Annotated in this window: 115 protein-coding genes, 4 pseudogenes and 1 other annotated feature (2 of these 120 only partly in view); of the genes and pseudogenes, 56 read left to right on the top strand and 63 right to left on the bottom strand. The window is 62.3% G+C overall.

Annotated elements, in window-relative coordinates; genetic code table 11:
• The 6 genes from lptF to rsmA form a co-directional block, all read left to right on the top strand.
• Positions 1 to 1149: the 3' portion of an LPS export ABC transporter permease LptF gene (lptF, locus tag RPMA_RS13435; protein WP_211913260.1), read on the top strand. It extends 24 nt beyond the left edge of the window; only the last 1149 of its 1173 coding nucleotides appear in the window; its start codon lies beyond the left edge, outside the window; the stop codon is at positions 1147 to 1149.
• Complete coding sequence (gene lptG / locus RPMA_RS13430) at positions 1146 to 2246, top strand: LPS export ABC transporter permease LptG (protein WP_211913259.1); 1101 nt, start codon at positions 1146 to 1148, stop codon at positions 2244 to 2246. The genes lptF and lptG overlap by 4 nt, the downstream gene beginning before the upstream one ends.
• Before the next feature lie 50 nt (positions 2247 to 2296).
• A complete protein-coding gene (locus tag RPMA_RS13425; protein ID WP_211913258.1) occupies positions 2297 to 4747 on the top strand; it encodes an LPS-assembly protein LptD in 2451 nt (816 codons plus the stop codon).
• Between the two features lie 160 nt (positions 4748 to 4907).
• Complete coding sequence (locus RPMA_RS13420; RefSeq protein WP_249225663.1) at positions 4908 to 5798, top strand: SurA N-terminal domain-containing protein; 891 nt, start codon at positions 4908 to 4910, stop codon at positions 5796 to 5798.
• 42 nt (positions 5799 to 5840) lie between these two features.
• Entirely contained in the window at positions 5841 to 6842 is a 1002-nt protein-coding gene (gene pdxA, locus RPMA_RS13415) for a 4-hydroxythreonine-4-phosphate dehydrogenase PdxA (RefSeq protein WP_211913256.1), read from the top strand.
• The gene (gene rsmA, locus RPMA_RS13410) at positions 6839 to 7705 is read left to right on the top strand and encodes a 16S rRNA (adenine(1518)-N(6)/adenine(1519)-N(6))-dimethyltransferase RsmA (protein ID WP_211913255.1); all 867 of its coding nucleotides are present in this window, start codon (positions 6839 to 6841) and stop codon (positions 7703 to 7705) included. The genes pdxA and rsmA overlap by 4 nt, the downstream gene beginning before the upstream one ends.
• Here rsmA and RPMA_RS13405 read toward each other — a convergent pair.
• Positions 7698 to 8852 (bottom strand): MFS transporter, encoded by a 1155-nt coding sequence (locus RPMA_RS13405; RefSeq protein ID WP_211913254.1) that lies wholly within the window; start codon positions 8850 to 8852, stop codon positions 7698 to 7700. The two genes, rsmA and RPMA_RS13405, sit on opposite strands and share 8 nt — an antisense overlap.
• Before the next feature lie 102 nt (positions 8853 to 8954).
• Between RPMA_RS13405 and RPMA_RS13400 the strand changes: the two genes are divergently transcribed.
• The 5 genes from RPMA_RS13400 to RPMA_RS13380 all read left to right on the top strand — a co-directional run bounded on the left by RPMA_RS13400 (position 8955) and on the right by RPMA_RS13380 (position 13954).
• The gene (locus tag RPMA_RS13400; protein ID WP_211913253.1) at positions 8955 to 10265 is read left to right on the top strand and encodes an HdeD family acid-resistance protein; all 1311 of its coding nucleotides are present in this window, start codon (positions 8955 to 8957) and stop codon (positions 10263 to 10265) included.
• Positions 10266 to 10426: 161 nt separating this feature from the next.
• Positions 10427 to 11485, top strand: a complete 1059-nt coding sequence (locus tag RPMA_RS13395; RefSeq protein ID WP_211913252.1) for an alcohol dehydrogenase — start codon at positions 10427 to 10429, stop codon at positions 11483 to 11485.
• Positions 11486 to 11552: 67 nt separating this feature from the next.
• Complete coding sequence (locus tag RPMA_RS13390) at positions 11553 to 12920, top strand: caspase family protein (RefSeq protein ID WP_211913251.1); 1368 nt, start codon at positions 11553 to 11555, stop codon at positions 12918 to 12920.
• 27 nt (positions 12921 to 12947) lie between these two features.
• Positions 12948 to 13433 (top strand): hypothetical protein, encoded by a 486-nt coding sequence (locus RPMA_RS13385; protein ID WP_211913250.1) that lies wholly within the window; start codon positions 12948 to 12950, stop codon positions 13431 to 13433.
• Positions 13434 to 13471: 38 nt separating this feature from the next.
• The gene (locus RPMA_RS13380) at positions 13472 to 13954 is read left to right on the top strand and encodes a hypothetical protein (RefSeq protein WP_211913249.1); all 483 of its coding nucleotides are present in this window, start codon (positions 13472 to 13474) and stop codon (positions 13952 to 13954) included.
• On the opposite strand, the gene gmk is transcribed toward RPMA_RS13380, so the two are convergent.
• The 7 genes and pseudogenes from gmk to fabD form a co-directional block, all read right to left on the bottom strand.
• Entirely contained in the window at positions 13955 to 14596 is a 642-nt protein-coding gene (gmk, locus tag RPMA_RS13375; protein ID WP_211913248.1) for a guanylate kinase, read from the bottom strand. It abuts the gene before it with no gap.
• Positions 14597 to 14598: 2 nt separating this feature from the next.
• Positions 14599 to 15486 (bottom strand): YicC/YloC family endoribonuclease, encoded by an 888-nt coding sequence (locus RPMA_RS13370; protein WP_211913247.1) that lies wholly within the window; start codon positions 15484 to 15486, stop codon positions 14599 to 14601.
• 104 nt (positions 15487 to 15590) lie between these two features.
• Complete coding sequence (mltG, locus tag RPMA_RS13365; RefSeq protein WP_211913246.1) at positions 15591 to 16856, bottom strand: endolytic transglycosylase MltG; 1266 nt, start codon at positions 16854 to 16856, stop codon at positions 15591 to 15593.
• A gap of 127 nt (positions 16857 to 16983) precedes the next feature.
• A pseudogene (gene fabF, locus RPMA_RS13360) lies at positions 16984 to 18242 on the bottom strand (beta-ketoacyl-ACP synthase II).
• Between the two features lie 161 nt (positions 18243 to 18403).
• A complete protein-coding gene (locus RPMA_RS13355) occupies positions 18404 to 18643 on the bottom strand; it encodes an acyl carrier protein (protein ID WP_056294916.1) in 240 nt (79 codons plus the stop codon).
• A gap of 296 nt (positions 18644 to 18939) precedes the next feature.
• Entirely contained in the window at positions 18940 to 19677 is a 738-nt protein-coding gene (gene fabG / locus RPMA_RS13350) for a 3-oxoacyl-[acyl-carrier-protein] reductase (protein WP_211913245.1), read from the bottom strand.
• 93 nt (positions 19678 to 19770) lie between these two features.
• Positions 19771 to 20724: an ACP S-malonyltransferase gene (gene fabD, locus RPMA_RS13345; RefSeq protein WP_211913244.1), complete on the bottom strand. Its 954-nt coding sequence runs from the start codon at positions 20722 to 20724 to the stop codon at positions 19771 to 19773.
• Between the two features lie 384 nt (positions 20725 to 21108).
• Here fabD and rpsF point away from each other — a divergent pair, with 384 nt between their 5' ends.
• The 4 genes from rpsF (at position 21109) to rplI (ending at position 23528) form a co-directional block, all read left to right on the top strand.
• Positions 21109 to 21564, top strand: coding sequence for a 30S ribosomal protein S6 (gene rpsF / locus RPMA_RS13340; RefSeq protein ID WP_211913243.1), 456 nt, complete (start codon positions 21109 to 21111; stop codon positions 21562 to 21564).
• A gap of 5 nt (positions 21565 to 21569) precedes the next feature.
• Positions 21570 to 21809, top strand: a complete 240-nt coding sequence (gene rpsR / locus RPMA_RS13335) for a 30S ribosomal protein S18 (RefSeq protein WP_011158623.1) — start codon at positions 21570 to 21572, stop codon at positions 21807 to 21809.
• 128 nt (positions 21810 to 21937) lie between these two features.
• Positions 21938 to 22942 (top strand): YybS family protein, encoded by a 1005-nt coding sequence (locus RPMA_RS13330; protein WP_249225662.1) that lies wholly within the window; start codon positions 21938 to 21940, stop codon positions 22940 to 22942.
• 1 nt (position 22943) lies between these two features.
• Positions 22944 to 23528, top strand: a complete 585-nt coding sequence (rplI, locus tag RPMA_RS13325; RefSeq protein WP_211913242.1) for a 50S ribosomal protein L9 — start codon at positions 22944 to 22946, stop codon at positions 23526 to 23528.
• Between the two features lie 114 nt (positions 23529 to 23642).
• Here the strand turns inward: rplI and RPMA_RS13320 are convergent, their stop codons facing one another.
• Both RPMA_RS13320 and RPMA_RS13315 read right to left on the bottom strand, forming a co-directional pair.
• A complete protein-coding gene (locus RPMA_RS13320) occupies positions 23643 to 24533 on the bottom strand; it encodes a hypothetical protein (RefSeq protein WP_211913241.1) in 891 nt (296 codons plus the stop codon).
• Positions 24534 to 24872: 339 nt separating this feature from the next.
• Positions 24873 to 25076 carry a hypothetical protein gene (locus tag RPMA_RS13315; RefSeq protein WP_211913240.1) on the bottom strand — a complete coding sequence of 68 codons (204 nt, stop codon included), beginning with the start codon at positions 25074 to 25076 and terminating at the stop codon, positions 24873 to 24875.
• 343 nt (positions 25077 to 25419) lie between these two features.
• Between RPMA_RS13315 and RPMA_RS13310 the strand changes: the two genes are divergently transcribed.
• From RPMA_RS13310 to RPMA_RS13300, 3 genes are all read left to right on the top strand, one after another.
• Positions 25420 to 26925: a replicative DNA helicase gene (locus tag RPMA_RS13310; RefSeq protein WP_211913239.1), complete on the top strand. Its 1506-nt coding sequence runs from the start codon at positions 25420 to 25422 to the stop codon at positions 26923 to 26925.
• 180 nt (positions 26926 to 27105) lie between these two features.
• Entirely contained in the window at positions 27106 to 28239 is a 1134-nt protein-coding gene (gene alr / locus RPMA_RS13305; protein WP_211913238.1) for an alanine racemase, read from the top strand.
• A gap of 109 nt (positions 28240 to 28348) precedes the next feature.
• Positions 28349 to 29083, top strand: coding sequence for a sulfite exporter TauE/SafE family protein (locus RPMA_RS13300; protein ID WP_249225661.1), 735 nt, complete (start codon positions 28349 to 28351; stop codon positions 29081 to 29083).
• 74 nt (positions 29084 to 29157) lie between these two features.
• Here RPMA_RS13300 and RPMA_RS13295 read toward each other — a convergent pair whose 3' ends face one another.
• On the bottom strand, positions 29158 to 29577 hold the full coding sequence (locus RPMA_RS13295; RefSeq protein ID WP_408056529.1) for a hypothetical protein: 420 nt from the start codon (positions 29575 to 29577) through the stop codon (positions 29158 to 29160).
• 160 nt (positions 29578 to 29737) lie between these two features.
• Here RPMA_RS13295 and RPMA_RS13290 point away from each other — a divergent pair, with 160 nt between their 5' ends.
• Together RPMA_RS13290 and radA are read left to right on the top strand one after the other, a co-directional pair.
• On the top strand, positions 29738 to 30268 hold the full coding sequence (locus RPMA_RS13290; RefSeq protein WP_211913237.1) for an amino acid synthesis family protein: 531 nt from the start codon (positions 29738 to 29740) through the stop codon (positions 30266 to 30268).
• Positions 30269 to 30432: 164 nt separating this feature from the next.
• Positions 30433 to 31887: a DNA repair protein RadA gene (radA, locus tag RPMA_RS13285; RefSeq protein ID WP_211913236.1), complete on the top strand. Its 1455-nt coding sequence runs from the start codon at positions 30433 to 30435 to the stop codon at positions 31885 to 31887.
• Positions 31888 to 31916: 29 nt separating this feature from the next.
• Here radA and RPMA_RS13280 read toward each other — a convergent pair whose 3' ends face one another.
• The gene (locus RPMA_RS13280) at positions 31917 to 32126 is read right to left on the bottom strand and encodes a hypothetical protein (protein ID WP_211913235.1); all 210 of its coding nucleotides are present in this window, start codon (positions 32124 to 32126) and stop codon (positions 31917 to 31919) included.
• Between RPMA_RS13280 and RPMA_RS13275 the strand changes: the two genes are divergently transcribed.
• The 8 genes and pseudogenes from RPMA_RS13275 (at position 32113) to RPMA_RS13240 (ending at position 40186) form a co-directional block, all read left to right on the top strand.
• On the top strand, positions 32113 to 32742 hold the full coding sequence (locus tag RPMA_RS13275) for a CvpA family protein (protein ID WP_211913234.1): 630 nt from the start codon (positions 32113 to 32115) through the stop codon (positions 32740 to 32742). The genes RPMA_RS13280 and RPMA_RS13275 overlap by 14 nt on opposite strands.
• A 77-nt stretch (positions 32743 to 32819) precedes the next feature.
• Positions 32820 to 34311: pseudogene (purF, locus tag RPMA_RS13270) on the top strand (amidophosphoribosyltransferase).
• A gap of 129 nt (positions 34312 to 34440) precedes the next feature.
• Positions 34441 to 35184 carry an SDR family NAD(P)-dependent oxidoreductase gene (locus RPMA_RS13265; protein ID WP_211913233.1) on the top strand — a complete coding sequence of 248 codons (744 nt, stop codon included), beginning with the start codon at positions 34441 to 34443 and terminating at the stop codon, positions 35182 to 35184.
• A gap of 83 nt (positions 35185 to 35267) precedes the next feature.
• Positions 35268 to 35630 carry a type II toxin-antitoxin system RelE/ParE family toxin gene (locus RPMA_RS13260; RefSeq protein WP_211913232.1) on the top strand — a complete coding sequence of 121 codons (363 nt, stop codon included), beginning with the start codon at positions 35268 to 35270 and terminating at the stop codon, positions 35628 to 35630.
• Positions 35630 to 35968: an XRE family transcriptional regulator gene (locus tag RPMA_RS13255; protein WP_211913231.1), complete on the top strand. Its 339-nt coding sequence runs from the start codon at positions 35630 to 35632 to the stop codon at positions 35966 to 35968. The genes RPMA_RS13260 and RPMA_RS13255 overlap by 1 nt, the downstream gene beginning before the upstream one ends.
• 77 nt (positions 35969 to 36045) lie before the next feature.
• A complete protein-coding gene (locus RPMA_RS13250; protein ID WP_211913230.1) occupies positions 36046 to 37149 on the top strand; it encodes an NHL repeat-containing protein in 1104 nt (367 codons plus the stop codon).
• Positions 37150 to 37344: 195 nt separating this feature from the next.
• On the top strand, positions 37345 to 37728 hold the full coding sequence (locus RPMA_RS13245; RefSeq protein ID WP_211913229.1) for a hypothetical protein: 384 nt from the start codon (positions 37345 to 37347) through the stop codon (positions 37726 to 37728).
• A 169-nt stretch (positions 37729 to 37897) separates the two neighbouring features.
• Positions 37898 to 40186, top strand: coding sequence for a TonB-dependent receptor (locus tag RPMA_RS13240; protein ID WP_211913228.1), 2289 nt, complete (start codon positions 37898 to 37900; stop codon positions 40184 to 40186).
• A gap of 95 nt (positions 40187 to 40281) precedes the next feature.
• Here the strand turns inward: RPMA_RS13240 and der are convergent, their stop codons facing one another.
• The 6 genes from der to RPMA_RS13210 all read right to left on the bottom strand — a co-directional run bounded on the left by der (position 40282) and on the right by RPMA_RS13210 (position 44903).
• On the bottom strand, positions 40282 to 41670 hold the full coding sequence (gene der, locus RPMA_RS13235; protein WP_211913227.1) for a ribosome biogenesis GTPase Der: 1389 nt from the start codon (positions 41668 to 41670) through the stop codon (positions 40282 to 40284).
• A gap of 56 nt (positions 41671 to 41726) precedes the next feature.
• Positions 41727 to 42263, bottom strand: coding sequence for a hypothetical protein (locus RPMA_RS13230; protein ID WP_249225660.1), 537 nt, complete (start codon positions 42261 to 42263; stop codon positions 41727 to 41729).
• A gap of 46 nt (positions 42264 to 42309) precedes the next feature.
• Positions 42310 to 42963, bottom strand: coding sequence for a tetratricopeptide repeat protein (locus RPMA_RS13225; RefSeq protein ID WP_211913225.1), 654 nt, complete (start codon positions 42961 to 42963; stop codon positions 42310 to 42312).
• 167 nt (positions 42964 to 43130) lie between these two features.
• Entirely contained in the window at positions 43131 to 43388 is a 258-nt protein-coding gene (locus RPMA_RS13220) for a hypothetical protein (RefSeq protein WP_211913224.1), read from the bottom strand.
• Between the two features lie 77 nt (positions 43389 to 43465).
• Positions 43466 to 44314, bottom strand: coding sequence for a 3-methyl-2-oxobutanoate hydroxymethyltransferase (panB, locus tag RPMA_RS13215; RefSeq protein WP_211913223.1), 849 nt, complete (start codon positions 44312 to 44314; stop codon positions 43466 to 43468).
• Between the two features lie 4 nt (positions 44315 to 44318).
• Complete coding sequence (locus RPMA_RS13210; protein WP_211913222.1) at positions 44319 to 44903, bottom strand: NnrU family protein; 585 nt, start codon at positions 44901 to 44903, stop codon at positions 44319 to 44321.
• A gap of 139 nt (positions 44904 to 45042) precedes the next feature.
• On the opposite strand from RPMA_RS13210, the gene RPMA_RS13205 reads away from it, so the two are divergent.
• Together RPMA_RS13205 and RPMA_RS13200 are read left to right on the top strand one after the other, a co-directional pair.
• On the top strand, positions 45043 to 46035 hold the full coding sequence (locus RPMA_RS13205) for a Bug family tripartite tricarboxylate transporter substrate binding protein (protein WP_408056528.1): 993 nt from the start codon (positions 45043 to 45045) through the stop codon (positions 46033 to 46035).
• Positions 46036 to 46239: 204 nt separating this feature from the next.
• Positions 46240 to 46737 carry a hypothetical protein gene (locus RPMA_RS13200; protein ID WP_211913221.1) on the top strand — a complete coding sequence of 166 codons (498 nt, stop codon included), beginning with the start codon at positions 46240 to 46242 and terminating at the stop codon, positions 46735 to 46737.
• Between the two features lie 97 nt (positions 46738 to 46834).
• Here the strand turns inward: RPMA_RS13200 and RPMA_RS13195 are convergent, their stop codons facing one another.
• The 3 genes from RPMA_RS13195 to RPMA_RS13185 form a co-directional block, all read right to left on the bottom strand.
• Positions 46835 to 48907 carry a TonB-dependent receptor plug domain-containing protein gene (locus RPMA_RS13195; RefSeq protein WP_211913220.1) on the bottom strand — a complete coding sequence of 691 codons (2073 nt, stop codon included), beginning with the start codon at positions 48905 to 48907 and terminating at the stop codon, positions 46835 to 46837.
• A gap of 249 nt (positions 48908 to 49156) precedes the next feature.
• Complete coding sequence (locus RPMA_RS13190; protein ID WP_211913882.1) at positions 49157 to 49615, bottom strand: hypothetical protein; 459 nt, start codon at positions 49613 to 49615, stop codon at positions 49157 to 49159.
• A 110-nt stretch (positions 49616 to 49725) separates the two neighbouring features.
• Positions 49726 to 50337: a hypothetical protein gene (locus RPMA_RS13185; protein ID WP_408056527.1), complete on the bottom strand. Its 612-nt coding sequence runs from the start codon at positions 50335 to 50337 to the stop codon at positions 49726 to 49728.
• Positions 50338 to 50524: 187 nt separating this feature from the next.
• On the opposite strand from RPMA_RS13185, the gene RPMA_RS13180 reads away from it, so the two are divergent.
• Genes RPMA_RS13180 through RPMA_RS13170 form a run of 3 tightly spaced genes read left to right on the top strand, consistent with a single transcriptional unit; the run spans position 50525 to position 51718 of the window.
• Positions 50525 to 50995, top strand: a complete 471-nt coding sequence (locus RPMA_RS13180) for an SRPBCC family protein (RefSeq protein ID WP_211913219.1) — start codon at positions 50525 to 50527, stop codon at positions 50993 to 50995.
• A gap of 27 nt (positions 50996 to 51022) precedes the next feature.
• Entirely contained in the window at positions 51023 to 51328 is a 306-nt protein-coding gene (locus tag RPMA_RS13175; protein ID WP_249225659.1) for a type II toxin-antitoxin system HigB family toxin, read from the top strand.
• A 9-nt stretch (positions 51329 to 51337) separates the two neighbouring features.
• Complete coding sequence (locus RPMA_RS13170) at positions 51338 to 51718, top strand: helix-turn-helix domain-containing protein (protein WP_211913218.1); 381 nt, start codon at positions 51338 to 51340, stop codon at positions 51716 to 51718.
• Between the two features lie 127 nt (positions 51719 to 51845).
• Here the strand turns inward: RPMA_RS13170 and RPMA_RS13165 are convergent, their stop codons facing one another.
• Positions 51846 to 53462, bottom strand: coding sequence for a peptide chain release factor 3 (locus tag RPMA_RS13165; RefSeq protein ID WP_211913217.1), 1617 nt, complete (start codon positions 53460 to 53462; stop codon positions 51846 to 51848).
• 173 nt (positions 53463 to 53635) lie between these two features.
• On the opposite strand from RPMA_RS13165, the gene sugE reads away from it, so the two are divergent.
• Entirely contained in the window at positions 53636 to 53950 is a 315-nt protein-coding gene (sugE, locus tag RPMA_RS13160; protein WP_211913216.1) for a quaternary ammonium compound efflux SMR transporter SugE, read from the top strand.
• Between the two features lie 146 nt (positions 53951 to 54096).
• Here sugE and RPMA_RS13155 read toward each other — a convergent pair whose 3' ends face one another.
• Both RPMA_RS13155 and RPMA_RS13150 read right to left on the bottom strand, forming a co-directional pair.
• Positions 54097 to 55113 carry an inorganic phosphate transporter gene (locus tag RPMA_RS13155; protein WP_211913215.1) on the bottom strand — a complete coding sequence of 339 codons (1017 nt, stop codon included), beginning with the start codon at positions 55111 to 55113 and terminating at the stop codon, positions 54097 to 54099.
• 11 nt (positions 55114 to 55124) lie between these two features.
• Entirely contained in the window at positions 55125 to 55769 is a 645-nt protein-coding gene (locus RPMA_RS13150; protein WP_211913214.1) for a DUF47 domain-containing protein, read from the bottom strand.
• Between the two features lie 408 nt (positions 55770 to 56177).
• Between RPMA_RS13150 and RPMA_RS13145 the strand changes: the two genes are divergently transcribed.
• From RPMA_RS13145 to RPMA_RS13130, 4 genes are all read left to right on the top strand, one after another.
• On the top strand, positions 56178 to 57071 hold the full coding sequence (locus RPMA_RS13145) for a helix-turn-helix transcriptional regulator (RefSeq protein ID WP_249225658.1): 894 nt from the start codon (positions 56178 to 56180) through the stop codon (positions 57069 to 57071).
• A 166-nt stretch (positions 57072 to 57237) separates the two neighbouring features.
• A complete protein-coding gene (locus RPMA_RS13140) occupies positions 57238 to 57522 on the top strand; it encodes a hypothetical protein (protein ID WP_211913212.1) in 285 nt (94 codons plus the stop codon).
• 121 nt (positions 57523 to 57643) lie between these two features.
• Positions 57644 to 58849: an NAD(P)/FAD-dependent oxidoreductase gene (locus RPMA_RS13135; protein WP_211913211.1), complete on the top strand. Its 1206-nt coding sequence runs from the start codon at positions 57644 to 57646 to the stop codon at positions 58847 to 58849.
• Positions 58850 to 58889: 40 nt separating this feature from the next.
• Complete coding sequence (locus tag RPMA_RS13130; protein ID WP_211913210.1) at positions 58890 to 59855, top strand: MBL fold metallo-hydrolase; 966 nt, start codon at positions 58890 to 58892, stop codon at positions 59853 to 59855.
• A 163-nt stretch (positions 59856 to 60018) separates the two neighbouring features.
• On the opposite strand, the gene RPMA_RS13125 is transcribed toward RPMA_RS13130, so the two are convergent.
• Positions 60019 to 60228 carry a cold-shock protein gene (locus RPMA_RS13125; protein ID WP_211913640.1) on the bottom strand — a complete coding sequence of 70 codons (210 nt, stop codon included), beginning with the start codon at positions 60226 to 60228 and terminating at the stop codon, positions 60019 to 60021.
• Between the two features lie 567 nt (positions 60229 to 60795).
• The gene (locus RPMA_RS13120; protein WP_211913209.1) at positions 60796 to 60990 is read right to left on the bottom strand and encodes a hypothetical protein; all 195 of its coding nucleotides are present in this window, start codon (positions 60988 to 60990) and stop codon (positions 60796 to 60798) included.
• 264 nt (positions 60991 to 61254) lie between these two features.
• Between RPMA_RS13120 and RPMA_RS13115 the strand changes: the two genes are divergently transcribed.
• Complete coding sequence (locus tag RPMA_RS13115) at positions 61255 to 61407, top strand: hypothetical protein (RefSeq protein ID WP_211913208.1); 153 nt, start codon at positions 61255 to 61257, stop codon at positions 61405 to 61407.
• Positions 61408 to 61414: 7 nt separating this feature from the next.
• On the top strand, positions 61415 to 61696 hold the full coding sequence (locus RPMA_RS13110) for a hypothetical protein (protein ID WP_211913207.1): 282 nt from the start codon (positions 61415 to 61417) through the stop codon (positions 61694 to 61696).
• A 90-nt stretch (positions 61697 to 61786) separates the two neighbouring features.
• On the opposite strand, the gene RPMA_RS13105 is transcribed toward RPMA_RS13110, so the two are convergent.
• Both RPMA_RS13105 and RPMA_RS13100 read right to left on the bottom strand, forming a co-directional pair.
• Positions 61787 to 62065 carry a MerR family DNA-binding protein gene (locus tag RPMA_RS13105; protein WP_211913206.1) on the bottom strand — a complete coding sequence of 93 codons (279 nt, stop codon included), beginning with the start codon at positions 62063 to 62065 and terminating at the stop codon, positions 61787 to 61789.
• On the bottom strand, positions 62062 to 63288 hold the full coding sequence (locus RPMA_RS13100) for a YbfB/YjiJ family MFS transporter (RefSeq protein ID WP_249225656.1): 1227 nt from the start codon (positions 63286 to 63288) through the stop codon (positions 62062 to 62064). The genes RPMA_RS13105 and RPMA_RS13100 overlap by 4 nt, the downstream gene beginning before the upstream one ends.
• Before the next feature lie 88 nt (positions 63289 to 63376).
• Here RPMA_RS13100 and RPMA_RS13095 point away from each other — a divergent pair, with 88 nt between their 5' ends.
• Positions 63377 to 64252 carry a LysR family transcriptional regulator gene (locus tag RPMA_RS13095; protein WP_211913205.1) on the top strand — a complete coding sequence of 292 codons (876 nt, stop codon included), beginning with the start codon at positions 63377 to 63379 and terminating at the stop codon, positions 64250 to 64252.
• Here RPMA_RS13095 and RPMA_RS13090 read toward each other — a convergent pair whose 3' ends face one another.
• The gene (locus RPMA_RS13090; protein WP_211913204.1) at positions 64253 to 64627 is read right to left on the bottom strand and encodes a YbaN family protein; all 375 of its coding nucleotides are present in this window, start codon (positions 64625 to 64627) and stop codon (positions 64253 to 64255) included. It abuts the gene before it with no gap.
• A 90-nt stretch (positions 64628 to 64717) separates the two neighbouring features.
• On the opposite strand from RPMA_RS13090, the gene RPMA_RS13085 reads away from it, so the two are divergent.
• Positions 64718 to 65617 (top strand): DUF2971 domain-containing protein, encoded by a 900-nt coding sequence (locus RPMA_RS13085; protein WP_211913203.1) that lies wholly within the window; start codon positions 64718 to 64720, stop codon positions 65615 to 65617.
• A gap of 343 nt (positions 65618 to 65960) precedes the next feature.
• Here the strand turns inward: RPMA_RS13085 and RPMA_RS13080 are convergent, their stop codons facing one another.
• The 6 genes from RPMA_RS13080 to RPMA_RS13055 all read right to left on the bottom strand — a co-directional run bounded on the left by RPMA_RS13080 (position 65961) and on the right by RPMA_RS13055 (position 71974).
• Positions 65961 to 66983 (bottom strand): branched-chain amino acid ABC transporter permease, encoded by a 1023-nt coding sequence (locus tag RPMA_RS13080; protein ID WP_211913202.1) that lies wholly within the window; start codon positions 66981 to 66983, stop codon positions 65961 to 65963.
• A 1-nt stretch (position 66984) separates the two neighbouring features.
• Positions 66985 to 67860: a branched-chain amino acid ABC transporter permease gene (locus tag RPMA_RS13075; protein ID WP_211913201.1), complete on the bottom strand. Its 876-nt coding sequence runs from the start codon at positions 67858 to 67860 to the stop codon at positions 66985 to 66987.
• A gap of 69 nt (positions 67861 to 67929) precedes the next feature.
• Positions 67930 to 69147, bottom strand: a complete 1218-nt coding sequence (locus RPMA_RS13070; RefSeq protein WP_211913200.1) for an ABC transporter substrate-binding protein — start codon at positions 69145 to 69147, stop codon at positions 67930 to 67932.
• A gap of 40 nt (positions 69148 to 69187) precedes the next feature.
• A complete protein-coding gene (locus tag RPMA_RS13065) occupies positions 69188 to 70411 on the bottom strand; it encodes an ABC transporter substrate-binding protein (protein ID WP_211913199.1) in 1224 nt (407 codons plus the stop codon).
• Between the two features lie 68 nt (positions 70412 to 70479).
• Entirely contained in the window at positions 70480 to 71226 is a 747-nt protein-coding gene (locus RPMA_RS13060; RefSeq protein ID WP_211913198.1) for an ABC transporter ATP-binding protein, read from the bottom strand.
• Positions 71219 to 71974: an ABC transporter ATP-binding protein gene (locus tag RPMA_RS13055; RefSeq protein ID WP_211913197.1), complete on the bottom strand. Its 756-nt coding sequence runs from the start codon at positions 71972 to 71974 to the stop codon at positions 71219 to 71221. Before RPMA_RS13055 ends, RPMA_RS13060 begins: the two co-directional genes overlap by 8 nt.
• 412 nt (positions 71975 to 72386) lie before the next feature.
• Between RPMA_RS13055 and RPMA_RS13050 the strand changes: the two genes are divergently transcribed.
• Positions 72387 to 72995: a PAS domain-containing protein gene (locus RPMA_RS13050; protein WP_211913196.1), complete on the top strand. Its 609-nt coding sequence runs from the start codon at positions 72387 to 72389 to the stop codon at positions 72993 to 72995.
• Between the two features lies 1 nt (position 72996).
• On the opposite strand, the gene RPMA_RS13045 is transcribed toward RPMA_RS13050, so the two are convergent.
• Complete coding sequence (locus tag RPMA_RS13045; protein WP_211913195.1) at positions 72997 to 73350, bottom strand: ArsC family reductase; 354 nt, start codon at positions 73348 to 73350, stop codon at positions 72997 to 72999.
• A 126-nt stretch (positions 73351 to 73476) separates the two neighbouring features.
• Here RPMA_RS13045 and RPMA_RS13040 point away from each other — a divergent pair, with 126 nt between their 5' ends.
• From RPMA_RS13040 to RPMA_RS13025, 4 genes are read left to right on the top strand one after another with little or no spacing between them, the layout of a single operon-like run.
• Entirely contained in the window at positions 73477 to 73635 is a 159-nt protein-coding gene (locus tag RPMA_RS13040) for a DUF5993 family protein (RefSeq protein ID WP_211913194.1), read from the top strand.
• Positions 73636 to 73642: 7 nt separating this feature from the next.
• Positions 73643 to 74194, top strand: coding sequence for a disulfide bond formation protein B (locus tag RPMA_RS13035; RefSeq protein ID WP_211913193.1), 552 nt, complete (start codon positions 73643 to 73645; stop codon positions 74192 to 74194).
• Positions 74195 to 74204: 10 nt separating this feature from the next.
• Positions 74205 to 74879, top strand: coding sequence for an HD domain-containing protein (locus RPMA_RS13030; RefSeq protein WP_211913192.1), 675 nt, complete (start codon positions 74205 to 74207; stop codon positions 74877 to 74879).
• A gap of 42 nt (positions 74880 to 74921) precedes the next feature.
• Positions 74922 to 75413 carry a peptide deformylase gene (locus RPMA_RS13025; RefSeq protein WP_211913191.1) on the top strand — a complete coding sequence of 164 codons (492 nt, stop codon included), beginning with the start codon at positions 74922 to 74924 and terminating at the stop codon, positions 75411 to 75413.
• Positions 75414 to 75422: 9 nt separating this feature from the next.
• Here the strand turns inward: RPMA_RS13025 and RPMA_RS13020 are convergent, their stop codons facing one another.
• The 16 genes from RPMA_RS13020 to RPMA_RS12950 all read right to left on the bottom strand — a co-directional run bounded on the left by RPMA_RS13020 (position 75423) and on the right by RPMA_RS12950 (position 87437).
• Positions 75423 to 76118, bottom strand: a complete 696-nt coding sequence (locus RPMA_RS13020; RefSeq protein WP_211913190.1) for a DUF899 domain-containing protein — start codon at positions 76116 to 76118, stop codon at positions 75423 to 75425.
• Positions 76119 to 76150: 32 nt separating this feature from the next.
• Positions 76151 to 76681: an SRPBCC family protein gene (locus RPMA_RS13015; protein ID WP_211913189.1), complete on the bottom strand. Its 531-nt coding sequence runs from the start codon at positions 76679 to 76681 to the stop codon at positions 76151 to 76153.
• Complete coding sequence (locus tag RPMA_RS13010) at positions 76678 to 77046, bottom strand: ArsR/SmtB family transcription factor (protein ID WP_211913638.1); 369 nt, start codon at positions 77044 to 77046, stop codon at positions 76678 to 76680. The genes RPMA_RS13015 and RPMA_RS13010 overlap by 4 nt, the downstream gene beginning before the upstream one ends.
• An 81-nt stretch (positions 77047 to 77127) precedes the next feature.
• Entirely contained in the window at positions 77128 to 77739 is a 612-nt protein-coding gene (locus tag RPMA_RS13005; RefSeq protein ID WP_211913188.1) for a YdeI/OmpD-associated family protein, read from the bottom strand.
• 18 nt (positions 77740 to 77757) lie between these two features.
• Positions 77758 to 79014 carry an ABC transporter substrate-binding protein gene (locus RPMA_RS13000; RefSeq protein ID WP_211913187.1) on the bottom strand — a complete coding sequence of 419 codons (1257 nt, stop codon included), beginning with the start codon at positions 79012 to 79014 and terminating at the stop codon, positions 77758 to 77760.
• A 185-nt stretch (positions 79015 to 79199) separates the two neighbouring features.
• The gene (locus RPMA_RS12995; RefSeq protein ID WP_211913186.1) at positions 79200 to 79859 is read right to left on the bottom strand and encodes a TenA family protein; all 660 of its coding nucleotides are present in this window, start codon (positions 79857 to 79859) and stop codon (positions 79200 to 79202) included.
• A gap of 70 nt (positions 79860 to 79929) precedes the next feature.
• Positions 79930 to 81033 carry a ComEC/Rec2 family competence protein gene (locus RPMA_RS12990; protein ID WP_211913185.1) on the bottom strand — a complete coding sequence of 368 codons (1104 nt, stop codon included), beginning with the start codon at positions 81031 to 81033 and terminating at the stop codon, positions 79930 to 79932.
• 17 nt (positions 81034 to 81050) lie between these two features.
• Positions 81051 to 81626, bottom strand: coding sequence for a ComEC/Rec2 family competence protein (locus RPMA_RS12985; protein ID WP_211913184.1), 576 nt, complete (start codon positions 81624 to 81626; stop codon positions 81051 to 81053).
• A gap of 8 nt (positions 81627 to 81634) precedes the next feature.
• On the bottom strand, positions 81635 to 83518 hold the full coding sequence (locus RPMA_RS12980; RefSeq protein WP_211913183.1) for a gluzincin family metallopeptidase: 1884 nt from the start codon (positions 83516 to 83518) through the stop codon (positions 81635 to 81637).
• A 202-nt stretch (positions 83519 to 83720) separates the two neighbouring features.
• Entirely contained in the window at positions 83721 to 84065 is a 345-nt protein-coding gene (locus tag RPMA_RS12975) for a Lin0512 family protein (protein WP_211913182.1), read from the bottom strand.
• Positions 84066 to 84083: 18 nt separating this feature from the next.
• Positions 84084 to 84575, bottom strand: a complete 492-nt coding sequence (locus RPMA_RS12970) for a DUF3016 domain-containing protein (RefSeq protein ID WP_249225655.1) — start codon at positions 84573 to 84575, stop codon at positions 84084 to 84086.
• Between the two features lie 95 nt (positions 84576 to 84670).
• Positions 84671 to 85324 (bottom strand): hypothetical protein, encoded by a 654-nt coding sequence (locus tag RPMA_RS12965; protein WP_211913181.1) that lies wholly within the window; start codon positions 85322 to 85324, stop codon positions 84671 to 84673.
• Between the two features lie 96 nt (positions 85325 to 85420).
• On the bottom strand, positions 85421 to 86677 hold the full coding sequence (locus tag RPMA_RS12960) for a serine hydrolase domain-containing protein (protein WP_211913180.1): 1257 nt from the start codon (positions 86675 to 86677) through the stop codon (positions 85421 to 85423).
• Between the two features lie 109 nt (positions 86678 to 86786).
• Complete coding sequence (locus RPMA_RS28255) at positions 86787 to 86909, bottom strand: PIN domain-containing protein (RefSeq protein WP_256438245.1); 123 nt, start codon at positions 86907 to 86909, stop codon at positions 86787 to 86789.
• A gap of 80 nt (positions 86910 to 86989) precedes the next feature.
• Positions 86990 to 87136, bottom strand: coding sequence for a PIN domain-containing protein (locus RPMA_RS28560; RefSeq protein ID WP_408056549.1), 147 nt, complete (start codon positions 87134 to 87136; stop codon positions 86990 to 86992).
• 25 nt (positions 87137 to 87161) lie between these two features.
• On the bottom strand, positions 87162 to 87437 hold the full coding sequence (locus RPMA_RS12950) for an AbrB/MazE/SpoVT family DNA-binding domain-containing protein (RefSeq protein ID WP_211913178.1): 276 nt from the start codon (positions 87435 to 87437) through the stop codon (positions 87162 to 87164).
• A 184-nt stretch (positions 87438 to 87621) separates the two neighbouring features.
• Between RPMA_RS12950 and RPMA_RS12945 the strand changes: the two genes are divergently transcribed.
• Positions 87622 to 88779: a DUF6551 family protein gene (locus tag RPMA_RS12945; RefSeq protein WP_211913177.1), complete on the top strand. Its 1158-nt coding sequence runs from the start codon at positions 87622 to 87624 to the stop codon at positions 88777 to 88779.
• A gap of 143 nt (positions 88780 to 88922) precedes the next feature.
• Here the strand turns inward: RPMA_RS12945 and RPMA_RS12940 are convergent, their stop codons facing one another.
• Positions 88923 to 91709 (bottom strand): bifunctional aconitate hydratase 2/2-methylisocitrate dehydratase, encoded by a 2787-nt coding sequence (locus RPMA_RS12940; RefSeq protein WP_211913636.1) that lies wholly within the window; start codon positions 91707 to 91709, stop codon positions 88923 to 88925.
• A 330-nt stretch (positions 91710 to 92039) separates the two neighbouring features.
• On the opposite strand from RPMA_RS12940, the gene RPMA_RS12935 reads away from it, so the two are divergent.
• From RPMA_RS12935 to RPMA_RS12925, 3 genes are read left to right on the top strand one after another with little or no spacing between them, the layout of a single operon-like run.
• Positions 92040 to 92282: a type II toxin-antitoxin system Phd/YefM family antitoxin gene (locus RPMA_RS12935; protein WP_211913176.1), complete on the top strand. Its 243-nt coding sequence runs from the start codon at positions 92040 to 92042 to the stop codon at positions 92280 to 92282.
• Positions 92282 to 92707, top strand: a complete 426-nt coding sequence (locus tag RPMA_RS12930) for a type II toxin-antitoxin system VapC family toxin (protein WP_211913175.1) — start codon at positions 92282 to 92284, stop codon at positions 92705 to 92707. Before RPMA_RS12935 ends, RPMA_RS12930 begins: the two co-directional genes overlap by 1 nt.
• 42 nt (positions 92708 to 92749) lie before the next feature.
• Positions 92750 to 93586, top strand: coding sequence for a DUF3883 domain-containing protein (locus RPMA_RS12925; RefSeq protein WP_211913174.1), 837 nt, complete (start codon positions 92750 to 92752; stop codon positions 93584 to 93586).
• 56 nt (positions 93587 to 93642) lie between these two features.
• Here RPMA_RS12925 and guaA read toward each other — a convergent pair whose 3' ends face one another.
• The 7 genes and pseudogenes from guaA to guaB form a co-directional block, all read right to left on the bottom strand.
• A complete protein-coding gene (gene guaA, locus RPMA_RS12920) occupies positions 93643 to 95250 on the bottom strand; it encodes a glutamine-hydrolyzing GMP synthase (RefSeq protein WP_211913173.1) in 1608 nt (535 codons plus the stop codon).
• Between the two features lie 211 nt (positions 95251 to 95461).
• On the bottom strand, positions 95462 to 96946 hold the full coding sequence (locus tag RPMA_RS12915; protein WP_211913172.1) for a SulP family inorganic anion transporter: 1485 nt from the start codon (positions 96944 to 96946) through the stop codon (positions 95462 to 95464).
• 100 nt (positions 96947 to 97046) lie between these two features.
• Positions 97047 to 97102: a sequence feature (sul1 is cis-regulatory element that is thought to sense ions involved in sulfur or methionine metabolism; They are found in Alphaproteobacteria), on the bottom strand.
• A gap of 104 nt (positions 97103 to 97206) precedes the next feature.
• Positions 97207 to 98510, bottom strand: a pseudogene (locus RPMA_RS12910) (RsmB/NOP family class I SAM-dependent RNA methyltransferase).
• A gap of 53 nt (positions 98511 to 98563) precedes the next feature.
• Complete coding sequence (locus tag RPMA_RS12905) at positions 98564 to 98914, bottom strand: hypothetical protein (RefSeq protein WP_211913171.1); 351 nt, start codon at positions 98912 to 98914, stop codon at positions 98564 to 98566.
• A gap of 187 nt (positions 98915 to 99101) precedes the next feature.
• Positions 99102 to 100126, bottom strand: a pseudogene (locus tag RPMA_RS12900) (NADP-dependent oxidoreductase).
• A gap of 156 nt (positions 100127 to 100282) precedes the next feature.
• The gene (locus tag RPMA_RS12895) at positions 100283 to 100909 is read right to left on the bottom strand and encodes a hypothetical protein (protein WP_211913170.1); all 627 of its coding nucleotides are present in this window, start codon (positions 100907 to 100909) and stop codon (positions 100283 to 100285) included.
• Positions 100910 to 101089: 180 nt separating this feature from the next.
• Positions 101090 to 102577: an IMP dehydrogenase gene (guaB, locus tag RPMA_RS12890; RefSeq protein WP_211913169.1), complete on the bottom strand. Its 1488-nt coding sequence runs from the start codon at positions 102575 to 102577 to the stop codon at positions 101090 to 101092.
• A gap of 337 nt (positions 102578 to 102914) precedes the next feature.
• On the opposite strand from guaB, the gene RPMA_RS12885 reads away from it, so the two are divergent.
• From RPMA_RS12885 to RPMA_RS12875, 3 genes are read left to right on the top strand one after another with little or no spacing between them, the layout of a single operon-like run.
• Positions 102915 to 104405: an MFS transporter gene (locus RPMA_RS12885; RefSeq protein ID WP_249225654.1), complete on the top strand. Its 1491-nt coding sequence runs from the start codon at positions 102915 to 102917 to the stop codon at positions 104403 to 104405.
• Positions 104406 to 104445: 40 nt separating this feature from the next.
• Positions 104446 to 104769 (top strand): type II toxin-antitoxin system HigB family toxin, encoded by a 324-nt coding sequence (locus RPMA_RS12880; protein ID WP_211913168.1) that lies wholly within the window; start codon positions 104446 to 104448, stop codon positions 104767 to 104769.
• A complete protein-coding gene (locus RPMA_RS12875; protein WP_211913167.1) occupies positions 104759 to 105139 on the top strand; it encodes a helix-turn-helix domain-containing protein in 381 nt (126 codons plus the stop codon). Before RPMA_RS12880 ends, RPMA_RS12875 begins: the two co-directional genes overlap by 11 nt.
• On the opposite strand, the gene RPMA_RS12870 is transcribed toward RPMA_RS12875, so the two are convergent.
• Both RPMA_RS12870 and RPMA_RS12865 read right to left on the bottom strand, forming a co-directional pair.
• Positions 105136 to 105846 (bottom strand): RlmE family RNA methyltransferase, encoded by a 711-nt coding sequence (locus tag RPMA_RS12870; protein ID WP_211913166.1) that lies wholly within the window; start codon positions 105844 to 105846, stop codon positions 105136 to 105138. The genes RPMA_RS12875 and RPMA_RS12870 overlap by 4 nt on opposite strands.
• Positions 105847 to 105973: 127 nt before the next feature.
• Positions 105974 to 107041, bottom strand: a complete 1068-nt coding sequence (locus RPMA_RS12865; RefSeq protein ID WP_211913165.1) for a Ppx/GppA phosphatase family protein — start codon at positions 107039 to 107041, stop codon at positions 105974 to 105976.
• A 213-nt stretch (positions 107042 to 107254) separates the two neighbouring features.
• On the opposite strand from RPMA_RS12865, the gene RPMA_RS12860 reads away from it, so the two are divergent.
• The gene (locus tag RPMA_RS12860) at positions 107255 to 109624 is read left to right on the top strand and encodes a xanthine dehydrogenase family protein molybdopterin-binding subunit (RefSeq protein WP_211913164.1); all 2370 of its coding nucleotides are present in this window, start codon (positions 107255 to 107257) and stop codon (positions 109622 to 109624) included.
• A 216-nt stretch (positions 109625 to 109840) separates the two neighbouring features.
• Here RPMA_RS12860 and RPMA_RS12855 read toward each other — a convergent pair whose 3' ends face one another.
• Complete coding sequence (locus RPMA_RS12855) at positions 109841 to 110641, bottom strand: hotdog family protein (RefSeq protein ID WP_211913163.1); 801 nt, start codon at positions 110639 to 110641, stop codon at positions 109841 to 109843.
• A 173-nt stretch (positions 110642 to 110814) separates the two neighbouring features.
• On the opposite strand from RPMA_RS12855, the gene RPMA_RS12850 reads away from it, so the two are divergent.
• On the top strand, positions 110815 to 111256 hold the 5' portion of the coding sequence (locus RPMA_RS12850; RefSeq protein WP_211913162.1) for a YaiI/YqxD family protein. It continues 35 nt past the right edge of the window; the window shows 442 of its 477 coding nt (coding positions 1-442); it begins with the start codon at positions 110815 to 110817; the stop codon falls past the right edge of the window.

The following is a 111256-nucleotide window of genomic DNA, read 5'->3' as shown; positions in this document are numbered from 1 at the left end:
TTCCGGACGGTGCTGGCATCGTTTGCGGTCGTCCTGATCAGCCTGACGGGCGTGATCTGGATTACCCAGGCGCTGCGCGGCATCGACCTGATGACCAGTCAGGGCCAGACCATCCTGACCTTTCTGGGCGTCACCAGCCTGGCCATTCCGGTGCTTGTGCTGGTCATTGCGCCCATCGCGCTGATGATCGCGATCGCCCACACCCTGACCAAGCTTGCGACCGATTCCGAGATCATCGTGATGAATGCCGCCGGCCTGTCGCCGATCCGGCTGTTCCGCCCGTTTCTTTTCGCGACATTGGTCGTGTCGCTGCTGGTCGCGGTCATCAGCTTTTATCTCGCGCCCGATGGGTTGCGGCGGCTGAAGCGCTGGGACACCGAGATCACGGCCGACATCCTGACAAACATCCTGCAGCCGGGCCGCTTTGCGCAGCTCGATCAGAATCTCACGATCCGCATCAAGGAGCGTCAGCCCGGCGGCCTGCTGGTCGGCATCTTCGTGGATGACCGCCGCGATCCCAAGGAACGCAATACGATCATCGCGGATCACGGGACCATCCTGAAGAACAATGACGGCTCGTTCCTGATCCTTGAAGACGGCAACCTGCAGCGTTTCGAGACCGGCAAGACCGATCCGGCCATGGTGGCGTTCGGCCGCTACGCCTTCGACATGTCCAAATTTTCGAACCGCAGCAGCCAGGACGTCACCTACGACATCCGCGAGCGCTATCTTTGGGAACTGCTCGCGCCACCGGCCAATGATCCGCTGTATAAGCAGATGCCACGCCAGTTCAGCGCCGAGCTGAACGATCGCCTGATGGCGCCGCTTTATCCATTTGCGTTTGCCGGCCTGACTTTTGCGTTTCTCGGCTCTCCGCGCACCACCCGCCAGAGCCGCAATTTCTCCATGGGTAACGCGATCGCCGCAGTATTCGGCCTGCGCACCGCCGGCTTCGCCTGCTCGGTCACGGCCGTGAAATCAGACCTTGCCACGCCGCTGCAGTACTTCCTGCTATTTGCCGCGATCGGCGGCAGCGTCTTCATCATTTCGCGCGGCATTGTGCTGGAGCCGCCCGCAAAGTTCATCGAAGCCATCAACAGATCGAATGCGCGCCTGGCGCGGCTGTTTCGACGCCCGGCCACCGCATGAACATGATCACCAACACGATCGGGCGCTATTTTGCGGGCCGCTTCCTGGTGGCGGCGCTGGGTGTGTTCATCAGCATTTTCATGTTGCTGGTGCTCGTCGATTACATCGAGATGGTCCGGCGCACGTCCGGCCTCGTCAATGTGCCGCCAGCCCTGATGGTGGCGCAGACTTCGCTGTATCGAGTGCCGCAGGCGCTCGAAAAGCTGATGCCGTTTTGCATCCTGATCGGCGGCATGACCTGTTATCTGGCGTTGTCGCGCCGGCTTGAGCTGGTGGTCGCCCGCGCTGCCGGCGTGTCCGCCTGGCAATTCATCAGCCCCGCTTTGTTCAGCGCCCTCGTCCTCGGCGCACTCGCCACGGTTGTCTACAATCCAGTGTCGGCTCACATGCGCGAAGAATCGAAGCGAATGGAAGCCGGACTGTTCGGCGAAGCCCCCGGCGGAGGCGTCCAGGACGCATCGGGTTTCTGGATCAACCAGGTCAACAGCGAAGGACAAGCCATTATCAACGCTGCCCGCAGCGAGCAGCAAGGACTTCGCCTGACCGGCCTGACCGTGTTCAGATTCGACGCTGAATCCCAGTTCAGTGAACGGATGGAGGCCCGGGAGGCCACGCTCGAACCCGGTCGCTGGGTGTTCAAGGGGGTGCGTCGCTACACCCTCGATTCGCCCGTCGTCGAGCAGGAGACCCTCGATCTGGCCACCACCCTCACCCCGGCCCAGGTGCGTAATAGTTTCTCGACCCCCGAAACAGTGTCATTTTGGCAACTTCCTTCGTATATCAAATCCTCCGAGAGCTCGGGTTTCGCGACTGCGGGGTACCGTTTGCAGTACCATAAGCTCATCGCACAGCCGTTTTTGCTGGTTGCGATGGTCATGTTGGCTGCATCCGTGAGCCTGAGGTTCTTTCGGATGGGCGGTGTCCAGAAGATGGTTTTGAGTGGCGTCGGAGCAGGCTTTCTGCTCTACGTTCTGTCGAAAGTTACGGAAGATTTGAGCAAGGCTGAGTTGATGCATCCGATTGCTGCGGCGTGGCTGCCTGTGTGTGTGGGCGGCCTCACCGGCTTCTTGGCCTTGCTGTACCAGGAGGACGGGTAGTGGCTGTTTTTGCCGCCCTCCATAAGCGAAAGCTGGCTTCGAGACTGCGCATGATGGTTTGCGCAGATTGCGGACGTGTGCCTGTCGCCAATTCGTTTGCTGCAGCAGCTTTGCTGGGCCTCGCCTGCACCTTTGGTGCAGACTTGAGCACGCCCGCAAACGCGCAGGGTTTCACCTATAACCGCCCAGCCACCCGTCCGGTTCCGCCCCGCCCGACGACCGAAACCGGCCAGATGCTGGTTCAGGCGACCGAGGTGAATTACGACTATAACAACTCGCGCGTTGCCGCCGTCGGCAAGGTGCAGATGTATTACAACGGCACCTCGGTCGAAGCGGACAAGGTCGTTTACGACCAGAAGACCAAGCGCCTGCATGCCGAAGGCAATGTCCGGATGACGGATGCCGACGGCAGGATTACCTATGCCAACCTGCTGGACCTGAGCGACGACTATCGCGACGGTTTCGTGGATTCGCTGCGCGTCGACACGGCTGACGCGACGCGTATGGCCGCAACGCGCGCCGAACGCACGGCAGGCAACTACACGGTGTTCCAGAACGGCGTCTACACGGCCTGCGCGGCCTGTAAGGACGATCCGAAGAAGCCACCGCTGTGGCAGGTCAAGGGTGCTCGCATCATCCACGACCAGACCGAAAAGATGATGTATTTCGAGGATGCGCGCGTCGAGTTCTTCGGCGTGCCCCTCGCTTACATGCCTTATTTCTCGACGCCCGATCCGACGGTGAAGCGCAAGACCGGCTTCCTGATGCCGGGCTTCTCGCAGAATTCGAATTTCGGCTACGGCATCGAAACGCCGTTCTACTGGGCGATCGCACCGGATTACGATGCGACGATCTCGCCGCGTTACACCACGCGGCAGGGTCTGCTGGTCCAGGGTGAATTCCGCCAACGTCTGATGGATGGCGCCTATCAGATCCGGGCCTATGGCATCAACCAGCAGGACCCGAGCGCCTATGCAGGTCAGGTTGGCGAGAAGGATTGGCGCGGCGGCGTCGAAACCAAGGGCCAGTTCGCGATCAACGACAAGTGGGTCTGGGGTTGGGATGCGGTCGCACTCAGCGACTACAACTTCCTGTATGACTACCGCCTTGCGATGTACCGGGATCCCTATCAGTCGTTCCTGAGCCTGCAGACCGAAGCGGTGTCGCAGCTCTATTTGACGGGTGTCGGCAAGCGCAGCTTCTTCGATCTGCGCACGATGCACTATCTGAGCTTCTCGGGTAACCAGCGCCAGGTTCCCATCATCCATCCGGTGATGGACTACAACAACGTCCTGCAGCAGAACATTCTGGGCGGCGAGTTCAGCTACAAATTCAACTTTACGAGCCTGTCACGCCAAGAAGCGGCGTTTGATCGCATCAATACGAATGTCGGGCTCGACGGTTTGAGCCTCTGCACCCCGACGTCTGCAGATCCAGGCGCGCGCCTGCCCGCCAATTGTCTGTTGCGCGGGATTCCAGGCACATACACCCGTTTCTCCGCAGAAGCGCAGTGGCGCCGGTCGTTCACGGACGAACTGGGTCAGATCTTCACGCCATTCGCCAGTGTTCGCGTTGACGCGATCGATGCCTCGATCTCGAACCAGCCGGGTGTCTCGAACTACCTGCCGGTCGGCGACACGCAGGCCCTGCGCGTCATGCCGACTGTTGGCCTCGAATATCGCTATCCGTTCATCAATGTGCAGCCCTGGGGCAGCACGATTGTCGAGCCGATCGCGCAGGTCATCATCCGTCCGAACGAAAGCTATGCCGGCCGTCTTCCGAACGAAGACGCGCAGAGCATGAATTTCGACACCAGCAACCTGTTCAACGTGAACAAGTTCTCGGGTTATGACCGTGTTGAAGGCGGCGGCCGTGCCAATGTGGGCGTGCAGGCAACCACCCAGTTCGACCAGGGCGGCTCGGTCAAGGTGCTGCTCGGTCAATCCTATCAGCTGTTCGGTATGAACTCGTTCGCCGTCGCCGATCTGACAAATACCGGCGTCGCCTCCGGACTGCAGAATCCACGCTCCGATTATGTCGCCAGCGTCACCTATGCACCGAACCGCACCTATTCGTTCTCGACCCGCGCCCGCATCGACGAAGCCACTGGTAACGTCAATCGCTTCGAGGCCGAAGGCCGCGCCTCGTTCGACCGCTGGTCGGTCAGTATGCTCTATGGCAACTATGCGCCGCAGGCGGAACTCGGCTATCTGACGCGCCGCGAAGGCCTGCTCGGCACGGGTTCGGTCAAGATTGCAAACAACTGGGTTGTCACCGGCGGTGCGCGCTGGAACCTGGAAGCCAACAAGCTCGATCAGTACATGGTCGGCGCTGGCTATGTGGACGACTGTTTCATCCTCGCGCTGAACTACGTCACCTCCTACAGCTACGTCGCCAATCTCTCGACGCCACCTGTGCTGAGCCATACGGTGATGTTCCAGATCGGCCTGCGTACCCTTGGCGGTACACAAGCCGGCACCGGCACGAACGGCGTCTATTGATCACTTGATCGCGACGGCCGGACAAACCGGTTCCGGCTGCCGCGAAATTTCCGTTTTCGGCCGCGATGTATGCGCGAACGGCTCGATACCGGGCCCAGGCCAACAGCTCTTCCGGAGAATGATGAACGCGATGAACGCCCGTCACCTTGTGCATGCTGCAATGGCAACTGCTGCGATGGTTCTGATCTCGGCGGTGTCGCCGGCCCACGCCCAGACCGTTGCCGTCATCGTCAATGGCGAGCCGATCACCAATATGGATATCGAACAGCGCATGAAGCTGAACGCGCTATCAGGCGCGAAGGAAAATAGCCGACAAAGCGTGCTTGACGACTTGATCAACGAAAAGGTCAAGATCAAGGAAGGCAAGAAGTTCAGCGTCGATCCCGGCCCGAGCGAAGTCGATGGCTCATACGCCAACATGGCGTCGCGCATGCGGCTCACCCCGGATCAATTGACGCAGTCTTTGGCATCGAAGGGCATCCGTCCCAATACGCTGAAGAGCCGTCTCAAAGCCGACATGGTCTGGAACGCGATCGTGCGCGGCCGTTTCAAGCAGAGCCTGCAGGTCGGAGAAAAGGAAGTCGAAGCAGCGGTCCAGGGACAGGGCGGCGATGCGACGGCAGAGGCGTTCGAATACCAGATGCGTCCGCTCGTGCTGATCGTCCCGCGCGGCGCGGGCGGTGGCCTTGCGGAAGCACGCCACAAGGAAGCGATGGCGCTGCGTGAGCGCATCCAGAGCTGCGACGACGCGATCCGCACCTTCAAGTCGACCCAGAACGCCACCGTCAAAGGCATTGTGGTGAAAAGCTCCGCCGACCTGCCGCCGAATCTGCGCGACATGCTCGACAAGACGCCTATCGGCCACCTCACCTCGCCGGAAGTCACCGCGCAGGGCATCGAGATGGTTGCGCTATGCTCGCGCAAGCCGACCAAGGTCGATACGCCGAAGAAGCGCGAGGTTCGCGAGAAGATGTTTGCCGAGAAATTCGATGCCAAGTCGAAGTCGTATCTTGCGGACGTCCGCAAGGCAGCGATGATCGAATATCGGTAATCATCAATCCGGCTGCGGCCGCGGCTGACTGAAAGCGGCAGCATGACCACACCTCTCGCACTGACCCTCGGCGAACCCGCTGGCATCGGCCCGGACATCGCCATCGCCGCTTGGCTGAAGCGACGCGAACTCGATCTGCCGCCGTTCTACCTGCTTGGCGACCGCGACTTCATGGCTGCCCGCGCGCAGGCGCTTGGCCATGACATCGCGCTAGCCGATGCAACACCCGCGACGGCGATCAGCATCTTCACAGACGCCCTGCCCGTGGTCTCCACAGGCCATGCCGTGACGGCCCAGGCGCGCCGTCCCGACGCCTCCAGTGCACCCGCGGCGATTGCCTCCATCCGCCAAGCCGTGGCCGATGTGGAATCCGGCCATGCCGGCGCCGTCGTTACCAATCCGATCGCCAAGAGCGTGCTCTATCGCGCCGGCTTCCAACATCCCGGACACACCGAGTTTCTCGCCGAGCTCGCGGCCAAAGACGGCAAGGTGCCGCTCCCGGTAATGATGCTGTGGTCGCCTGAACTGGCCGTGGTGCCGGTGACGATCCATGTCTCGCTGCGCGACGCCATCGACCAGCTCAACGGCCCGCTGATTACGGCCACCGCACGCATCGTGGTCAACGACATGAAAGCGCGCTTTGGCATCCAGCGTCCGCGCCTCGCGATTGCCGGCCTCAATCCGCATGCCGGCGAAGATGGCAGCATGGGTGACGAGGAACTGGCTTTCATCCAACACGCTGTCACCGTTTTGCAGAACGAAGGCATCGATGCCCGCGGTCCACTGCCCGCCGATACGATGTTCCACCCGGCTGCACGTGCGACGTATGACTGCGCCATCTGCATGTATCACGATCAGGCGCTAATCCCGATCAAGACCATCGCTTTCGATGAAGGCGTCAATGTCACGCTCGGCCTGCCCTTCATCCGCACCTCGCCGGATCATGGCACGGCGTTCGACATCGCAGGTACCGGCAAGGCCAATCCGTCCAGCCTAATCGCTGCGCTGAAACTTGCAGCGCGCATGGCCGACGCCGCCACATGAGCGGGATCGACGATCTTCCGCCGCTCCGCGAGGTCATCAAGCGCCATGACCTGCAGGCGCGGAAATCGCTCGGCCAGAATTTTCTGCTTGATCTGAATCTCACGGCACGTATTGCCCGCGCGGCAGGCCCGCTTGAGGGCGTCACAGTGGTCGAGATCGGCCCCGGTCCCGGCGGTCTCACCCGCGCATTGCTTGCCACAGGCGCGGCACGCGTGATCGCAGTCGAGCGTGACGAACGCGCCCTCGGCCCGCTGCAGGAAATCGCAGCACATTATCCGGGCCGGCTCGAGATCGTGCTCGGCGATGCACAGACCTTCGATCCGCGCCCGATGCTCGATGGCGGACCGGCGCGCATCGTCGCCAACCTGCCCTACAATATCGGCACGCAGCTGCTCATCGACTGGCTTTGCACCGAGCCGTGGCCGCCCTGGTACGACATGATGGTGCTGATGTTCCAGCGCGAGGTGGCAGAGCGCATCGTCGCTGTTGGTGACGACGAAGCCTATGGCCGGCTCGGCGTGCTCGCCAACTGGCGTGCGGAAACCAAGATTCTGTTCGACATCTCGCCGGCCGCCTTCACGCCGCCGCCGAAAGTGACGTCATCGGTCGTGCGCCTCAAGCCGCGCCCAAATCCGGACGCATGCGAACGCCGCCTGCTCGAACAAGTGGCCGGGGCCGCATTCAACCAGCGCCGCAAGATGCTGCGACAGAGTCTGAAGCCGCTCGGCGTTGACCCGGAGAAGCTCGCAGCCGCCGCAGGTATCGACGGCACACGACGCGCCGAGACCGTGCCCGTTTCAGGCTTCGTCGCGATGGCGAATGCCCTCGCGGAGCTGCGCAAGGCCGCGAAAACCGCTACGTAGCCTCGCCGCTGCCACGCATTGTCTGCCACAGCGCCGCCAACAGGAAGCATCCGCAGGCGAAGGCAACGAATAGCGGCAATCCGTGGCTGATCCACTGCATTGCCGCACCCGCGCCGACCGGCCCGATCAACGCGCCGACGCCCCACATCAGCCCCATCGCCGCATAGATGCCGACCAGCGAACTGCCCGTGAAGCGACTGCCGACGATGGTCAGCATGATCGTATAGATCCCCACGAACACACCGCCCCACACGAACAGCAGCGGATAGGTGGTCCATGGCGAGCGCAATGCCAACGGCCAGACCAGCGCCCCGACCACCGCGATCGCAGCCAGCGCGATGATCAGCTTGCGGCGATCCATCTTGTCGCCGAGCCAGCCGATCGGCAATTGCAGTACGATGGCGCCGACCATCATGCAGGACATCAATTGCGTTGCATCGCCCTCTTTCCAGCCAAGCGACTGCGCGTAGAGCGCGAGGAAGGATAGCCCACTGCTCTCCACCGATGCATGCAGCACGGTAGCCGCCATCGCGATAGGCGCCAGCATCACGAAGTCGAGCGGATTGCCGTGGCCGCCTTTGTCGAATGTCGGCTGGCGGATCCCCGGCATCGCAAGACACACCGCAGCCGCCAAGGCGAATGCCGCGCCGACCCAATAGGCCGTCGCACCATCCGTCCCGATCAGCGACAGCAGCAACGGCCCCAGCGCGAAGCCGAGCGAGAGCGCGGCGGTGTATGCGGCCATGGCGCGTGCGCGCGTCTGATCGGTGCTGAGACTGTTGAGCCAGGTCTCCGACATCACGAACAACGTCTCCGACGCCGCGCCGAGCACGATACGCAGCGGAAACCACAGCCAGATCGACGGCATCGCCGGAAACAGCACCAGCACAACGGCCGCAATCACCAGTGCGACCAGCACCATGCGCCGCGCTCCGATGCCTCCGACCATGCGCGGCAGCGCAAAGGCCATCGCCAGCACGCCGACCGCATGCATGGCCGCATTGGCGCCGATGAACGCATCCGAATGGCCACGCTCGGACAGATCGAGCGCGAGCAGCGCTGCGCTGAGACTGTAGGTCAGGCCAAAGATCATGGCAGCGGCAATCACCGCCGCACGCGACCAAAGATTGGAACCCGTAGATATCATCGATCGGCTGTCCGCCCTGCAAAATCGCGGTATCCGTTACATGGAAAAGTTAAACATCTGGCGGATAGCTTCGGACTTAGAGATGTAGCCCGAGACCTCCCGATGATCCGACTCCTGCTCCTCCTGCTCGGCGCCGAAGTGGTGCAGCGACGGTGGCGTGCCTTGCTTGCCATCGGCGCGATCTGGTCTGCGCTCGGTGTCGTGATCATGATCGATGCCTTCGACGGCTCGACAGTCGTGCGGCCGCATTATTTCGGCTACCTGCTGCTGCTCGAAGGCATCACCGCCTTGATGGCCGGCATGCTGGCGACGCAGCGTCGCGTCCAGCAACTCGTCAAGGCCGTCATCTTGCTGCTGCCGGCCGTGATCATCATCGCGCAACCACGTCATTCCAACATGTTGATCGCCATGCTGCTCGGCGGTGTCATGCTGTGTGACGGCACCTTGCGCATCGCCAGCGCGTGGGTCGTGCGCTTCGACAACTGGCGCATGGCGCTGATCGCCGGCGCCATCGAGATCATCCTCGCCATCATCACGCTGGAACCCTGGCCGACTTGGTATGAAGGCACGATCGGCTTCAATGTCGGCGCGCTGCTCATCATCTCCGGATGGGGCACGATCCTGCTCGCCAACCGGCTCCGGAAGCTGCCGCCGGATGCGCCGATCTCCATGCTGATCGGCGGGGCGTTTCCGACGGCGTTGTGGGTGCCGGCAACGCCGGACGATGCCGGCCATGACGATCTCATCGTCCATGTCTGGACACCCGTCGGATCAGGGCGCAATCCACGCCGCCGACCAATCGTCGATCGCTATATCGCCGCGATCGATCATCGCGGCCGCATCTCCACCGGCCACGCCGCGCTCGAACTCGCGCCGAACGTCTATATCAGCCACTATCCCGCCGTTGAAATCGACCTCTCACCGGAAGAATTCGGTCGCATGCTGCGCGCTAGCGTCGATAACGACATCCCTGGCCGCTTCCTGCCGAGCTATGCCGAGGAAGCCGCTGGCTGGTGCGAAGCCACGGAGCATATCCGCTTCACGCGCATCGACCGCCTGCGCGTCCGCCACTTCTGGCGCGCCTATCGCAGCGACACCGCTTACAATCTCACCAGCCGCAATTGCTCGAGCGCAGTTGCCAACGCGCTCGACGCCGCACTGGAGGGCGCACTCGGCAAGACCGGACAGCCATGGCGCGCGTTCTTTCGCGCGATCACGACGCCCGAGCTCTGGATCGCCAGCGTGCTGCGGCGGCGTGCGGAAGCGATGGCGTGGACGCCGGGCCTCGTGCTCGATTATGCACGTCTGCTGCATGTGGTGGTCGAGCCTGTGCCAGCCGCCAGCGAGACGCGCCAGTCGCGTCTGCGTCGCCTGATGGTGCGCCGTGCTGCGCTCACGCATTCGAAGAGGTGACTGCGTAGCCCGGATGGAGCGCAGCGCAATCCGGGGATGTCGAACCAACTGAAACGCCGGTCCCCGGGTTACGCTGCGCTTCACCCGGGCTACATCACGGTCTTGCCCTCCCCGCCATCCTGTGTTTGCTAGGTGACAACGAAGTCTAGGGAAGAACAAAAATGACAAAAATGATCCGCCAGTCGCTGGTCAAGTTCGACGCTCCGCTCTGCGAAACCATCATCGACACGCCGAAGCCGCAGGGCCGCGAGGTGCTGGTGCGCATCGAGCGTTGCGGCCTTTGCCATTCCGACCTGCATATCCAGGACGGCTGGGCTGATCTCGGCAATGGCCAGAAGCTCGACACCACCCGCGGCATGACCCTGCCCTTCACCCTCGGCCACGAGATCGCAGGCATCGTCGATGAAGTCGGTCCCGACGGCGACAAGTCGCTGGTCGGCAAGAAAAAGGCCGTCTTCCCCTGGATCGGCTGCGGCAAGTGCCGTGACTGCCTCGCCGGCGACGAAAATCTCTGCGCTCGCAACCGCTTCCTCGGCGTCTCCCTCGACGGCGGCTTCGCCACCCATGTGCTGGTGCCGGACGAAAAATACCTGCTCGATTACGATCCGCTGCCGACCAATGTCGCAGCGACCCTGATGTGCTCGGGCATCACCGCCTATGGCGCGCTGAAGCGCCTGGTCGATCGTCCGCGTCAGCGCAATCTTTTGCTGGTGGGCCTCGGCGGTGTCGGCATGGCGGGCCTCTCCCTCGCGCAGGCCATGTTCAAGCAGCCGATCTCGGTGGCCGATCTCAATCCCGCCGCGCGCGAGGCCGCGCTGAAGAACGGCGCCGCCTTCGCCTATGACCCGGCCGAGCCCGATGTGGCCAAGCGCATGGTCAAGGAGAATGACGGCGGCTTCGACGGCGTCATCGATTTCGCCGGCAATGACAAATCCATGAACTTCGCGGTCGCCACCGTGGCCCGCGGCGGCAAGGTCGTGGTGTCCGGCCTGATGGGCGGTAACTTTAGCCTGCCGATGGTGCAGTGGATCTACAAGCGCATGACCGTGGAAGGTTTCATGGTCGGCACGCTTGAGGAGGCGAAAGAGCTGATGGCCCTTGCCCGAGCCGGCAAGGTCAAGCCGACGCCCATGAAGGAAGAGCCGATGGGCGACGCCCAGAAATGGATCGATCAGCTCCGCGCCGGTAAGGTGGTCGGACGCATCATGCTGGCGAACTGAGACTGCGCGTCCGGCCAATTGCGATTCACGCCGTCGTGGTTACCATGATCCCATTGCAGGTGGGATCATGGACCATTTCGTCCGCTACGCGCGCATATTCGCGCTGACATTTCTCGCGTCATGGGTGACGTTCGGCGTCGCCCATGCCGAGAAGCGCATCGCGCTGATCGTCGGCAATTCGAACTACCAGACCATCACCCGCCTCGATAATCCGAAGAACGATGCCAAGCTGATGGCGCAGACGCTGTCCGCGCTCGGCTTCACGCTGGTCGGCGGCGGCGCTCAGCTCGATCTCGACAAGCCTTCCCTCGATATCGCCGTGCAGAACTTCGGCCGTCAGGTGCAAGGCGCCGATGTCGCCCTGTTCTATTATGCCGGTCACGGCGTGCAGGTGTCCGGCGCGAATTACCTCGTGCCGATCAGCGCCAATCCGACCCGCGAGGCCGATGTCGATTTCCAGATGGTCGATGTCAATCTCGTGCTCCGTCAGATGCAAGGCTCCGGCACGCGGCTCAACATGGTCATTCTGGATGCCTGCCGCAACAATCCGTTCGGCTCACGCGGGCTGCGCGCCGCGGAAGGCGGCCTCGCCCAGATGCGCGCGCCCGAAGGTACGCTGATCTCTTATGCGACCCAGCCGGGCTCGGTGGCGCAGGATGGCACCGATGGCAACAGCCCCTACACCAAGGCGCTGGCGACCACAGTGAAGCAAGCAGGTCTCGACATCTTCCAGACCTTCAATCAGGTCGGCCTTGCGGTGAAGCGCTCCACCGGCGGCGCACAGCAGCCCTGGGTATCGTCCTCTCCGATCGACGGCAGCTTCTACTTCGTAGCGCCCGCCCCCGCTGTCCCGCTGGTGGTGCCGGCCAAGCCGGTGCAGGAAGCACGCCTCCCCGAGACGCCGCGCATCGATTTCGACAAGCTGGCCATCACCGATCCGGTCAAATTATCGGAAGTCAGTGACCGTCTCTACGAGCTGAATTTCGATCCGGAGCCATTGAACAGCAAGAACGGCATCGCCGTGGCGATCCGTGATTTCCAGCTCAAGGGCGGCCTGCCACCTACCGGCGAAGCCACCGAAGGCCTGCTGCAAAGGCTGCGCAGCGTGCAGGACCTCAAACCGTGGGGCGCCATCGTCTACGACGCCAAAGACAAGAAGTGGGGCATGTCGTGGGACCAGCCCTCGCGAAAATCCGCGGTCGGCAAGGCCCGCGCACAATGCGGCGCGGCGTCCTGCCCGCTCGAACTATCGTTCTACGGTTCGAACTGCGGCGCCTTTGCAGCGCTCGGCGGCAACTGGTCGCTGGTGGCGCGCAGCACGCTGGCGCAGGCGCGCGACGCCGCCATCGATCAATGCAGCAAGACCGGAAAATCCTGCTCCGTTGTCGGCGCCATCTGCGCCAACACGGTCAAAGGCCCCGACGCGAAATTGTAAACAAGCCATTTTGGAAAGCAGTTTGAAATGTCTGTTCGATCCGGATTGATGATTGGCGCGGCCACTCTCCTTCTGTCGGGCGGCGCAGCCTTTGCGCAAGGCGCGACCGGCGGCAGCCTTGGCAATGACAACAAGACACTGTCTGGCTCGTCCTCGGAGCCACGTGCGGCGAAGCCCGCGCCGCGCGAACGCTCCGAACGCCGTCAGGCAGCGCCGCGCAGCCGTGGCGAGGGCGGCGGTGGCGGTTTCGATGGCGTCTGGTCGATATCGAGTGCAGGCACGTCCGGCTGCTCCGACACACTGACGGAGCAATTCGTCGTATCGGGCGGGCGGATGACAGGCAGCAGCGGCAGCGGCCGAGCCACGGTGAGCCCCAACGGGGCCGTGCGCGGCGCCGGCAATTACAGCGGCATCGGCGTCACCAGCCAGGGCCGTCTGTCCGGCCGCACCGGCTCGGGCACCTTCCAGCGATCCGATGGGTGTTCGGGCCGCTGGGTCGCGAGCAAGCAGTAACGACCCAAGAAACTCACACAACATCCTCACAGGTCATCATGAAATTCGCTTTTCTCGCCTGTCTGCTCACCGTCACGCTCGGTAGCAACGATGCATGGAGCCAGGGCGCTACCGGCGGCAGTCTCGGCAACGACAACAAATCGCTGTCCGGCTCATCTTCCGAGCCGCGTGAGGCCAGGCCTGCGAGCCGCGAACGTTCCGAACCGCGGGTCGCTCCCACGCGGCGAAACTCTGGTGGGGATGGCGGTGGCAGTGTCGCCCGCTTCGATGGGAGATGGCGGATCAGCTTCACCGGTCAAACAAAGATCTGCGCGGGCATCACAGCCGACAGCACGTTGACCTTCTCCGGCGGTCGCGGAAGTGACGGCAGCACCGTGAACTCGAGCGGCGGATTTCAGGGGGCTGCCAACAACAGTGGCGTAAGCGCCATCATGACCGGACGATTGTCCGGCCGCAGCGGTGGCGGTTCGATGCGGATGTCGAATGGCTGCAGCGGCCGATGGACAGCGGTGAAGCTGTAATCAGAGCTGCTGCCGCAGCTTCTGCACGAAGGCCACCATGCCGACCTGACGCTTCAGCTTGAGCAGTTCAGCGCGCAGGATCGACTTCACGGCTTCGAAGGCGATGCCGATATTGTCGTTCACGACGACATAATCGTAGGCGTCGAAATGGCTCATTTCGTCGCCGGCCTTCTTCATGCGGCCGCGGATCACCTCTGCGGAATCCTGCGCGCGCGTATGCAGCCGCTGCTCCAACGCCTGCACCGACGGCGGCAGGATGAAGACCGACACCACGTCGCTCGGCGCACGCGAATTCAGTTGCTGAGCGCCCTGCCAGTCGATGTCGAACAGCACATTGTGGCCGGCGGCCAGCGCATGTTCGACCGGCGCTTTCGGCGTGCCGTAGCAATTGTCGAAGACTTTTGCCCATTCGAGCAATTCGTCATTCGCGACCATCTGATCGAACTTGGCCTGATCGACGAAGTAGTAATCCTTGCCATCGATCTCGCCGGGCCGCGGCGCCCGCGTCGTCACCGACACCGACATGCGCAGATCGGCAATCTCCTCGATCAGCATGCGCGTCAGCGTGGTCTTTCCGGCGCCGGACGGCGACGACAGCACGAACATCAGACCACGCCGTTCGACTCCCTCGAAGCTCGACATGATCACTCCAGATTCTGAACCTGTTCGCGGAATTGCTCCACGACATTCTTCATTTCGAGGCCGGCGCTGGTCAATTCGAGATCGCCCGACTTGGAACAGCACGTGTTCACTTCCCGGTTGAATTCCTGAGACAGGAAATCCAGCCGGCGGCCGACCGGGCCGCCCTTCTTGATCATCTCGCGCGCCTGCGAAATATGCGAAGCGATACGGTCGAGTTCTTCGCGGATGTCGGCCTTGGTGGCGATCATCAGCGCTTCCTGCGACAGCCGATCCTGATCGAAGCGATCGGACGCATCGAGCAGTGTCGCGATCTGTTCGGCGATGCGGGCGCGGATCGCTTCCGGCTTGCGGCCTGGAGCGGCCTCCGCCTTCTTCGACAGTTCTTCGATCTCGTTGAGGCGCACAGTGAGAATATCGCCGAGCGTCTTGCCCTCGCGCTTGCGCATATCGACCAGCGCGGTCAGCGCCTCCTCGAAAGCCGCAGCCACGGCAGTCTTCGCCGCGGCTTCCTCGGCTTCATCAGCCTCGGGCTCGACCATCTCGATCACGCCCTTGATGTTCATCAAACCGTCGATGCTCGGCGCCACCGCGTCGATCTTGCTCGACATCTCCGCGGCGATCTTCAGGACCGCGTTCAGTACGTCCTGATTGATCCGAACGGCAGCTTCCGCATTCGCACGCTTCACGGTGAGGTTGGCATAAACGGTGCCTCGCGACAGCACTTCGGTTGCGCGCTTGCGCGCGGTGGCTTCCACCTCGTCGAAGCCCTGCGGCATGCGCAGACGCAGGTCAAAACCCTTGGCGTTGACCGACTTCAACTCCCACTCGAACGTATAAGGGCCGCTGGTGCCGTGGCTCCGTGCAAAGCCGGTCATGCTCGACAACACCATCGCAAAACGCTCCAAAAGATCAGTGGATTCGCGGATGCGCGAACCGAAACAAGGATAGGCCCTTTCAGGCCGGACTGGAAATCAGCGCGGTTGAACGCGTCTCGTTATTGCGCGACCGGCGCGCCGCTGGGCGCTGCTGCGCCCTGGCGGGCCGGCGGCGTGCGCGGACGCTGCTGCTGCTTGGCAGGCGCCTGACGTGGCGGCGTAGCCCCCGTGGCAGGATTGGCCTCTCCGGGAGCAATTGCGGCTGCTGGAGCAGGCTCTTCCGCAGGCTCCACCGTGTCGTTCTGTGCGGCCTTCTCGATGGCGCGCAGCTTCGCGACATTCTTCTGATGCGCGTCGTAGGTCTCGGTGAACGCATGCGCACCGGTGCCGTCAGCGACGAAGAACAGGTCGCGCGTGCGCGCCGGATTGGCGGTCGCCTCGAGCGAGGCGCGACCGGGATTGGCGATCGGGCCCGGCGGCAAACCATCCACCACATAGGTGTTGTAAGGCGACGGCTGCTGGATTTCGCTGCGCTTGATCGGGCGACCGAGCGTGCCCTTGCCGCCGACCAGGCCGTAGATGATCGTCGGGTCGGACTGCAGCTTCATCTTCCGCTGCAAGCGATTGGTGAACACGGCGGCGACGCGGCTGCGCTCATCGGCACGGCCGGTTTCCTTCTCGACGATGGAAGCCAGCGTCACCAGTTGCTCCGGCGTCTTCACCGGGACATCGCCGCTGCGGCGATCCCAGATTTCGGCCAGCACGCGCTTCTGCTCGCGCTGCATGCGCTGGATCACCTGCTCACGCGGTGTGCCACGCGGAAATTTGTAGGTCTCCGGCAGCAGCGTGCCCTCACGCGGCATCTCACGGATCGAGCCGGTGAAAATATCGTTGTCGGACAGGCGCGACACGATCTGCTCGGAGGTCAGGCCTTCCGGGATAGTCACCGAATGCTGCACCACCTTGCCATCGACGATCGTGCCGATGACGTCGCGCAGATTGGCGTTCTTCTGGAACAGATACTCGCCGGGCTTCAGATCCTGCGATGCCTTCAGCGCGAACACTGCGCCAAGGAACACCCAGCGATTGGCATCGATCACGCCCTCGCGCTGCAGCACTTCGGCGATGTCGCCTTTGCCGGCGCGAGTCGGAATGTTGACGATCTTGTCGTCCGACAGCGGTCCCGGCGCTTCAAGAGCCTGCTTGCCATAGACATAGACGCCGCCGGTCGCGAGCATGACCAGAATGACGAAGGTAATGACGGCATTGCCGAACACGACGAGCGGGCTGCGCGCCACATCCGAACGCTTCGGCGGCGGCGGAACCTGTTCGGGTTCCAGCGCAGCGCGCGGGCTTCGGGGCGAAATGGGCGACCGCTCACTCATCGATGTACCTAGAGTCCAATCCTGACGGGACCGAATCCGAGATCGAATCCGAATACCATCAATAACATACGCCCACAGCAGCAATCGATGCGGATTGCGGCGAAACGGTGGAAGACCTCTACAGCGATCACACCCGCTTGAGGATCACCGACGCATTAGTCCCGCCAAAACCGAAAGAGTTCGACAGCGCGACATTGATCTCCTTCGGCCGCGCCTTATGCGGCACGAGGTCGATCGCGGTCTCCACCGACGGATTGTCGAGATTGATGGTAGGCGGGGCGACGTTGTCGCGAATCGCGAGAATGCTGAAGATCGCCTCGATGGCGCCCGCCGCCCCAGCAGGTGGCCGGTAGACGACTTGGTGGACGACATCGCAATCTTCGATGCGGCATTGCCGAGCAGGCGCTGGACGGCGCCGAGTTCGATTTCGTCGCCAAGCGGCGTCGAGGTGCCGTGGGCGTTGATGTAATCGAGATCCGAAGCCGTCATGCCGGCACGCTTCAAAGCGGCGCTCATGCTGCGGAAACCACCATCGCCATCGGGCGACGGCGACGTGATGTGATAGGCGTCGCCCGACAGGCCATAGCCGACGACTTCCGCGTAAATCTTGGCGCCACGCACCTTGGCGTGCTCGTATTCTTCGAGAATGACGACGCCGGCGCCCTCGCCCATCACGAAACCATCGCGGTCCTTGTCATAGGGACGCGATGCCTTTTCGGGCGTGTCGTTGAAACCGGTGGACAGCGCACGCGCGGCGGCGAAGCCCGCCATGGCGATGCGGCTGACCGGCGACTCCGTGCCGCCAGCGACCATCACGTCAGCATCGCCAAGGGCGATCAGGCGCGCAGCATCGCCGATCGCGTGAGCGCCGGTGGAGCATGCCGTGACGACGGAATGATTGGGGCCCTTGAGGCCGTGTTCGATGGAGACATAGCCCGACGCCAGATTGATAAGGCGGCCGGGAATGAAGAATGGCGAGACCTTGCGGGGGCCACGCTCCTTCAGCACGATTGCCGTTTCGGCGATGCCGGTCAGACCGCCGATGCCGGAGCCGATGAGCACGCCGGTGGCGCATTGATCTTCATGCTCGGTCGGATGCCAGTTGGCATCGTCGAGCGCCTGCTTGGCGGCGCACATGGCGAAGATGATGAAGTCATCGACCTTGCGCTGGTCCTTCGGCTCCATCCACTGATCGGGATTGAACGTGCCGTTGGTGCCGTCGCCGCGCGGAATCATGCAGGCGATCTGGGCGGGGATATCCGACACTTCGAACGTGTCGATGCGCTTGGCGCCGCTTTCCCCGTTCAGGATACGCTTCCAGGTCGGCTCGACACCGCAGGCTAATGGCGACACCATGCCCAGGCCCGTGACGACTACCCGCCTCATCTGCATCTCCACAGCTTCCTTCAAAAGCTCACTCCTGAGCATGATCTGGTCCGAAAACCGATATCCACTTTTCGGGATCACGCTCCCGCGCTTCACAGCAAGAAGCCGGTGGACCGCAATGACGCGATCCGTCCGGCTTCAGAATGTGTCACGCGAAGAAGTTAGCTCTTGGCATTCTTCTCGAGGAACTTGGTCGCGTCGCCGACGGTGAGAATGGTCTCAGCGGCATCGTCCGGAATTTCGCAGCCGAACTCTTCTTCGAACGCCATCACGAGCTCGACGGTGTCGAGGCTGTCAGCGCCGAGATCATCAATGAAGCTCGCGGAATCGATCACCTTCTCGGGTTCGACACCAAGGTGTTCGACCACGATCTTCTTCACTCGCTCGCCAATCTCGCTCATATCAACCTCGTGCTTGTTACATAGGCTCGTCCGCAGACGATACGAGCCATCCTGGAGCGTTAAACTCGTTAAACCTTAGCGCTTGCGCGCTGTGTGGAATGACCCCGCCGTCCCCGTCGGAGCCTCGCGAAAACGGTAGGCTCGGCCCCGCCAATATACAGGGTTTCAACTTCCTGCAATGGCCTTCTTTGCCCCACCGTTGGACGCTCGATTAGCACACATCATATGGCATTGCCACACACTGCGACAGTCGTCCAAAGCTCAATTGAATCACGGCGTTGCGGGAACCCGCAACGTCAGATCATGGCCATCCCGCCATTCACGTGAATGGTCTGTCCGGTGACATAGGCGGCCTCGTTGGAGGCGAGATAAACCGCTGCGGAGGCGATGTCCTCCGGCGAACCGAGACGGCCTGCCGGCACCTTGGTCAGAATCGTTTCGCGCTGCTTGTCGTTCAGCACATCGGTCATCGGCGTGGCGATGAAACCGGGGGCGATGCAGTTGGCGGTGACGCCGCGCTTGGCATATTCGGCGCCCAGCGTCTTCATCATGCCAATGAGGCCGGCCTTGGCCGCCGTATAATTCCCCTGGCCGGGATTTCCGGTGACGCCGACCACCGAGGTAATAGCGATGATCCGGCCGAAACGCTTGCGCATCATCAGCTTGGTGGCGGCGCGGGCGAGACGGAAGGTCGACGTCAGATTGACGTTGATCACATTGTCCCAGTCCTCGTCACGGAGCTGGACGAACAGGTTGTCGCGGGTAATGCCGGCATTGGCGACCAGGATGTCGAGCTGCCCCATCGCTTTCTCGGCCGATGGCACCAATTCCTCGACTTCCGCCGCGTCAGAGAGATTGCACGGCAGCACATGCGTGCGGTCGCCGAGCTTGGCGGCCAGCGCTTCCAGCACCTCGCGGCGGGTGCCGGACAGCGCCACGGTGGCGCCCTGCGCATGCAGCGCCGTTGCGATCGCGCCGCCGATGCCGCCGGTCGCGCCGGTGACCAGCGCGGTCTTGCCTGTCAAATCGAACATTCGTTTCTCCTTTGCCCATGAGGGCGAATTTCAGAACACCGAAGCAACGACGCTCGGATCACCTCTCCCCGGTGGGGAGAGGTGAAGACTACGTCACTTCGCTGCGGTCAGCGCGTCCTTGGCTGCGGCAATGTCATTGGGGCCACCGACGGCAACGCCGACGGCACCGTCTGCAATACGCTTCACGAGACCGCTCAGCACCTTGCCGGCGCCGATCTCCAGAAAATGAGTAACGCCCTGCCCGGCCATATAAGCGACGGACTCGCGCCAGCGCACGGTGCCGGTGACCTGCTCGATCAGACGGCGACGGATTTCGTCGGGATCGGTGATCGCCGCGGCCAGCACGTTGGACACCAGCGGTGCCGCCGGCTTGTTGATGGTGACCTTTGCCAGCGCCTCGGCCATTACGTCGGCGGCGGGCTGCATCAGGCTGCAATGGAACGGCGCCGACACCGGCAGCAGCATGGCGCGCTTGGCGCCTTTGGCCTTGGCGATCTCAACGGCGCGATCCACCGCCGCCTTGTCGCCGGACACAACCACCTGTCCACCGCCATTGTCATTGGCGGCCTGGCAAACCTGGCCCTGCGCCGCTTCGGCAGCAACGGCGACCGCTGCGTCATATTCCATGCCCAGCAGCGCAGCCATGGCGCCGACGCCCACCGGCACAGCCTTCTGCATGGCCTGGCCGCGGGTCCGCAGCAGGCGCGCGGCGTCGCTGATGGAGAGGCTGCCGGCTGCTGCCAGCGCCGAATATTCGCCCAGCGAGTGGCCAGCGACGAACGCGGCGTCCCTGGCCAGGGAAATACCGGCTTCGGTCTCGAGCACACGCATGGTGGCCAGCGAAACGGCCATCAGCGCCGGCTGGGCATTCTGGGTCAATTGCAGGGTTTCGGCCGGACCTTCCCAAATAATGGCGGTCAGCTTCTCGCCGAGCGCCGAATCGACCTCGTCGAAGACAGCCTTGGCAGCGGGGAACGCGTCAGCCAGGGCCTTGCCCATACCGACGGCCTGGGAACCCTGGCCGGGAAATGTGAATGCTGCGGTCATCGGCTCGCCCCGGTCTCGCTTTTTCGGTTAAACTGCTGAAAACGTGCGCCGTAAGACACTGGCATGGCCGCCGATGTCAAGTTGCAGCGCCAGAACCGGGTTCCCGCCGCTATTTGCCGGACACTCGCCGCACATGCCGCTACCGTCCCCTTTCCCTTGCCATTCCGGCAAAAATCCGTATAAGGCGCCGATCCGCAGATCCCGGCCGGGAGCTGAACGGACGGTCACAGCACAATCCACCTGTCTTAAATCCACAGAGATTATGTTGCGATAGGGCCAGTCGGTCCGTCGTCCCGTGCTTCCGCCTTCTGAGCAGTCGAGTCCTTTCCGAAGGGTTCGAAGGGCTTGCCGCCGGGTGATGCGCTAACACTGGAAAGGACTCCCATGGCTCTCTACGAGCATGTTTTCCTCGCGCGTCAGGACGCGAGTGCGCAGCAGGTGGAAGATTTCACCGCGCAGATCACCACCATCGTCGAAGGCGCTGGCGGCAAGATCACCAAGACCGAGAATTGGGGCGTGCGCTCCCTCACCTACCGCATGAACAAGAACCGCAAGGCTCACTTCGTTCTGCTGAACATCGATGCACCGTCGGCCGCGATCGTCGAGATCGAGCGCCAGGAGCGCATCAATGAAGACGTCATCCGTTATCTGACCACCCGTGTCGAAGAGCACGAGGAAGGTCCGTCGGCGATGATGCGTAAGGCCGATCGCGATCGTGAACGCGATGATCGTCCGGGTGGTGGTTTCCGTGGCGACCGTGAAGGCGGTTTCCGTGGCGACCGTCCGGATCGCGGCCCGCGCCGCCCGCGTGAAGATAACGAAGCATCGGTTGAGGAGTAAGAAACATGGCTGAAGCTGGTGCACGTCGCCCGTTCTTCCGTCGCCGCAAGACCTGCCCGTTCACGGGAGCCAATGCGCCGAAGATCGATTACAAGGATAGCAAGCTGCTGATGCGTTACGTGTCCGAGCGCGGCAAGATCGTGCCGAGCCGCATCACGGCCGTGTCCGCCAAGAAGCAGCGCGAGCTGGCCCGCGCCATCAAGCGCGCCCGCTTCCTCGGCCTGCTGCCCTACGTGATCCGCTAAGACGTTTCCGACCGGCGGTCTCGCACCGCCGGTCGCTCTTTCTTTTTTCTCATAAGGCTTCCGGGTCGTCCGGTCGCCGATGGTTGGGGCGAAATGCTCCTAACCGCTCAAAGGGGGCGGGACAGCTGATGATCTCCAGTCTCCTCATCGCGCTTGCCGCGGGCGCTGCCTCCGCCGTGATGTTCGCCTCGATTATTTCGGGCGCGCTGGTCTCCATTTTCCTGTTCTATCTCGCCCCGCTCCCGCTGATGGTCGCATGCCTCGGCTGGGGTCCGATGACCGCCACGATCGGCGGCATTGCGGCTGCGACCTCGCTCGGCCTGATGTTCGGCATGGGCTATCTCGCCATTTTCGCCATTACGATCGCGTTGCCTGCCTGGTGGCTCGGCCATCTCGCGCTGCTCGGCCGCGCAGTGGAAGCCCCCGCATCGGTCACCGGCCCTGCCGAACCGAAATCGGAGTGGTATCCGATCGGCCGTATCCTGTTGTGGATCGCCGTGTTCGCCTCGATCACCACAATGGCGGCCTTGCTGACGCTCGGTACCGACAGCGAGACGATCCTCGGCACGCTTAAGCGCTCCTTCGGTCGCATCATGGCCGGCCGTACGGAAGGTGACAGCGACACCATCGCCAACACCATCGCAATGATCGCGCCGTCGGCCGCATCGGTGGTTGCCATCATCACGCTGACGCTGAACCTCTGGCTCGCCGGCCGCATCACATCGACCTCAGGCCGGCTCAAGCGGCCGTGGCCGGATCTGCACACGCTTGCCTTGCCGCCAATGACATTGGTGGTGCTGTGCGTCGCGATCGCGCTGATCTTCCTCGGCGGCATCGTCGGCATCTTCGCGCAGATCGTCTCGGCAACGCTGCTGATGGCCTATGCCTTCACGGGTTTTGCGACCTTGCATGCACTCACCACCGGCCTGGGCAGCCGCACGATCGTGTTGAGCATGGTGTATGCCATGACGCTCGTTCTTGGCTGGCCCATTCTCGTGGCGGCCTGTCTAGGCCTTGCCGATGCCTTTTTCGGATTTCGCCAGCGTCTTGGCGAACGTCGCCCGCCCCATCGGTGGCGTGACAAAGCTTCACTGCAACATCTGACAACATCGAACACAAACAAGGAGATCTAAAATGGAAGTCATTCTGCTGGAACGCGTCGCCAAGCTCGGCCAGATGGGCGAAGTCGTCCGCGTCAAGGACGGTTACGCCCGTAACTTCCTGCTCAAGCGCGGCAAGGCGCTGCGCGCCACCGCCGCCAACCGCGGCAAGTATGATGGCATGAAGGCTGAACTCGAAGCCAACAACATCAAGGCCAAGGGCGAAGCCACCAAGGTTGCCGAGCAGATCGACGGCCGCAACGTCGTCGTCATCCGCCAGGCATCGGAAACCGGCCAGCTGTTCGGCTCGGTCTCGGTGCGCGACATCATCGCTTCGTTCGAAGCCGATGGCATCACCTTCGCCCGCAGCCAGGTGCTGCTCGACGCCCCGATCAAGACCATCGGCCAGCACACGATCTCGATCGCCGTGCATCCGGAAGTCGAAGTCACCGTCAGCGTCACCGTGGCCCGCTCTGAAGCTGAAGCCGAGCGCATCAACCGTGGCGAAGACATCTCGTCGCGCAAGGATGACCAGGACGCTGCCGCCGAAGCCCTCGCCGCTGCCGGCGAATTCTTCGATCCGGAAGCCCAGGGCGGCGACGACGAAGACAACGGCTAAATTTGATTGGTCCCGGACTCGGTGCAGCACAACACGCTGCATCGCAGATCCAGGATCCTCTCAAGCCATACAAAAAAGCCCGGCCTCACGGCCGGGCTTTTTCTGTGTCGCGTGTCAGTCTGCGCTCGGCTTGGCCGGCTCAGGTGCAGGCGCCGCAGCAGGCGGCGTTGCAGCCGCGGGCGCGCTCGACTCCGGCTCCTTCGGTGCCGGGGTCACGGCCGGGACTGGATCGCTCCGCGTTGCTGGCGGCGTCTCCGCCTTCGGCTCAGGCTTTGCTTCAGGCTTGGCTTCAGGCTTGCTGTCCTCGACGGGCTTCGCAGGCTCGGCCTTGTCGGTGGCCGGCTTGGCGTCGTCCTTCTTCGGCTCGTCCTTCACCGTATCCGGCTTCGGCTCTTCCTGATGGCGACGGTTCTTCTTGCCCTTCTGCTTCTGATTGACAGGACGTTCGGCCTCGGCGGGCGCCTGGGCCTCACCGGCAGGCTTGGCCGCATCGGGTGAAGCGGTCTCGGCAGGCGGCTGACGTTTGGCATTGCGGTTGCGGCGCGTCGGCTGTTCGGCCGGCGCGGCGCCATCGGGACCCGGCTGCGCCTGCTGACGCTCCGCTGCCGCGGGGCGCTGGCGACCGGCGGGCGCTGCATCGGCGGGTGCCGGCTGCTGCTCGCGGGAGAGTTCGCGGCCCTGGCGGGTCAGGCCATCGTCATTGCCGCGACGACCACCGCCGCTGGCGCCGGCGCCATTGGCGGTGACATAGGCACTCATCACCTTCGCCATGTCGGCGCTGGTCGTATAGTGCTGACGCAAGAAGCTCTGTAACTGGCCGGGCGCAACGCTCTTCAGCAGCCCGCGCGCGCTCTTGTGGCAGACCGAGCAATTGCCATTGAACAGCTGCGCCGGCGATTTGCCGGCCTCGAGGTTCTGCGCGTTGGCGGGAGCGATGAAGGAGGAAGGTGCTGCGAGGCCTATCAGGAGCATCGCCGTCGCTAAACTGAGCGCTCGGCTCAACATATCAATCTCCCGAAAGTGCAGGTCACCAATTTAGACATGTTGTAGACGATTGCGTTCCGAATGGAAGCGGCCTCGTGACGCAAGCTGTGCACGCCGCTGTGAACAGTTCGGGCGTGAGGCGAGCGCGCATCATTCGTCCCCGCGCAGCCTGTTTGACAGGCGCGTCCAAATCACGCGCGGCAATAGTCGCGACATGGCGGGCTAACACCGTTGGGGAGATGAGGCGATTTGGGGAGTGGAGTCAGCGTCACAAGACAGGACGAGTCTGCCAGGACATATCGGTGCAGATGGCGATGAGCCCTGCTTCGCTCAAATCGCCCAAAAGATATCAGCGAGATATCAAAACGACAGCTGCAGTACTTCGGCCCGACGCGAGAGATTGCGGCGCGCTGGCGTCGGGCTCTGCAAGCGGGCCATGACGGCCGCAAGCGCCGCCGGGTCACATTGCTGCCCGGACAGTTCTTCGGTCTGCTCGAACGTATCGACCAGACTGGACAACCACGCATTATCGTCGGCTGCCGAAAACGGCTGATGCTGACCCATCGACCTGTCCTTCACGCCTCTTGTCATTGCGTTCCAACGTCCGAAGCCCGATTCGGGTTCCGGGTGTGGCGCAATTGCAATCCCTGTTCTTGTTATAAGTGAGACAAGTCGCTGTCCGGTTCAGGCCTGCCCGGCAATTTTTCGGGTTCCTTTAAGGAGCCGTTGAGGAACCTGCCCGCGCCACCGGTCGGAACGCGTCAAGCGTCGAATGGAAATGCCGGCGATTTCCCACAAGGCGCAGTGTGAATCGGGCATAAGGCTGATCTGTGCTCCCCCCGCCCGCGCCAGTGCGCTTATGTCCGGGGCCGCGCATCCGCCCCATTCGAGCGAGATTTTCAGCACTATGGCCGCATCCGATTCCAACGTCCTCAAGCTCGCCCCCGAAGCCGGTACGCCTGCCTATCGCAGCGCGCCGCATAATATCGAGGCCGAACAGGGCGTGCTCGGGGCCATGCTGGTCAATAATGACGCGTTCTACCGCGTGTCGGACTTTCTGAAGCCCGAGCACTTCTACGAGCCGCTGCACCAGACCATTTTCGACACTGCGGCCAGCATCATCCGCGCCGGCAAGATCGCCACCCCGGTGACTCTGAAGACCTTCCTGCCCGCCGATACCGATCTCGGCGGCATGACGGTCGCGCAATACCTCGCCCGCCTCGCCGCCGAAGCGACCACCATCATCAATGCGCAAGACTACGGTCGCAGCATCTATGACCTCGCGATCCGCCGCCAGCTGATCGGCGTCGGCGAGGACATGGTCAATGTCGCCTATGACGCGCCCGTGGATTTCGCGCCGCGCGCCCAGATCGAGGACGCCGAGCGCCGGCTCTATGAGCTCGCCGAAGCCGGCCGCTACGACGGCGGTTTCCAGCGTTTCTCGCAGGCCATGACCACCGCCCTCGAAATGGCAGCCAATGCCTATCAGCGCGACGGAAAACTGTCCGGCATCTCCACCGGCCTGCGCGACCTCGACGGTCGCATGGGTGGATTGCAGCGCTCCGACTTGATCGTGTTGGCCGGCCGTCCCGCCATGGGCAAGACCTCGCTGGCCACCAACATCGCCTACAACATCGCCGCCGCCTATCAGGCCGAGCTGCAACCTGACGGCACCAACAAGACGATCAATGGCGGCGTGGTCGGCTTCTTCTCGTGCGAAATGTCGGCCGAACAGCTGGCCACCCGTATTCTCGCCGAACAGACCGAAATCTCGTCGAGCCTGATCCGCCGCGGCGGCATCACCCAGGACCAGTTCGACAAGGTCCGCGACTACACGATCAAGCTGCAGAACCTGCCACTCTATGTGGACGAAACCGGCGGCCTGTCGATCTCGCAGCTCACCGCCCGCGCCCGCCGCCTGAAGCGGCAGAAGGGCCTCGACGTGATCATGGTGGACTACATCCAGTTGCTGCAGGGCTCGGGCAAGCGCTCCGACAACCGCGTGCAGGAAGTCACCGAGATCACCACCAACCTCAAGGCGCTGGCGAAAGAGCTGAACGTCCCCATCATCGCCCTCTCGCAGCTGTCGCGTCAGGTTGAAAACCGCGAGGACAAGCGCCCGCAGCTCGCCGACTTGCGTGAATCCGGATCGATCGAGCAGGACGCCGACGTCGTGATGTTCGTCTATCGCGAGGAGTATTACCTGCAGGCCAAAGAGCCGAAGGCAGGGACGCCGGAGCACGAGAAATGGATGCTCGACATGTCGATGGTCCACGGCAAGGCCGAGGTGATCGTCGCCAAACAGCGACATGGTCCCACGGGAGCGGTCCCCCTGCAGTTCGAAGGCCAGTTTACGCGCTTCAGCGATCTCGCCGAGGGCGACCAGTACATGCCGGCAGTGCAGCACGAGTGATTTAGTCGCGGCGGCATTCCTCCTGACTGTCATTACCCGCGAAAGCGGGTAATCCAGTAGACACCGTCGGTCATAATTCTCACGTTGACCGGTGTTTACTGGATCGCCCGATCGAGTCGGGCGATGACAACCGAGAGTTTGCTCCTGTTACGCAGGACGGCGATCACCCGAGACCCATCGATGACCGAAACCACGACCACCGCCGACCTCGCCCCCACGGCCACCGGCCTCCTCACTATCGATCTCGACGCCATCGTCACCAACTGGCGCAAGCTGGAAAAAGCCAGCGTGCCGGCCGAATGCGGTGCCGCTGTCAAAGCCGACGCCTATGGCTGCGGCATCGATCGCGTCGTCCCTGCGCTCGCCAAGGCCGGCTGCAAGACCTTCTTCGTCGCGACGATCGACGAGGCGCGTGCCGCCCGCGAAGGCGCGCCGGATGCAGCGATCTATGTGCTGAACGGCCTGTCGCCCAATGCGGGCGACGCCTTCGCCGCCATCAAGGCCCAACCGGTCATCGGCACGCTCGATGAACTCGCCGAATGGGACATGTTCTGCCGCCGCACCAACTGGGCTGGCGGTGCCGGCGTTCATGTCGATACCGGCATGAGCCGGCTCGGCCTGTCGCCGGACGAAGCGGCGAGCCTGGCGCCGCGCATCAATTCCGGCAATCACGGCTTTACGCTGGTGATCAGCCATCTCGCCTGCGCCGAACAGCTCAACAATCCCTTGAATCCAAAACAGGTCGGTGCCTTCCGCGAGATCGCGCATCTGTTCTCGGGCGTCACCTCGTCGCTCGCCAATTCGTCGGGCATCTATCTCGGGCCGAGCTACATGTTCGACATGGTGCGCCCGGGTGCTGCGATCTACGGCGTCAACCCGACGCCGGAAGCCGCCAATCCCATGCTGCCGGTGGTTACGCTCAAGGCGCGCATCCTGCAGACCCGCGATGTCGCCCGCGGCGACACCGTCGGCTATGGCGCCACCTGGACCGCGCGCCGCCCGACCCGCCTTGCCATCGTCGCGTCGGGCTATGCAGATGGCTATTTCCGCGCCGCCGGCAGCAGCGACGGCTCGCGCGGCACCGAAGTTGTGATCGCCGGCCAGCGCTGCCCCATCGCCGGCCGCATCTCCATGGACCTGATGGCCATCGACATCACCGACCTGCCGCCAAACGCGGCGCGTCGTGGTCACATGGCCACATTGATCGGCGACGGCCTCACCGTGAACGACCTCGCCCATCACTTCGGCACGATTCCGTATGAAGTGCTGACGAGCCTGGGCCGGCGCTATCAGCGGGTTTACACGGGCGGCTGACGCTGCGCTTGCGTTGAATGACGTCCGCTTGGCGCTGGATAACGCTGTTGGACGTGCCGCGACAGAGGCAGACTAAGAGCAATCGAGATTCGCTCAGGGACGCACGGCGTTGATCAGCAGCTTCATCTTCGTCTGCGCCGTTGGCCTTTTGGCCGGCACCATTTCCGGCATCGTCGGCACCGGTTCGTCGATCATGCTGATGCCGGTGCTGATCTATGAATTCGGGCCGAAGGAAGCGGTACCGATCATGGCTGTCGCGGCCGTGATGGCCAATCTCTCGCGCATCATGGCGTGGTGGCGCGAGATCGACTGGCGCGCCACGCTGGCCTATTCGCTCACCGGCATTCCGGCCGCCGCCCTCGGCGCCCGCACGCTGCTGGTGCTGCCGTCGCAGGCGGTCGATCTCACCATCGGCGTGTTCTTCATCGCCATGGTGCCGCTGCGGCACTGGCTGGCGAAACGCTCCTTCACCATCGGCCTGTGGCAGCTCGCGCTCGGCGGCGCGGTCATCGGCTATCTCACCGGCATCGTCGTCTCCAGCGGTCCGCTCAGCGTGCCGCTATTTTTGTTTTACGGCCTCGCCAAGGGCGCTTTCCTCGCCACCGAGGCCGCGAGTTCGCTCGGCCTGTATCTCAGCAAATCGATCACCTTCCAGCGCTTCGGCGCGCTCGACATGGCGGTGCTGGTGAAGGGCCTGATCGCTGGTGCCTCGCTAATGTTCGGCGCCTTTATCGCCAAGCGCTATGTGCTGAAGCTGAGCGTGGAAACGTTTCGCCGCATCATGGACGGCATCATGCTGATCGCCGGCGCGAGCATGGTGCTATCGGGCCTGCATGTGATCTGACATCGACGCGTAGCTCAAAAAGCAAATCGGCCGCCTCGCGGCGGCCGATCGAAACTCATAACAGCGCGGCTGGCTTAGTAGCCGTAAGCGCCGTAGCCCGAGCCGAAGCCGAAATTGAAGCCGTTGCGGCCGCAGCTCGCGCAGCCCGTCTGCACCGGCTGATAATAGACCTGCGCCGGCGCCACCTGCACGGTGCGCTGCTGGGTCGCGTACTGCGCCGGGATGCGCTCATAGTCGACACTGGCTGGCGCGACCATCACGGTCTTCGGCACCATCACGGTGCGATACTGTGCTGGACGGTGATGACGAACGACGCGGCTCGGAGCCACCTGCACTGTCTCCTCCACCGTGCGATACTGCGGCGGGATCACCTGCTGCTGATAGCAGGTGGTGCACGGCGGCGGCGCGTAGCAGTTATAGCAACCGGCAGACGCAACGCTCGGCAGCGCCAGACCGGCGACGGCAACGATGGCAGCGGCAATTGAATTCTTCATGATCAGGTCCCGTGAAATCCAGTTGGAAAACTCTCGGACGCCAGACTTAAATGAGCACCACCAACCGTCAACGCGGAGTTGTTATTTACCTTGACGAACGTCGTTAAGAAGAGATGACGATGCATCGCGAAATCAGCTGGCAGCCGCTCATGGGGTTGCAATGAAGATCCATCGTCTCACCATCATCAAGGATTGTGTGCACGTCGAAGGCAGGCTCGATGCGACCGCACGCACCACGCGCGTGGCAGCCTGCGCCGTCGTTGCCAATCCGTTGGCGAGCAGCGCGCGCGACGATGTCAGCGAGCTCTTTCCATTCGGCGCCGAACTCGGCGCTCTCCTGGTGAAGGAAGCCCTCGCCGCGTTGCCGGGCGCCGCCATCTGCTATGGCAAGGCCGCCATCGTCGGCACCTCCGGCGATATCGAACATGGTGCGGCCGTGCTGCATCCCCGCATGGGCAAACCGATGCGCGAAGCGATCGGCGGCGGTGCGGCGCTCATCCCCTCCAATGTGATCATCGGTGCCGTCGGTGCGACCATCAATGTGCCGATCGGCCACAAGGATGACCCATGGGCACTAGACTTCATCGACACGATCGACGTCACCGTGGGCCACGCGCCGCGACCCGATGAAATCCTGGTGGTGGTTGCCCTGGCCGATGGACCGAGGCCACGCCCGCGTCTCGGCAAATAAGCGGCCATCTCTCTCGACGCCGCGTATCCCGGGCCGACCTCGATCGTATCGACGTGACGATCAGGCCTGCACCGGCTTAAAAAGAACAAAACGGGATCGACGGAGGGCATCGTCTTGCCTACAATGGGAGTTCGGCAAGCCCCACCCAGAAGCGATTCCATCCCATGGCCAAATCCGCCCCCTCTTTCGTCTGCCAGAATTGCGGCGCTGCCTATAACAAGTGGCAGGGCAAGTGCGAGGCGTGCGGCGAGTGGAATACGCTGGCGGCCGAGGACAGCGCCACCGCGATCCCTGTCTCGGCGCGCTCCAAGCGCAAGGGGCGCACCTTTAATCTGGAAAGCCTGACCGGCAGCAGCCAGGACGCGCCGCGTATTCCATCGGGCATGGGCGAACTTGACCGCGTCACCGGCGGCGGTTTTGTCCGCGGCTCCATTATCCTGATCGGCGGTGACCCCGGCATCGGCAAATCAACGCTGCTGACGCAGGCGACCTCCATGATGGCCAAGGCCGGCCACCGCGTCGTCTATATCTCCGGTGAAGAAGCGGTGGCACAGGTGCGGCTACGCGCCGCCCGCCTCGGCCTCGCCGATGCGCCGGTGCAGCTTGCCTCCGAGACCTCGGTGGAGGACATCGTCGCCACGCTTTCCGAAGGCACCGTACCGCGGCTGATCGTGATCGACTCGATCCAGACCATGTGGACCGACACGGTGGAATCCGCGCCCGGCACCGTGACCCAGGTCCGCGCCTCCGCTCAGGCGCTCATTCGCTTCGCCAAGAAGACCGGCGCCACCATCATCCTGGTGGGCCATGTCACCAAGGATGGCCAGATCGCCGGCCCGCGCGTGGTCGAGCATATGGTCGATGCGGTGATGTCCTTCGAGGGTGAAGGCTCGCAGCAGTTCCGCATTCTGCGCGCCGTGAAGAACCGTTTCGGCCCCACCGACGAGATCGGCGTATTTGAGATGACCGGGCTCGGCCTGCGCGAAGTTTCGAACCCGTCCGAACTCTTCCTGTCCGATCGCGATCTCGGCTCGCCCGGCACCGCGGTGTTCGGCGGCATGGAGGGCACCCGCCCCGTGCTGGTCGAGTTGCAAGCTTTGGTTGCCCCGACGACACTCGGCACCCCCCGGCGCGCCGTGGTCGGCTGGGATAGTTCGCGCCTCTCGATGGTGCTCGCGGTGCTGGAGGCGCATTGCGGCGTCAAACTCTCCGGCTACGACGTCTACTTCAACGTCGCCGGCGGCCTGCGGATCAATGAGCCCGCGGCCGACATGGCGGCGGCTGCCGCCCTCGTCTCCTCGCTCTGCAACGCGCCCTTGCCCACCGATGCCGTCTATTTCGGTGAAATCTCGCTGTCTGGCGCGGTGCGCCCGGTCGCGCAGACCTCCGCACGGCTGAAGGAGGCCGCAAAACTCGGCTTCGGTCGCGCGGTGCTGCCGGAGGCTGCGCGCGGCGATCCCGGCGGCGATGCGGGCCTCACGCTCAACAGCGTCGGCAATCTCACGACACTGGTGGCCGAGATCGCCGCCCGCGGCGTCAAACCGGCGCGCGATGGCGGCAATACCACACAGAGCGAGAAAAGCACTGCCCCTGCTCGTTTCCGCCGCGACAACGGGTGACGGTTGCGTGACCTCGCGCACGCAGCCGGCTATAGAAAACACGCGCGAAAAACGTGGCCATCGCGCAACGCTTCGTTCAGGTTCTTCATCCGAAGCGGAACATTGATGTGTGGCATGGCCCGCAGGCGGTTTTCCGCTCTCGCGAGACGTGCCATATCACCGTCACCTGAACTGGCGGCTTTGCTGCCGATTCGCGTTTTCTGACCGAGCGGACCAGACCCGACGATGCCGATTACCATTCTCGACCTTGTCCTGCTCGGCGTCATGCTGATCTCCGGCCTGCTCGCGATGGTGCGCGGCTTCATGCGCGAGATCCTCTCGATCGCCGCCTGGGGCGCCGCTGCCCTGGTCACGCTTTACGCGTTCCCGAAGGTACTTCCTTCCGCCAAATCCTATATCGCCAACGACACCATCGCGACCGCCGCCACCATCGGCGGCCTGTTCGTGCTGACGCTGATCGTGGTCTCCATCATCACCGTGCGCATCTCGGACATGATCCTGGACTCGCGCATCGGCGCGCTGGACCGCACCCTCGGTTTCCTGTTCGGCCTTGCCCGCGGCATGCTGATCGTGGTCGTCGCCTTTCTGTTCTTCACCTGGCTGGTTCCGGACAAGCAGCGTCCGGATTGGGTCACCGGTGCAAAATCGCGCGTGGTGCTGGAATCTACCGGGAACTGGCTGATGTCGCTCTTGCCGGATGACCCTGAAAACACCATTTTGAAGAAGTTCAAGAAGAACAAGCCTGAAGACGAGTCGACGGAAGCGGCGCCGGACGCTCCGGGTGGAAACGATGGCTATTCCAAGACGGCACGCGACAGCATGAAGAAGCTGATCGACAAACCCGCGGGACGCTGACCCGTCCCGAGCTTGAACTGACTGCGCGAGGGTGCGTGTGTTGCACGACTCGCGACAACAGAGGCGCGGTGCATCCGATGCAAAACTCTTTCGACGACGGCGCAGCCCATAACAGCTTCGACCTGGACGACGATCTTTCCGGCGACATGCTGCGTGAGAAATGCGGCGTATTCGGCATCTACGGTCATCCGGATGCCGCCGCCATCACCGCGCTCGGCCTGCATGCCTTGCAGCACCGCGGTCAGGAAGCCGCCGGCATCGTCGCCTTCGATGGCCGTCGCTTCCACTCCGAACGCCGCCTCGGTCTTGTCGGCGACACCTTCTCCCGCCGCGAGGTGATCGAACGCCTCCCCGGCAGTGCCGCCATCGGCCACACCCGTTATTCCACCACCGGCGAAACCATCCTGCGCAATGTGCAGCCGCTGTTCGCAGAACTGAATGCAGGCGGCTTCGCCGTCGCCCATAACGGCAACCTCACCAACGGCCTGACGCTGCGCCGCGAGCTCGTGAAGAACGGCGCGATGATGCAGTCGACCACCGACACCGAGGTGATCCTGCATCTGGTGGCGCATTCCAAGCGCAACTCCTTCATCGACCGCTATATCGAAGCCCTGCGCGCCATCGAAGGCGCCTATGCCCTGGTCGCCCTCACCAACAAGAAGCTGGTCGGCGCACGCGATCCGCTCGGCATCCGTCCGCTGGTGCTTGGTGAACTCGACGGTTGTCCGATCCTCGCATCGGAAACCTGCGCCCTCGACATCATCGGCGCCAAATACATCCGCGACATCGAGCCCGGCGAAGTCGTCGTGTTCGACGACAAGGGTGCGCAGAGCCACAAGCCGTTCGCACCGCAGCCGCCGCGCCCCTGCATCTTCGAATATATCTATTTCGCGCGCCCGGACTCGATCAATGACGGCCGCTCCGTCTACGACACCCGCAAGCGCATGGGCGAAGAACTCGCCCGCGAGACGCATGTGGAAGCCGATGTGGTCGTGCCGGTGCCTGACTCAGGCGTGCCCGCCGCGATCGGTTATTCCCGCCAGTCAGGCATCCCGTTCGAACTCGGCATCATCCGCAATCACTATGTGGGCCGCACCTTCATCCAACCGACCCAGAGCGTGCGCGAGCTCGGCGTGCGCATGAAGCATTCGGCCAACCGCGCGGCCATCGCCGGCAAGCGCATCATCCTGATCGACGACAGCCTGGTGCGCGGCACCACCTCGAAGAAGATCGTGAAGATGATGCGCGATGCCGGCGCCACGGAAGTGCATTTCCGCATCGCATCGCCGCCGATCACCCATCCCGATTATTACGGCATCGACACCCCGACCGCTCCGGCCTCCTGGCCGCCACGCATTCGCTGGAGCAGATGCGTGAACTGATCGGTGCGGATTCGCTGGCCTTCGTCTCGGTGGACGGCATCTACCGCGCCATGGGTGAGCCCGGCCGCAATCCGGCCCAGCCGAAATTCGCTGACCACTGCTTCACCGGCGACTACCCGACCCCGCTCACCGACATGACCGAGATCGACGACCCCGCCAGCTGTCGCTGCTGGCCGAGGCGAGCTGAGCCGCCAAGCTCTTTGATCGCGATCAATCACTGTCATGGCCGGGCTTGTCCCGGCCATCCACGTCTATAAAACCCTTCACAAAGACGTGGATGCCCGGAGCAAGTCCGGGCGCGGAGTGAAGCTGCATCATGACGACAAAATCCCTCGCCTCCCGTATCGCTCTCGTCACCGGCGCCTCGCGCGGCATCGGCTATGCGACTGCCATCGCACTCGCCAAGGCCGGCGCGCATGTCATCGCCGTGGCCCGCACACAAGGCGGCCTTGAAGAGCTCGACGACGCCATCAGTGCGGAAGGCGGCAGCGCTACGCTGGTGCCGCTTAGCGTTACCGATTGGGACGGCGTCGCGCGTCTCGGCGCCGCGCTGCATGAGCGCCACGGCAAGATCGACATCCTGATCGGCAATGCCGGCGTCGCCGGTGCGTCCTCGCCGCTCGGCCATGTCGAACCGAAATCCTGGAACGAGACCATGGACGTCAACGTCAATGCGAACTTCCAGCTGATCCGCTGCATGGAGCCGCTGCTGCAGCAGTCCGATGCCGGCCGCGCGGTTTTCGTGACATCCGGCACCGCCAACAAGGCCTCAGCCTATCGCGGCCCGTATGCCGCCTCCAAGGCCGCGCTGGAAGCGCTGGTGCGCGTCTGGGCCAACGAGACCGCCACCACGCCGCTGCGGGTCAACCTGTTCAATCCCGGCCCGATCCGCACCCATATGCGCGCCATCGTGATGCCCGGCGAAGATCCGGAAACCCTCGACACACCGGCACAGGCCGCCGAGGCGATCGTGCCGCTATGCCTGCCGTCATGGACGGAGACGGGCAAGTTCGTGGACTACAATACCGGTAAGGTGATGGATTTTCACGCGCCGTCGTAAGATCTACACGCAGTGCGTGTTGCGACCCTCACACCGCCCGTGGAATAATTATTGGCAACATTCCATTTATGGAATATCCTGCCATGAGCTGGAACGTCGAATATACTGACGAATTCGCGAGAGATTTCTGGAGCACTCTCAGCGAATCCGCTCAGGACGATGTCACTGCTTCAGTCATGCTCCTCGCAGAGCGCGGGCCAAAGTTGCCGTTTCCGTACTCGTCCGGCATCGGAGGCTCCCGACACACTCATATGCGAGAGCTACGCGTACAGAGCGGCGGCCGACCGCTTCGGATTTTTTACGCATTCGACCCACGCCGTTCCGCGATTCTGCTGATTGGCGGAGACAAGACCGGCAAAGATCGTTTTTACGCCGAGATGCTACCAGTCGCGGACAAGCTGTATGACGTGCATCTCCAAGAACTGAAGAAGGAAGGGTCGATCTAATGGCCGGCCATCGCGCATTCAGGGAATTGACCAAGGGCTTTTCGCCAGAGCGTCAAGCGCGTGTCGCCGCGCGCGCCGATGGCTTGAAAAAGGAAATGGCACTGCATGAGTTACGTCACGCGCGCCAACGTTCGCAGGAAGAGCTGGCGCGCGAACTGAAGGTTGGCCAGCCTGCCGTGGCGAAACTCGAACGGCGCACGGATATGTATGTGAGCAACCTCCGGCGCTATATTGAAGCCTTGGGCGGCTCACTTGAAATCACCGCTCACTTTCCAGAAGGCAGCGTTACCATCGCCAATTTCAGCGAGCTTGAAGACGCAGGCGTACAAGACGCATAACCCCGATTGCACTCCGCTCCATCCGAGCTACACTTCCTCCCAAGCGGGACAAACCCGCATCACACAGGGAGGTCGTCATGGCGTCACGCCTGCGCATGTTCGCACTTGCTGCAACACTCACCCTCGCCGCCTTTTCCGCCCGCGCCGCCGACATTCCCCGCTTCGAAGTCGAAGTCTCGTGGCCAAAGCCGCTTCCCAATAACTGGATCCTCGGCCAGGTCGGCGGCATCACCACCGACAAGAACGGCCATGTCTGGGTGATCCAACGCCCGAAATCGCTCACCGATGACGAGAAAGGCGCCTCGCTCAATCCGCCGCGCTCGAAATGCTGTATCGCCGCGCCGCCGGTGCTCGAATTCGACGCCGAGGGCAATCTGCTCCGTTCCTGGGGCGGCCCCGGCGAAGGCTATGAATGGGTCGGCCGCGAGCATGGCATCGAGGTCAGCGACGACGGTTTTGTCTGGATCGGCGGCAATGAAGCGAACGACAATGCGATCCTCAAATTCACCCTCGACGGCAAGTTCGTGATGCAGATCGGCAAGATCGCGCCGAGCAAGGGCAGCAACGATACGACGCAACTCGGCAAGCCCGCCGAGACCGCCATCGACAAGGATGCGAACGAAATCTATGTCGCCGACGGCTACGGCAATCGCCGCGTCATCGTGTTCGATACCAATACCGGCGCCTATAAGCGGCACTGGGGCGCCTATGGCAACAAGCCTAATGACGACAAGCAGGCGCCCTATGATCCCAACGCGCCAGTGTCGCAGCAATTCGCCAATCCCGTCCACTGCGTGAAGATCGCCAGCGACGGCCTGGTCTATGTCTGCGACCGCATCAACAACCGCGTGCAGGTGTTCAAGAAGGACGGCTCCTTCGTGAAGGAGTGGTTCTACGAGAAAGCCACGCTCGGCAATGGCGCAGTGTGGGACATCGCCGTGTGGCCTGATCCGAAACAGACCTGGTTGCTGACGGCGGACGGCGAGAACAACGAAATCCGCGTCATCAATCGCGACGACGGCAAGGTCGTCGGCACGCTCGGCCGTAGCGGCCGCAATGCCGGTCAATTCCACTGGATTCACGCCATGGCCGTCGATGCCAAGGGCAACGTCTATACGGCCGAAGTCGACACTGGAAAACGCATCCAGAAATTCAAGCTGATCTCGGATGCGTTGAAGTGAGGATGGCGTGTGCAGAATGGGTTGAGCGAAGCGACACCCATCCTGCAGCTCTGGATCATCGCACGCGCGATTGATCCATCGCAATTGCATCGTGACCTCGCGGTTACACAACGGATGTAAACCGGATGGAGCCATCGGCATCATCTTGCCAAGGCACCATCAGTTACCGATAGTCTCCGCGAGGAACTCGAAATCGTGCAGCATCGCCACTCATATCGCCATCGTCGAACAGGCTTTGTCGCCTGTGTGATGGCCTATGTGCTGGCGGCGCAGGTGACGCTGGCGCTGCTGCTGGGCGCCGGTCATCCCGTTTCCCTCGCTTACACCGATTCCGGGATCTGCCACGTGCAGGCCCCCACCGGCCAGGCCGATGCGCCCGCCAATGCTCCTGCTGCATCGGCGCCGCATTGTCCGCTTTGCGTCAGTCCCGCTTTTGCACTGCTGACGCCGCCGGATGCGCCACGCGTCGCGCTCCAGCGCACGCCCGGCATCGCATTCAAACTCATCTCATCAGACGCGGCCGTCATCGTCGCGATCGACCGCGCGCATCGCGCGCGCGCACCGCCCGCACAGGCCTGATCGCCAGCACGCTGACCGGCGCAGACATTGTCTGCCCCCGTCACGGATTGCGTGCGGCCGCTTGCAAAGCACACCTCCATTTGCCGCATCACCGGCAGGGACGTCGCCATGGCGCCCCGCTTCCTTTCACGCGCCGCAGCGCCTGCGCGCCCGAGAAGACACCATACCCATGTTCAGTCGCTCATGCGGCCTTCGCCGCTCCCTCCTGCTCGCCACATCCATCCTGTGCAGCCCTGCAGCGCTCGCCACCACGGCCTTCATGCCGTCGCTGGCCGTATCCGCGCTTGCACAGACCCGGGCGCAACTGCCGCCGGTCACCATCGATGCGCCGCATCATCGCCAGCGCAAGCCGCGCGCCGCAGCCGCGGTGCCGGCTGCATCGGCACCACGCACATCCGTCCCGGTGTCGATGAAGGAGCGCACGGCGCCACCGCCGGCGACGACCTTACCCACGCTGACAGGCACGCAGCGCGCCCTCTCCTCCAGCGACTCCGCTTCGCTCGTGAGCGATCTGCCGGGTGGCGCAGCCTGGGGCGCCGGCGGCGTCTCCAGCCTGCCGGCCATCAACGGCATGGGCGCCGACCGCGTGCAGGTCGCGGTGAACTCCATGCTCATCAGCCCGGCCTGCCCGAACGAAATGAATCCGCCGCTGTCCTTCGTCAATCCGGCGATGATCGCAAATATGCGTGCCTATCTCGGCATCGGCCCGGTCTCGGTCGGCGGCGATTACATCGGCAGTCGCATCGACGTCACCACCGCGCCACCCGCTTTCGCGCCGAAGGATGCCGGCTGGGTCACGAGCGCGCAGCTCTCCGGATTTTTCCGCAGCAACGGCAATGCCTATGGCGTCGATGCCACCGCCACCATGGCCAATCACGACACCAGCGTCACCTATACAGGCGGCTGGGCGCGCTCCGGCAATTACAAGGCCGGTGACGGCTCCACCATTCGTTCGACGCTTTACGAGACGCAGAACCACGCCATCAGCATCTCAAAGCAGAGTTTCGGCAATCTCTTCACGGTGCAGGTCGGCGGCCAGTTCATCCCGTATCAGGGCTATGTGAACCAGTATATGGACATGGTCTATAACCGCGGCCTCTACGCAAACGGCCGCTACGAGGGTGTGTTCGACTGGGGCAAGTTCGAAGCCACTGCCTTCGTGCACCAGATCCGCCACACCATGGGCTTCATCGCGCCCGACAAGGTGTCGGACATGCCGATGGACACGAAGTCGCTGGATGGCGGCTACACCATCAAGGCGTCCATCCCCGTCTCCAGTCACGACCTGCTCCGCATCGGCAACGAGCTCGCCATGAACCGGCTCGACGACTGGTGGAAGCCGGTGGCAGGCTCGATGATGATGGGCCCGAACACCTTCTCCACCATCAATGGCGGCAGCCGCAACCGCGTCGGCACATTCGTGGAATGGGAGCGACACTGGAGCCGCGAATGGTCTTCCATCATCGGCATCCGCAACGACGTGGTGTGGATGAACACCGGCGAGGTGCAAGGCTATAACGCGATGATGTATGGCGCAGATGCTGCCGCCTTTAACGCCGCTGACCGCGCCCGCACCGATGTTCATATGGATGCCTCCGCCATCGTCCGCTACACGCCGAACGATGCGAGCCAGTACGAACTCGGATTCGCCCGCAAGACACGCTCGCCCAATCTGTATGAGCGCTATGCATGGTCCAGCAATGCCATGGCCATGAGCATGATCGGCTGGTTCGGCGACGGTAACGGTTACGTCGGCAATCTCGACCTCAAGCCGGAGAAGGCCCACACCGTGAGCTTCACCGCCGGCTGGCACGATGCCGCACAAAAATTCTGGGACGTGAAGATCACGCCCTATGCGACCTATGTGCAGGATTATATCGACGTCGATCGCTGCGCGCTGGCGAGCTGCCTTGCCAGCAATCCCGCCAATCTCACGGCGACCAACGATTTCGTCTATCTGCGCTTCGCCAATCACGACGCCGTCCTTTACGGCGTCAACGTCGAAGCCCGCGTCGCGGTCTGGGACAGCCTTGCTTACGGCCAGGGGCAGCTTCGCGGCCTGATCGGCTATGTCGCCGGCCAGCGCACCGACGGCGTCGATCTCTATCGCATGATGCCGCTCAATGCGAAGCTCGCCCTCGACCACAAGCTCGGCGGCTGGACCAACAGCATCGAACTGCAACTCGTCGGCGCCAAGAACCAGGTCAATCAGGTCCGCAACGAACTGACCACCGCAGCCTATGCCCTTGTCAATCTGCGCAGCGGCTATCAGTGGCAACACGCACGCCTCGATGTCGGCATCGACAACCTGTTCGACCAGACCTACGACCTCCCCCTCGGTGGCGCCGATCTGGTCAACCATCAGGTGGTCTCGATGATGGGCTCGTCAGCCGCCTACGGTTTTGGCGTCAAGGGCATGGGGCGCTCGTTCAACACACGGCTGACGGTGAATTTCTGACCGTAGCCCGCATGAGCGGAGCGATATGCGGGACGTCGGCGCATGTGGAAACGCCGGTCCCCGGATGTCACTTCGCTCATCCGAGCAACAGGCGCTCAGTTCGGCCGCTTGCGCTTATGCGCGAACGGGTTCGCCTTCTCACGCAGCGTGATGCGGATCGGGGTGCCGGGCAGCTCAAAGGCTTCGCGCATGCTGTTGGTGAGATAGCGCAGATAGCTGGTCGGCACCGCGTCGGCGCGTGAGCAGAACACGACGAAGCTCGGCGGGCGCGCTTTGGTCTGGGTGATGTAGTTCAGCTTCAGGCGACGGCCTGACACTGCCGGCGGCGGATTGTTGCCGATGGCATCCTCGAACCAGCGGTTCAGCGCCGCGGTCGGGATACGCTTGTTCCAGATCTTGTAGGATTCCTGGATCGCCGCCATCAGGCGATCGATGCCCTCGCCCATCAGGCCGGAAATCGCGACGATGGGCACACTCTTGATCTGCGGCAGCCAGTGATCGGCCTCGGTACGCAGCTGGCCGATCATGCCGCCCCGCTTCTCCACGAGGTCCCACTTGTTCACGGCAAGCACCAGCGCACGGCCCTCGCGCTCGATGAGATCCGTGATGCGCAGATCCTGCTCTTCGAACTTGTTCTGCGAGTCCATCATCATCACGACGACTTCCGCAAAGCGGATCGCGCGCAGAGCGTCGGCGACAGAGAGCTTTTCCAGCTTCTCTTCAATGCGCGAGCGGCGACGCAGGCCCGCGGTATCGAACAGGCGGAAGTCGCGCCCCTTGTAGTCCAATTCGACCGAAATGGAGTCGCGCGTCGTACCCGCTTCAGGCGACGTCAGCAGGCGCTCCTCACCGAGCAGATAGTTGATCGTCGTTGATTTGCCCGCATTGGGGCGGCCGACGATTGCGACGCGGATCGGGCGCGTGGCGATTTCCTCGTCGGTCCACTCTTCCGCGATCGGCTCTTCTTCGTCCTCTTCCTCGACCGGCACAGGCATCAGCTTGGCCAGCTCGTCATAGAGCTCGCCCATGCCCTCGCCATGTTCGGCGGAGATCTGGATGGGATCGCCGAGGCCGAGCGCGTAGCTTTCCATCGCGCCGATTTCGCCATGCTTGCCTTCGCTCTTGTTGGCAAGCAGCAGCACCGGCTTGTTAGCGCGGCGTGCGAAGTCCGCAAAAGCGCGGTCGTTCGGCGTCAGGCCCATGCGCGCGTCGATGACGAAGAACAGCGCGTCGGCGAGCGCGATCGCGGTCTCGGTCTGCTCCTGCATCCGCGCGGTCAGCGAGCCCTTGGCGCCTTCGTCGAGGCCGGCGGTATCGATAATGGTGAAGTCGAGATCGCCGAGACGAGCCGCACCCTCGCGACGGTCGCGGGTGACGCCGGGCGTGTCATCGACAAGCGCCAGCTTCTGCCCGACCAGACGGTTGAACAGCGTGGACTTGCCGACATTGGGTCGGCCGATAATGGCAATCGTATAAGAAGACATGGGGCGATCCGTGCGCCCGTTATGGACGTTCTGTCAATGCGCACTTACGCGCGAGGTTAGCGCGAAAAACTGCCCGACGGCATCGGCGCCGGGAATGCCGACGCAGGCTGCTGCTGTTGCTGAGGAGGTGCTGCTGCCGGCTCTTCCGGCGGCGGCGCGGTGGTGCGACGGCGGGTGATCTTGCGGCCGGCGGGCGGCTGGGCGACGCCGGCAGCGCTGCCCTCTTCCGCAGCGGCGGGCGAACCGTCCTGGCGCACGGTACCGACCTCGCCATCGCCGCGGCTCTTCGACTTCGACGCCTTGCGACCGCTCGGCGCGCCTGGTGCGGCCTGCGGCGGCGGAGCTGCGGCGGCTGCAGCAGCGGCCTGTTCGGCCTGCTGGCGCTGCTGGCTTTCCTTGTAGAGATCGCGCGGCACGCCCTGTTCGAGACCTGGGACGCCTTCCGGGAACACCGGCTTGCGGTCGCCGGGAAGCTTCTTCTTGGTGTCCATAAAGTCGAGCAGATCCGACGGATCCCAGCTGGACGCACCGCCGCAGCCCGTCAGCACGCTCGCAAGCGTGACGAGAACAGCAGCGGAAACAAGACGTTGCATCGACGAGCGCATAGGCTTCTCACTCAACTCGTTCGGAGACCGGCAATCAGCTCTTCGCCGCAGGCGGCAGCAGGGCTTGCAGCGCTTCGGCGCGGGTGCGGATGCTCGACGGCGTCTCGCCGTCATTCGAAATCAGATCGACCCACTTCCGCGTCTCGCCGGCATTGTTGGCCTTCCAGGCGGCCAGAGCGAGCAGCTCGCGGGCCGAATGGCGATAGGTTGACGTCGCCGATGTGGCAGGCTCGAGCTTCGACAGGAGCGTATCGTAAGGCGTGGTTTCCACCAGCAAGGCGCCGGCGCGGACGCGGGCGAGATCCTTCTCGGAAGCGCCAACGGTGTTGTCGGCGATGACCTCGTCATAAAGTTTCACGGCGGCGGCGACATCGCGCTTGGCGGCCTCACCGGCTGCGCGCAGACGGGCCATCGTACGGTAGCCCGATGGCGCCTCGGCAGCGAGCTTGGTGAACGCGGCTTCGGCTTCCGCCGGCTTGTTCTGCTCGGACAATTCCGACGCCTTATCGAAGGCTGCGCCGGCTTCGGCGGCCTTCTTGGCCTCGAAATAGGAATACGCGCGCCAGCCGCCGACGCCGCCGACGATCAGGATGGCGACCAGAATGATCAGGAGCGAATACTTCTCCCAAATCTTCTTGAGCTGCTCGCGACGCAGGTCCTCGTCGACTTCATTAAATAATTCAGACACTTAAAGATTTCCCGTCGCGGATCAGCCGCGCTCACCCCGAGCATTGCCGGGCGCATTGGCGCCAGCATGGCGGCGGCGATACCCTAGCGTTATGGCATTGGCAAGGCAAAGCCAATGCGATCAATGCGTTATCCCGAAAAGCTTAACGCAGTCAAACGGTGCCGAACTCAGTTGCCGCCGAAGCCGCCGCTGGTGCGGCCATTGGCGTTTTCCTCGGCGCTGTTCGAGCCATAGGCGGAATTGGCGTTATTGCCGCCGAGGGCCGCATTGCCGCGATAGATATCTTCCTTGGATCGATAGACCGGCCGCGGCTCGACAGAGCGAACATAGGCCTTGCGGGGCTTTTTCACGGGCTCGCTGAAACAGGCCTGAGGAACCACGCTGAAGGCAGCTGCAAGGGTCAGATATTTCAAGGCCTTTATCATCGACCATCCTCCGTCGTCGCCCTACCGCTACAACACCGAACCTGATGCGAAATTCCCGACCAGCGCGCCGGTCTGTGTCAGGCTTTCAGTTTGCCACCATAGACATGCTCGGGCGCCGGAAATGCACGGGAGCGCACCTCATTGGCATAGTCTTGGATGGCCTCCTCGATCATGGAACCGAGATTGCCATACTTCTTCACGAATTTTGGCACGCGCGCATTGAGGCCGAGCATGTCCTCGAGCACCAGCACCTGGCCGTCGCACGCCGAACTGGCACCGATGCCGATGGTGGGGATCGCAATCGTCTGCGTGATCTTTCGCGCGACCGGCTCGGCCACCGCTTCGATCACGACGGAGAAGGCACCGGCCTGCGCCACTGCGATCGCGTCATTCTGGATCGGACCCGAGACATTCTCGCCGCGCGCCAGCGCTTCGGCTTCGTCCTTGCCCTGCGAGCGGAACGAGCCGAGCGCGTTGATGGATTGTGGTGTAAGGCCGATATGCGCCATCACCGGAATGCCGCGCTCGGTAAGAAATGCGATCGTCTCCGCCATACGCGCGCCGCCTTCCAGCTTCACGGCGCCGCAATGCGTCTCCTTCATGATGCGCGCGGCAGAATGAAACGCCTGCTCCTTCGACGCCTCATAGGAACCGAACGGCATGTCGACGACGACGAGCGACTGCTTGGAGCCGCGCATCACCGCGTGGCCCTGCAGGATCATCATTTCCAGCGTCACCGGCACCGTGGTCTCGAAACCGTGCATGACATTGCCGAGGCTGTCGCCGACGAGAATCACGTCGCAATAGCGATCGACCAGCGAGGCCGTATGCGCGTGATACGAGGTGAGCATCACGATCGGCTCGCCATTCTTGCGCGCCAGAATATCCGGGGCGGTCTTGCGCTTGACGGCTGACTGAATCGACATGGTCTTAGGCTCCGAACACAGGCATGCCGATCACCACGGGGTGGAAGGCGAATGCCAAGGCAAGATAGGCGACGACACCGACGCCGACCGCGATCGCATCATTGCCGGCACCACCGACAGGAATCGGCGGTGCGCCGCTGTCGGGCCGACGCTTCAGCGAGATGCGATCGATCACCGCCCAGGCGAGAAACGAACCGAACAGGATGATCGAGCCGAGATCGCCATTGGCGAGCAGATGCGACAGAGCCCACAATTTAATGCCGGCCAGCATCGGATGTTTCAGCGTGGTGTAGATGCGGCCGCGGATATAGGACGCGGCGATCATGATCACCGCCGGCAGCATCAGCAGGATCGTGATGTGCTTCATCGCCACCGGCGGATACCAGACATCGATCCAGCCATTGGCGCGGTAATTGGCATAGCCCCAGACGATCAGCACCAGGCCGACGGCTGAGACCAGCGAGAAGGCGACCTTGTAGCCGCCCTCGCCGATCCGCGCGATCAGGTCGGCGCGCGCATCGCGCCTGGTGATGAAGAGATGGATGCCGAGAAACAGCACGAGGCCAAGGATCATCACGCTCAAGCCCATGACAGCCGCCTCATGATCTTGGTCCTCTCGCAGGGCGGTTGCGTGCCGGATGGGTTGCTCGCCCCGAAATTCCAATTATGGTCCCGTCGCCCACGGCGTCAGGACGCTGTCCGGTATCACTTTTCTGGGGAAACGCGCAATGCTGCGAAAAGTCACCACCTCCGCCCGGGCGCGCATGGCGCTCGCTGCAGCGCTGCTGCTCGCCGCGCCGAACGCAGCCTTTGCGCAGGCCGTGTGGCCGCCAAAACTGGTGCGCATCATCGTGCCGTTCGGCGCCGGTGCCAGCCCGGATATTGTCGGCCGCGTGCTGGCCGACAGCCTGCAGGCCAGGCATCCCGGCACCAATTTCGTGGTGGAGAATAAACCCGGTGCCTCCGGCAATATCGGCACCGATGCGATTGCCAAGGCGGCGCCGGATGGCGCGACGATCGGCATCTCGCTCGGCGGCCCGCTGGCGATCAACACGCTGCTGTTTGCCAAGCTGCCCTATAATCCCGACACCGACATCGCGCCGATCACGCTGCTGACGCAGTTGCCGAGCGCGCTAGCGGTGCCCACCAGCCTCGGCGTCAATTCGGTGGCGGAGCTGCTGGCCAAGGCGAAAGCAGACAACAAGGGCCTCGCTTATGGCTCCATCGGCGTCGGCACGCTGTCGCAGATCTGCATGGAAGCGATCGCGCAGAAGGCCGGGGTGAAGATGGTGCACATCCCCTATCCCTCCTCGCCTGCCGCGACCACGGCGCTTATCCGCGGCGATGTACAGGTGGCGTGCCTGCCGGCCATCGGCGTGACGCCTCAGCTTGCAACCGGTGCAGTGAAGATCCTCGCGGTGACGACGGCACAGCGCTCGCAGTTCCTACCGGATGTGCCGACGCTGAAGGAAAGCGGCGTGGATGTGCAGTCTGACGCGTGGAATGCGCTGGTCGGTCCGGGCGGGCTGTCCAAGGACGTGGTGACCGCCATCAATGCGGAGGTGCGCAAGACGCTGACCGAGCCGGCGGTGATCGAGAAGCTGAAGGCGCAACTGATCACGCCGTCGCCGACCACGCCGGAGCAATTGAAGAAGCGCATCAATGACGAAAAGGCGCTGTGGGCCGACGTGATCAAGGCGGCGGGGATCAGGATCGAGTGAAGGCGGCCGTAGGGCGGCCAGTCCCGTAGGGTGGGCAAAGGAACGTAGCGACGTGTCCGCCCTACAACTCTGCGTTTGATCTGGCTTCTATCGTCGTGTTGCGAGGCTGGGCTAAAACACCGCGCCGTCACGCCGTAAGCGGGCGGCTGAACGAGCCAACGGCGGTTGCTATCCCTTTAACCTCATGAACACGGAGGACTGGTCATGCAAGCCCGTCTGATCATCGCCATTTGCCTGCTGGGCACAGCGCCCGCATGGGCCGCCGAGCAAGGTGGCTGCGACAAATTCAAATGGCCGGCCGATAAAGCCATTGCAGTATTGTCGGCACCAGATCGCGCCAAGATGGCCTCAGGTGGCGAGTTACAGATTCCGGCCGCGGCGATACTGGAATTGAAACGTCACACCAAGGCAGAGCTGCCGATGGCGCCCGAAAGAAAACCAAGAGAAGGCAGTTTCGCAGGTTTCGTCAGCTTCAAGGGCCCTTCGAAAGCGGGCGTCTACACCGTCAATCTGTCGTCTCGCGCCTGGATCGATGTCGTGCAGAACGACAAGCGGCTGAATTCGATCGATCACAGCGGCGCAACAAGCTGCAACGGTATGCGGAAGTCGGTGAAATACGACCTTTCCGCAGGACCACTCGTTGTGCAGGTGTCCGACGTGAACGACGCCAGTATCAGCCTCGCCGTGCTCCCCGCCGATTGATCGCCCCTCGGGAACGCCGCGAATATTCTCTCTCTGCGATAGCCCGAACGGACCGCAAGTCCGTTCGGGCTAAATCCGTGTTTCCGTTCGGCTCCGATCAGAACGTCATGCGCGCCTTGAGATAGTAATTCCGGCCGGGCTGCGGCAGGCCCCAGGACAGTTCGTAGTTCTGGTCGAGCAGATTACGCACGCCGGCGCCGATGTCGAAATTCTGCGCGACCTTATAGTCCATCTGCACATTCGCCATCGTATAGGCGCCGGTCATGACATAAGGGAAAGCCTGGACCGGATTGGTCGAGACATCGCTCCAGCGTGCGCTGGCGATTTCGAGGCTCGGCGTGATGGTGAGGCGGTCGGTCGGCTTCCATGCCAGATACAAGAACGCCTTATGCGTGGGCACGCCGGTCGGCTGCAGATTGGGCTGACCAGGATCAGTGATGGTCCGATACAGATAGGTGTAGTTGCCGCCGACCTTCAGCTGCGCATTGACCTGTGCATCGAGCGAAACCTCATAGCCGTAGAAATTTCCGTTGCCGACATTCTGTGTCTGCGTGATGCCGGGCCCGATCTGCACCGTCTGGATCATGTCGGTGACGTCGCTGTAGAAAATCGCGCCGGACGCGCGGATATCCGAGGTGAGATAGTCCTTCCAGCCGATTTCATAGTTGGTCGCGCGCTCTGGCCCGAGATTCGGGTTCGGCGTCGCCGTTCCGAAACGCGTGCTGTAGAGTTCGAAAATCGTCGGAAAACGGGCACGGTCCGACACGCTGACATTGAGCTGGCCAGTGTCGCTGTAACGCCAGATGGCAGCGCTCTGCCAGTTGAACGCCGTGGAGCCGCCCTTCGGATATTCAAACAGCTGCGCGGTGGTGCTGTTGAAGTCCTCGGCTTTGCTGATCCAGTATTTGTCGTAGCTGACGCCACCGACCAGATCGATATTGCGCGTAGCGTGGAACGTGTTCTCGGCCGCGACCGACCAGGTCGTCTGCTCCTGATACTGCGTCGGCTCGAGCGACTGGAATTGCGCACTGGTCGGCCGGTTGTGATTGTATTCGCTGTGCTGGTCGGCGCGGTAGTGCAGCGCGGCCTTCAGCGAATTCATCGGAATGAGATCGGTGCCGATCTCGGTGCTGCCGCCATAGGCCTTGTCCGCATAGCGGCTGATGAAACGGCCGTTTTGGGATTGCGTGGTATAGTTGATGTTGTCGAACGCATCGACGCCGTTGTTGAACGTATTGTAGAAGAACTTGGTCTTCACATAGGACGCGTCGCCGAGCGCCGTGTTGGAGAGAAACGCGATGTTCTGCAGGTCCCAGAGCGGCCAGCGCCAATAGTTGTTCGCCGGCACCGGCGGGTTATTATTGACGTTGAGCGGCGCGCCCTTCTCGCCGGACTGCTTGATGAAATTGATCGAATATTCGTCGGTGGCGTTCGGCGTGATGCCAACCTTGGCATTGATGCTCCAGTCGCGGCTGTCGGAGCTGCCGCGCTTGCCGCCGTCTTCGAGCGAACCGGGCGTCGGATTGTAATTGTCCGACATGGTCCAGAAATCGCGATTGAGATAGCTCGCGCTACCCTGGACATAGTAGCCCTCCTGACGCGTACCGGCAGACGCGTAGCTATTCCAGCCCTGAAACTCGCCCTTGCCGCCGAACGACAACCCGCTCTGGAATTCGGCCTCGAACGGCTTCGCCGGCTTGCGCGTGACGAGATTGATGGCGCCGCCCATGCCACCGGGGCCGCTCAGCACCGAGGAGTAGCCCTTCTGGATCTGCACCTCGGAAATGTCCGACATCATGAAGCGGCTGAAATCGAGACGGTTGTCGGCGGGCAGATAGACACGCACGCCATCGATGGTCAGCGGCACCTGCTGGCGGTTGAAGCCGCGGACATAGATGTCGCTTTCATTGCGGCGGCCGTTGGCATCGAGATTGGCACTGACGCCGGGGATGAGACTGACGGCCTGATCGAGCGACTTCTTGTCGAAATTCCAGACGTCCTCGCGGGTGACGACGGATTCGCTGATGCCCGTTTCGCTGCTGTTGCGCGCACCGGTGACGACGATTTCACCGAGCTGATAAACACCCTGCCTGTCCTGCGCCAGCGCTGCACAGCTGATCGCAGCCGATGCCACCGATGACAACAGCATTGTCTTGTAGATGATACGCATTCTCGCATTCCCCAGCCCCGCTCAGCCCGAGCGGATTCGTTATATCCGCCGGACTATCACGACACCGTCGGCAGAAACGCGGATGATGCTGAGAAAAATCAAAGGAAAACACGCGCGCCCACAGATTACGGACGCGAGCGGCGCCCGCTGTCGCGGGATTTTGCGGCTGGATGAGGACTGAACGAAGCGCGCTCCTACCATCTGCCCGCTCAAGCGCGGGAAGACGGCAAGAAGCGACAGCGCTTTGAACTACTGCTTCGCGAACGGGATGAACTGGTGATATTCCTTCGGCACTTGGCTGCGATAGCGCGCAGGCACCGTGCCGGTGTCGATGGAGTGATCCAGCTCCTGCTGGCGGGTCATCTTCTTCGGTTTCTTCTTCGGCTTCTCGTCGTCAGCAACTGCGGCCTTGTCAGCGGCCGGGGTCGAAGCCGCCGGCTTGGTCGGCGAACGCACGGCTTCCTTCTCGGCGGGTTTTTCCGTCGCTGCCTTGTCGGTGGTTGAACGCTCGGCGGCCGGCTTCTCGGCAACGGGCTTGTCCGCCGGCTTCTCGGCCGCCTTGTCTACCGCGGGCTTGTCCGCAGTCTTCTCCGTTGTCGCAGCCGGCTCGGCCTTCTCGGCCGGCGCTGCGCTCTGGGCGAGGCTCGGTTCGACCTGGACGATCGCGAACAATGCGGCGACGGCGGTGCAGCCCAACCATTTCAACATCCGAGACTCCAATCAGCGTGCATGAGTGATGACATTCCGCAGCGGATTCCACTGTGGTTTCGATCAGTCGCAGCAGGCGCCAAACCGGTTCAAAGCCACATCGTCGCAATTCAGCGCACCGGCCCTGCCCCCTCGCCGGGTTCGCGATTGTCGACATAGCGGATCATGATCGGCCGTCCGGCAATGGCGCCGCCGAGCCCCTTGGTGAGCTTCATCGGCAGGCAGCCATTCAGCGAGTCATTGATCGCCTTGAGATAGATGTCGCGTGCCTCCTTCGGCGCATCCTGCGAGGCAAAAGTAACCCGCGGCGGCGCAATCGGCATGCCGGCGCGGTTGAACGAGAACATCACCGACATCTGCATCCCCGCGCGGGCGACATCGCGCGCCGGCGGCGTCCAGCAGGACCGCAGCGCCGCGAAGAGATCGCCGAGATTATCGAGATCGTGCTCGGGCCGGCGATACCAGTCGGCCTTGTCCTCGGGCGGCACGGTCATCACCGTGACCTGCAGGTTCTGGCCGATGGGATGGTCGATCTCGGACATGCACGGCCCAGCATCATCCAGCAGGCTGCAGATATAGGGCGCGCAAGGCGGGCCATCGAGCAAGCTGCATGGCGCATGCGAGAACGGCACCGCCTCCCCCGCGCGCAGGCGGCGCGGCTCGGCATAGGCGGCCGAGGCCACGGCCATCATGGCAAGAATGAGCAAGCGAACGCACATCATGGGACTCTAACGCACGAGATCGATCTGCCATCAGCGCAGCGTCGTCAATTCTCCGTCACCCGCAATTCCACTCCGTCATGCCCGGGCTTGTCCGGGCATCTACGTCTTGCAAGGTAGCAACAAAAGAAAGCGCGAATGACCGGGACGAGCCCGGCCATGACGGCGTTTCAAAGGGGGAAATTCAGCAATGTCCACCATCGATCTCAAGCCGCAGGGCGCCACGCATCCATTCGAGCGCAGCCACTCCATCGTGATCGCAGCGCCGGCCGAGACCGTGTTCGACTATGTCACCAATCCGAAATCATGGCCGGAATGGCTGCCCTCCTCCCACGAGATCGACTGCGACGACCGCCCGATGGGCTTCGGCGACACGTTTCACGAACACTGGTCGACCCGCTCCGGCCCTGTTTCGCTCGACTGGCTGGTGATCGCCTGCGAACGCCCGCGGCTATGGATCGGCCTGACGCATATGAGCGCGATCGGGCCGATCGTGGTGCAATATGTCTGTCACGAGGTGGATGGCGGCACGAAATTCATCCGCACGGTGCGCAACCCGGCCCGACCGAAGGAAGCAAGCGCGGAGATCATGGCACGGATCGATGCGGAGGCGGAATTGGGGCTGGGGAGTATCAGAAAGATAGTCGAGCAAAACAATTGACAAACGTTCCCAATACGGGAACATTCCATGATGAGGATCATCAAACGAAGCACTTTGGCCGCTTTTTGGAGGATCCATCCTGAAACGGCGCCTTCGTTGAAGCGATGGCAGCAGGTCTTCAGAGCTGCGCAGTTCACAACCATGGACGATGTCGCAAGAGCGTTTCCCAAAGCCAAGATTTTGAACGCCGATCGTGCGAGGTTTGAAATCGCTGGCGGCAACTACAGAATGATCGTCGCCTTCGATTTTTCCCATCAGATCGCCTGGATCAAGTTTCTGGGCACCCATGATGAATATGATGCCATCGACGCTTTGCGCGTCTCGATGTTCTAGGAGGCCGCAATGGATATTCGCCCGATTCGGACTGAACAGGATTACGACGCCGCCGTGGCGGAGATTGGTCGGCTGTGGGGCGCGACGGCGGGCACCGAGGACGGCGACAAACTCGACATTCTTGCCACGCTCGTGGATCGCTATGAGGACGCACGCTGGCCCACCGACGACACGATGGACCCGATTCATCTGCTACAGTTCGCGATTGATGAATTCGGTCACACGCAAGCCGAACTTGCAGAGCTGCTGGGCTCCAGGTCCCGCGCGTCTGAAGTTCTTAATCGCAAGCGACCGCTTTCGATCGAGATGATCCGTCGCCTCAACGAGGCCTGGAAGCTTCCACTGGAATTGCTGATCAAACCGTATGAACTGGACACGGCAGCGGCGTAGCCGATGCGCGCAATTCGTAGGATGGGTAGAACGCAGGCGCAGAGCGCCGGAGCGAAACCCATCACCGCGCGTTCCGTGCGTGTTGTGATGGGTTTCGCTACGCTCCACCCATCCTACGCATGCACCGTCACCCCTTCTTCTTCACATCCTTCACACTCGAGAACACGATGCCTTCCGCGCGCTCTTTCGTGTAGTTCAGATAGAAGTCGTTCTTGGCCAGGAACACGGGATCGTTGTCGACGTCGTCGGCAACGCCGGAATTGTTGGCGTTCATGAAGGTGTCGAGCTTCTTGGCGTCTTCCGACGAGATCCAGCGCGCCAGCGAGAATTCCGAAATCTCGAAGCTCACGGGCAACTGATATTCCGCATCGAGGCGCGCTTTGAGCACGTCGAGCTGCAGCGGGCCGACGACGCCGACCAGGGCCGGCGCGCCGTCGCGCGGACGAAACACCTGCACGACGCCCTCTTCCGACATCTGCTGCAGGGCTTCCTTGAGTTTCTTGGCCTTCATGGCATCGCCGAGGCGGACGCGGCGGACGATTTCCGGCGCGAATGACGGCACGCCGATGAAGGTGATGTCCTCGCCGTCCGTCAACGTGTCGCCGATGCGCAGCGTGCCGTGATTGGGAATGCCGACCACGTCGCCGGCATAGGCTTCGTCCGCGATGGCGCGGTCCTGGGCGAAGAAGAATTGCGGCGACGACAGCGACATGTTCTTGCCGGTGCGCACCAGCTTGGCCTTCATGCCGCGGGTGAGCTTGCCCGAGCACAGGCGCGCGAAGGCGATGCGGTCGCGGTGGTTGGGATCCATATTCGCCTGGATCTTGAACACGAAGGCCGACATGCGCGGCTCCTCGGCTTCCACCTTGCGGATATCCGCTTCTTGCGCGCGCGGCGACGGGGCGAAACGGCCAAGGCCTTCGAGCAGGTCGCCGACGCCAAAATTGCGCAGCGCCGAGCCGAAATAGACCGGGGTCATGTGGCCCTCGCGAAACGCCTGCAGGTCGAACGGCTTGCCGGCTTCCTTGACGAGTTCGAGTTCGCCGGCGATTTCATCGGCGTCGAGATTGGTGTTGCGGCTGGCGAGTTCGGAGATTTCGATCTTCTCGCCGGCGCCGGTCTTGGCGCCGCCGCCTTCGAGCAGGCGGATACCGCCGGTCTCGATGTCATAGGTGCCGACGAAATCGCGGCCGCGGCCGACGGGCCAGTTGATCGGCACGGTATCCAGCGCCAGCGTCTTCTCGATCTCGTCCAGGAGATCGAAGATGTCGCGGCTCTCGCGGTCCATCTTGTTGACGAAGGTGATGATCGGGATGTCGCGCAGGCGGCAGACCTCGATCAGTTTCAGCGTGCGCGCCTCGATGCCCTTGGCGGCGTCGATCACCATGATCGCGGAGTCGACCGCGGTGAGCGTTCTGTACGTGTCTTCCGAGAAGTCTTCGTGGCCGGGCGTGTCCAGCAGGTTGAAGACATGGCCCTGGAATTCGAAGGTCATCACCGAGGTGACGACGGAGATGCCGCGGTCGCGCTCGATCTTCATCCAGTCGGAGCGCGTGTTGCGGCGCTCGCCCTTGGCCTTGACCTGGCCGGCGAGATTGATGGCGCCGCCGAACAGCAGCAGCTTTTCCGTCAGCGTGGTCTTGCCGGCGTCAGGATGCGAGATGATCGCAAAGGTGCGGCGGCGCGCCACTTCGAGGGCGAGCGGAGACGCGGCGGAATTGGAAATGGCGGCGGTGTCGGACATGGCGAGGCTGTGGCAGGGAAAGGGAGCGATTTCAAGGGTTTTTGGCGGGATGCGGCGACCTTCGGCCGCGTTGCGGCGGGCGCATCAGGACCCCATATAAAGCCCGCGAGGACGACCTCCAAATTTTCATTCACTGCAGGGACGGCCCTGCCTGTTCACAGGGAGGCCCTTCCATGGCCTGGTTCATTCTGTTCGTTGCCGGCCTGCTCGAGGTCGGCTGGGCCGTGGGTCTCAAATATACCGAGGGTTTTACCAAGCTCGTGCCATCCGTGCTGACGCTGACCAGCATGGCGGCGTCGGTGGGCATGCTGGCGCTGGCGCTGAAGGAACTGCCGATGGGAACCGCCTATGCGGTCTGGACCGGCATCGGTGCGGTCGGCACCGCGGCGCTGGGGATCTACCTGTTCGGCGACCCCGCCACGGTGGCGCGGATCGCCTGTATCGGCCTGATCGTGGCCGGGATTGCCGGGCTCAAGCTGGTCAGCTGAAGGGAGCTCTCCACTCCGCCGTCATCCTGAGGTGCGAGCGTTTGCGAGCCTCGAAGGATGGCCGCACGCGTCGGAGTTCGTGGCCGCATCCTTCGAGGCTCGCCTAAGAAGGCGAGCACCTCAGGATGACGGGTTGGGAGTGTTTGTCAGATAAAGCTCAGATGCAGCAGCTTCACCGCCCACCATGTCACGGCCGCGACGATCGCAGCCGCCGGAATCGTGATCACCCAGGCATAGACGATCGAGCTCGCCACGTTCCAGCGCACCGCTGAAACACGCCGCGCCGCGCCGACGCCGACGATGGAGCCGGTGATGGTGTGGGTGGTGGACACCGGCACGCCCATGAAGGTCGCCGCGAACAGGGTCGCCGCACCGCCGGTCTCGGCGCAAAAACCCTGCATCGGGGTCAGCTTGGTGATGCGCAGGCCCATGGTGCGGACGATGCGCCAGCCGCCCATCAGTGTGCCCAGCGCCATCGCGGCCTGGCACGAGATCACCACCCAGAACGGCACCGAGAATTCGCTGCCGAGATAGCCCTGCGAATAAAGCAGCACAGCGATGATGCCCATGGTCTTCTGCGCGTCATTGCCACCATGGCCGAGCGAATAGAGCGAGGCCGAGACGAATTGCAGCACGCGGAAGGCACGATCGACGGCAAAGGGCGTAGAGCGCACCGAGGCCCAGGACACGATCGCCACCAGCACCAGCGCCAGCAGGAAGCCCACCAGCGGTGACAGCACGATGGCCAGCAGCGCCTTGAGCAGCCCGCTCCACACAGCGGCAGAGAGCCCGGCTTTCGCAAGACCTGCCCCGAGCAAACCGCCGATCAGCGCATGCGACGACGACGAGGGAATGCCGAGCGCCCAGGTGATCAGATTCCACACGATGGCGCCCATCAGCGCCGCAAAGATCACTGCGGGATCGATGATTGAGGGATCGATGATCCCGGTGCCGATGGTGTTGGCCACATGCAGGCCGAACACCATGAAGGCGATGAAATTGAAGAACGCCGCCCAGAACACCGCATATTGTGGGCGGAGCACGCGGGTCGAAACGATGGTCGCGATGGAATTCGCGGCATCGTGCAACCCGTTGAGGAAATCGAACAGCAGTGCGACGGCGATCAGGCCGACCAGCACGGGGAGAGCGAGCGAGGCGTCCACTGGCCCTGCCCTTACACTTGCTCGATGACGATGCTGCTGATCTCGTTCGCAACGTCGTCAAAGCGATCCGCGATCTTTTCGAGATGCTTGTAGATTTCGGCACCGACCACGAAGTCCATCGTGTTGGCGTCGCGATGCTTAAGAAACAGCTCCTTCAGCCCGATGTCATGCAGGTCATCGACGCGCCCTTCGAGCTTGCCTATCTCCTCGGTGAGCGCGGTGAGCAGACCGACATTGTCGCCGATCTTGTCCATCAGCGGCACGGCCTGGCCGATCAGGTCGGCGCATTGCACCAGGATCGTGCCGATCTCGCGCATCGGCGGCTCGAACTGGCGCACCTCGAACAGCATCACGGCCTTGGCGGTCTGCTGCATCTGGTCGATGGAATCATCCATCGCGCCGATCAGGTTCTTGATGTCGATGCGGTCGAACGGGGTGATGAACGAGCGGCGGACGGCGGTCAGCACTTCACGCGTGATGTTGTCGGCGTCGTTCTCGAACTGGTTGACGCGCTGGCAATAGACCGGCGTTTCCTCGCCGCCTTCCAGCATCCCCGCCAGCGCCTTTGCGCCCTCGCTCACTGCACGCGAATGCTGGGCGAACAGGTCGAAAAACCGCTCCTCCCGCGGCAGAAAGGATCGGAACAAGCGCATCATGCGGGGCACCCAGGCAACAGGACAGACAACGTGACGGAGCCGCCGGGCGGCCCATTGTCACGAAACCGTCATAAAGCATGTCCGGGGAGCCGGAGCAATCACCGGTGGCCCCTCGCCGCGTCATCCACCGAATTGTGCGCGATGATTTTTTATCAGTCGGCGCAAGATGTTGGCGGTGGTGTGTGCGTAAGTCGGCACTGCGCCTCCCGAGCAGAAACCGCACATTCACGCCCCGATTGCACCGGAAGCCAAGGGAAATCCAACCCCGCCGCAAGAGCCCTCCAAGGCTTTGCGGCCGGCACGCGCGCATGCTGAGCGCGCTCACAGGAGCGACGACCACCACCAATCGAAGGAAACGTCATGGGCAAGCCTTGTACGTCCTTGCAGGTTCCGAAAGGCGCATCCGATATGACCGACGACGCGCCACAGACCGGGCGACGCCCTGCAGGCGAAGAGCTGGCACGGGTGTCGAAGACAGCGCCGCTGCGCGTGGCTGCAAGCGGGGCCGACGGCACCATCGCCCACTGGAAACACGGCTCCTTGCACGACGTGGTCGGCGCCATGGCCGATCATGTTATCATGGCGCATAGCGGATCGATGCAGCGTCTGGAGCGGCGCTCCGGCCAGTCGATTGCGATCGGAACCGCACGTTCAGGCGCGGTCACGATCATTCCCGCCGGATCAAGCGCGCGATGGGATATTTCCGGCTCTGTCGAATTCGTTCTTCTGAGTCTCCCGGAGCGAACGCTGAAACGGATTGCGGACGAAGCCGACGCGAGCGCACCCGCCAACATTATCGAACGCACGGCGCATCCCGACCCGATCACCTCACGCCTCCTGCTCAGCGCCGCCGACGTGCTGGAAGGCAATGCGGCGCTCGATGCACTGTTCAGGCAGCAACTGACAGATCTGCTGGCCACACGCCTCCTTGCTGCGCATGCAGGTTCACCGGCACCGCATCAACCGGTGATGGGCGGGCTGGCACCGAAGACGCTGACGCGCGCCATCGAGCGTTTGCGCTCGGACAGTGATGCCGACATCTCGCTATCTGCGCTTGCTGCAGAGGCTGGCCTGTCGCGCTTTCACTTCGGCCGCGCCTTCAAGGAAAGCACGGGATTGTCGCCCCATGCGTGGCTGCGGCAACATCGGCTCGATCAGGCGATGACCATGCTGCGCTATACGGACCTCACGATCGCGTCGGTGGCGGCAGCGCTTGGCTATGCCTCGCAGACCGCTTTCGCAGCCGCCTTCAGGAAGCTCACCGGACAAAGCCCAAGCGATTGGCGACAACGCACGCGATAGTTTTGTATTTGTAAGAGCATGATCTTGTCCGAAAACCGGAATCCACTTTTCGGGATCATGCTCTAACCGCAATCGCTCTACAGCGGCAGCAATCGCTCTGGCGCAGCCGCAGATCAGGACCGCTAAACCGTCTCCATGCTGACGCAGCAACAGAGGGAGACGAGCAATGGCCTGGAAGATCCTCGGTGATCCATTCGCCATTCTATCGCGAAGGATCGTTGCGAGCGCCCTCATCTACGGATTAACGCTCACCATTCGCTTGACGACCTCGGCCGGACAGGACGCACCTCCGCCGGCGCCGCCCATACATAAAAGCAGCGCGCCATTTTACATCATGGTGAAGGACCGCAACTACACATTCCGCGATCGGCCGCCGATCTCGCGCATCTGCCGCAACGGATGTGACCGTCCGCTGCAACTGGCAGCGGTGCTGGACTGCTTGCCGCCATAAGCCTCGCTTTCATCACGTCCCCTCTCCGCATCGTCACCGATCGCACCACATGGGCCGCAGCTAGACCGCGGCGGTGATGACGCGCGTGCAACCGAGCAACCCACCCCAAGGAGAACGTCCCATGCGAATTGTTATCATCGGCGCCGGCTTCGCCGGCATGTATACCGCACTCTCTGCTGCACGCCTGCGCGACATCAAGGGCGTATCGCCTGACGAGCTCGAAATCGCGCTGGTCGCACCGGAGCCGACGCTGGTGGTGCGCCCGCGGCTCTATGAGCCGAAGCCCGAGACGCTGACGGCACCGCTGCTCGACGTGCTCAAGGCTATCGATGTGACCTATGTGCAAGGCAGTGCCGAGACGATCGACACCGCAGCGCGCATGGTCAAGATCGCCGCAAACGACAAGACGCCAACGTCACTGTCATACGATCGCCTCGTCATCGCGACCGGCAGCCGGCTGTTTCGCCCCAATATTCCGGGCCTCGCAGAACACGGCTTCAGCGTCGACAGTCTCGACGATGCCATCGCACTCGACAAGCATCTGCACGATCTCGCCCGCCGACCGGATTCGATCACACGCAATACGGTCGTGGTCGCCGGCGGCGGCTTCACCGGCATCGAAGCGGCAACTGAAATTCCGACGCGACTTCGCGCGATCCTCGGCAATGACGCCAAGCTACGCATCATCATCGTCGATCGCAACAGCGCCATCGCACCCGACATGGGCGATGGTCCGCGTCCGATCATCGAGGAGGCACTGCGCAAGCTCGGCGTGGAAACCAGACTCGGTGCCGGCGTGGCTTCACTGGACGCATCCGGCATCACGCTGTCCGACGGCGAGCATATCGAAGCAGCGACGGTGATCTGGGCGGCCGGCATTCGCGCCGCGCCACTGACGACGCAGATCCCAGCCGAACGCGATAATTTCGGCCGTCTGCTGGTCAGCCGCGATTTGCGCGTGCCTTCGGTGCCTGGCGTGTTTGCAACGGGCGATGCCGCCCGCGCCGCCTGCGACGACATCGGCAACTACGCGCTGATGTCGTGCCAGCACGCGACACGCATGGGCGCCTTTGCCGGTAACAACGCCGCCGCCGAACTCCTGGGCGTGCCGAGCCGGCCGTATCACCAGAAGGCCTATGTCACCTGCCTCGATCTCGGCGAAGCCGGTGCGCTGTTCACGCGCGGCTGGGATCGCAACGTCGAGATGATCGGCGATGTCGCCAAGAAGACCAAGCAGGAGATCAACACCGTCTGGATCTATCCGCCGAAAGCCGAGCGCGCCGCAGCGCTTGCCTCCGCCGATCCAGAACGCGTGACCGACCTCTGACGTCCCCTAAACCTGTCGACCTACCAAGGAGAACTCACAGATGACACAGACTATTGAATCCACCCGGCAGATCGCCAAGGAGAAACCCATGAGCTTTGATACGATCCCAGCCCCGATCAGGTCGGGGCGCGACGAGCTGGTACCATCACGCTATGCGGTGAAGATCGGCGACATCGACGTGCTGGTCGTCAGCGACGGCGTACTGCCGCTTCCCAACACCATGCTCGGCCACAATGCCGATCCCGCCGCTCGCGCCGCCTGGATGCACGACATGTTCCTGCCGCCGGACGCGTCCGACTGGCCGCTGAACGTGGTGGTGGTGCGCAGTGGCGACCAGATCATCCTCGTCGATGCCGGGCTCGGGCTCGATCCCGACCTGCACTTGCCGCGGGCCGGACAGTTGATCCAGCGTCTAGCCGCGGCCGATATCGACCTCGGCTGCGTCACCGATATCGTGCTCACCCATCTTCACATGGACCATATCGGCGGATTGCTCGTCGAAGGCGTGAAAGAGAAGATGCGTGCGGACCTGCGTATCCACGTGGCTGCGGCCGAGGTCGAATTCTGGAAAGCGCCCGATTTCACACATACCAGAATGCCGGACGGATTCCCGGACGCGCTGCGGGCGACGGCCAAACGGTTCATGGCAGAATACGGAAACTATTTCCGGACATTTGTAGACGCGTACGAACTTGCGCCAGGCGTCATCGTCCGTCGTACCGGTGGCCATACGCCTGGGCATAGCGTCGTCCGTCTCGCCTCCGGCGGTGACGCGCTGACCTTTGCCGGCGACGCTGTGTTCACCGTGGGCTTCGACCAGCCCGACTGGCACAACGGCTTCGAGCACGATCCGGAAGAAGCTGCGCGGGTACGGACCCGCATGCTGCGGGAACTGGCCGCCACCGGCGAACTGCTGGTCGCGACTCACCTGCCCTTCCCCTCGGCCGGTCGCGTAGCCATCGACGGCGACGCTTTCCGCTGGGTGCCGATCTCCTGGGACTACTGAGTCTAGTCCGCGCGAGAGCGGATGGGTAGACAGGCATTCCCGTCGCCGTCGCCAAGGCGCGATGTGCCAGGCAACAAAAAAGGGCCGGCGCAGATGCGCGGCCCTTTTTCATGGTCCAAGTCACGTCCAGTACATCCGTGGACGTGACAAGGATGTCATCGCATCAGAGAGCCTGAAGATTGTCGGCAGCGTTCTTGCCGCTGCGTTTATCCTTCACGACTTCGAAGCTCACCTTCTGTCCCTCGGTGAGGGAGTGCAGGCCGGCGCGCTCCACAGCCGAGATGTGCACGAACACATCCTGGCTGGCGCCTTCCGGCGCGATGAAGCCAAAGCCTTTATTGGCGTCGAAGAATTTTACGGTACCTGTGGGCATGACGATTCCTTTCAATCGGTCATAGGGCATCGACTTCCAAATCTGTCGGAAGCGGTTCAGATCGAATTTGAAGAGGAGGTTCGTCAGCGGTGTCATCCAAGGACACCAAGCGTTCAAAGCATCGCATGCAACGTCGATGGGACGTATGTGCCCTGCAAATGCGATCTTTCTAAGGCTCGTTGCCGCGTTTCTTTCTGTCAGGCCGTGTTTCCGTTGCGAGCGATAGGTCCTGCTCACGCGCAAGATCTCGGGCAAGACGCTCCGCCCTGAGGCGCTGCAGATTGGCCAGAGCAACAGCCTCCCTCTCGCGATAGGCCGCCATTCCCTCCGCGGCGTCAACCAGCCTTCGCTCGGCGGGTATCCGCGCGAAAGGCCTTGTGTAGTGATGATCCGACCTGCTGTCCCGAAACTCTTCCGGTCCACGCAACAGGCGCTGCTTGCGATGTTCGACATCGGCAGTCGTAGCGCCTTTGTCAGCCATGGTATCGAGCTGTGCGGAAGCCAATGTGCTCGCGCGGCGGTGCTGGGTGTTCGTTTGTCGATGCGTCCGGCGAAGCGAAACAACCATCAAACCGGCTTTTGCAGGCCAGATGAATAGGCCCAGGCGGCGATATTCGCCTGGATGTCATCGTGGCCGGCGATTCTGAGCAGACGATCCCGCTCGACGCCCGCCGGCATTCTCATTGCCCTCGTCACGGCCTCGCGCGTGAGATCAGCGACGATGTCTTCGGAGTTACGCTCGGAAAAAGGATTGCGTCTCATCGTGAACCGCTCCTGCTAGAGGATGGCGGGAGCGCATTCAGGCGCTCTCATCGCTGATAGAAACCTGGAGCCGTTCAGCGGTGTCTCACCATGCGCGCTTCCCGGGCCAATAGCCAGCCTTATATTTCCGAGGCGTCTGCAATATTTCGCAAAGTTTATCTGAACCTTTCCATCAGCTGCCGATTTAACATTCACCACCGCACCGCACTCGGCCTTCGGTGATGAGATCGAAAATGGTCCCGGCTGACTGAATCGGGATGTCCCATGTGCAAGAAGTGCGACGAAATCGATCTCAGGATCGAGCATTATCGATCATTTGCTCTCGGGCCAGCCGACAATCTGGCGCGTCAAAGCATCAAGATTTTGATCGAGGATCTCGAAGCGGCGAAGCTCGACTGTCACTGCAAGGCGAAGTGATGCCGATATGAGTGATCATATCAGCCTGCTCAAAGCACGATATTGCAGCTCGATCCTGAAAATGGCTTCACGACATTCCGACGTCGAGGCGACGCATCTCTGCAACAGCCTTGCAACCGAGCGCGCGACGGGAGGGACCTCGCCGCCAGTCACGAATGCCGAAGAGGCTGCACTGGAAGCGATTTATGCGCTGGTGATCCGGCTGGGCCACAGCAATTTCAGGTCCTCTCCCATCGAGGTCTCGCATGCGGCACAGGCCATCGACCAATGGGTGGCCGTCGCGCAGTAGGCCTGCGCGAAGACCTTCCCGGACAGAATGGATCCGACCAGAGCTCTCGAAAACATTTCGACAGGACCGAGAGAATGACAGCGCAGCTGATCAGCCCGACAGCGTCTCAATCACCCTGCAATCACCGACGCGGCCGTGGCTGCACTCGTCCACCATACGCACAAGCTCGCCGCGCAACGCAGTGAGCTGGGAAATCCGGCGATCGACCTGTGTGAGATGCCGACGGGTGATCTCGTCAACCTTCCTGCAGGACTGATCCGGCCCCTCGCTCAGGGCCAGCAATTCGCTGATATCCGCGATCTCGAAACCGAGATCGCGAGGCGGCGCAACGCCATACGCATGGCGCTCCCTAGCGGAATCGAACCTCACTCTCGAACAGTTAGTGCAGTCATGAGATTGAGCGCCAGCGCAAGTACGGCAGCAGCGGCGGCCAAAACAAACAGCGTCGCGTAGCTCACGACGCCATGGGCGAGCAGTATCGACAGACCGTAGGCGCCGGCAGCCTGCCCGCCTGCAAAGCAGGTCACGGCGCGGCCCCAGATGGCGCGCTGCCGGGCGGGATCGCCGGGCACGAGTTCATGCACGCGGCCAAGGGCGAGCGGCACGATACCCGGCGTGAAGCCGCCGACGACAACACTCGAAATGATCGGCAGTGCCGGCATGTGCGTGCCGAGCGGTAGAGCGACGATAGCCAGCGCCAGCAGAGCATAGCTGAATGTCAGCGCGCGCCCGAAACCGATCTTGTCCGCGACGCGGCCGGTCACGAGCGGACCGATGACTGCGCCGCATCCGAACAGCACCCAAAAGCCAGCACCTGCATTGATGCCGAGACCAAGTTGGCGAGCTACATAATCCACGAGGAAGATCGTGTGCGGCGCCATCGCGAAGGCGACGAGACCGTATTCCGCGATGAGGGAACGGTTGAGCCGGCGCGCTTTGACGCCGAGTTGCTGCTGCACGGGATCGGCATGCGCGCCCTCGCCCGTTTCACGCGGCCAGCTGCGCCAGCTCGCAGCCGTCAGCAATGCGGAGAGCACCGCAAAGCCGATCCAGCAGGCGGCAAGACCTTCACGCAGCAGCAGCGGCACCAGCGTTCCCGACGCGGCCGCGCCGAGGCCAACGCCGACGAATACAAGGCCACCGACAAGCCCGCGGCGCGACGCAGCGACATGCGGCAGGATGGTCGATGCGGCGAGCACCATGATGAGTCCGCCGGCAATGCCTGGGACAATGCGCCAGACCAGATACCAGGTGAAGGACAGCGGCACTGCGCAAGCGAGGCAGGCGACAACAACGGACACCATCGAGGCCCGCAACACAGGCACGGCCCCGAACCGCGCCGCGAGCGGACGTGCCGCCGCCGCTCCGATGAAATAGGCGACGAGATTGATGGCACCGAAATAGATCACGTCGGATGCCGCGAACCATTTGGCGGCAATCAGCGCCGGGACCAATGGCGTATAGGCGAAGCGCGCCAGACCGATCCCCACGAAGGATGCGGACAGACCGGCGCAGGCCCAGCGCCACATATCGGATGAGACGACAGGATGGGGCTGAATGGAACCGGAAGAGCGATCGGGAATGGTGGACATGAGTGACCTCCGTCCCTTCGCCTTAGACCTATCGGTCAACCAAGAATAATGATTATAATCGATGCCATTCATCTGAAATGGAGATGATATGAACAGCATCGAACTGGGTGTCTTTGTCGCCGTCGCGGAGGCCGGCGCCATCGGGCGCGCGGCCTTACAGCTGAATACCGTCCAATCAAACGTGACCCAGCGGGTGCGTGCCTTGGAGGACAAGCTGGGCGTCCCGCTGTTCCACCGCTCCAAACAGGGCGTCACGTTGACCACGGTCGGCGAGCGTCTGTTGCCCTATGCCCGCCGGGTGGCGGAATTGCTCGAGGAAGCTCGCCTCGTTGCAAGCGACGACGCGGTACCGGGCGGCGAGTTGCGGATCGGTGCGATGGAGACCGTGGCGGCCCTGCGCCTGCCGCCGATCCTCGCCTCCTATTCCGGGCGCTATCCGGATGTATCGGTGACCATCGCCACAGGCACGACCGAGGCTCTTGTCGCGCGGGTGCTTCATCGCGAGCTGGAGGGCGCATTCGTCGCCGGTCCCGCCGAGCATGCCGAACTCACCTCTTTCAGGATCGCCGAAGAAGAACTCGTGCTGGCCACCGCCCCGCGCATCTCGGGCGTGGCGGAGTTACGCCGCGACGGCCGGGCGGCCGGCAAGGTCATCGTGTTTCGGGCGGGCTGCTCCTACCGCCAGCGCACGGACGAATTTCTGGCACGCGAGGGCCTGGTCAGCGTGCCCCGGATGGAGATGGGCACGTTCGACGGCATTGTGGGATGCGTCACGGCGGGCGTCGGCTTTGCGCTGCTGCCGCGCGCGGTGATTGCCGCTGCCATCAGCGACGGCCGCATCCGCGCGCACGCACTGCCCAACGAGATCGCCCATGCGGAGACGGTGTTCGTGCAGCGCCGGGATACATTCGTAACAGCGGCGCTACGCTGCTTCGTCGAATGCATCGCCGAACAAAGAGCGTAGTCAGCTGTCGGTCGCCACCGGCTCCGGCCGAGATACAACATAAGCGGCGGAGCCGATCATCAGCACCGCGACTGCCGTTGCAAGCATCCAGCCCGGCCGGGCCTGCGTCCAGAATAGCGCATAGCCGAACGTCATCCCCATCACCGCCATCCATTTGGCGCGGCGAGGACTCGCACCCTGCTCGCGCCAGCGCCGCAGGCTCGGGCCGAAACGTGGGTGATTGAGCATCCACGCTTCAAGGCGCGGGGACGATTCGCCGAAGCACCATGCCGCCAGGATGAGGAAAGGCACGGTCGGCAGCAGCGGCGTGACGATGCCGATCATGCCGAGCAGCAGCATGAGGCCGCCGAGACTGGCGAAGATGGCTCTCTTCATGCGGATCGTCTCTTGTTCAACACGTCGAAAAATCCTCGTAAGTAGGCTAACCTTGGCCAATACTGACCAATCTGGGGAGATCGACGCGAAATGGCGGTTCTATCGCACTACACATCCCGTGTCGGTCTAGAGGGAATCGCTCGCTCCAAAACGCTCCGAGCGACTGATTTTCAGCAGTTGAACGATAGGACCGAACATTTCTACGCATGGGAGATACTGCAGCGAGGCGGCCTCCTGGAAGCGATTAGCCAATTGCCGCCAGGATTGATATCGCAGCCTGTTGATCTTGACGCACACATCGCCACATCAACAGCTGCTTTCCGAGCGCTGTTCGGCCCAAATGGAGGAATGATGTTCGTCACTTCCTTTGCAACCTGCCGCAACGAAGATGAGGAACGACGAGGCATCCTAACAATCTGGGATCGGTATACAGGTCACCAGGGGTACTGCCTTCAGTTTGACGAGCGGGACATCAGGAATCTCCTTGAACTGGAATTGATGAAAGGCAGCTACGCCGCTCTCTCCCTTGAGCGCGTCAAGTACGGAGTGGACATCAATTCCTTACAGTACAAAAAGCTATGCACTCAGCTTTCGAAGGCATTCTTGCTCCAAGCCGCTCGAGAACGCCCGGATCTACGATTGGATCCTGATCTGAGCGATATGTGGGCCTCGACCTACCTGCATCGTAAGCTCATGGAATTCTGCGCAAGCCACAAAGATCCATGTTTCGAAGATGAGCGGGAGATGCGAATTTTTGCGTTCCCCGCAGACGAAGCCATGGCTCGCCCGTTCACCGGCATTGCTGTGCGAAAGCAGGTGCGGCAACCTTCACAGGGTAAGCAGTACATCGACATCGGCGAATTCTGGGAGCCGACGTTGACGCCTCGCCGGATCATCATCGGCAACAGAGCCGACCCGAATATCGACAGTGTTTTGGCAAACTACACCAATAATCCGGTCGTTTCTCATGCAAACCTTCCGATCGCGTAGCCTATTTTGTTCGAAACAATAGCCAAAACTCAGGCCGCAGCGCTGCATGGCGATTGCTCGTCTTGTATACAGGGCAATTCGGATCCTCAGCGACGTCGGGCTCAGCATCTATGCTGAGCCCGAGAAAATGTGTGATCTGCTGCGCCCCCACTCCGCCGTCATCCTGAGGTGCGAGCACTTGCGAGCCTCGAAGGATGGCCGCGGGCGCCGGTGTTCGTGGCCGCATCCTTCGAGGCTCGCCGAAGACGGCGAGCACCTCAGGATGACGGGGACGGAGATGATTCTCCTCAACGCAAAACGCCGCGGTTTCCCGCGGCGTTTTGTTTGTCGATGCGCCCTGCTTTTACAGCGAGCGCTTAAACAGGTGGCCGATCTCGCCGATGATGCCGCGGCGGAAGGTGAGCACGCAGACCACGAAAATCACGCCCTGAATCACCGTCACCCACTGGCCGAAGCCGGCGAGATATTGCTGCATGGCGATGATCACGAAGGCGCCGACCACCGGGCCGTAGAGGGTCGCAAGACCGCCCACCAACGTGATAAGCACGACTTCACCCGACATGGTCCAGTGCACGTCGGTGAGCGAGGCGTTCTGCGCCACGAACACTTTCAGCGCACCGGCGAAGCCGGCGAGCACGCCCGAGAGGATGAAGGCCATCAGCTTGTACTGATCGGTCTTGTAGCCGAGCGAAATGGCACGCGGCTCGTTTTCGCGGATCGCCTTCAGCACCTCGCCGAACGGCGAATTGATGGCGCGGAAGATGATCAGGAAGCCGATCAGGAAGCCCACGAGGATCACATAGTACAGGATGGTCGGCTTCGACAGGTCGAACAGGCCGAACAGCATGCCCTGCGGGATGCCCTGGATGCCGTCTTCGCCATGGGTGAACGGCGTCTGCAGATAAAGGAAGAAGATGAGCTGCGACAGCGCCAGCGTGATCATCGCGAAGTAGATGCCCTGACGACGGATGGCGATGAGCCCGGTGACAACGGCTAGCACCAAGGCCGCGATCAGACCGAACACGATCGACAGTTCCGGCGACAGCGGCCCCATATTGATCATGAACTCGCCGATCAACGGGACCTTGAAGCCAATGGTGCCGACCTTGGCCATATGCGCGGTGACATAGCCCGCGGTGCCCATGAACATCGCATGGCCGAAGGACAACAGGCCGCCGTAACCGATCAGCAGGTTGAAGGCGCAGGCGAACAGCGCGAAGCACAGCGCCTGCATCACGAAGAACGGATACAGCCCGGAGAACGGCACGGCCACAAGGAGGACTGTCATGATCACGAAAGCGATCATCTCATCCTTGGTGCCACGGGTCTGCGTCGTGGGGATCGAATTGTCAGTGATGGTGGTCATATCAGGTGGTCCGTCCCGTCAGGCCCGAGGGTTTCACGAGGAGCACCAGCACCATCAGCACGAAGACGACGGTGTTGGAGGCCTCGGGGTAGAAATACTTGGTCAGGCCCTCGATGATGCCGAGGGTGAAACCGGTGATGATCGATCCCATGATCGAGCCCATGCCGCCGATGACGACGACAGCGAACACGACGATGATGAGGTCTGCGCCCATCAGGGGGCGAACCTGATTGATCGGCGCCGAGAGCACGCCGGCCATGGCGGCCAGACCGACACCGAGACCGTAGGTCAGCGTGATCATGAGCGGCACGTTGATGCCGAAGGCGCGCACCAGCGTCGGGTTCTCGGTCGCGGCGCGCAGGTAAGCACCGAGGCGCGTGCGCTCGATCAGGAACCAGGTGGCGATACAGATCACCAGCGAGAAAATGACGACCCAGCCGCGATAGATCGGCAGGAACATGAAGCCGAGATTGACGCCGCCCTTCAGCGCATCCGGGATCGCGTAAGGCAGACCCGACGAACCGAAATAGTTCTGGAACACGCCCTGGATGATCAGCGCCAGACCGAAGGTCAGCAGCAGGCCATACAGGTGATCCAGATTGGCGATCCATTGCAGCATCGTCCGCTCCAGGATCATACCGAAGACGCCGACGATGATCGGCGCCAGGAACAGCGCCGGCCAGTAGCCGATCCCTGCCAGATTGAGCAGGAAGTAAGCCACGAAAGCGCCCATCATATAGAGCGCGCCATGGGCGAAGTTGATGATGTTCAGCATGCCGAAAATCACGGCGAGACCGAGACTCAGCAACGCGTAGAAGGAGCCGTTGATGAGCCCGACCAGCAATTGTGCGGACAGGGCCTGGAGATTGATCGACATGGCGCTTTCAACTCTGATCTTAGTGGAAGTCGCAGCCCGGCGGCGGATACCGCCGGGCCACTGCTCTCGTTATTTCTTCAATAGCGAACAGGTGCTCTTGTCGAGCGGCGTGAAGGCCTGGTCGGCCGGAATCGTGGCCACCAGCTTGTAGTAATCCCACGGCGTCTTCGATTCCGAGGGCTTCTTGACCTCGAACAGATAGGCCGGATGGATCTTGCGGCCGTTCGGCTGGATCGAGCCCTTGCCGAACAGCTTGTCGTCAGTCGGCATGTCCTTCATCTTGGCGACGATCTTGGCGCCATCATGCGGATTGCCACCCAGCGCTTCCAGCGCCTTCAGGTAATGCAGCGTGCCGGAATAGACGCCCGCCTGCACCATGGTCGGCGGAGCCGCGCCCTTCGAACGCTCCGAGAAGCGCTTCGAGAAGGCCCGGGTGTCGTCGTTCATGTCCCAGTAGAAGGTCTCGGTGAACGAGAGCCCCTGGGCCAGATCGAGACCCATCGACTTCACGTCGGTGAGGAACAGCAGCAGCGCGGCCAGCTTCTGGCTCTTGCTGATGCCGAACTCGGCCGCCTGCTTGATGGTGGTCGAGGTGTCGCCGCCGGCATTGGCGAGACCAATGACCTTGGCACCCGACGACTGCGCCTGCAGAAGGAAGCTTGAGAAGTCCGACGAGTTCAGCGGATGCTTGACGGAGCCCGTCACCTTGCCGCCCGCAGCCTTCAACGCATTGGTGGTGTCACGCTCGAGCGCGGCACCGAAGGCGTAGTCGGCAGTGAGGAAGAACCACGAGTCGCCGCCGGCCTTGGTCAGCGCCGTGCCGGTGCCGTAAGCGAGGTTATAGGTGTCGTAGGTCCAGTGGATCGTGTTCGGCGTGCACTGGGCATTGGTGAGATCCGAGGTGCCGCCGCCGGAATTGATGTAGACGCCGTTCTTTTCCTTGACGACATTGTTCACGGCCAGCGCGACGCCCGAATTCGGCACGTCGGTGATCATGTCCATCTTTTCGCGGTCGAACCACTGGCGCGCCAGGTTGGCGCCGATGTCCGGCTTATGCTGGTGATCGCCGGAGATCACGTCGATGGTCCAGCCCTTGGCCTTGAGGCCGGAGTCTTCGACGGCCATCTGCGCGGCCAGGGTCGAGCCCGGACCGGCGAGATCGGCATAGATACCCGAGAGATCGGTGAGTACGCCGATCTTGACGTTCTTATCCTGAGCCGCGGCCGCAGAGACGGTCGCGGCGGCAATGGCGGTGCCGAGCAGAAGTCTGGTAATCACTTTAGACATTCAATTCCTCTTGGACTGCTCCCGGCACGCGCCGAGAGCACTATTTCTTCAACAGTGGGCAGGTGCTCTTCTCAAGCGGGGTGAACGCCTGATCCGCAGGGATCGTCGCCACCAGCTTGTAGTAATCCCACGGCCCCTTGGATTCTTCGGGCTTCTTCACCTCAAACAGATAGGCGGGATGCAGTTTGCGCCCGTTGGGCTGGATCGTTCCCTTCCCGAAAATCACATCGTCCGTCGGCGTTGCCTTCATCTTCTCGACGACCTTGAGGCCGTCATGTGAATTGCCGCCGGCGGCATCGAGTGCCTTGAAGTAGTGGATCAGCGACGAGTAGACGCCGGCCTGCACCGTGGTCGGCATCGCCTTGTTCTTCGCGCGGTCCTGGAAGCGCTTGGAGAAAGCGCGGGTACCATCGTTGAGATCCCAGTAGAAGGTCTCGGTCAGGTTCAGGCCATTGGCGACCGGCAGGCCGAGCGAATGGATATCCGTGATGAACATAAGAAGACCGGCCAGCTTCTGGCCACCCTTCACGATGCCGAATTCGGACGCCTGCTTGATCGAGTTGATGGTGTCGCCACCGGCATTGGCGAGGCCGATGACCTTGGCTTTCGAGGTCTGCGCCTGCAGCAGGAAGGACGAGAAGTCCGGCGTGTTGAGCGGCGGACGCACGCTGCCGACCACCTTGCCACCGACGGCATTGACGGCGTTGGTGGTGTCGCGCTCGAGCGCAGTGCCGAAAGCATAGTCCGCCGTGAGGAAGAACCAGGTGTTGCCGCCAGCCTTGGTCAGCGCTGTGCCGGTGCCGTTGGCGAGCTGATAGGTGTCGTAGGCCCAGTGGATCGTGTTCGGCGAACACTGGGCGTTTGAGAGATCCGAGGTGCCCGAACCGGAGTTGAGATAGACGCCGTTCTTTTCCTTGACGACATTGCTGACGGCAAGGCCGACCGACGAGGTCGGAACGTCGACGACGACGTCGAGCTTGTCGCGATCAAACCACTGACGCGTGATGTTCACACCCACGTCCGGCTTGTTCTGATGATCGCCCACCAGCACTTCGATCTTCCAGCCCTTCGCCGTCAGCCCCGAATCCTCGACCGCCATCTGCGCAGCCAGCACCGAGCCCTGCCCGGTGATATCGGCATAGAGGCCAGACTGGTCGTTCAGCACGCCGATCTTGGCCGTCTTGTCCTGCGCCGATGCACTTGAATTCGCGGCAAACACTGCCGCGATTGCAAGTAGCGATGAGGTAACCTTCCTGTTCAGCATTGTGTCTCTCTCCCTGAGATATTCATGATTTCACTCGGACCGTTGGCTCGTTCCGTAGCTTTTATGAATTAGACGCCGAGATAGGTGTGCAGCTTGTCCATGTTGGCGGACAGCTCAGAACTCGCGAATCCGTCCACGACCTGGCCGTGATCGACGATGTAGAAGCGATCGGCGACGGTGGAGGCGAAGCGGAAATTCTGCTCGACGAGCAGGATGGTGAAGCCTTCCGACTTCAGCCGCGCGATGGTGTGACCGATCTGCTGGATGATGACCGGCGCAAGGCCTTCGGTTGGCTCGTCCAGCATCAGGAAGCGCGCACCGGTGCGCAGGATGCGGCCGATGGCCAGCATCTGCTGCTCGCCGCCCGAGAGCTTGGTGCCCTGGCTGTTGAGGCGTTCCTTGAGATTCGGGAACAGTTCAAAGATCTGCTCGACCGACAGACCACCCGGACGGATGGTCGGCGGCAGCATCAGGTTCTCGCGCACGTCGAGGTTGGAAAAAATGCCGCGTTCTTCCGGGCAGAAGGCAATGCCCTGCTTGGCAATCTTGTCCGAGGCGGTCTTGATGATTTCGTTGCCTTCGAACTTCACCGACCCGCTGCGCTTGCCGATGATGCCCATGATGGACTTCAGCGTCGTGGTCTTGCCGGCGCCGTTACGGCCGAGCAACGTCACCACCTCGCCCTGCTTCACGTCGAAATTGACCCCGTGAAGAATGTGCGATTCGCCGTACCACGCCTGCAGGTCGCGGACTTCGAGAACGGTTTTTGCGTTTGCAGAAGATGAAGCCGGAGCGGCCGTCAACGTATCAGCCATGTCCGGCTCCCAGGTAAGCTTCCTTCACGCGTTCGTCCTTGGTCAGGTCGGCATAGTTGCCTTCCGCCAGGATCTTGCCGCGCGTCAAAACGGTGATCTTGTCCGACAGCGTCGAGACGACGCTCAGATTATGTTCGACCATCAGAATGGTGTATTTCGCCGAGATCCGCTTGATCAGCGCGGCGATCTTGTCGATGTCCTCATGGCCCATGCCGGCCATCGGTTCGTCGAGCAGCATCATTTCCGGATCGAGCGCGAGCGTCGTCGCAATCTCCAGCGCGCGCTTGCGGCCATAGGCCATCTCGACTGCCGGGGTATTGGCGAATTCGGACAGGCCCACGTCTTCAAGCAGTTCTGCGGCGCGCTGGTTGTACTTGTTGAGCACCGACTTCGAGCGCCAGAAATCGAACGACGCACCGTGCTGACGCTGCAGCGCGACGCGGACATTCTCCAGCGCGGTCAGATGTGGAAACACTGCCGAGATCTGGAACGAGCGCACGAGGCCAAGACGAGCCACGTCGGCCGGCGCCATCGCGCTGATGTCCTTGCCCTTGTAGAGGATCTGGCCTTCCGAGGGCTGCAGAAACTTGGTGAGCAGGTTGAAGCACGTCGTCTTGCCGGCGCCGTTCGGGCCGATCAACGCGTGAATGGTACCCTTGCGGACCTGGAGATTGACGTCGCGAACGGCGTAGAATCCCGCAAATTGTTTGGTCAGTCCGTGGGTTTCGAGAATGAACTCATCGGTCAAGCAAATTTCCCCCAACCAGCCTTGTCGCGGTGTCGCGCGATCGGCCAGTTTTTTGCGCAGCGGTCGTGAACGATATGAAATCGGGTCGCCCCAGCCCGGCTGCATGTCGCGGCACGGACTATGCCGTCAAGCGATCAATTAACGCAAGTGCAGTACAGGCGTTTTGCCGGGGACGCCTCGTCGCACCAACTTCGCCATTAGTCGTAGGGGGTTGCGCCCTTAACGCACTGCACAAATAGGGTGCCAGAACATTCCGCCAAACAGAACTTTTGACGGCAAAGCCGTGCGCCACGCGCATGGAACGAGATTGAAGTCGCTTATTAATTGTATGATTAATCGACCACGCCTTCTTCATTCTTTATTTGCCTGAGCGGCTCATACTTCTCGCATTCGCACAAGTGAGACGATGGCCGTGAGTTTCGAAAGCTCAGACGCATCCGTTGTGAAGTCGATCCGACAGCGCGATCTGCTGAATTGCTGGCTGCGGCTTTATGCGCCCGCACAGGCGCTGCCCCGGCTTGCTGCCTATCAGCCGGAACGGATCGATGACGAACGCGCCGATCTCGTCAATTACATCGTCGATCACAACTATTCGCCGGCCCGCTTTATCATCGACAGCAACGGCACGCGGATGGCGAGTGCATATGGCTCGACCGGCAAAGGTCGCTATCTCGACGACTATCTCGGCCCGATCCTCGGCCCCGTGGCGCTGCCGGCCTATCATGCTTGCACCGCACGACGACTGCCGGTCTATACGATCTCGATGATCGACGACGTCAACGGGCATTTGGTCGCCTATGAGCGATTGCTGCTCCCCTTCAGCGAGCGCGGCGACACCGTGGTCACCCACATCATCGCCTCTTTGAAGACCATCAGCGAAGACGGCAGCTTCGAGATCCGCAACCTGATGCGCGGCCATCACAGCGTGCCAACGCCGAAGCTCAGTGTGGTCATCGACCGCAACCTCGCCCACCGCCTGCCGGGCCGACTGGCCATGGGTGACGTGATCGAGATCGACTGAGTTACGCGAGTTCCTTCGCGTAGATCTCCGGCTTGAAGCCGACCAGGATCTTGCTGCCCGCTTCCAGTACCGGACGCTTGATCATCGACGGCTGCTCTAGCATCAGCGCGATCGCCCTGGCCTCGGTGAGCCCCTGCTTCGACGCATCGTCGAGCTTGCGAAACGTGGTGCCGGCGCGATTGAGCAGCGTCTCCCAGCCAACCGCCTTCGACCAGCGCACGAGATGCGCCTTGTCGATGCCTTCGGCCTTGTAGTCGTGAAAGGCATAGGCGACATCATGGCTATCGAGCCAGGTGCGCGCCTTCTTCATCGTGTCGCAGTTCTTGATGCCGTAAAGGGTGTTCGCCTTCGCCATGCCGTTTGATCCCTTGGTCCCGATCTCTTTCCATCTGATGGAGCGCCGCTATGCGCAAGACCGAAGAGAAGCGGTCCACTGCCGAATCTGGCATAGAGCGGATCTCGTCTCGCACCGGATGCCATCATGGAATTCACGGCCCTCTTTCTCACCATCACCGTCACCATGCTGGTCGCATGGTGGGGCCCGAGGCCGCTCGCGCTGTCGCTATTTGCCGTGGTGCTGATCGCCTGCATCGCGACGTTCATGCACCACGCTACCGACACGTTGAAACTGTCGTTCTGAGGCGGCCATGACACCCGATCGCGCCATCACCCTGAACGTCATTTCGCTCTACGCGCTCGCCGGCGTGCTCGCGACCGCCTTCGGCGCGCAGTTCATGCTGGGGGAGTTGCCCTGCCCGCTCTGCCTGCTGCAGCGGATCATGTTCGCGCTGCTGGCCATCGGCCCGATCCTCAATATCCGCTACGGCCCGCGCCCGAGCCATTATGCATTGTCGCTGCTGGCCGCGATCGTCGGCGCCGTGGTCTCGACCCGGCAGGTGCTGCTGCACATCCTGCCCGGCGATACCGGCTATGGCACCGCGCTGTTCGGCTATCACTTCTACACGCTGGCCCTGATCGCCTTTATCGCCGCCATCGCACTGATCTCGCTGGTGCTGCTGTTCGACAGTCAATTCGTGACGCCGCCGGATTCGGTCGCGGCAGGCGCATTCGTGACCATCGCCATTGTCCTCATCATCGCCTTGACTGCGGGCAACTTTGCATCCGCTTTGCTCGAATGCGGCTTCAAGGCTTGCGCCGACGATCCCATCGCGTATGAGCTAATGAAGCGGCGCATGTAACGAGACCGGAATGACCATGACAGGCATCACAGTCGCTTTCGCACCGTTCGAAACGCTGGCTTCCGCACTTCTGCAGCACATCAAGACCGACGACGGCTCGCATGACGTCGCGCACTTGGCGCGCGTCTGGTCCAATGCCCGCAGCATCCAGGCCGTCGAAGGCGGCGACCTCGAAATCCTGGCGGCCGCGACACTGCTGCATGATTGCGTCGCGGTCGAGAAGAACTCGCCGTTGCGCGCGCAGGCCTCCCGCCTCGCCGCCGAACATGCGGTGACGCTGCTGGCGCCATTCGGCTGGGCGAATGACCGGCTGGAACGCATCGGGCATGCGATCACGGCGCATAGTTTCTCTGCCAAAATCACGCCCGAGACGATCGAAGCGAAGATCCTGCAGGATGCCGACCGGCTGGATGCCATCGGCGCCATCGGCATCGCGCGCTGTTTCTACACCGCGGGACGGATGCAATCTTTTCTCTACGATGCCGAAGACCCGGCCGCGCGTCACCGCGCACTGGACGACCGCGCCTTCGCCATCGATCATTTGCCGGCCAAGCTGCTGACCCTCGCGGACGGTTTCAACACCGCCGAAGGCAAGCGCATGGCGCAGCAGCGCCACGCGCGGACCGACGCGTTTCTTGCCGCTTTCATGAGCGAAGTCGGCGCGGTTGATCCGACCGCTGGTTAGCTGCTAACGCGCGGATGTCGTGTCATCTGCGATGGAACACCCATGACCATCCGCCCCCTCGTTCGCTATCCCGATCCACGCCTCGCGCTACCGGCCGCTGATGTCAGCGTGTTCGACGATGCGCTGCGCATTCTCGCCGAGGATCTCCGCGACACCATGCATGCCGCACCGGGCATCGGCATCACCGCGCCGCATGTCGGCGTTTTACTGCGCGTGGTCGTGCTCGATCTCGGCGATGATGCGAAGACCTACATCAATCCGGAAATGATCTGGACCTCGCCCGAGATGATCATGCATCAGGAAGGCAGCGTCTCGATGCCGGGCGTGAATGATGACATCCAGCGACACGCGCGCGTGCGGATCCGCTATCGGGATATCGACGGCACCACGCATGAAGAAGAATCCGACGGTCTGCGCGCCGTCTGCCATCAGCACGAGATCGATCAGCTGAATGGCATGTTCTGGATCCAGCGCCTCTCGCGCATCAAGCGCGAGCGGATCATCAAGCGTTTCGAGAAACTGTCGCGGCGCTGAGCCATCCGCTCAATACTGATCGTGCCGCCGGACCCATGACATCGTGAAATCGAGCCCGTCCTCGTCACGACCTTTCGGCACCATGTCGAGGAAGTGATAGGCGCCGTTCACTTCCTCGACGCCGCGGCCGAAGATCGAATAGGTGTGAAACACCTCGCCCGCATCATTCTTCGCGAACACGCTGATGCCGACCTGTTCCGACGTGGTGTTCGGCTGCACCTTGTAGTTCCAGAAGGTCTCGCCCTTCGCCAGATCCTCCGGCGGGAACGCGCCGTAATAGTCGATGCTGAAGGTGCTGCGATCCGACACCCAGGGAAAGCTCCAGCCGAGACGCTTGCGATAGGCCATTAGCCTGTCCAGCGGGGCGCGCGAGACTGCGGTGAAGGCGACATCACGATGTCTGAGATGGACCGGAATGCCGTTGAAATTGTCGGCCCAGAACGAGCAGGATTTGCAGCCCTCCTGCCAATCCGACCCGAACATGAAGTGATAGACGATGAGCTGCGAGCAGTCGCCGAACAGATCGGCCAGCACGCGCTCGCCGTCCGGCGTCTCGAACAGATAGGGCTTTGCGACACGCTCCCATGGCAGCGCCATGCGCCACCGCGTGAGTTCATCGCGCTGGCGGGTGAAGGCCTTTTCGGCCTCCATCAATTCGAGCCGCGCCTTCAGCCAGTCTGCGTGTGGGACAACAGTGTTCTGCATGATGACCTCCCTGATTTCCTTGAGCTGCGGGCTTACTCCGGCAGGCGCTTTCCATATTCCTCGTGCAAGCGCTGCCAGACATCCCAATAGGGCTTGGGCTCTTCGCCATTGAGACGCGCCACCAGCACATCGAGATGGGTGTGCCAACCGGCGCTGACCTTGAGCGTGTTGGCGCGATCGCTGATCCGTTTGTGGATCACGGTGAGCAGCACCTTGCTGCCTTGCGGGTTGAGTTCGAATGTCACTTCCCCGCGCGGTGCCCAGCTGAAGGTGATTTTTCGCGGCGGATCGACCTCGATGATCTCGCTCTGCATGCGATGTTCCGCCGCAAAACCATCCGGCCGCTTTGCTGGCGGATCGGACAGCTCGTCATTGCGCCAGACGAACTCGAACGGCGCGCCGACACGCATCTGCATGTCGCCGGAGGCCAGCCACTGTCTGCGCAGATCGCTGTCGGTGAGATAGGCCCAGACGCGCTCGATCGGCCCCGGCAGCAGGCGCTGGATGGTGAGTTCGGCGGGACCTGTGAAGGCGCCATAGGCCGATGGCGTGATGTCGTTCATCGCTTCTCTCCTGTTGTCGGCTTTTTGGATTTCGCTGCATCGTCGGCGTGCAACAATTGCTCGAGCGCATTGAGACGGTCGGTCCAGAACCGCTCGTAGAAGCCCAGCCACTCATGCGCGCTGGCCAGCGGCCCCGGCGCGAGCTGGCACCAGTGGGTGCGCCCGCGCACCTCGCGGCGGATCAGGCCGGCACTTTCCAGCGCCTTGATGTGTTTGGACGCCGCCGCCAGCGACATCTTGTGAGGCTCAGCGAGCTGGCCGACGGTTCGCTCGCCCATCACAAGTTCCCGCAGCATCTGCCGCCGCGTGGCATCGCCAAGGGCGTGAAAGACATTGTCGAGCTGAGGCGCGAGTAATTCAACCATGGAGTTGAATATAAAGGGGGCCGACCCAATAGTCAACCATCCGGTTGAGTATTCACGACATCCGGCTGTCAGTGCCCAAACCTATCTGGCCGTGTTCGATCGCTTCCCCTGCGGATGGATCGTCTCGCCCCTGGACAGCATCTCGACAAAAGCAGCAATACGTTTGCGACGCCCTGCCTCGGTCTTCAAATTGCTTACCCGAAACGACAGGGCGAACCGGTTCTGCGCACTGAGTTTCGCGAACATCGCCTTGGCCTTGGGCACGGCATCGATGGCGGCCTGTAGATCTGCCGGCATGTCCTTGTCCTTGACCGCATAGGCGCGGTCCCAACGGCCATCCGCCTTGGCCGCGTCCACATGGGTGAGACCATGTGCCGTCATGCGATCCTCTTCGATCAGGCGCGCGACATTCTCGACATTGATCTTGCTCCAGACGCTGCGCCTTCCACGCGGCGAATAGCGTTGCAGGAAGCTGGCCTCGTCCAGCCCCTTGCGGATGCCATCGATCCAGCCCCAACACAGCACGACATCAATGGCCTCCTTCGGAGTGATCGACGCGAGGCCGGATTTGACCTTATGAATCTTGATCCAGACCTCGTCATCTTTGTCGTGGTTCTTGCCGAGCCATTTGTAGAATGCGTCGGCCGTCTTGAACTCGCGCACCTTTGCAGGATCGACCTTGACCGGCGCCATCGTCTCCTCGCTTCCGTTCTATTTCTTCACCAGCGGGCAGCGCGACGTTTCGATCGGCTGGAATGCCTGCTCGCCGGAGACTGTGTCGAGCAGCTTGTAGACATCCCAACGCCCCTTGCTCTCCGACGGCTTCTTCACCTCGAACAGATACATGTCGTGCAGCATGCGCCCATCCTCGCGGATGCGGCCACCCTTCGCATACATGTCGTTGATCGGCATCTCCTTCATTTTCGCGATGACAGCCGCGGAGTCCGTCGTCCCCGCCGCCTTCACCGCCTTTAGGTAATGCGTGAGCGATGAATAGAGCCCGGCCTGCACCGAGGTCGGCGCGCGCTGGGTACGTTCGCGAAAACGCTTGGTGAAAGCGCGCGTCTCGTCATTGAGGTCCCAATACCAGGATTCGGTGACCAGAAGCCCCTGCCCGATATCGAGGCCGATACTGTCGATATCGGTGATGAAAGCCAGCAGCGGCGACAGGCGCTGTTGGCCGCCCTGGGTCAGGCCGAACTCGGTGGCCTGCTTGATGGCGGTGATGGCGTCGTTGCCCGCATTGGCAAGGCCGACGACTTTCGCCTTGGAGCTCTGTGCCTGCAGCAGGAAGGACGAGAAGTCCGACGTGTTAAGCGGATGCTTGACCGAGCCCATCACGTTGCCGCCGCTCTTCTGCACGACGGCTGCCGTGTCACGCTCCAGCTCCTGGCCGAAGGCATAATCGACCGCAAGGAAGAACCAGCTGTCGAGCCCCTTACGCACCGTTGCCAGCCCGGTGACATTCGCCTGCGAGAACGTGTCCCACGTATAGTGCACCGTATAGGGCGTGCAGGCTTCATTGGTGATGCGCATGGAGCCGGCGCTGTTGACGATGACGATCTTGTTGCGCGCTTTCGCGACTTCGATGATCGCAAGGCCGGTCGCAGACCCCGCAAAATCGACGATGGCCTCGACGCCCTGGTTCTCGATCATCTCGCGCGCCTGGCTGGCAGCGAGATCGGGCTTGTTGAGATGATCGACGAACACGGCCTGGATCTTGCGGCCGAGCACCTCGCCACCGAAATCCTCGATCGCCATTTTGGCAGCGACTTCGCTGCCCGGGCCCGACGTGTCGGCATAGACACCGGTCATGTCCATCAATGCGCCGAGCTTCAACGGCGGCTTGTCCTGCGCCGCGGCCACCGATGTCACGGCGGAGAGTGCAAGGCCTGCGATAGCAGCGATGATGTTGCGGGACTGTTGCGTACGCGCGGAGGCGCGAGCGAACCGGAGCGAGGTCGGCATAGGCGTGTCTCCCTGGACAATGCCTGGTTCGCTCGGTCTGTTTTCAATCAAGACGCGGCGCGCGTCAAACCGATCGACCAGATCTCATTGGCGACAAGGTTCGCACGACAACGCGTCGGGATCAACGCTCGCTGCATGCAGCGCGGCAGATACACATTTCAGCTCACGAAATTTCCGCGGCGGAGTCAGCGCGCATCCAGCCCCATCTGCCAGAAATCCGCCTCCAGCCTCGATGCCTGGCCAAACAGTTTGACGAGGTCGTCAAAGCGCCGCTCCGTCATCGCGCGCGCTGCGAGATCGTCGAGATGCCGGCGTGCCTTCACCGCGATGTCCTGATAGCCGGCGCCCGCATATTCGCCGATCCATTCGCGATAGGGATGATCGCCGAGCGCATCGACACCGCGGGGCGTCAGGTTGCGCCCGATCTCCGCATAGCCGATCACACACGGCGTCAGCGCCACATGCAAATCGAGCAGATCGCCGGCCGCGCCGCAATCGAGCACGAAACGCGTATAGGCCACCGTCGCCTGCAGCTCGGGCGCCGCCTCGATATCGGCCGGCGACAATCCCCAGCGGCCACACAGTTTGATGTGCAGTTCCATCTCACCGAGGATCGACGCCAGTCCGCCTTGCGCGATCTTCATGTCGTCAAGCGAGCGGCTCTTGTAAGTCGCGAGCGCATAAGCGCGCGCGAACTGGATCAGGAACAGATAGTCCTGCACCAGATAGGTCCGGAACGCCGTCTCCGGCAGCGTGCCGGCGCCGAGCTGGCGGACGAAGTCGTGATCCACATAAGACGACCAGTCGTCGGCGGCGGCAGCTTTGAGGCGGTCGAAAATATCCATCGGGTCTGTCTCGCTTGTTTCGCGCATCTTAACGCATACAAGCGTGGCAATTGAAAGCCGGTGCGACGCCCTACAAGGCTAGCGTCAGCTGCACCCACAGCGGATCGGCCGGCTTGAAAAGCGGCCCATAGCTCAACCCGAAGGCGGCCTTGTCGAATTTATCCTTTTCCGAGCGGACATCGCCATCGCCGCGGATCACCCTGTTGGCGGTGCGCTTTTTCAGCTGCACGTAGAGCGGATCATGAGGCATCCCCCAACCATCTGGCGTCCTGCTCGTCACCTGCTCTCGCGCGGTCCGTTCGACCACGGGCACCATTGCGCACAGATCGACATGCGTCATCAATTCGAGACCGAGCTTGCTCAGCGTCGCATTGTGGCTGGCATGATGCCCCACTTTGTAGAGGATGGTGCGTGCGAGAATGTCCTCGATCTTCAGCCGTCCCCGCCCGCCATCGCTCTCGGGATAGGTCTGCTTTCCCCACGACAACCAGTTGCCGACTTGCGCATCGCCGGGGAATAGCAGGACCCGCTTGTCGGAGAGCTCCAACGCCAGCGCCAGCGACGTGTTGTTGACGTCGCCATCGATCTTGAGCGCGAGATTTTCCGCGCTGCCGAGCCAGTCGGTATCGATCGATCGAACGAAACGCTGCCGGGCGCGATAGAGCTTGACGATGGAATCCTTCTTCATCTCAACGTCGTGCTTGCTCTTGCCCAGCTTGCCGTCATAGGCGCGTTGATACAGGGGCGTGAAAGGCTGCACGGCGACAAGCGTGTCACCACTGTGTTTGCCGTGAATGCCGGCAAGGCCCATCACCGTTTCGACATCTTCGCCGCGCGCCAGATACACTTCGCCTGCGTTCGGGGTTGGATTGAGCTTGCGCAGCAGATCGTCATGGTCGCGCGGCGGACCGAGCACATAGGCCCGGAACGCATCGTCGAGCCCCCAATGCACGGCTTCGCCCGGTCTGAGGAAGGACACATTGCCTGCGCCGGCACGCACCCGCAGCCATTCCAGGACGGCTTCGCAGCTCGCATTGCCCGGCAGCTTCTTGCCGCTGCCCGCAGCCGCCATCCCCTTCGCATCGGATCGATCGTCCTGGATATCGCCGTAGAACTGCAGCAGATTGGATACCGCCTGCATCTGGCTGGTCGCGGCGAACGCCTTGTTCTGCACCAGCGCAGTCAGTGCCGTCAGCGCCTTCTTCTTTTTGTTCCGGTATCCATTCGCAAAACCTTGTCGGCGCGGTCCTCTGTCCAGGCCATCCAGACCTTGCGGATCGTCAGGTCCTTGAACGCTTCGGCGGCATGGATGAAACCCGACAGATGATCGAAATGCTCATGCGTCGCGACCACGAGATCAAGTACGCCGCCGGTATCGCGCATGAAGTCGGCCACGCCGGCGACGATGCGTTCCTTGCCGCCTGCCGTAGACGGCTTCGCAGACGCCTTGCCGATACATTGCAGGACACCGCAATCGATCAGCATCCTGAAACTGCGATCGCCGATCGTGTGTTGCAGCAGAAAGAAATCGCCGAGCAGTCCGCGATACATCCGGACCGACACACTGCCTTGCCCCGTCTTGCCCGCAGTCTTTCCTACACTCTTGCTTCCGACGCGCTTGGCTTTCTTCGCCGATGTCTTTGCGGCAACGGTCTTGCGAATCCGCACGGAGACCGCAGACGCGGTCGTCGAACGTTTTTTGGCTGTTTGCGCGGCTGCTTTGGCGGGCTGGCGTTTGCGCGTTGCGCGCGTCGTCTGTTTTGCCATGGTCGCTCCTACTGGCCGCGATGCGTCATGGCGAACGGCTCGCGTTCGTCGTCATCAGCGTCCTGCAGATAGGTGAAGCCGAATCCATCTGGATGCGACAGCAGCTGCCGCTGTTCTTTGAGGCGCTCATCGTCAGTGATGGCCTTGCGGATCACATAGCGCAGACGTTTTTCCCTGAGGTCGATGATCAATGTCGCCCCGCCACGAAAGACGAAGTCGTGGTGGCCCCTCTGCCGCTTTCTGGTGTCGGCCGTTTTCTGTTGATCGGTATCGAAATAGCCGCGCCGCGCTTGCGTTACTTCGATCACGAGTTGCCGAAGGTCCTGGCCATCCGGCCCGGTCCGGCGCGTGGTTCGCACACTGTGCACCTCGACGCTGGGATAACCGTCTTCTGAAAAGATACTCCAGAGCTCCTTGTTCTCGCGGTGCATGAAATGGACGCCTAGCGCCTTCTCCCAAGCCAGATCGACTTTCACGCTGATGGGATCGGCGGAAACAAGCCACGTCTGCAGATTGGCGCAGTTCTTCTTGGATTGCGCATAGATCGCGTCGCGCTCATAAAGGGGGTCCGTATCGAGCTCGATATTCTCGAAATCGTCGAGACTCAACAAATCGCGGCCGAGCATCTGCTGCGGCGTCTCCCACAGCAAGTTCTCCGGCGACATCGACAGGCAGTCATCAACCAGGATGCCGCGGCGACGGAATGCTTCGGCGAAGGCAAGCCTGTAATTCATAGGATCGTTCGGCACGAGATCGTTGTCAGCCGTGATGATGCCGCGCAAAAATTCGCCGAACCGGACATCGACAGGCGGCAGGTAGTCGAGCGCACGGATGCACATCCGCAGCACCTGATCCGCCGTTCTAACCGCCTCTTTCGTCAGCCTTCCGGCCAGATCGGAATTCAGGCGCTTGCCATCGCCGCGCGTGACACCGCCGATGCGCAGCAGATCTTCGGTGCGCTTGCTGTAGATGGTCAGGAACGCATCGAACACCGCTGCAACGAGAATGGCGCCGCGATCATGGCATTCGGTGGTGCGCGCCAGTAAATCGGGATCGGGCCGGCTGCCGACATATTGACGCAACGAGTCACGCCCGGACGTCCCTGCCGCAAACTGGCTCGCCAGCCCGCTGAGCAGGCTCGCCTGATCCAGCGATCCACCTCTTTCCTGGATATGCGCGAACACCGCTTCGGTCAGCGTGAAGTGCGAGAACAGCGCCACGATGTCGGAAAAGGCCTCATGGAACGCGATGCTGTCGATGCTCGTCGACTCGGCATAACGGCGGTGCAGGCCATCGAGGATCGCGTGCGTCGTCTCATGCGCGACAATGTCGTGGGACAGCGCGGTGAAAATCCAGTTCGCGCCCGCCGATGCATGAGCGCTGCGGAAATATCCAAACAGGAGCGCACACTTCGTCATGCTGTAATAGGCATTTGCCTCGCGCATGGCATGCGGGTAAATGCGCAGCTTCTCCACGGGATCATATTTGCCGCGCCGCCTTTTGCCGGAGGCCTTGTTCTTCTGCGGCGCCCACAGCACCTTGCGGCCAAGCGCGCGTTCGAACATGCGAATGACCTTCATGGCCACCGCGAACACCATCTGCTGGTGGAATTGCGGATTACCTTCGGAAGGCGTCAGCCCGTCCTGCGCCAGCAGATAGGGCTCGTTGAGATCGACGCCTTCATAGAATTGGCGGCTGGCAGGATCGATATCGATCACTTCGAGATAGTCGTTGACCGGCCCCACGGTCACCGGCTCCTCCCATGCCTCCTCCCAGGGAAGCGAGATCGTGGCATAGGCATAACCAACGGAGCCCAGTGTACTCGCTGTCTGCGGATCGAAGGCATAGACCCGGAGGCGCCGCGCCGGCGGCCGCGGATAGCGCCCCGTCATGACAGTTCATCAGAACGTCGCGACGCGGCTCGCGCATGCGCCCGATCATCGCAGAACCACCAAGCCTGCATCATGGACCGCCCTCCCCCTGGCGATCCAGAATTGCATCAGCAATACCTATCTGCAACCATAGATTTACAAACGATAGGCAAAGCCCGTGCTGGGCGCCGACATTCGAAGGTGCCGGCGCGTTGCGCCGCGCTCACGCGTCCTGTTCGAGGCTCACCACCACCGCGGCATTGGCGATGATGATGGCGTCGCTGCCGCTCTCGGCCGGTACTTCGAGGCCACCCTGCACGGCCTTCACCGTTACGGTGCCGTAAGGCAGCTCCTTCGCCACCGCGTCGGTATCGACGGCATCGGGATTGGGCACGCCGATGGTGACATCGACGAACATGTCATGCGGCGTCTTGCCGACATAACGAAAGAAGCCGAGGCTGGAATGCCGGATCGCATCGGACACCGCGCGCTTCGCCGCCTTGGTGGCATCGCGGCCATGGACATCGACGCCCATGCCCATTTCAGTGATACAGCGCACGCGTGCCATCGATCGTCTCTCCAATTGTCAGGATCTATCACGCGGGAACATGCGCCGGAACCAGTCGTCGAGCAATGCCTTCTCGTAGACGAACCGGTCGCTGCCGAAACGACCGTTCATCTGGTAGTTCATGTCGGACAGCGTCTCTTCACCGCTGCGCGTGCGCCGGCCCTTTTCGGTCAGCACATAGCGGAGCTTGAACCGCGGCGGCGTGATGTCGCGCGTGATCCTGACATCGCCGAGACCGCCGCCGCGCCATGGCTCATAGGCGCCGGCGAGATCGATATCGAGAATGTCGATGGTGAGGTTCTGGCCTGGTGCGAGAAAACGGCCGCCGAGACGTTGCAGATAGGCCTTGATCTCGGCCAGCGTGCCTGGATCGGCGGAGCGAAAACCATTGGTGCCGGCATCGGTGAAGCGATCGGGATCGATGAAGCGCACGATGACGCCCGCCATCGCATGCGCCGGTATCGAGATTGCAACGATCAATGCCATCGCCAGGATCGCCCGCTTCGTCATCCCCTGACCTCCCGCCATTATCCCATCAAGGGCCATCCACGGGCATCAATGCGGCGACAGTCTGACGCGCGCAACGGTGGCGGCGTTACAATCGCTCAAGGCTGCGCGCGGGGCGCGATCGACATCGGCGCAGACTCCGCCGGCACCGGTGCAGCTGCAGCCGGCTCCTCGCCGTCCTGTGCGGCGCCTTCGGGGACGATGGAAACGGGCGCCGCGGGAGGGGCGCCGGCCGGAATGGATCCCGGCGGCGGCGCTGCAGGCGGCGGCGCGGATGCCGTGGAGGTCAACGGCTTGCACAGCATCATCGTCGCCGCGGTCGCGACCACCGATGCCATGCTTTGCAATTCGACCGACTGTTTGGGATCGCGCGCCACGGCAGCGGCCTCATCGCGCAGACGCGCATTGCAATCGCAGGTGGGCAGACGCCCCGACGGCGTGCAGGCATCGTGATGCATGCAGGCGACGTCGAGCGCGTCGATGGGCCCGCCGGGCCGCTGCCCGACACCGCAATAATTGCCGTGGATCAGCGTCAGCCCATTGGTGGTGGGATCGAGATTCTTCGGATCTCGCGGTGTCGGGATATAGACCCGCGCTGGCGGATTCACGGCAACGGGCGCTGCCGCCGCCGGCGCATCACGCAAGACCTCCTGCGCATGGCCCGATGTCACCACGACGCTATCAGCAGACACCAACAGCAGCGCGGCGCAGGCATAGCGCAGCCACAAAGCGAATTGCGAGGGCTTGGTCATTGTCGCACGATCCGGATCACGACCGACGGATTATCGGCCGCCAAGAAGACGCGCAACACGCCCAAAAGTTCCCCCGTCGGGTTCCCGCCCGCGGGCTCAACGGCCCGCCATCAGGTCCTTCGCTAGCGCCATATAGGCCGGCAGCGTGACCGGATCATTGGCGGCATTGCCGGCGACCGGATGCGACGCGTAGCGTGCGATCACCATCTCGGCCTTGGGATCGATATAGATGCCCTGCCCGTAGACGCCGCGCGCCATATAGGCGCCATGTTCGTTATGCGTCACCCACCATTGATTGCGATAGGAGCCGCCGGGCAGCGTGACGTAACCGGCGGGCTTGAATTTCTCCGGATCGGCGCCGCGCTCGATATCTTCCACCACCGAAGCTGGCACGATCTGGCGTCCGTTGAAACGGCCATGATTGCGCATGGTCTCGCCGAAACGCGCGAGATCGCGCAGCGTGGTCGAGAGACCACCGCCGCCGCTTTCGGTGCCGATGCGATCGACGTGGTAATGCGCGTCTTCTTCCGCGCCCATCGGCGCCCAGATACGCTCCGACAACAGATCCGACAATGTCTTTCCGCTGGCGCGGCGAATGATGAAGGCCAGCACATCCGTATTGACGGTCTTGTAGGCAAAGGCCTTGCCGTGTTCGCCCTGCTTCTCCTGCCGGCACAGCAACGCGAAGATATCGGTGGCGCCGTCATAGCCCGGCGGGATCGGCGCCATGCCATTGGCGCGGCGCAGGCTCCAAACGTCGGAATTCCGGTCCGCATAGACCTCGGTGTATTTCAGCCCGGTGGTCATATCCATGACCTCATGCACGCGGGCATCACCGAACGCGCTGGCCTTCAACTCCGGCACATAGTCGGTCACCGGCGCCTGCGGATCAATCTTGCCCTCGGCGATCAGCATGCCGGCCAGCGTGCCGGTGAACGACTTGGTCACCGACATCGCGATATGCGGCATGTGCGGCCTCAGCGCGCCGGCATAGCGCTCATGGATCAGCCTGCCCTTGTGCAGCACGACCATGCCATCCGCATAAGTCGCATCGAACATCTTTGCGAAAGTCATCGGACGCCCATCGAGCGTGGTCGATTGCGATCCGCCGATATCGCGCTCCGCACGCGGCAGCGCCGATGCGCCACCATCGCCGCGCCACACATTCACCGTCGGCACCAGCGAGCGCACATTGCTCCAGGCCCAGCGCAACTCGGGAAAGTTGCGGAAGCTATCGTCATGAAACTGAATGAGCTTGTCCTGCGCCGGCGGAAAGCCCTTCATCCAGCCGAGCGTATTGGGATCGGTCTCGGCGGCGGTGGCGGGCTGGGCGGGCACGGGGGCGTCGGACATGAAGGTGGCTCCGGAGATTGATGCCGAAGCGTATCAGGAGAGACCGCTCAGGACATCCCGCGCGGAGGAGTAGCGGCATTCATCCGCTGCATAACCGGGCGTATCTCGCTCAGAGCAGCTCGACAGGGACCGTTGATCGTCCCACAGCCAGCTTCGCCAGTTTGCGATCGAAGCTCAGAAATGCAGTGCATGAATTCGCTTTGGCGAGATGGATGGCATTGGCCAACTCCATTCCCTTCTCCGTCCAATCCAATGCCAACGCAAAAAGTCCGGGCTGCTCTGCGGTTACGCCTGTAAGCCCGGCGAGCGCCTTTAAGGCGACAACGATTTGTTCGGTGCATAACCATAGGCGCTACGCAGCACCCATTCAGTCTCCATCAACACAGTCAGGGATATGAAAACATCGCCTGCCTCGAACGCAGATCGTGCCTTCTTTGTCTGCTGCTTGTCATCGGCCACGATAAGCCGGACGACGACGTTCGTATCAACGGCGCGCACGACGTTTCGCTTCCGCACTTAAAGCAGCATCCATTTCTTCGAGCGACAAAGGCTTGCCTTTGTAACGAAGAATACCAACCACTTCGTCGATCGTGGTCGCAGGAAACAGTGGCGCAGCCTTGAGCAATACGCCTTCGGGCGTCTCCTCGACCGTGAGACGCGTACCCACCGGCCAATTTCGCTGATCGCGAATGGCCTTGGGCAGGATGACCTGCCCTTTCGTAGAGACAAGGGTCGTCAGATTCGCAGGTCGTGACGCCATGTGAACCTCATGGTAAAACGGAAGCAAGATATCACATCACCGCATTTCATAAAACGAATGCCCAGATATATAGGATCAGGATCCCGTCTCTTGGAAGTCGCCAAACCTTCATTGAGCGGTCTCCTCTCATCGTCATCGTCACCACGCGACCGCAATTCTGCGGCCGACAACGGATGGATAAGCGATGACGACAGATCAGCGTTATTCAGTAAATTCAGAGGGTAGCGATATCCGCGCTTGGACACATGGCAGCCTCCCGATGCCCGATTGGGTGCCACAGCACATGGCCGGCGGCATCCAGACAAACGGAACATTCTCAATCGAAACTGAATTGGGCAAGGCTCGTGTTCATCCGGGCAACGTGATCATCGAAAGAAATCAAAACGTTTGGGTTCGCACGATCGAGGAAGCAGTCGAGTTTATTGAGGCTTTGAAGCTGAGCGCCGAGCCAGCGCTTATGACTATCGGCCCCGGAAAGGTACACCAATTTGGAGGCGCGAGAAGCAATAAAAGTAAAGCAAAAACAGTCAACGGCAACGTATCCCAACGCCGTCAGCGATTTGAGCCGCCCGTAGGATCGCAGCCATCGATCGAATGGATACATTTACATCGCCTGTCTGTTGACAATGCCTACCAGCGATCAACTAACAATGCCGCTTCGCGCAGATTGATCACAAGCATATCCACCAAGTTCGACTGGCGGCTATGCGCTCCACTCGTTGTAGCCCGTCGCACCGACGACACTCTTACGATTATCGACGGACAACACCGATGGATGGCCGCTTGCGAGCGGGACGACATCCCTCAACTTCCTTGCTGCATCTTCAGATATGACAGCAGAGAAGAAGAAGCGCGCATGTTCATTTTGGCGAACCGCGCACGAAAGCCAATAAATCGTCTGGATGACTACTATGCCGCTGTGGCCGCCGCAGACGAAGACGCGCTTGAAATGCAGCAATTGGTTCTTGATGCAGGTCTAAGCATTGCCCGCAATACGTCATCGACAGCATGGCAACCGGGTGAACTTGCCTTTACCTCATCCATCTCTAGGGCAATCCGCAGATTTGGACCTGCAATAACCTCCGCTGCCCTCACTAACATGGCAGAAGCATTTCCTGGCCAGAAGATGTCGCACGGTGGGGCAATATTCGGCGGTCTCGTTCGCATTATCTCCCGTCCAGCAACTGACTTCGACCCTGATCGCCTTTTGAGTGCGCTTCAAACTCGAACGGCAGACGAGTGGGGATTGTTCACTGCCGGGCTGAAAGGGGGAGACACAAGAGTCATGGCTCTTCACAAGGCGATAATGGACGCATATCACGATCAAGCGTCATCGAGTTAAAGCAGAGCGGTGGGCACTGGCCCTCTCGTCATAGCAATCCGAAAAGCGGCTTCGACTTGCTCCTTTCGAAGCTGGTCCTCACAAAAGAAAACGGCGCGGCAGTTCGCCTGCCGCGCCGTTTTTAACAGTCTATAGTCTCGCCCTTAGTAATGAACCGACGCGCCCATGGCACCGGACTTCGGCGGGGCGAACTTTGTCAATTCAATGCCTTCGACCGCGGCCTTGTATTCGTCAGCGCTCGGCGTGCGGCCAAGGATCGCCGACAGCACCACCAGCGGGGTCGAGGCGAGCAGCGATTCACCCTTCTTCTCGGCGGTGTCTTCCACCACGCGGCCCTGGAACAGGCGGGTCGAGGTGGCGAGAACCGTATCGCCCTTCTCCGCCTTTTCCTGGTTGCCCATGCACAGGTTGCAGCCCGGGCGCTCGAGATACAGGATGTTTTCGTATTCGGTGCGGTTGGCAGTCTTCGGCTTCACGTCATCGAATTCGAAGCCCGAATACTTCTGCAGGATTTCCCAATCCCCTTCGGCCTTCAGCTCGTCGATGATGTTGTAGGTCGGCGCGGCGACGACCAGCGGCGCCTTGAACTCGACCTTGCCTTCGGCCTTTTCCAGGTTCTTCAGCATCTGGGCGACGATCTTGATGTCGCCCTTATGCACCATGCAGGAGCCGACGAAGCCGAGATCGACCTTTTTGGTGCCGCCGTAATAGGAGACCGGACGGATCGTGTCGTGGGTGTAGCGACGCGACACGTCGGCATTGTTGACGTCGGGGTCGGCGATCATCGGCTCGTCGATGATGTCGAGATCGACGACGACTTCGGCAAAATACTTCGCATTGGCATCCGGCGTCAGCGCGGGCTTCTCGCCCGAGCGGATCTCGGCGATGCGCGCATCGGCCTTGGCGATCAGGCCCTTCAGAGTCTGGGCGGGATTGTCCATGCCCTTGTCGATCATGATCTGGATGCGCGACTTGGCGATCTCCAGCGACTCGATCAGCGTTGCATCCTGCGAGATGCAGATCGACGCCTTGGCCTTCATCTCGGCCGTCCAGTCGGTAAAGGTGAAGGCCTGGTCAGCCAGCAGCGTGCCGATATGCACTTCGATGATGCGGCCCTGGAAGACGTTGTCGCCGCATTGCGCGAGCATCTGCGCCTGGGTCGCGTGAACGACGTCGCGGAAATCCATATAGGGCTTCATGCTGCCCTTGAAGGTGACCTTGACCGATTGCGGGATCGGCATGGTCGCCTCGCCGGTCGCCAGCGCCAGCGCCACGGTGCCGGAATCCGCACCGAAGGCGACGCCCTTGGACATGCGGGTGTGGCTGTCGCCGCCGATGATGATGGCCCAATCGTCCACGGTGATGTCGTTCAGCACCTTGTGAATGACGTCGGTCATCGCATGATAGCTGCCTTTCGGATCGCGCGCGGTGATCACGCCAAAATTGTTCATGAAGCTCATGAGCTTCGGAATGTTCACCTGGGCCTTCTTGTCCCACACCGAAGCGGTGTGGCAGCCCGACTGATAGGCGCCGTCCACGAGCGGCGAGATGACGGTGGCCGCCATCGCTTCCAGCTCCTGGGCGGTCATGAGGCCGGTGGTGTCCTGCGAGCCGACGATGTTCACCTTCACGCGCACGTCGGAGCCGGCATGCAGCACCTTGCCCGGCGTCACGCCGACGGCGTTGCGGTTGAAGATCTTTTCCACCGCGGTCAGGCCCTGGCCCTCGACGGTGATTTCCTTGTTCGGCGCGAACACCGGCGTGGCTTCGACGCCAAGCGTCTCGGCCGCAAAGGTCTGCAGCTTCTTGCCGAAAACGATGGCATAGGACGAGCCCGCCTTCATGAACTCCATCTTCTGCGGCGTGAAGGCGGCGGCGACGTCCACCAGCTCGTTGCCGGCTTCGTCGCGCAGCTTCTTGCCCTTGGCGTCGAGCTTCAGCACGGTGCCGGTCGCCACCGAATATTTCTGCTCGAGGATCGGGTTGCCTTCGTTGTTGAGCAGCGGCTTACCGTCATCACCGAGCTTCTTGACCCAGTTCTTGAGATTGACACCGATGCCGCCAGTCACGTCCACCGTGGTCGCGAAGATCGGCGAAATGCCGTTGGTGCCGGCGACGATGGGCGCGAAATTGACGAAGGGCACATAGCGGCTGGCCTGCTTGCCGGTCCACAGCGCCACGTTGTTGACGCCGGACATGCGCGACGAGCCGACGCCCATCGTGCCCTTCTCGGCGATCATCATCACGCGCTTGTCCGGGTGCTGCTTCTGCAGCGCCACGATTTCCTGCTGCGCGGCGGGTGTCATCATGCACTGGCCGTGCAGTTCGCGGTCCGAGCGCGAATGCGCCTGGTTGCCGGGCGACAGCAGGTCCGTCGAGATATCGCCTTCAGCAGCGATGTAAGTGACGACCTCGATCTCGTCGGCGACATCCGGAAGGTTGGTGAAGAACTCGGCCTTGGCGTAGCTTTCGAGCACGCTCTTGGCGACGGCATTGCCGGCCTTGAAGGCATCGCGCAGCCGGAACATGTCGGCGTCGTAGAGGAACACCTGGGTCTTGAGGACCTCGCCGGCCTTGACGGCCAAAGCGGCGTCATCGCCGAGTGCAACGTCGAGCAGCACCTTGATCGAGGGGCCGCCCTTCATGTGCGACAGCAGTTCGAGCGCGAAATCCGGCGTGATTTCCGCGACCTTGGTGGCGCCCAAAATGATCTGCTTGAGGAACCCGGCTTTCACGCCGGCTGCGCTCGTGGTGCCCGGCAGCGTGTTGTAGATGAAGAATTTCAGCGCATCCGCGCGCTCTGCATTGCCGGCATCGGCAATCAAGGCGGTGATTTCGGCGGTCAGCGCGCCATCATCGATCGGTTTGGGAGCGAGGCCCTGAGCTTTTCTGCTTTCGATCTCAGCGAGGTAATCGGAATAAAGGCTCATCGTCATCCCAACGTCATGAGGCGGTTGACGCTGTAAACGCAGCGCCACCAACCATTTTTGTTAAAACGGGTCTAAAGGCGTATCGGGCATCGAGTACGTCAATCGCGACCGACTGACAAGATACTGCAATGCAGTAAAAATAGTCCTTTAGAAACAGGATTCAACGGTGTGGATGGTGATGCCACAGGCACCGGCTGGCGAGGCGCAGGACGGTGCCGCGTAGCATGCGGAATCGGGTCCCAGGCGGGCGGTCCGGACGCTCTGGTTGCCGACACTGGAATCATTCCTCGACCCGTGCTAAATGACCATGTAGATGGTCAGGAGAGCGACGTGAACGCGATCAATCTGGCGGATGCAAAAGCCCATCTGAGCGAGCTAGTCGATCGGGTTGAGGCCGGCGATTCCATCGAGATCACCCGCCGCGGGAAGCCGGTCGCCCGGCTCACGACCGTCGCGACACCGCGCAAGGCGATCGATGCCGCCCTGCTCCAGTCCCTGACAGCAAACATGCCGCCGCAGACGGAGAACGCCGCCGATCTGGTTCGATCGATGCGCGACGGCGACCGCTTCTGATGCTGTATCTGGACACGTCGCTGATCGTCGCGGCGCTCTCCAACGAGGCGATGACACCGCGTGTCCAGCACTGGTTGGCCGAACAGGATCCCACGCAACTTCTGATCAGCGACTGGACCATCACCGAGATGTCCTCGGCTTTTGCCTTGAAGCTGCGAAGCGCGCAGATCAATCCCCAGCAGCGCGCCGCGGCGCTGGCGATGTTCAGCAGACTGGTGGCCGATAGTTTTACGGTACTGCCTGTAACGGGCTCACACTTCCGGACCGCGGCAAGGTTTGTCGATCAACACGCGCTCGGACTGCGCGCTGGCGATGCGCTGCATCTCGCCGTCGCCGCGGAGTATGGGGCAACCGTGCAGACACTGGATCAGCGATTGGCTGTGGCCGGGCCGGTGCTGGGTGTGATGACGAAGTTGCTCGCATGATCCAAACTATAACTGACCGCATCGCACGCGACCAGGCAACCAATGGCCGGTAATTGGACCGACACGCAAAACGATGTGATCGTCGCAGATTACTTTGCGATGCTCGCTCATGACATCGCAGGTCAACTCTACAGCAAAGCCGAGCATAATCGCCTTTTGCAGGCGGCGATCAACCGTCCCCGCGGATCCATAGAGTACAAGCATCAAAACATCAGTGCGGTACTAAAAGGCCTCGGCGAGGATTGGATCCCGGGCTACAAGCCCGCTTTTAACTTCCAGGCGTCGCTCGTTGATGCGGTAGTGCGCTGGCTCGATCTTCATCCTGGTTGGTCAACTCCAGCGTCGCAAATAGGAACAGGCGCTTTGCCGCTTGAATTTGGGGAAAAAGCAATGCTGTGGATCGGCCCACCACCGACGCAGAGCAACATGCCTCCTCCCGATGAACTTGAGCAGATGAGCGCGATTGCCCGAAAGTTTGACGTAGCCGAACGCGACGCCCGCAATCGGGCGCTTGGCCGTGCGGGTGAAGAGCGCATCCTAGCCCATGAGCACGCAACTCTAAGAAACGCAGGCCGAACAGATTTAGCCGAGCGCATCCGTTGGGTCTCACATCTCGATGGTGATGGCGCCGGATACGATATTCAAAGTTTCGAGACTAACGGCGATGACCGCTTGCTTGAGGTGAAGACGACCAATGGATGGGATCGCACTCCCTTTCACATCACGCGAAACGAGCTAGCGGTCGCCGAGGCTCGAAAAGACTGGCGGCTTGTGCGATTGTGGAATTTCAGACGGGAGCCAAGAGCCTTCGAATTGGCACCGCCGTTACAAGCCCACGTGTCATTGATGGCGACTAGCTTTCAGGCCAGTTTTCTCTGACGGGAAACGACCATAGGCGGCAGATTTACTGCCGCCTATGAAAACCGATTACCGCACTACTCCCACTCAATCGTCCCCGGCGGCTTGCTCGTGATGTCATACACCACGCGGTTCACGCCCTTCACCTCGTTAATGATGCGCGTCGCCGTCTCGCCCAAAAACTTCATGTCGAAGGCATAGAAGTCCGCGGTCATGCCGTCCGTTGACGTCACGGCGCGGAGGCCGACGACGTATTCGTAGGTGCGGCCGTCGCCCATGACGCCGACGGTCTTCACGGGCAGCAGTACGGCAAAGGCCTGCCAGATGGTGTCGTAGAGACCAGCCTTGCGGATCTGGTCGATATAGACGGCATCGGCTTCGCGCAGGATGTCGAGTTTTTCGCGGGTGATCTCGCCGGGGCAGCGGATGGCGAGGCCGGGGCCCGGGAACGGATGGCGGCCGACAAAGATGTCGGGCAGACCGAGTTCGCGGCCGAGGTCGCGCACTTCGTCCTTGAAGAGTTCACGCAGCGGCTCCACCAGCTTCATGTTCATGCGCGCGGGCAAGCCGCCCACATTGTGATGCGACTTGATGGTCACCGACGGGCCGCCGGTGAAGGAGACGCTCTCGATCACGTCGGGATACAGCGTGCCCTGCGCGAGGAAATCCGCGCCGCCGATCTTCTTGGCCTCGGCATCGAACACGTCGATGAACAGGCGGCCGATGGTCTTGCGCTTCACTTCGGGATCGGTGACGCCTTCGAGCTCGCCGAGGAACTGTTTTGACGCATCCACATGCACGAGCGGGATATTGTAGTGGCCGCGGAACAGATCCACGACGGTCTTGCCCTCGTCCTTGCGCAGCATGCCGTGATCGACGAACACGCAAGTGAGCTGATCACCGATCGCTTCATGGATCAGCACGGCCGCGACAGCGCTATCGACGCCGCCGGACAGGCCGCAGATCACCCTGCCCTTGCCGACCTGGGCGCGGATCTTCTCGATCGCTTCCTCGCGGAAGGCGCGCATGGTCCAGTCGCCGGTGAAGCCGGCCACCTTGCGCACGAAGTTACGGATGATCTTGGCACCATCCGGCGTATGCGCGACTTCCGGATGGAACTGCATCGCGTAGAACTTGCGGACGTCGTCGGCGATCACCGAGATCGGTGAGCCCGGCGCTTTCGCCACGCCGCGAAAACCTTCCGGCAGCTTGGTGACGCGGTCGCCATGGCTCATCCAGACGTCGTATTTGCCGCCCTTCTCCCACACGCCTTCGAACAGCGGGCAGTCGTCGGTGATCTCGATGGTGGCGCGGCCGAATTCGCGGTGATGCCCGCCCTCGACGGTGCCGCCGAGCTGCTGCGCCATGGTCTGCTCGCCGTAGCAGATGCCCAGCACCGGCACGCCGGCGGTGAGGATCGACAGCGGAACCGCGGGCGCGTCCTTGTCGAGCACCGAAGCCGGGCCGCCGGACAGGATCACGGCTTTCGGCTTCATCTCGGCAAAGGCGGCCTCCGCCTTGTTGAACGGGACGATCTCGGAATAGACGCCGTCCTCGCGCACCCGGCGCGCAATCAGCTGCGTCACCTGGGAGCCGAAATCGACGATCAGAATCTTGTCATGCTCGGCACCCACATGGGCGGAGTGGGCCGAGGACGGAAGCTGGGATGTGCTGGGGGCTGTCATAGCGAGGAATTACGCGACGAAAGGCTGGTTCGCAAGGGTTCAAGGTCTGAATCCCCATGCAGGATAGTGAGAGCCGTCATCCTGAGGTGCCGGCGCGTAGCGCCGGCCTCGAAGGACGGCGGCGGGAAACTGTGTAGCCAAGCCAGCATCCTTAGAGGCCCGGCGAATAGGCCGGGCACCTCAGGATGACGGGGAGTTTGGGTGTTTTGGCCTAGTGCCCGGCCCCGCCCAGCGCCGCCCCGGCCTTGTCATGGGTGCCCAGTCTTTCCACCAGCGTCCTGGTGGCCTCGTTCATGCCGATCACCTCGACCGGAATCCCGTGATGGCGGAACTTGAGAACCACGCGGTCCAGCGCATTGACGCTGGTGATGTCCCAGAAATGCGCCGCCGAGAGGTCGATCACGACGCCTTCAAGGTCCTCCTCGCGGAAATCGAACGCGGTGTGGAACGCCTCGGCCGTGGCGAAGAAGATCTGGCCGGTGACGGTATAGATGCGCACCAACGCCCCCTCCGCGCGCACGGACGTGACGCCGAACAGTTTTGTCACCTTGTGGGCGAAGAACAGTCCGCTGAGGATGACGCCGAACAGCACGCCCTTGGCGAGATCATGGGTGGCCACCACGACCACGACGGTGCCGAGCATCACCACGCTGGATGATTTCGGATGGGTCAGCAGGGTGCGGACGGATTTCCATTGAAACGTATTGATCGAGACCATGATCATGACGGCAACCAGCGCCGCCATCGGGATCTGCGCCACGTAAGGCCCGAGCACGACGATCAGGAACAGCAGGAATGCGCCGGCCCATAGCGTCGAGAGCCGTCCGCGGCCGCCGGAAGAGACGTTGATCACCGACTGGCCGATCATCGCGCAGCCGGCCATGCCGCCGAGAAAGCCCGAGGTGATGTTCGCCGCGCCCTGCCCGGCACATTCGCGGTTCTTGTCCGATGTCGTGTCGGTCATCTCGTCGATGATCGCTGCGGTCATCAGGCTTTCCAGCAGGCCGACCATGGCGATGGCGAAGGATGTCGGGAAGATGATCCACAGCGTCTCCAGCGTGAACGGCACCTGCGGGAGCGCGAAGAACGGCAGCTCATTGGGCAGCGCGCCCATGTCGCCGACAGTGCGGATGCCGAAGCCGAAATACATGGATGCTGCGGTGAGCAGCACGATGGTCACCAGCGGCGATGGCACGGCTTTGGTGATGTATGGCAAGCCATAGATGATCGCGAGGCCGATGGCGGTCATCGCATAGACCGTGGGGCCGCGGCCCAGCAGCTCGGGCATCTGCGCCATGAAAATCAGGATCGCCAGCGCATTGACGAAGCCGGTGACCACCGAGCGTGAGACGAAACGCATCAAGGTGCCGAGCCGCATCAGGCTGGCGATGATCTGGATGATGCCGGTGAGGATGGTGGCAGCAAAGAGGTAGTTGATGCCGTGCTCTTTCACGAGACCGACCATCAGCAGCGCGGTGGCGCCGGTCGCTGCCGAGATCATGGCCGGCCGCCCGCCGGCAAAGGCGGTGACGACGGCGATACAGAAGGAGGCATAGAGGCCGAGCTTGGGATCGACGCCGGCGATGATCGAAAAGGCGATTGCTTCGGGAATGAGCGCGAGGGCGACAACGGTGCCCGCGAGCAATTCACGGGTGATGTTCGGAGCCCATTCGCTCCGCAGATGAACCATATCCATGGTGATGTGTGAACTTTCTTGTCTCAGGCGTGAAAGACGCGTGAGGCGCGCAAAAAGGCTGACGGCCGCGATGGGTCCGTATGTAAAGGCCAGGATTTTGCGTTGTCCGGCGGGTCGGCGGCCGGAAGAGCCACCCGGATTTGCACCGGGTCCGAGAGAATGAGCGGAGAGTAACGGAGACGAAGGTGCGGCGCAATCTATGAGCCATCATCCTTCGAGGCCCCAGCGACCACGCCGGGCACCTCAGGATGACGGTGGAGCTAGGTGCTCTGGCGGTTCAACACGCTCACGAAAAACCCGTCCGTCCCGTCTTCCGCGGCGTCATTAGCAGCCCCTCCGGCGACTGATACGTCGCAGCGGCGAAAGCATCGGCCTTGTCCCACAGCGCCGACACCACCTGCTCTGCCGGCGCGACGGCGAAGCCGGAATGGCGGGCCAGAAAACCCTTCACCTGTTCGCGGTTTTCCTGCGGCAGCACCGAGCACGTGACATAGGCGATGCGGCCGCCCGGCTTCACGAATTGCACGGCGCGGTCGAGCACCTCCTGCTGGTCCTTGATGCGGACCTCCAGCGCGCCCGGGCGCATGCGCCACTTGGCATCGGGATTGCGGCGCCAGGTGCCGGTGCCCGTGCAGGGCGCATCGATCAGGACCAGATCGGCGGAAGCGCGGATATCGGATAGCGGATCCTCGTCGCCCTTCGGCGTGCGGATATCGGCATTGTGGATGCCCGCGCGCGACAGGCGTTCGTGGATCGGCGCCAGCTGACGCTTGTCGGCGTCAGTTGCAATGAGACGGCCCTTGCCCTGCATCATGGCGCCGAGCGCCAGCGTCTTGCCGCCGGCACCCGCGCAGAGATCGATCACCTGCTCGCCGGGCTTGGCGCCCGAGAACAGGGCCGCGAGCTGCGAGCCCTCGTCCTGCACCTCGATGCCGCCCTTGATGAAATCCTCCTCGGCGTGAACGCCGGGATTGCGTGCGTCGGCGCCGAGCGCGATGCGCAGGCCGAGCGGCGACCACGGCGTCTCGGTCGCACCGAGATGCTTGAGCGAGGCCAGCGCCTTCTCGCGCTTGCTCTTCAACGTGTTGACGCGCAGATCGAGCGGCGCGCGGCTGGCCATGGCGACGGCCTCGGCCACGCGGTCATCGCCGAACACATCGGCAAGCTGAGCATCGAGCCATTCGGGATAATCGCCGGCGATGTGCGCCGGTGCGCCTTCGGCAGTCCGCGTCTCCAGCGCCTTGCGCTCGGCATCGCTGAGCTGCGCCGGTGCGAAGCGGCTGCCGTCGCACATGGCAGCGATCGCCTCGGCATCCATGCCGCGCTCCAGCTTGAGCATGCCGAGCACGCGCGAACGCGACGTCTCATCCTCCATCACCCAGGCGCTGGAGGCGCGACGGCGTAGCACGTCCCAGACGAGGCCCGCAATGCCGGCGCGATCGCCGGAGCCCGCGAAGCGATGCGCGGTGCCCCACTCCTTCAACGCCTTGGCGGCGGGAATGCGCTGGGTATCGATGGCATCGATGACCTCGATGGCAGCAGTCAGGCGGGCGGCGGGTGTCATGGCGATCTTTCAGTCCAGAGAATCGGCGCCGCCCCAGCCCTCCGGCATAAGCCTCACAGCAGGAGCAGCATCCGCAGCGCGAAGTAGAACCACATGGCCAGCAATACAAGCGCGCTGGCGATCCAGGCCTGCGATCCCCTGTTGGCGGCGAAGAAACCGGCGCCGACGAAGCGAGCCACCACGAATACCCAGGACAGGCAGACCAGCGCCAGATCGATTTTTCGCAGCGGCAGACCGAGGGCAATCAGCGCGTAAAACAGGAGATCGAGCTGCGGCGCGGTATTGGGCAGCTCGCGGGCGTCATTGCGCCCGACGCCGCCGCTGCGCAAGCCCGTAACGAAAAACATGCCCAGCGTAATCGCCACCAGGACGAAAACCGGCAACAGGACCATTTGAACAGACATCGACATTCCCTTCAGCCCGCCGGCGATGCGCCGGCTTCCGGGAACTGGAACCCGCGAGGATGCGGTCGGGTTCCATGTCGCTTCGTTTCGTCATGGCCGGGCTTGTCCCGGCCATCCACGTCTTCTCGCATTCGGGTCCAGACGTGGATCCCCGGGACAAGCCCGGGGTCGACGATGGAGGATCGCGCTATGCCTTGTCCGGCCCGACGCGCACCAGCTGCTTGCCAAAATTCTGGCCCTTCAGCAGGCCCATGAAGGCGGTCGGTGCGCTGTCCAGTCCTTCGGTGACATATTCGCGATACTTCACCTTGCCCTCGCGCACCCACTGCCCATGTCGCGCAGGAAATCGCCATGCATGGAGGCGAAATCGCGGACGATGAAGCCACGGAAGTTCAGGCGCTTGGTGAGCACGTTGCGCATCATCGCGCCCGCCCATTTCGGCGCCGTCGAACTCGTGTCGTTATATTGCGCGATCAGGCCGCAGACCGGAATACGCGCGAAGAAGTTGAGCAGCGGAAACACCGCCTCAAACACATCGCCGCCGACATTCTCAAAATACACGTCGATGCCATCGGGACATGCGTCCTTAAGCTTCGCTGCGAAATTGGGATCGCGGTGATCGATGCAGGCGTCGAAGCCGAGTTCTTCCACCACATAGCGGCACTTGTCCGCGCCGCCGGCAATGCCGATCGCCTTGGCGCCCTTGATCTTCGCGATCTGGCCGACCGCCGATCCCACCGCGCCCGAGGCGGCAGCCACCACCACCGTCTCGCCCGGCTTCGGATCGCCGATGGCGAGAAGCCCCGTGTAAGCCGTCATGCCCGGCATGCCGAGAATGCCGACAGCGGTGGAGATCGGCGCCAGTTTCGGATCGATCTTGCGCAGGCCCTTGCCGTCGGAAATGGCATGCGTCTGCCAGCCCGAATGCGACAGCACGATATCGCCGGCAGCAAAGCCCGGATTGTTCGAGGCGATCACCTCGCAGACGGTGCCACCTTCCATCACCCCATCCACCGGCACCGGTGCAGCGTAGGACGGACCGTCATTCATGCGCCCGCGCATATAGGGATCGAGCGATAGCCAGATCGTGCGGAGCAGCACTTCGCCCTCGCCCGGCTTCGGCACGGCAAAGTCCTCCATGCGGAAATTCGACGGGCCGGGTTCGCCATGGGGGCGTGATGCGAGAACGACGCGTTTGGCCGATGCGGACATGGATGTTTCCTCCTGCTTCTTGTTGTGATGAACGCCGGACACAAAAACGCGGCCCGCGATGATCGCGCGCCGCGTTCAATCCGTAAACCCGTCTGTTTTACTGGCGCATGATCTGATCCGAAAACCGGAAGCCGCTTTTCGGGATCATGCGCGGTATCAGGCAGCGATCTTCGCCAGCACGGCATCGAATGCCGCAGCGGCGCTGTCGAGATCCTTGAAGGACAGGCCCCCATCGGCCGACTGCTTCTGCGCCGGCGTTGCGGTCGGGCGGATTTCCGCCACCGGCTTGCCGCCATCGAGCATGGTCAGCGGCGCAATCACCTGGAATTCGTGGCTCTCGAGCGGCTGATCCTTGAGCAGGAACACGCTGAGCGTGACGATATCCTTGCCGCGGCGATAGGAGATGTAGCGATCCACGGCCACCGAGCCGTCACGCTGCATGCCGCCGAGTTTTGCGGAGCCCTTGGAATCGAGCAGCTTGTGGGCCTTGAAGCCCTTCACGCCTTCGGACTTCGCCTTGGCGGTCGCTTCCGAGAGATCGTATTTCTCGGCCAGCGTCTTGCCGACGGCGGCGATCTGGTCGGCCATGTCGTGTTCGAATTGCTTGGCCTCCGAGCGCGGCTGGCCGATGCGGCGCGGCTTGTCGGCATTGCGCTTGGCGAGTTCAGCACTGCAGAGTTCGGCCAGAGCGGCGACGTCGCGCTTCAGGGCGTTCTCGCGCAGGTTCTTGATCTGCGGGGTTTCGAGAGCCGCAACGCGCTCTTCGGTCCATTCGATGGCCATGAAAGTCTCCAATGTGCTTGGCAAAATGCGGGCGAGCGGTACCGCGTTAGGCGGCACCGGGAAAGGTCCAAACGCGCGCAAGCAATCGGCCGCACGCGTATGAGGCGAATACGGGTGTTTTCTGGACCATTCATGCGGCCCAATTTAGGCAGGAAAAGCTGAGCTTTTCCCGTGAGTTCCTCAACGGCCGCCCGGATAGTTCGGGCTTTCGCGGGTGATGGTCACGTCGTGGACGTGGCTTTCACGCAGGCCGGAGCTGGTGATGCGGACGAATTCGGCCTTTTCGGCGAATTCGGTCAGGGTCTTGGCGCCCACATAGCCCATGGCGGCGCGCAGGCCGCCGGCAAGCTGGTGGACGACATTGCCGACCGGCCCCTTGTAAGCTACCTGCCCCTCGATGCCTTCCGGCACCAGCTTCAGCGTGTCCTTGATGTCCTGCTGGAAGTAGCGGTCGGCCGAGCCGCGGGCCATGGCGCCCACCGACCCCATGCCGCGATAGGCCTTGTAGGAGCGGCCCTGCCACAGGAACACTTCGCCGGGGGTCTCGTCGGTGCCGGCCAGCAGCGAGCCGACCATGGCGATATCGGCACCGGCAGCGAGTGCCTTGGCGAGGTCGCCGGAGAACTTGATGCCGCCATCGGCGATCACCGGGATGTCGGCCTTCTTGGCCGCTTCCACCGCATCCATGATGGCGGTGAGCTGCGGCACGCCGACGCCGGCCACGATGCGCGTGGTGCAGATCGAGCCCGGGCCGATACCGACCTTCACGGCATCCGCGCCGGCATCGATCAGCGCCTGCGTCGCTTCGGTGGTGGCGACATTGCCGGCGATCACCTGCACGGCATTGGAGATCCGCTTGATGCGGTTCACCGCTTCCAGCACGCGGACCGAATGGCCATGCGCGGTATCGACGACGATGATATCGACGCCGGCATCGATCAGGCGCTCGGTGCGCTCATAGCCGCCGTCACCGACGGTGGTCGCGGCGGCAACGCGCAGGCGGCCCTGCGCGTCCTTGCTGGCCAGCGGATGCGCCACGGCCTTGTCCATGTCCTTCACGGTGATCAGGCCGACGCAACGATACTGGTCGTCCACCACCAGCAGCTTCTCAATACGATGCTTGTGCAGCATGCGCTTGGCTTCGTCCTGGCTCACGCCCTGACGCACCGTCACGAGATTTTCGTGGGTCATCAGTTCGGAAATCTTCTGGTCCGGATTGGTGGCGAAGCGGACGTCGCGATTGGTGAGGATGCCGACCAGCTTGCCCGGCACATTCGGCGACGCGCCGGTGACCACCGGAATGCCCGAGAAACCGTGCTCGTTCATCAGCGCGAGGGCTTCGGAGAGCTTGGCATCCGGCCTGATGGTGAGCGGGTTCACCACCATGCCGCTTTCATACTTTTTCACCTGGCGGACCTGCGCGGCCTGCCCTTCCGGGTCGAAATTGCGATGGATGACGCCGAGGCCACCGGCCTGCGCCATGGCAATCGCCATCTTGGCTTCGGTGACCGTGTCCATGGCCGAGGCCATGATGGGGATGTTCAGCGGCACGGCGCGGGTGGCGCGGGAGCGGATGTCGGCATCCGACGGCAGGATGTCCGACAGGCCGGGCTTCAGCAGCACGTCGTCGAAGGTGAATGCTTCGCGAATTTTGGTGACGACAGCCATGGCCAACTCCGTTCAGCGGCGAGCGCCGCGCGTGAAACTGAGGATGCACCAAAGCGGCGGCGGTGCATCACCGTCGCCGACTCTTGACCCTCAACATAGGATTGGCGGTGGTCGATAGCATGCTGCCCTGCGGAATCAAAGTGTTTGGCAGCCATGCACAGGGATTTTTACCGACGGTATTCGCACCGCCCTGGCCGGCCTCCGTTCTTCACGGGACCGTCATTAAGGCAGCCGCAGAGCGCAATGGCCCGCCCGGGCCATGGTGTTAAAGCGCGCTGACAAAGATCAGGAAGAATCGACAAGAATCCGCACCAGCCAGCCGGGATCACCTCGCCGCATGATGTCCAAGGAACGTTTGATCCCGCTGATCGTCGCCGCCGCACTCTTTATGGAGAACATGGACTCCACGGTGATCGCGACATCGCTGCCGGCGATTGCCGCCGATATCGGTACCAGCCCGCTGACGTTGAAACTGGCGATCACCTCCTACCTGCTCTCCCTCGCCGTGTTCATCCCCGCCTCCGGCTGGACCGCCGACCGGTTCGGCGCACGCACCGTGTTCTCCGTCGCTATCGGCGTGTTCATGGTCGGCTCGATCGGCTGCGCGCTGTCGCAGACGGTGACGCATTTCGTCGTCGCGCGCATCATCCAGGGTTTAGGGGGCGCGATGATGACGCCGGTGGGGCGTCTCGTCTTGGTGCGCTCCATCGACAAGGCCGGCCTCGTCAATGCGATGGCGTGGATGTCGGTCCCTGCATTGATCGGGCCCGTGATCGGACCGCCGCTCGGCGGCTTCATTACCACTTACGCCTCGTGGCACTGGATTTTTCTGATCAATATCCCGATCGGCTTTCTCGGCATCTATCTGGCGCAGCGCTATATCGATCCGATCAAGTCGGACAATCCCGAGCGTTTCGACCTGCTCGGCCTCGTGCTGGCCGGCGTCGGCCTTGCCGGCATTGCCTTCGGCCTTTCGGTCGCCGGCCTTAATCTGCTGCCATGGGAGATCATCGCCGCGCTGCTGATCATCGGCACCGTCTCGATGGTGCTCTATCTCATCCATGCCAAGCGCACGGCCTCGCCGGTGCTAGACTTCTCGCTGATGCGCTATGCGACGCTGCGTGCGGCGATCATCGGCGGCTTCCTGTTCCGCCTCGGCATCGGCGCGCTGCCGTTCCTGCTGCCGCTGATGATGCAGATCGGTTTCGGCCTGTCGCCGTTCCAGTCCGGCATGGTCACCTTCGGCTCGGCGGTCGGCGCCATGGGCATGAAGACGCTGGCGACACGCATCATCCGCGCCTTCGGCTTCCGCAATGTGATGACCGTGAATGCGCTCGTCAGCTCGGTCTTCCTCGCGGTCTGCGCGCTGTTCACGATCTCCACGCCGCTGACACTGATCCTCTTGATCCTGCTGGTCGGCGGCTTCTTCCGCTCGCTCGAATTCACCGCCATCAACACGGTGGCGTTTGCGGAAGTCGAGCCGGCGCAACTCAGCCGCGCCACCACGCTCACCGCAGTCGCCCAGCAACTCTCGATTTCTGCCGGCGTCGCCATCGGCGCGTTCAGCGTGGAGAGCACGATGGTCTGGCGCGGCATGACGGAGCTTTCGGCCGGCGATTTTGCGCCAGCCTTCCTCGTGGTGGCGCTGATATCAGCCACATCTGCCTGGTTCTTCTGGCAGATGCCTGCCGATGCTGGCGCAGAAATCTCCGGCCGCAAAGCCGTCGATATCGCCAGCCGCAAGGGCGAGAAGAAAGGCGCAGAGCACGCCGCCGCCAAGGCCGCCAGCGAGACGACGGAAGATACGCGCGATCAGCGACTGGGGTAAAACTATTGCTCCCATATTGGGAGCATGATAATTTGTGTCCATGAGGGTCATTGCCCGTAGCACCTTGCTGAGGTTCGTCGCCTCTCTGGCTGGCCACAGAGATCAGCCGGCGGTGAAGGCTGCGCTCGATGCCTGGTTTGACGAAGTCAGCAAGGCCGAGTGGAAGACAACCGCTGACATCAAACGTCGTTACGTTACCGCGAGCATCGTCACTTCAGAGCGGATCGTCTTCAACATCAAAGGCAACGACTATCGCCTCGTCGTGTCGGTCAATTTCAACGCGGCGACAGTCTGGATCAAATGGCTCGGCACTCACAAAGCCTATGACAAGATCGACGTAACCAAGGTGCAGCATGACAAATGACCTGAAGCCGATCCGAAGCGAGAGCGACCATGAAGCTGCAATGGCTGAGGTCGAGCGCCTTTGGGGCGCCGAAAGCGGAACACCGGATGGCGACCGGCTCGATCTACTGATCACATTGATCGATGCTTACGAGAGCCGCGCCTATCCGATGGACACGCCCGATCCGATCGATGCCATTCAGTTTCGAATGGAGCAGCTTGGCTTGACGCGCAAGGATCTCGAACCGCTGATCGGCACGCGCGCCCGTGTTGCTGAAATCATGAACCGCAAACGCGGACTGTCCATCGACATGATCCGCCGCTTGCACAAAGAGCTCGGTATTTCAGCCGAAGTGCTGATCCGCCCGACGCGTAACGAGGAAGCGGCTTAGTCTTCCGCCTCTTCGTCGCTCGTCCCGCCCGGCGTGCCGCGAAAACCCATCGCCAACACATAACGCTCGGATGAATCCTTGCGGCTCGAAGCCGGCTTCACATGTTTCACCGTCGCGAAGTCGCGCTTGAGCTGGGCCATCAGCGCGGCATCGGCACCGCTCTGGAAGACTTTTGCGATGAAGGTGCCGCCGGGCTTGAGCACGTCGGCTGCGAAGGCGGCCGCATCCTCGACCAGTCCGACGATGCGGAGTTGGTCGGTCTTGCGGTGGCCGGTGGTGTTAGCCGCCATGTCGGACATCACGACGTCGGCGAGGCCGCCCATCATTTCCTTCAGTTTGTCCGGCGCGTCGTTTTCAAGAAAATCCATCTGCGCAAACGTGACGCCGACGATCTCGGGCATCTCCAGAAGATCGATGGCAATCACCTGCCCGCGCCCTTCGGCGGAGCCGACACGGCGCGCGGCGATCTGGCTCCAGCCGCCGGGTGCTGCGCCGAGATCGACGACGGAGGCGCCCGGCTTCAGGAAGCGGTGCTTGTCGTCCATCTCGATGATCTTGTAGGCCGCGCGCGAGCGCAGGCCGTCTTTCTTGGCTTGCTGCACATAGGGATCGTTGAGTTGCCGTTCCAGCCAGAGCTTTGACGACAGTTTCAGCCTGCCGGCACTCTTGACCTGGACGCGCATGCGGCCGGTACTGTCTTTTGCCATCGGTAAATGCTTGCTTTCGGGTTTGGCGCGTCTCTTAACACGGCCCGCCGCAAAAGCCGAACCGGTCCTATTTCGGTTGGAGCATGATCCTGTCCGAAAACCGGTACCCACTTTTCGGGATCATGCTCTACGACGTCCGGATCACCCCGTCCTCGCGCATCATTTCCACCAGCATGCCCTCCCGCAGGCCGCGATCGGCGACGCGGAGTCGCGGGAGCGGGAACACGGCACGGATGGCGTCGAGAATGGCACAGCCGCACAGGACCAGATCGGCGCGGTCGGGGCCGATGCACTGGTTGGCGGCGCGCTCGGCATAGCCCATGCCCATCAGCTTCGTGATGGTCGCATCGAGCTCGGCATTGTCGAGCCAGATGCCGTCGATGCGGCGCCGGTCGTAGCGCTGCAGGCCCTGATGGATACCGGCCAGCGTCGTCACCGTGCCCGACGTGCCGAGCAAATGCATGCCGTCGAGATCGACGCCGTGCTCCGCCGCGAACGGCGCCACATGCTGCGCGACTTCGGCGATCATCAGGTCATAGGAGTCGCGGGTGACATTCTTGCCGCCGAACTTTTCCGCCAGCGTGACGACGCCGAGCGGGATCGACATCCACGCCTTGATCAACGGCCGTCCGTTCGGATCGGCGGCATCGCGCTCGATGCGCACCAGCTCCGATGAACCGCCGCCGATATCGAACAGGATCGCGCCCTTGCCTTTCGGGTCGATCAGCGGCGAGCAGCCGATCACCGCGAGACCCGCTTCGGTCTCGCGGTCGATGATCTCCAGCGTGATGCCCGTCGCCTCGGCGACACGGCTAAGGAATTCGTCGGAATTGGATGCCGCGCGACACGCTTCCGTTGCGATCAGGCGCAGGCGCGTCGCATCGCGGGCGCGAATCTTGTCGCGGCAGATGCTCAGGGCCGAAATGGCGCGATTGATCGCGGCATCGGAAATCAGACCCGATGTCGATACGCCCTCGCCGAGCCTGATGATCCGCGAAAACGAATCGATCACGCGAAAGCTGTCGCCGGTGGGCGCGGCGATCAGCAGGCGGCAATTATTGGTGCCGAGATCAAGCGCGGCATAGACGGCCGGATTGACCGCATCGCTCGCGCGCGCAGCCACCACAACCCCTTGCTCCAATCCCTGCACCTCAACCGGCTCCGGCGAAGCGCGGAGCCGCGTGGTGTCATCCATCTAACAGGTCTTTCCGCGGCCAAAGCCCGAAGACTCGGGGCCGACATGGAAACCATTCTCACGGAAACTTTAGCAGGGCACGGGATTGGCGCAACCTTCGCACCCGCGCCATGCCCAATCGGACGTTGTGACGCCCGGTCAGGCGTCCTATTTCAGGTCATTCCCCGGTGGACCGCGAGCCCACTGGTCCCTGACAGTCAAATGGACGTCCCCATGCAGGATTTTACCGGCTCCCGCGACAATTCCATTGCGATGCAAAAATACGGGGTCGGCCAGCCCGTCCGGCGCAAGGAAGACGATACACTGGTGCGCGGCAAGGGCCGTTACACCGACGATCTTCATCTGCCCGGCCAACTCCATGCCTGGGTGGTTCGCAGCCCGCATGCTCATGGCGTCATCCGCAAGATCGACACCGAGGCGGCCCGGGCGATGCCCGGCGTCCATGGCATCTGGACCGGCGCCGATATTGCCGAGGCCAACTACAAGCCTTTCACGGTCGGCATCCCGATGAAGAACCGCGATGGCTCGCCGCTGCTGCAGACCAATCGGCAGGCGCTGATGACAGATCGCGTGCGCTATGTCGGCGATCCCGTCGCCTTCGTCGTCGCCGAAACGCTCGCACAGGCCCGCGATGCCGGCGAAGCCATCGACCTCGACATCGAGCCGCTGCCCGCGGTGACGTCGGCTGAGGAAGCGACCATGCCGGGCGCTCCGCAGCTCTATGAGCACATCCCGAACAATGTCGCGCTCGACTATCACTATGGCGATGCCGACGCGATCGAGGCGGCTTTCGCCTCCGCTGCGCACGTGACAAAACTCGATATCGAAAACACCCGCGTCGCCGTCGTGTCGATGGAGCCGCGCTGTGCGTTAGCGTCGTTCGACAAGAAGACCGATCGCTACATCCTGCAAGTGCCGACGCAAGGCGTCTCCGGCAATCGCGCGACGCTGGCGCGCCATCTCAATGTGCCCGCCGAGAAGGTGCGCATTCTCACCGGCAATGTCGGCGGCTCCTTCGGCATGAAGAATGTGAGCTATCCCGAATATATCTGCCTGCTGCATGCGGCGAAGGAATTGGGCAAGCCGGTGAGATGGCTCGATGAGCGCTCGTCCAGCTTTCTGTCTGATAGCCATGGCCGCGCGCAACAGATCCATGCCGAGCTCGCGCTCGACAAGGACGGCAAGTTTCTCGCCGCGCGCGTCTCCGGCTACGGCAATCTCGGTGCCTATATCACCGGCGTCTCACCGCTGCCGCTGTCGCTCAACACCGGCAAGAATCTGCCCAGCGTCTATCGCACGCCGCTGATCGGCGTCGATATCAAATGCGTGGTCACCAACACCACGCTGATGGGCGCCTATCGCGGCGCCGGACGCCCCGAAGCGAATTATTTCATGGAGCGCCTGATCGACCGCGCAGCAGACGAGATGGGCATCGACCGACTGACGCTGCGCAAGCGCAATTTCATCAAGCCATCGCAACTGCCTTTCGCCGCAGCCTCCGGCGTCACCTATGACAGCGGCGATTTCCAGGGCGTCTTCGACAAGGCGCTGGCGATTTCAGACCATGCGAGCTTCGCCAAGCGCAAACGCGAGGCCAAGAAGAACGGCAAGCTGCGCGGCATTGCCGTCGGCTCCTATCTCGAAGTCACAGCACCACCTTCGCCCGAACTCGGCAAGGTGACCTTCGAGCCCGATGGCACCGTGACCATCACCACGGGTACGCTGGATTACGGCCAGGGCCATGCGACGCCATTTGCGCAGGTGCTGTCGGAACGGCTCGGCGTGCCCTTTGATGCGATCCGGTTGCAGCAGAATGACAGCGATCTCGTGCGCACCGGCAATGGCACCGGCGGCTCGCGCTCCATCACCGCATCGGGCCAGGCGATCGTCGAAGCGTCCGATCTCGTCATCGCCAAGGGCAAGAGCGCCGCGGCACATCTGATGGAAGCATCCGAGGCGGATATCGAATTCGAGGACGGACGCTTTACGATTGCCGGCACCGATCGGTCCATCGACATCATGGAGCTGTCGCAGCGCCTGCGTGACGGCAAGCTGCCCGAGGGCGCGCCGGAGACACTCGATGTCGATCACGCCAGCGAGGGCCCGCCATCGACCTTCCCCAATGGCTGCCATGTGGCGGAAGTGGAGATCGATCCGGACACCGGCGTGCTCTCCATCGTGCGCTACAGCGCGGTGAATGACTTCGGCACCATCGTCAATCCGATGATCGTCGCCGGACAATTGCATGGCGGCGTCGCGCAGGGCATCGGCCAGGCGCTGATGGAGAAGGTCAGCTACGATGCATCGGGCCAGCCGATCACCGGCTCCTTCATGGACTACGCATTGCCCCGCGCCGGCGACATTCCGCCGATGGCCATCGGCGATCACCCCTCGCCGGCCACGACCAATCCGCTCGGCACCAAAGGCTGCGGCGAAGCCGGCTGCGCCGGCAGCCTCGCCACCGTCGTCAATGCCGTGGTGGATGCGCTCAGCGACTACGGCGTGACGCATCTCGACATGCCACTGACATCGGAGAGGATCTGGCGCGCGATCCAGGACGGGAAGGCGGCGAAGGTGGCGTGATGTGACACGCGGAGCTGATGGCCTCCCTCCCCGGAGCGCAGCGAATGGGGAGGGTGGCGCGTAGCGCCGGGTGGGGTCCATCCCCACTTGACGTCAGTGTTCGTGGAAACACCCCACCCGTCACGTCGCTCGCAAGTGCTCGCGCCGCGCCACCCTCCCCAGTCGCTTCGCTCCGGTGAGGGAAAAAGAAAGCGCCGCTTGAGGGAAGGAAAAGAACTAAGCCGCCACCACTTCTCGCGGCTGATAGATCGCCACATGCTGGCAATGCGCCACTGGCGTGATGCCGTTCGCGACCACCAGCGCATCGAGCTCGACGAAGCGGTGGCCCTTCTTCTCGTAATTGCCGGTCACCTTCGCCCGCGCCACCAATTCGTCATCGACGCTCGCCGCCGCCAGCAACTGCATGCGGCTGCCGACGTGAATCCACGGACCCAGCACGGCATTGTCCACCAGCACCTTGTTCATGATCCGCTGCAGCACGCCGGGATGCACGAGGCCTTCGCGCATATACATCTCCTCGGTCTCGCGCACCTCGTCGAGATATTCGGCAAGCCCGTCTTCCGGCCACACCCGCGGCGCCGTACCGAGCCATTTGTCCTGCGCGTAAGAATCGGCGCTGACCGGCAACCGCTTCGCCACAGCCGGGATTTCCGGATAGTCGGTGAGCGCCGGAACAACCGGGAAAGCCGCCAGCGAGGCCGAGCCGCTGGCGCGGACATCGCTTTTGCCCTCGACACCCAGTTTCAATCCATCACCAGCCTGTTCCGCCGTCACATCGACGGTCTCGCCGTCATAAACCGGCTTGATGAACCGGGCCTCGATCAGTCCGCGTTCCAGAAACTCCCGCCCCCAATGCGCAACCGCCGGGTGCACCATATAGGCCAGCACATCCACGCCCGGCACCAGCCCGCCGGAAAAGCCGAATTTCTGCGCCACGGTATCGTCATGCATCTTGTTTTCGGACTGTTTGGCCGTGTTGAAGGCCTCGACCCGATAGGGCGCGATCCGCTGTGTCATGTTCCCTCCCGAACGCTCGCGAAGATTGGTATTCGCTTTCAGGAGATGATACCCCTCACCCCGCGCGAGGCAAGGCGAGGCAGCGGGAACCGCGTCCCGCCCACGCCACCCGGCCCCGGCGAAAATGACTGACATTCTCGCCGGCGTTGTGACACCGAAACCACAGGCACGCTTTGACGACCCGCATCTATATCGACGCTGACGCATGCCCGGTGAAGGACGAGATCTATCGCGTCGCCGCGCGCTTCAACCTGCCGGTCAGCGTAGTGGCGGGAACCTGGTTGCGCGTCCCGCAGGACCCGATGATCGAATGCATCGCCGCAGGCTCCGGCATGGACGCCGCCGATGACTGGATTGCCGAACGCGCCGTGAAAGGCGACGTGGTGATCACCGCCGACATACCGCTCGCCAGCCGCTGCGTGAAGGCTGGTGCGGCCGTCATCGCGCCGAACGGCAAGCCGTTCACCGAACAATCCATCGGCATGACGTTGGCGATGCGGAATCTCATGACCGACCTGCGCTCCACCGGCGAGATCACCGGCGGGCCCAAATCATTCGCGCCGCGCGACCGCTCGGCCTTTCTCTCTGCGCTCGACCAGACGATCCGCCGCATCC

The organism is Tardiphaga alba, assembly GCF_018279705.1.
GTDB lineage: Bacteria > Pseudomonadota > Alphaproteobacteria > Rhizobiales > Xanthobacteraceae > Tardiphaga > Tardiphaga alba.
The sequence above is the reverse complement of the archived record's forward strand: the minus strand, read 5'-3'. Positions and strand labels throughout refer to the sequence as shown.

What these genes read in the sequence shown, in the direction of transcription:
- lptG (WP_211913259.1), top strand. Translation starts at nt 1,146, where the DNA reads ATGAACATGATCACCAACACGATCGGGCGCTATTTTGCGGGCCGCTTC.
- RPMA_RS13425 (WP_211913258.1), top strand. Translation starts at nt 2,297, where the DNA reads ATGATGGTTTGCGCAGATTGCGGACGTGTGCCTGTCGCCAATTCGTTT.
- RPMA_RS13420 (WP_249225663.1), top strand. Translation starts at nt 4,908, where the DNA reads ATGGCAACTGCTGCGATGGTTCTGATCTCGGCGGTGTCGCCGGCCCAC.
- pdxA (WP_211913256.1), top strand. Translation starts at nt 5,841, where the DNA reads ATGACCACACCTCTCGCACTGACCCTCGGCGAACCCGCTGGCATCGGC.
- rsmA (WP_211913255.1), top strand. Translation starts at nt 6,839, where the DNA reads ATGAGCGGGATCGACGATCTTCCGCCGCTCCGCGAGGTCATCAAGCGC.
- RPMA_RS13405 (WP_211913254.1), bottom strand. Translation starts at nt 8,852, where the DNA reads ATGATATCTACGGGTTCCAATCTTTGGTCGCGTGCGGCGGTGATTGCC.
- RPMA_RS13400 (WP_211913253.1), top strand. Translation starts at nt 8,955, where the DNA reads ATGATCCGACTCCTGCTCCTCCTGCTCGGCGCCGAAGTGGTGCAGCGA.
- RPMA_RS13395 (WP_211913252.1), top strand. Translation starts at nt 10,427, where the DNA reads ATGACAAAAATGATCCGCCAGTCGCTGGTCAAGTTCGACGCTCCGCTC.
- RPMA_RS13390 (WP_211913251.1), top strand. Translation starts at nt 11,553, where the DNA reads ATGGACCATTTCGTCCGCTACGCGCGCATATTCGCGCTGACATTTCTC.
- RPMA_RS13385 (WP_211913250.1), top strand. Translation starts at nt 12,948, where the DNA reads ATGTCTGTTCGATCCGGATTGATGATTGGCGCGGCCACTCTCCTTCTG.
- RPMA_RS13380 (WP_211913249.1), top strand. Translation starts at nt 13,472, where the DNA reads ATGAAATTCGCTTTTCTCGCCTGTCTGCTCACCGTCACGCTCGGTAGC.
- gmk (WP_211913248.1), bottom strand. Translation starts at nt 14,596, where the DNA reads ATGTCGAGCTTCGAGGGAGTCGAACGGCGTGGTCTGATGTTCGTGCTG.
- RPMA_RS13370 (WP_211913247.1), bottom strand. Translation starts at nt 15,486, where the DNA reads ATGGTGTTGTCGAGCATGACCGGCTTTGCACGGAGCCACGGCACCAGC.
- mltG (WP_211913246.1), bottom strand. Translation starts at nt 16,856, where the DNA reads ATGAGTGAGCGGTCGCCCATTTCGCCCCGAAGCCCGCGCGCTGCGCTG.
- RPMA_RS13355 (WP_056294916.1), bottom strand. Translation starts at nt 18,643, where the DNA reads ATGAGCGAGATTGGCGAGCGAGTGAAGAAGATCGTGGTCGAACACCTT.
- fabG (WP_211913245.1), bottom strand. Translation starts at nt 19,677, where the DNA reads ATGTTCGATTTGACAGGCAAGACCGCGCTGGTCACCGGCGCGACCGGC.
- fabD (WP_211913244.1), bottom strand. Translation starts at nt 20,724, where the DNA reads ATGACCGCAGCATTCACATTTCCCGGCCAGGGTTCCCAGGCCGTCGGT.
- rpsF (WP_211913243.1), top strand. Translation starts at nt 21,109, where the DNA reads ATGGCTCTCTACGAGCATGTTTTCCTCGCGCGTCAGGACGCGAGTGCG.
- rpsR (WP_011158623.1), top strand. Translation starts at nt 21,570, where the DNA reads ATGGCTGAAGCTGGTGCACGTCGCCCGTTCTTCCGTCGCCGCAAGACC.
- RPMA_RS13330 (WP_249225662.1), top strand. Translation starts at nt 21,938, where the DNA reads ATGATCTCCAGTCTCCTCATCGCGCTTGCCGCGGGCGCTGCCTCCGCC.
- rplI (WP_211913242.1), top strand. Translation starts at nt 22,944, where the DNA reads ATGGAAGTCATTCTGCTGGAACGCGTCGCCAAGCTCGGCCAGATGGGC.
- RPMA_RS13320 (WP_211913241.1), bottom strand. Translation starts at nt 24,533, where the DNA reads ATGTTGAGCCGAGCGCTCAGTTTAGCGACGGCGATGCTCCTGATAGGC.
- RPMA_RS13315 (WP_211913240.1), bottom strand. Translation starts at nt 25,076, where the DNA reads ATGGGTCAGCATCAGCCGTTTTCGGCAGCCGACGATAATGCGTGGTTG.
- RPMA_RS13310 (WP_211913239.1), top strand. Translation starts at nt 25,420, where the DNA reads ATGGCCGCATCCGATTCCAACGTCCTCAAGCTCGCCCCCGAAGCCGGT.
- alr (WP_211913238.1), top strand. Translation starts at nt 27,106, where the DNA reads ATGACCGAAACCACGACCACCGCCGACCTCGCCCCCACGGCCACCGGC.
- RPMA_RS13295 (WP_408056529.1), bottom strand. Translation starts at nt 29,577, where the DNA reads ATGAAGAATTCAATTGCCGCTGCCATCGTTGCCGTCGCCGGTCTGGCG.
- RPMA_RS13290 (WP_211913237.1), top strand. Translation starts at nt 29,738, where the DNA reads ATGAAGATCCATCGTCTCACCATCATCAAGGATTGTGTGCACGTCGAA.
- radA (WP_211913236.1), top strand. Translation starts at nt 30,433, where the DNA reads ATGGCCAAATCCGCCCCCTCTTTCGTCTGCCAGAATTGCGGCGCTGCC.
- RPMA_RS13275 (WP_211913234.1), top strand. Translation starts at nt 32,113, where the DNA reads ATGCCGATTACCATTCTCGACCTTGTCCTGCTCGGCGTCATGCTGATC.
- RPMA_RS13280 (WP_211913235.1), bottom strand. Translation starts at nt 32,126, where the DNA reads ATGGTAATCGGCATCGTCGGGTCTGGTCCGCTCGGTCAGAAAACGCGA.
- RPMA_RS13265 (WP_211913233.1), top strand. Translation starts at nt 34,441, where the DNA reads ATGACGACAAAATCCCTCGCCTCCCGTATCGCTCTCGTCACCGGCGCC.
- RPMA_RS13260 (WP_211913232.1), top strand. Translation starts at nt 35,268, where the DNA reads ATGAGCTGGAACGTCGAATATACTGACGAATTCGCGAGAGATTTCTGG.
- RPMA_RS13255 (WP_211913231.1), top strand. Translation starts at nt 35,630, where the DNA reads ATGGCCGGCCATCGCGCATTCAGGGAATTGACCAAGGGCTTTTCGCCA.
- RPMA_RS13250 (WP_211913230.1), top strand. Translation starts at nt 36,046, where the DNA reads ATGGCGTCACGCCTGCGCATGTTCGCACTTGCTGCAACACTCACCCTC.
- RPMA_RS13240 (WP_211913228.1), top strand. Translation starts at nt 37,898, where the DNA reads ATGTTCAGTCGCTCATGCGGCCTTCGCCGCTCCCTCCTGCTCGCCACA.
- der (WP_211913227.1), bottom strand. Translation starts at nt 41,670, where the DNA reads ATGTCTTCTTATACGATTGCCATTATCGGCCGACCCAATGTCGGCAAG.
- RPMA_RS13230 (WP_249225660.1), bottom strand. Translation starts at nt 42,263, where the DNA reads ATGCAACGTCTTGTTTCCGCTGCTGTTCTCGTCACGCTTGCGAGCGTG.
- RPMA_RS13220 (WP_211913224.1), bottom strand. Translation starts at nt 43,388, where the DNA reads ATGATAAAGGCCTTGAAATATCTGACCCTTGCAGCTGCCTTCAGCGTG.
- panB (WP_211913223.1), bottom strand. Translation starts at nt 44,314, where the DNA reads ATGTCGATTCAGTCAGCCGTCAAGCGCAAGACCGCCCCGGATATTCTG.
- RPMA_RS13210 (WP_211913222.1), bottom strand. Translation starts at nt 44,903, where the DNA reads ATGGGCTTGAGCGTGATGATCCTTGGCCTCGTGCTGTTTCTCGGCATC.
- RPMA_RS13205 (WP_408056528.1), top strand. Translation starts at nt 45,043, where the DNA reads ATGCTGCGAAAAGTCACCACCTCCGCCCGGGCGCGCATGGCGCTCGCT.
- RPMA_RS13200 (WP_211913221.1), top strand. Translation starts at nt 46,240, where the DNA reads ATGCAAGCCCGTCTGATCATCGCCATTTGCCTGCTGGGCACAGCGCCC.
- RPMA_RS13195 (WP_211913220.1), bottom strand. Translation starts at nt 48,907, where the DNA reads ATGCGTATCATCTACAAGACAATGCTGTTGTCATCGGTGGCATCGGCT.
- RPMA_RS13190 (WP_211913882.1), bottom strand. Translation starts at nt 49,615, where the DNA reads ATGTTGAAATGGTTGGGCTGCACCGCCGTCGCCGCATTGTTCGCGATC.
- RPMA_RS13185 (WP_408056527.1), bottom strand. Translation starts at nt 50,337, where the DNA reads ATGATGTGCGTTCGCTTGCTCATTCTTGCCATGATGGCCGTGGCCTCG.
- RPMA_RS13180 (WP_211913219.1), top strand. Translation starts at nt 50,525, where the DNA reads ATGTCCACCATCGATCTCAAGCCGCAGGGCGCCACGCATCCATTCGAG.
- RPMA_RS13175 (WP_249225659.1), top strand. Translation starts at nt 51,023, where the DNA reads ATGATGAGGATCATCAAACGAAGCACTTTGGCCGCTTTTTGGAGGATC.
- RPMA_RS13170 (WP_211913218.1), top strand. Translation starts at nt 51,338, where the DNA reads ATGGATATTCGCCCGATTCGGACTGAACAGGATTACGACGCCGCCGTG.
- RPMA_RS13165 (WP_211913217.1), bottom strand. Translation starts at nt 53,462, where the DNA reads ATGTCCGACACCGCCGCCATTTCCAATTCCGCCGCGTCTCCGCTCGCC.
- sugE (WP_211913216.1), top strand. Translation starts at nt 53,636, where the DNA reads ATGGCCTGGTTCATTCTGTTCGTTGCCGGCCTGCTCGAGGTCGGCTGG.
- RPMA_RS13150 (WP_211913214.1), bottom strand. Translation starts at nt 55,769, where the DNA reads ATGATGCGCTTGTTCCGATCCTTTCTGCCGCGGGAGGAGCGGTTTTTC.
- RPMA_RS13145 (WP_249225658.1), top strand. Translation starts at nt 56,178, where the DNA reads ATGACCGACGACGCGCCACAGACCGGGCGACGCCCTGCAGGCGAAGAG.
- RPMA_RS13140 (WP_211913212.1), top strand. Translation starts at nt 57,238, where the DNA reads ATGGCCTGGAAGATCCTCGGTGATCCATTCGCCATTCTATCGCGAAGG.
- RPMA_RS13135 (WP_211913211.1), top strand. Translation starts at nt 57,644, where the DNA reads ATGCGAATTGTTATCATCGGCGCCGGCTTCGCCGGCATGTATACCGCA.
- RPMA_RS13130 (WP_211913210.1), top strand. Translation starts at nt 58,890, where the DNA reads ATGACACAGACTATTGAATCCACCCGGCAGATCGCCAAGGAGAAACCC.
- RPMA_RS13125 (WP_211913640.1), bottom strand. Translation starts at nt 60,228, where the DNA reads ATGCCCACAGGTACCGTAAAATTCTTCGACGCCAATAAAGGCTTTGGC.
- RPMA_RS13120 (WP_211913209.1), bottom strand. Translation starts at nt 60,990, where the DNA reads ATGAGACGCAATCCTTTTTCCGAGCGTAACTCCGAAGACATCGTCGCT.
- RPMA_RS13115 (WP_211913208.1), top strand. Translation starts at nt 61,255, where the DNA reads ATGTGCAAGAAGTGCGACGAAATCGATCTCAGGATCGAGCATTATCGA.
- RPMA_RS13110 (WP_211913207.1), top strand. Translation starts at nt 61,415, where the DNA reads ATGAGTGATCATATCAGCCTGCTCAAAGCACGATATTGCAGCTCGATC.
- RPMA_RS13100 (WP_249225656.1), bottom strand. Translation starts at nt 63,288, where the DNA reads ATGTCCACCATTCCCGATCGCTCTTCCGGTTCCATTCAGCCCCATCCT.
- RPMA_RS13095 (WP_211913205.1), top strand. Translation starts at nt 63,377, where the DNA reads ATGAACAGCATCGAACTGGGTGTCTTTGTCGCCGTCGCGGAGGCCGGC.
- RPMA_RS13090 (WP_211913204.1), bottom strand. Translation starts at nt 64,627, where the DNA reads ATGAAGAGAGCCATCTTCGCCAGTCTCGGCGGCCTCATGCTGCTGCTC.
- RPMA_RS13085 (WP_211913203.1), top strand. Translation starts at nt 64,718, where the DNA reads ATGGCGGTTCTATCGCACTACACATCCCGTGTCGGTCTAGAGGGAATC.
- RPMA_RS13080 (WP_211913202.1), bottom strand. Translation starts at nt 66,983, where the DNA reads ATGACCACCATCACTGACAATTCGATCCCCACGACGCAGACCCGTGGC.
- RPMA_RS13075 (WP_211913201.1), bottom strand. Translation starts at nt 67,860, where the DNA reads ATGTCGATCAATCTCCAGGCCCTGTCCGCACAATTGCTGGTCGGGCTC.
- RPMA_RS13070 (WP_211913200.1), bottom strand. Translation starts at nt 69,147, where the DNA reads ATGTCTAAAGTGATTACCAGACTTCTGCTCGGCACCGCCATTGCCGCC.
- RPMA_RS13065 (WP_211913199.1), bottom strand. Translation starts at nt 70,411, where the DNA reads ATGCTGAACAGGAAGGTTACCTCATCGCTACTTGCAATCGCGGCAGTG.
- RPMA_RS13060 (WP_211913198.1), bottom strand. Translation starts at nt 71,226, where the DNA reads ATGGCTGATACGTTGACGGCCGCTCCGGCTTCATCTTCTGCAAACGCA.
- RPMA_RS13045 (WP_211913195.1), bottom strand. Translation starts at nt 73,350, where the DNA reads ATGGCGAAGGCGAACACCCTTTACGGCATCAAGAACTGCGACACGATG.
- RPMA_RS13040 (WP_211913194.1), top strand. Translation starts at nt 73,477, where the DNA reads ATGGAATTCACGGCCCTCTTTCTCACCATCACCGTCACCATGCTGGTC.
- RPMA_RS13035 (WP_211913193.1), top strand. Translation starts at nt 73,643, where the DNA reads ATGACACCCGATCGCGCCATCACCCTGAACGTCATTTCGCTCTACGCG.
- RPMA_RS13030 (WP_211913192.1), top strand. Translation starts at nt 74,205, where the DNA reads ATGACCATGACAGGCATCACAGTCGCTTTCGCACCGTTCGAAACGCTG.
- RPMA_RS13025 (WP_211913191.1), top strand. Translation starts at nt 74,922, where the DNA reads ATGACCATCCGCCCCCTCGTTCGCTATCCCGATCCACGCCTCGCGCTA.
- RPMA_RS13020 (WP_211913190.1), bottom strand. Translation starts at nt 76,118, where the DNA reads ATGCAGAACACTGTTGTCCCACACGCAGACTGGCTGAAGGCGCGGCTC.
- RPMA_RS13015 (WP_211913189.1), bottom strand. Translation starts at nt 76,681, where the DNA reads ATGAACGACATCACGCCATCGGCCTATGGCGCCTTCACAGGTCCCGCC.
- RPMA_RS13010 (WP_211913638.1), bottom strand. Translation starts at nt 77,046, where the DNA reads ATGGTTGAATTACTCGCGCCTCAGCTCGACAATGTCTTTCACGCCCTT.
- RPMA_RS13005 (WP_211913188.1), bottom strand. Translation starts at nt 77,739, where the DNA reads ATGGCGCCGGTCAAGGTCGATCCTGCAAAGGTGCGCGAGTTCAAGACG.
- RPMA_RS13000 (WP_211913187.1), bottom strand. Translation starts at nt 79,014, where the DNA reads ATGCCGACCTCGCTCCGGTTCGCTCGCGCCTCCGCGCGTACGCAACAG.
- RPMA_RS12995 (WP_211913186.1), bottom strand. Translation starts at nt 79,859, where the DNA reads ATGGATATTTTCGACCGCCTCAAAGCTGCCGCCGCCGACGACTGGTCG.
- RPMA_RS12985 (WP_211913184.1), bottom strand. Translation starts at nt 81,626, where the DNA reads ATGGCAAAACAGACGACGCGCGCAACGCGCAAACGCCAGCCCGCCAAA.
- RPMA_RS12980 (WP_211913183.1), bottom strand. Translation starts at nt 83,518, where the DNA reads ATGACGGGGCGCTATCCGCGGCCGCCGGCGCGGCGCCTCCGGGTCTAT.
- RPMA_RS12975 (WP_211913182.1), bottom strand. Translation starts at nt 84,065, where the DNA reads ATGGCACGCGTGCGCTGTATCACTGAAATGGGCATGGGCGTCGATGTC.
- RPMA_RS12970 (WP_249225655.1), bottom strand. Translation starts at nt 84,575, where the DNA reads ATGACGAAGCGGGCGATCCTGGCGATGGCATTGATCGTTGCAATCTCG.
- RPMA_RS12965 (WP_211913181.1), bottom strand. Translation starts at nt 85,324, where the DNA reads ATGACCAAGCCCTCGCAATTCGCTTTGTGGCTGCGCTATGCCTGCGCC.
- RPMA_RS12960 (WP_211913180.1), bottom strand. Translation starts at nt 86,677, where the DNA reads ATGTCCGACGCCCCCGTGCCCGCCCAGCCCGCCACCGCCGCCGAGACC.
- RPMA_RS28255 (WP_256438245.1), bottom strand. Translation starts at nt 86,909, where the DNA reads ATGGAGTTGGCCAATGCCATCCATCTCGCCAAAGCGAATTCATGCACT.
- RPMA_RS12950 (WP_211913178.1), bottom strand. Translation starts at nt 87,437, where the DNA reads ATGGCGTCACGACCTGCGAATCTGACGACCCTTGTCTCTACGAAAGGG.
- RPMA_RS12945 (WP_211913177.1), top strand. Translation starts at nt 87,622, where the DNA reads ATGACGACAGATCAGCGTTATTCAGTAAATTCAGAGGGTAGCGATATC.
- RPMA_RS12940 (WP_211913636.1), bottom strand. Translation starts at nt 91,709, where the DNA reads ATGAGCCTTTATTCCGATTACCTCGCTGAGATCGAAAGCAGAAAAGCT.
- RPMA_RS12930 (WP_211913175.1), top strand. Translation starts at nt 92,282, where the DNA reads ATGCTGTATCTGGACACGTCGCTGATCGTCGCGGCGCTCTCCAACGAG.
- RPMA_RS12925 (WP_211913174.1), top strand. Translation starts at nt 92,750, where the DNA reads ATGGCCGGTAATTGGACCGACACGCAAAACGATGTGATCGTCGCAGAT.
- guaA (WP_211913173.1), bottom strand. Translation starts at nt 95,250, where the DNA reads ATGACAGCCCCCAGCACATCCCAGCTTCCGTCCTCGGCCCACTCCGCC.
- RPMA_RS12915 (WP_211913172.1), bottom strand. Translation starts at nt 96,946, where the DNA reads ATGGATATGGTTCATCTGCGGAGCGAATGGGCTCCGAACATCACCCGT.
- RPMA_RS12905 (WP_211913171.1), bottom strand. Translation starts at nt 98,914, where the DNA reads ATGTCTGTTCAAATGGTCCTGTTGCCGGTTTTCGTCCTGGTGGCGATT.
- RPMA_RS12895 (WP_211913170.1), bottom strand. Translation starts at nt 100,909, where the DNA reads ATGGCCATCGAATGGACCGAAGAGCGCGTTGCGGCTCTCGAAACCCCG.
- guaB (WP_211913169.1), bottom strand. Translation starts at nt 102,577, where the DNA reads ATGGCTGTCGTCACCAAAATTCGCGAAGCATTCACCTTCGACGACGTG.
- RPMA_RS12885 (WP_249225654.1), top strand. Translation starts at nt 102,915, where the DNA reads ATGATGTCCAAGGAACGTTTGATCCCGCTGATCGTCGCCGCCGCACTC.
- RPMA_RS12880 (WP_211913168.1), top strand. Translation starts at nt 104,446, where the DNA reads ATGAGGGTCATTGCCCGTAGCACCTTGCTGAGGTTCGTCGCCTCTCTG.
- RPMA_RS12875 (WP_211913167.1), top strand. Translation starts at nt 104,759, where the DNA reads ATGACAAATGACCTGAAGCCGATCCGAAGCGAGAGCGACCATGAAGCT.
- RPMA_RS12870 (WP_211913166.1), bottom strand. Translation starts at nt 105,846, where the DNA reads ATGGCAAAAGACAGTACCGGCCGCATGCGCGTCCAGGTCAAGAGTGCC.
- RPMA_RS12865 (WP_211913165.1), bottom strand. Translation starts at nt 107,041, where the DNA reads ATGGATGACACCACGCGGCTCCGCGCTTCGCCGGAGCCGGTTGAGGTG.
- RPMA_RS12860 (WP_211913164.1), top strand. Translation starts at nt 107,255, where the DNA reads ATGCAGGATTTTACCGGCTCCCGCGACAATTCCATTGCGATGCAAAAA.
- RPMA_RS12855 (WP_211913163.1), bottom strand. Translation starts at nt 110,641, where the DNA reads ATGACACAGCGGATCGCGCCCTATCGGGTCGAGGCCTTCAACACGGCC.